Origin of the sequence: Arthrobacter crystallopoietes, from assembly GCF_017603825.1 — a bacterium.
GTDB classification, from domain to species: domain Bacteria; phylum Actinomycetota; class Actinomycetes; order Actinomycetales; family Micrococcaceae; genus Crystallibacter; species Crystallibacter crystallopoietes_B.
Genome location: NZ_CP072014.1, coordinates 2,969,288 through 3,084,630, shown reverse-complemented (window position 1 = coordinate 3,084,630; position 115,343 = coordinate 2,969,288). Strand labels below are relative to the sequence as shown.

Annotated in this window: 97 protein-coding genes, 6 tRNA genes, 1 pseudogene and 1 riboswitch (2 of these 105 running past the window's edge); of the genes and pseudogenes, 41 read left to right on the top strand and 63 right to left on the bottom strand. The window is 64.4% G+C overall.

Annotated features, from left to right (window positions below; genetic code table 11):
• From pyk to hisI, 11 genes are all read right to left on the bottom strand, one after another.
• A protein-coding gene (gene pyk, locus J5251_RS14130) for a pyruvate kinase (RefSeq protein WP_139003663.1) crosses the window boundary here: on the bottom strand, positions 1-1,190 show its 5' portion. 289 nt of this gene lie to the left of the window's left edge; the window shows 1,190 of its 1,479 coding nt (coding positions 1-1,190); the start codon lies at positions 1,188-1,190; the stop codon falls past the left edge of the window.
• A gap of 60 nt (positions 1,191-1,250) precedes the next feature.
• Entirely contained in the window at positions 1,251-2,717 is a 1,467-nt protein-coding gene (locus J5251_RS14125; RefSeq protein WP_208574282.1) for a glutamate synthase subunit beta, read from the bottom strand.
• A complete protein-coding gene (gene gltB / locus J5251_RS14120; RefSeq protein ID WP_208574280.1) occupies positions 2,710-7,338 on the bottom strand; it encodes a glutamate synthase large subunit in 4,629 nt (1,542 codons plus the stop codon). Before gltB ends, J5251_RS14125 begins: the two co-directional genes overlap by 8 nt.
• Positions 7,339-7,621: 283 nt before the next feature.
• Positions 7,622-8,722 (bottom strand): prolipoprotein diacylglyceryl transferase, encoded by a 1,101-nt coding sequence (lgt, locus tag J5251_RS14115; protein ID WP_139003666.1) that lies wholly within the window; start codon positions 8,720-8,722, stop codon positions 7,622-7,624.
• A 40-nt stretch (positions 8,723-8,762) separates the two neighbouring features.
• Positions 8,763-9,566 carry a tryptophan synthase subunit alpha gene (gene trpA, locus J5251_RS14110; RefSeq protein WP_208574279.1) on the bottom strand — a complete coding sequence of 268 codons (804 nt, stop codon included), beginning with the start codon at positions 9,564-9,566 and terminating at the stop codon, positions 8,763-8,765.
• Positions 9,563-10,888: a tryptophan synthase subunit beta gene (gene trpB / locus J5251_RS14105; protein ID WP_208574278.1), complete on the bottom strand. Its 1,326-nt coding sequence runs from the start codon at positions 10,886-10,888 to the stop codon at positions 9,563-9,565. Before trpB ends, trpA begins: the two co-directional genes overlap by 4 nt.
• A gap of 91 nt (positions 10,889-10,979) precedes the next feature.
• Positions 10,980-11,807 carry an indole-3-glycerol phosphate synthase TrpC gene (gene trpC / locus J5251_RS14100; RefSeq protein ID WP_208574277.1) on the bottom strand — a complete coding sequence of 276 codons (828 nt, stop codon included), beginning with the start codon at positions 11,805-11,807 and terminating at the stop codon, positions 10,980-10,982.
• Between the two features lie 2 nt (positions 11,808-11,809).
• Positions 11,810-12,091: an HGxxPAAW family protein gene (locus tag J5251_RS14095; RefSeq protein WP_139003670.1), complete on the bottom strand. Its 282-nt coding sequence runs from the start codon at positions 12,089-12,091 to the stop codon at positions 11,810-11,812.
• Positions 12,092-12,181: 90 nt separating this feature from the next.
• Positions 12,182-12,796, bottom strand: a complete 615-nt coding sequence (locus J5251_RS14090) for a Trp biosynthesis-associated membrane protein (RefSeq protein ID WP_208574276.1) — start codon at positions 12,794-12,796, stop codon at positions 12,182-12,184.
• Positions 12,796-14,367 carry an anthranilate synthase component I gene (locus J5251_RS14085; RefSeq protein ID WP_208574275.1) on the bottom strand — a complete coding sequence of 524 codons (1,572 nt, stop codon included), beginning with the start codon at positions 14,365-14,367 and terminating at the stop codon, positions 12,796-12,798. Before J5251_RS14085 ends, J5251_RS14090 begins: the two co-directional genes overlap by 1 nt.
• Positions 14,367-14,771, bottom strand: coding sequence for a phosphoribosyl-AMP cyclohydrolase (gene hisI / locus J5251_RS14080; protein WP_240792912.1), 405 nt, complete (start codon positions 14,769-14,771; stop codon positions 14,367-14,369). The genes J5251_RS14085 and hisI overlap by 1 nt, the downstream gene beginning before the upstream one ends.
• 141 nt (positions 14,772-14,912) lie before the next feature.
• Between hisI and J5251_RS14075 the strand changes: the two genes are divergently transcribed.
• Positions 14,913-15,557 (top strand): TIGR03085 family metal-binding protein, encoded by a 645-nt coding sequence (locus J5251_RS14075; protein WP_139003674.1) that lies wholly within the window; start codon positions 14,913-14,915, stop codon positions 15,555-15,557.
• Between the two features lie 18 nt (positions 15,558-15,575).
• Here J5251_RS14075 and hisF read toward each other — a convergent pair whose 3' ends face one another.
• The 15 genes from hisF to J5251_RS14000 form a co-directional block, all read right to left on the bottom strand.
• The gene (hisF, locus tag J5251_RS14070; RefSeq protein WP_139003675.1) at positions 15,576-16,346 is read right to left on the bottom strand and encodes an imidazole glycerol phosphate synthase subunit HisF; all 771 of its coding nucleotides are present in this window, start codon (positions 16,344-16,346) and stop codon (positions 15,576-15,578) included.
• 14 nt (positions 16,347-16,360) lie between these two features.
• Positions 16,361-17,203 (bottom strand): ATP phosphoribosyltransferase, encoded by an 843-nt coding sequence (gene hisG / locus J5251_RS14065; protein ID WP_139003676.1) that lies wholly within the window; start codon positions 17,201-17,203, stop codon positions 16,361-16,363.
• Between the two features lie 99 nt (positions 17,204-17,302).
• On the bottom strand, positions 17,303-17,566 hold the full coding sequence (locus J5251_RS14060; protein WP_074702518.1) for a phosphoribosyl-ATP diphosphatase: 264 nt from the start codon (positions 17,564-17,566) through the stop codon (positions 17,303-17,305).
• 79 nt (positions 17,567-17,645) lie between these two features.
• Positions 17,646-18,131, bottom strand: coding sequence for a 6,7-dimethyl-8-ribityllumazine synthase (gene ribH, locus J5251_RS14055; protein WP_139003677.1), 486 nt, complete (start codon positions 18,129-18,131; stop codon positions 17,646-17,648).
• An 87-nt stretch (positions 18,132-18,218) separates the two neighbouring features.
• On the bottom strand, positions 18,219-18,890 hold the full coding sequence (gene ribA / locus J5251_RS14050) for a GTP cyclohydrolase II (protein WP_432264402.1): 672 nt from the start codon (positions 18,888-18,890) through the stop codon (positions 18,219-18,221).
• Positions 18,887-19,585 (bottom strand): 3,4-dihydroxy-2-butanone-4-phosphate synthase, encoded by a 699-nt coding sequence (ribB, locus tag J5251_RS14045; RefSeq protein WP_208574274.1) that lies wholly within the window; start codon positions 19,583-19,585, stop codon positions 18,887-18,889. The genes ribA and ribB overlap by 4 nt, the downstream gene beginning before the upstream one ends.
• Positions 19,582-20,238, bottom strand: coding sequence for a riboflavin synthase (locus J5251_RS14040; RefSeq protein WP_208574273.1), 657 nt, complete (start codon positions 20,236-20,238; stop codon positions 19,582-19,584). Before J5251_RS14040 ends, ribB begins: the two co-directional genes overlap by 4 nt.
• Positions 20,238-21,323 (bottom strand): bifunctional diaminohydroxyphosphoribosylaminopyrimidine deaminase/5-amino-6-(5-phosphoribosylamino)uracil reductase RibD, encoded by a 1,086-nt coding sequence (ribD, locus tag J5251_RS14035; RefSeq protein ID WP_208574272.1) that lies wholly within the window; start codon positions 21,321-21,323, stop codon positions 20,238-20,240. The genes J5251_RS14040 and ribD overlap by 1 nt, the downstream gene beginning before the upstream one ends.
• Positions 21,320-22,021, bottom strand: a complete 702-nt coding sequence (gene pnuC, locus J5251_RS14030) for a nicotinamide riboside transporter PnuC (protein ID WP_139003681.1) — start codon at positions 22,019-22,021, stop codon at positions 21,320-21,322. The genes ribD and pnuC overlap by 4 nt, the downstream gene beginning before the upstream one ends.
• A gap of 113 nt (positions 22,022-22,134) precedes the next feature.
• Positions 22,135-22,279: riboswitch (FMN riboswitch) on the bottom strand.
• A 75-nt stretch (positions 22,280-22,354) separates the two neighbouring features.
• Positions 22,355-23,014 (bottom strand): ribulose-phosphate 3-epimerase, encoded by a 660-nt coding sequence (gene rpe / locus J5251_RS14025; RefSeq protein ID WP_139003682.1) that lies wholly within the window; start codon positions 23,012-23,014, stop codon positions 22,355-22,357.
• A gap of 8 nt (positions 23,015-23,022) precedes the next feature.
• Complete coding sequence (locus J5251_RS14020) at positions 23,023-24,573, bottom strand: RsmB/NOP family class I SAM-dependent RNA methyltransferase (protein ID WP_139003683.1); 1,551 nt, start codon at positions 24,571-24,573, stop codon at positions 23,023-23,025.
• Positions 24,570-25,520: a methionyl-tRNA formyltransferase gene (gene fmt / locus J5251_RS14015; RefSeq protein ID WP_139003684.1), complete on the bottom strand. Its 951-nt coding sequence runs from the start codon at positions 25,518-25,520 to the stop codon at positions 24,570-24,572. Before fmt ends, J5251_RS14020 begins: the two co-directional genes overlap by 4 nt.
• The gene (def, locus tag J5251_RS14010; protein WP_139003685.1) at positions 25,517-26,092 is read right to left on the bottom strand and encodes a peptide deformylase; all 576 of its coding nucleotides are present in this window, start codon (positions 26,090-26,092) and stop codon (positions 25,517-25,519) included. The genes fmt and def overlap by 4 nt, the downstream gene beginning before the upstream one ends.
• 54 nt (positions 26,093-26,146) lie before the next feature.
• Positions 26,147-27,010 (bottom strand): PD-(D/E)XK nuclease family protein, encoded by an 864-nt coding sequence (locus J5251_RS14005; protein ID WP_139003686.1) that lies wholly within the window; start codon positions 27,008-27,010, stop codon positions 26,147-26,149.
• A 92-nt stretch (positions 27,011-27,102) separates the two neighbouring features.
• Positions 27,103-27,174 (bottom strand) — tRNA-Val (locus J5251_RS14000).
• A 302-nt stretch (positions 27,175-27,476) separates the two neighbouring features.
• Between J5251_RS14000 and J5251_RS13995 the strand changes: the two genes are divergently transcribed.
• From J5251_RS13995 to J5251_RS13970, 6 genes are all read left to right on the top strand, one after another.
• Positions 27,477-27,550: transfer RNA gene (locus J5251_RS13995), tRNA-Gly, on the top strand.
• Between the two features lie 54 nt (positions 27,551-27,604).
• A tRNA-Cys gene (locus J5251_RS13990) sits at positions 27,605-27,675 on the top strand.
• 61 nt (positions 27,676-27,736) lie between these two features.
• Positions 27,737-27,808: transfer RNA gene (locus J5251_RS13985), tRNA-Val, on the top strand.
• A gap of 33 nt (positions 27,809-27,841) precedes the next feature.
• Positions 27,842-27,918: transfer RNA gene (locus tag J5251_RS13980), tRNA-Gly, on the top strand.
• 41 nt (positions 27,919-27,959) lie between these two features.
• Positions 27,960-28,031 (top strand) — tRNA-Val (locus tag J5251_RS13975).
• 299 nt (positions 28,032-28,330) lie between these two features.
• Complete coding sequence (locus J5251_RS13970; RefSeq protein WP_240792894.1) at positions 28,331-28,588, top strand: antitoxin; 258 nt, start codon at positions 28,331-28,333, stop codon at positions 28,586-28,588.
• 90 nt (positions 28,589-28,678) lie between these two features.
• Here the strand turns inward: J5251_RS13970 and zapE are convergent, their stop codons facing one another.
• A complete protein-coding gene (gene zapE, locus J5251_RS13965) occupies positions 28,679-29,716 on the bottom strand; it encodes a cell division protein ZapE (RefSeq protein ID WP_208574271.1) in 1,038 nt (345 codons plus the stop codon).
• 245 nt (positions 29,717-29,961) lie between these two features.
• On the opposite strand from zapE, the gene J5251_RS13960 reads away from it, so the two are divergent.
• The 3 genes from J5251_RS13960 to ybaK are packed head-to-tail and all read left to right on the top strand — an operon-like array spanning position 29,962 to position 31,857.
• On the top strand, positions 29,962-30,867 hold the full coding sequence (locus tag J5251_RS13960) for a sulfurtransferase (protein ID WP_208574270.1): 906 nt from the start codon (positions 29,962-29,964) through the stop codon (positions 30,865-30,867).
• A gap of 30 nt (positions 30,868-30,897) precedes the next feature.
• Positions 30,898-31,347, top strand: a complete 450-nt coding sequence (locus tag J5251_RS13955) for a SufE family protein (protein WP_171059244.1) — start codon at positions 30,898-30,900, stop codon at positions 31,345-31,347.
• Positions 31,348-31,365: 18 nt separating this feature from the next.
• Positions 31,366-31,857 (top strand): Cys-tRNA(Pro) deacylase, encoded by a 492-nt coding sequence (gene ybaK, locus J5251_RS13950; protein ID WP_208574269.1) that lies wholly within the window; start codon positions 31,366-31,368, stop codon positions 31,855-31,857.
• Here ybaK and J5251_RS13945 read toward each other — a convergent pair whose 3' ends face one another.
• Positions 31,858-33,153: an alpha/beta hydrolase family protein gene (locus J5251_RS13945; RefSeq protein WP_208574268.1), complete on the bottom strand. Its 1,296-nt coding sequence runs from the start codon at positions 33,151-33,153 to the stop codon at positions 31,858-31,860.
• A gap of 147 nt (positions 33,154-33,300) precedes the next feature.
• On the opposite strand from J5251_RS13945, the gene J5251_RS13940 reads away from it, so the two are divergent.
• The 9 genes from J5251_RS13940 (at position 33,301) to J5251_RS13900 (ending at position 43,296) form a co-directional block, all read left to right on the top strand.
• Entirely contained in the window at positions 33,301-33,789 is a 489-nt protein-coding gene (locus tag J5251_RS13940; RefSeq protein ID WP_139003690.1) for a hypothetical protein, read from the top strand.
• Positions 33,790-33,803: 14 nt separating this feature from the next.
• Positions 33,804-34,244 (top strand): peptide-methionine (R)-S-oxide reductase MsrB, encoded by a 441-nt coding sequence (gene msrB, locus J5251_RS13935; protein WP_208574267.1) that lies wholly within the window; start codon positions 33,804-33,806, stop codon positions 34,242-34,244.
• Positions 34,245-34,480: 236 nt separating this feature from the next.
• The gene (locus tag J5251_RS13930; RefSeq protein ID WP_208576177.1) at positions 34,481-35,830 is read left to right on the top strand and encodes a DUF6421 family protein; all 1,350 of its coding nucleotides are present in this window, start codon (positions 34,481-34,483) and stop codon (positions 35,828-35,830) included.
• A complete protein-coding gene (locus J5251_RS13925) occupies positions 35,827-36,588 on the top strand; it encodes an SDR family NAD(P)-dependent oxidoreductase (protein ID WP_139003692.1) in 762 nt (253 codons plus the stop codon). Before J5251_RS13930 ends, J5251_RS13925 begins: the two co-directional genes overlap by 4 nt.
• A gap of 48 nt (positions 36,589-36,636) precedes the next feature.
• Positions 36,637-37,707 (top strand): threonine aldolase family protein, encoded by a 1,071-nt coding sequence (locus J5251_RS13920; protein ID WP_139003693.1) that lies wholly within the window; start codon positions 36,637-36,639, stop codon positions 37,705-37,707.
• A gap of 62 nt (positions 37,708-37,769) precedes the next feature.
• Positions 37,770-38,408: a DUF3000 domain-containing protein gene (locus J5251_RS13915; protein WP_431188529.1), complete on the top strand. Its 639-nt coding sequence runs from the start codon at positions 37,770-37,772 to the stop codon at positions 38,406-38,408.
• Between the two features lie 23 nt (positions 38,409-38,431).
• A complete protein-coding gene (locus J5251_RS13910) occupies positions 38,432-39,778 on the top strand; it encodes an HRDC domain-containing protein (RefSeq protein WP_139003694.1) in 1,347 nt (448 codons plus the stop codon).
• 120 nt (positions 39,779-39,898) lie between these two features.
• A complete protein-coding gene (locus tag J5251_RS13905) occupies positions 39,899-41,170 on the top strand; it encodes a thiolase family protein (protein ID WP_240792895.1) in 1,272 nt (423 codons plus the stop codon).
• A complete protein-coding gene (locus J5251_RS13900; protein ID WP_139003696.1) occupies positions 41,167-43,296 on the top strand; it encodes a 3-hydroxyacyl-CoA dehydrogenase NAD-binding domain-containing protein in 2,130 nt (709 codons plus the stop codon). Before J5251_RS13905 ends, J5251_RS13900 begins: the two co-directional genes overlap by 4 nt.
• Here the strand turns inward: J5251_RS13900 and J5251_RS13895 are convergent.
• From J5251_RS13895 to J5251_RS13875, 5 genes are all read right to left on the bottom strand, one after another.
• Positions 43,265-44,851: an ABC transporter ATP-binding protein gene (locus J5251_RS13895; RefSeq protein WP_139003697.1), complete on the bottom strand. Its 1,587-nt coding sequence runs from the start codon at positions 44,849-44,851 to the stop codon at positions 43,265-43,267. The two genes, J5251_RS13900 and J5251_RS13895, sit on opposite strands and share 32 nt — an antisense overlap.
• Entirely contained in the window at positions 44,851-45,591 is a 741-nt protein-coding gene (locus J5251_RS13890; protein WP_139003698.1) for an energy-coupling factor transporter transmembrane component T family protein, read from the bottom strand. Before J5251_RS13890 ends, J5251_RS13895 begins: the two co-directional genes overlap by 1 nt.
• Positions 45,592-45,599: 8 nt before the next feature.
• Positions 45,600-46,397: an ECF transporter S component gene (locus tag J5251_RS13885; RefSeq protein ID WP_139003699.1), complete on the bottom strand. Its 798-nt coding sequence runs from the start codon at positions 46,395-46,397 to the stop codon at positions 45,600-45,602.
• An 88-nt stretch (positions 46,398-46,485) separates the two neighbouring features.
• Positions 46,486-47,541, bottom strand: a complete 1,056-nt coding sequence (locus J5251_RS13880) for a nucleoside hydrolase (protein ID WP_139003700.1) — start codon at positions 47,539-47,541, stop codon at positions 46,486-46,488.
• A 6-nt stretch (positions 47,542-47,547) separates the two neighbouring features.
• Entirely contained in the window at positions 47,548-48,525 is a 978-nt protein-coding gene (locus J5251_RS13875; protein ID WP_139003701.1) for an aldo/keto reductase, read from the bottom strand.
• Between the two features lie 154 nt (positions 48,526-48,679).
• Here J5251_RS13875 and argG point away from each other — a divergent pair, with 154 nt between their 5' ends.
• Together argG and J5251_RS13865 are read left to right on the top strand one after the other, a co-directional pair.
• Complete coding sequence (gene argG, locus J5251_RS13870) at positions 48,680-50,107, top strand: argininosuccinate synthase (protein WP_139003702.1); 1,428 nt, start codon at positions 48,680-48,682, stop codon at positions 50,105-50,107.
• Positions 50,108-50,217: 110 nt separating this feature from the next.
• Positions 50,218-50,802 carry a mismatch-specific DNA-glycosylase gene (locus J5251_RS13865; RefSeq protein WP_139003703.1) on the top strand — a complete coding sequence of 195 codons (585 nt, stop codon included), beginning with the start codon at positions 50,218-50,220 and terminating at the stop codon, positions 50,800-50,802.
• Positions 50,803-50,817: 15 nt separating this feature from the next.
• Here J5251_RS13865 and J5251_RS13860 read toward each other — a convergent pair whose 3' ends face one another.
• The 6 genes from J5251_RS13860 to J5251_RS13835 form a co-directional block, all read right to left on the bottom strand.
• Positions 50,818-51,378: a hypothetical protein gene (locus J5251_RS13860; protein ID WP_139003704.1), complete on the bottom strand. Its 561-nt coding sequence runs from the start codon at positions 51,376-51,378 to the stop codon at positions 50,818-50,820.
• Positions 51,375-51,968, bottom strand: coding sequence for a DUF402 domain-containing protein (locus tag J5251_RS13855; RefSeq protein ID WP_240792896.1), 594 nt, complete (start codon positions 51,966-51,968; stop codon positions 51,375-51,377). The genes J5251_RS13860 and J5251_RS13855 overlap by 4 nt, the downstream gene beginning before the upstream one ends.
• A complete protein-coding gene (dxs, locus tag J5251_RS13850) occupies positions 51,965-53,938 on the bottom strand; it encodes a 1-deoxy-D-xylulose-5-phosphate synthase (protein ID WP_139003705.1) in 1,974 nt (657 codons plus the stop codon). The genes J5251_RS13855 and dxs overlap by 4 nt, the downstream gene beginning before the upstream one ends.
• 152 nt (positions 53,939-54,090) lie before the next feature.
• Complete coding sequence (gene acnA, locus J5251_RS13845) at positions 54,091-56,880, bottom strand: aconitate hydratase AcnA (protein WP_139003706.1); 2,790 nt, start codon at positions 56,878-56,880, stop codon at positions 54,091-54,093.
• 251 nt (positions 56,881-57,131) lie between these two features.
• Positions 57,132-58,457, bottom strand: a complete 1,326-nt coding sequence (locus J5251_RS13840; RefSeq protein ID WP_208574266.1) for a class I SAM-dependent RNA methyltransferase — start codon at positions 58,455-58,457, stop codon at positions 57,132-57,134.
• A complete protein-coding gene (locus J5251_RS13835; RefSeq protein ID WP_139003708.1) occupies positions 58,457-60,430 on the bottom strand; it encodes an APC family permease in 1,974 nt (657 codons plus the stop codon). The genes J5251_RS13840 and J5251_RS13835 overlap by 1 nt, the downstream gene beginning before the upstream one ends.
• A gap of 141 nt (positions 60,431-60,571) precedes the next feature.
• Here J5251_RS13835 and J5251_RS13830 point away from each other — a divergent pair, with 141 nt between their 5' ends.
• Together J5251_RS13830 and J5251_RS13825 are read left to right on the top strand one after the other, a co-directional pair.
• Complete coding sequence (locus J5251_RS13830; protein WP_139003709.1) at positions 60,572-61,246, top strand: potassium channel family protein; 675 nt, start codon at positions 60,572-60,574, stop codon at positions 61,244-61,246.
• Positions 61,243-61,941, top strand: a complete 699-nt coding sequence (locus J5251_RS13825) for a potassium channel family protein (RefSeq protein ID WP_139003710.1) — start codon at positions 61,243-61,245, stop codon at positions 61,939-61,941. The genes J5251_RS13830 and J5251_RS13825 overlap by 4 nt, the downstream gene beginning before the upstream one ends.
• On the opposite strand, the gene J5251_RS13820 is transcribed toward J5251_RS13825, so the two are convergent.
• Genes J5251_RS13820 through dut form a run of 4 tightly spaced genes read right to left on the bottom strand, consistent with a single transcriptional unit; the run spans position 61,882 to position 64,232 of the window.
• Entirely contained in the window at positions 61,882-62,610 is a 729-nt protein-coding gene (locus J5251_RS13820; RefSeq protein WP_139003711.1) for a DUF3159 domain-containing protein, read from the bottom strand. The genes J5251_RS13825 and J5251_RS13820 overlap by 60 nt on opposite strands.
• Positions 62,611-62,613: 3 nt before the next feature.
• Positions 62,614-62,970 carry a hypothetical protein gene (locus tag J5251_RS13815; protein ID WP_139003712.1) on the bottom strand — a complete coding sequence of 119 codons (357 nt, stop codon included), beginning with the start codon at positions 62,968-62,970 and terminating at the stop codon, positions 62,614-62,616.
• Complete coding sequence (locus tag J5251_RS13810; protein ID WP_139003713.1) at positions 62,963-63,745, bottom strand: DUF3710 domain-containing protein; 783 nt, start codon at positions 63,743-63,745, stop codon at positions 62,963-62,965. The genes J5251_RS13815 and J5251_RS13810 overlap by 8 nt, the downstream gene beginning before the upstream one ends.
• Before the next feature lie 58 nt (positions 63,746-63,803).
• On the bottom strand, positions 63,804-64,232 hold the full coding sequence (gene dut, locus J5251_RS13805; RefSeq protein ID WP_240792913.1) for a dUTP diphosphatase: 429 nt from the start codon (positions 64,230-64,232) through the stop codon (positions 63,804-63,806).
• Positions 64,233-64,431: 199 nt separating this feature from the next.
• Here dut and J5251_RS13800 point away from each other — a divergent pair, with 199 nt between their 5' ends.
• A complete protein-coding gene (locus J5251_RS13800) occupies positions 64,432-64,932 on the top strand; it encodes a DUF3093 domain-containing protein (RefSeq protein ID WP_139003715.1) in 501 nt (166 codons plus the stop codon).
• 115 nt (positions 64,933-65,047) lie between these two features.
• Here J5251_RS13800 and J5251_RS13795 read toward each other — a convergent pair whose 3' ends face one another.
• Positions 65,048-65,347 (bottom strand): DUF4193 domain-containing protein, encoded by a 300-nt coding sequence (locus J5251_RS13795; RefSeq protein WP_139003716.1) that lies wholly within the window; start codon positions 65,345-65,347, stop codon positions 65,048-65,050.
• A 302-nt stretch (positions 65,348-65,649) separates the two neighbouring features.
• Between J5251_RS13795 and sepH the strand changes: the two genes are divergently transcribed.
• Positions 65,650-66,903 carry a septation protein SepH gene (gene sepH / locus J5251_RS13790; RefSeq protein ID WP_139003818.1) on the top strand — a complete coding sequence of 418 codons (1,254 nt, stop codon included), beginning with the start codon at positions 65,650-65,652 and terminating at the stop codon, positions 66,901-66,903.
• 65 nt (positions 66,904-66,968) lie between these two features.
• On the opposite strand, the gene J5251_RS13785 is transcribed toward sepH, so the two are convergent.
• Genes J5251_RS13785 through J5251_RS13775 form a run of 3 tightly spaced genes read right to left on the bottom strand, consistent with a single transcriptional unit; the run spans position 66,969 to position 71,586 of the window.
• Entirely contained in the window at positions 66,969-68,162 is a 1,194-nt protein-coding gene (locus J5251_RS13785; RefSeq protein WP_208574265.1) for an alkaline phosphatase family protein, read from the bottom strand.
• Position 68,163: 1 nt separating this feature from the next.
• On the bottom strand, positions 68,164-68,829 hold the full coding sequence (locus J5251_RS13780; RefSeq protein ID WP_208574264.1) for a DUF5998 family protein: 666 nt from the start codon (positions 68,827-68,829) through the stop codon (positions 68,164-68,166).
• A gap of 48 nt (positions 68,830-68,877) precedes the next feature.
• Positions 68,878-71,586 (bottom strand): GNAT family N-acetyltransferase, encoded by a 2,709-nt coding sequence (locus J5251_RS13775; protein ID WP_208574263.1) that lies wholly within the window; start codon positions 71,584-71,586, stop codon positions 68,878-68,880.
• Between the two features lie 47 nt (positions 71,587-71,633).
• Here J5251_RS13775 and J5251_RS13770 point away from each other — a divergent pair, with 47 nt between their 5' ends.
• Positions 71,634-74,114: a DNA gyrase/topoisomerase IV subunit A gene (locus J5251_RS13770; protein ID WP_139003720.1), complete on the top strand. Its 2,481-nt coding sequence runs from the start codon at positions 71,634-71,636 to the stop codon at positions 74,112-74,114.
• Positions 74,115-74,137: 23 nt separating this feature from the next.
• Here the strand turns inward: J5251_RS13770 and J5251_RS20375 are convergent, their stop codons facing one another.
• A complete protein-coding gene (locus J5251_RS20375; protein ID WP_244250675.1) occupies positions 74,138-75,868 on the bottom strand; it encodes an HNH endonuclease in 1,731 nt (576 codons plus the stop codon).
• Positions 75,869-76,090: 222 nt separating this feature from the next.
• Here J5251_RS20375 and J5251_RS13760 point away from each other — a divergent pair, with 222 nt between their 5' ends.
• Positions 76,091-76,609 (top strand): DinB family protein, encoded by a 519-nt coding sequence (locus J5251_RS13760; protein WP_139003721.1) that lies wholly within the window; start codon positions 76,091-76,093, stop codon positions 76,607-76,609.
• A 72-nt stretch (positions 76,610-76,681) separates the two neighbouring features.
• On the opposite strand, the gene J5251_RS13755 is transcribed toward J5251_RS13760, so the two are convergent.
• From J5251_RS13755 to J5251_RS13740, 4 genes are read right to left on the bottom strand one after another with little or no spacing between them, the layout of a single operon-like run.
• The gene (locus J5251_RS13755; protein ID WP_139003722.1) at positions 76,682-77,668 is read right to left on the bottom strand and encodes a GNAT family N-acetyltransferase; all 987 of its coding nucleotides are present in this window, start codon (positions 77,666-77,668) and stop codon (positions 76,682-76,684) included.
• 4 nt (positions 77,669-77,672) lie between these two features.
• Positions 77,673-81,023, bottom strand: a complete 3,351-nt coding sequence (gene cydD / locus J5251_RS13750) for a thiol reductant ABC exporter subunit CydD (protein ID WP_240792899.1) — start codon at positions 81,021-81,023, stop codon at positions 77,673-77,675.
• Positions 81,020-82,039 carry a cytochrome d ubiquinol oxidase subunit II gene (cydB, locus tag J5251_RS13745; protein WP_139003723.1) on the bottom strand — a complete coding sequence of 340 codons (1,020 nt, stop codon included), beginning with the start codon at positions 82,037-82,039 and terminating at the stop codon, positions 81,020-81,022. Before cydB ends, cydD begins: the two co-directional genes overlap by 4 nt.
• Positions 82,040-82,086: 47 nt before the next feature.
• Entirely contained in the window at positions 82,087-83,667 is a 1,581-nt protein-coding gene (locus tag J5251_RS13740; protein WP_208574262.1) for a cytochrome ubiquinol oxidase subunit I, read from the bottom strand.
• Between the two features lie 194 nt (positions 83,668-83,861).
• On the opposite strand from J5251_RS13740, the gene J5251_RS13735 reads away from it, so the two are divergent.
• Both J5251_RS13735 and J5251_RS13730 read left to right on the top strand, forming a co-directional pair.
• On the top strand, positions 83,862-84,248 hold the full coding sequence (locus J5251_RS13735) for a BlaI/MecI/CopY family transcriptional regulator (RefSeq protein ID WP_139003725.1): 387 nt from the start codon (positions 83,862-83,864) through the stop codon (positions 84,246-84,248).
• Between the two features lie 6 nt (positions 84,249-84,254).
• Positions 84,255-85,208: a M56 family metallopeptidase gene (locus J5251_RS13730; protein ID WP_208574261.1), complete on the top strand. Its 954-nt coding sequence runs from the start codon at positions 84,255-84,257 to the stop codon at positions 85,206-85,208.
• A gap of 66 nt (positions 85,209-85,274) precedes the next feature.
• Here the strand turns inward: J5251_RS13730 and J5251_RS13725 are convergent, their stop codons facing one another.
• Entirely contained in the window at positions 85,275-87,386 is a 2,112-nt protein-coding gene (locus tag J5251_RS13725; protein ID WP_139003727.1) for a DNA gyrase/topoisomerase IV subunit B, read from the bottom strand.
• Positions 87,387-87,656: 270 nt separating this feature from the next.
• On the opposite strand from J5251_RS13725, the gene J5251_RS13720 reads away from it, so the two are divergent.
• On the top strand, positions 87,657-87,878 hold the full coding sequence (locus J5251_RS13720) for a DUF7455 domain-containing protein (protein WP_074702574.1): 222 nt from the start codon (positions 87,657-87,659) through the stop codon (positions 87,876-87,878).
• Between the two features lie 98 nt (positions 87,879-87,976).
• Here the strand turns inward: J5251_RS13720 and J5251_RS13715 are convergent, their stop codons facing one another.
• The 4 genes from J5251_RS13715 to J5251_RS13700 all read right to left on the bottom strand — a co-directional run bounded on the left by J5251_RS13715 (position 87,977) and on the right by J5251_RS13700 (position 93,248).
• Complete coding sequence (locus J5251_RS13715; RefSeq protein WP_101632632.1) at positions 87,977-89,215, bottom strand: RNA polymerase sigma factor; 1,239 nt, start codon at positions 89,213-89,215, stop codon at positions 87,977-87,979.
• Between the two features lie 317 nt (positions 89,216-89,532).
• Entirely contained in the window at positions 89,533-90,738 is a 1,206-nt protein-coding gene (locus J5251_RS13710; protein WP_208574260.1) for a DUF4192 domain-containing protein, read from the bottom strand.
• A gap of 158 nt (positions 90,739-90,896) precedes the next feature.
• The gene (locus tag J5251_RS13705; RefSeq protein WP_208574259.1) at positions 90,897-92,249 is read right to left on the bottom strand and encodes an MFS transporter; all 1,353 of its coding nucleotides are present in this window, start codon (positions 92,247-92,249) and stop codon (positions 90,897-90,899) included.
• Between the two features lie 51 nt (positions 92,250-92,300).
• Positions 92,301-93,248, bottom strand: a complete 948-nt coding sequence (locus tag J5251_RS13700) for a proteasome assembly chaperone family protein (protein WP_139003730.1) — start codon at positions 93,246-93,248, stop codon at positions 92,301-92,303.
• Positions 93,249-93,512: 264 nt separating this feature from the next.
• On the opposite strand from J5251_RS13700, the gene J5251_RS13695 reads away from it, so the two are divergent.
• From J5251_RS13695 to J5251_RS13675, 5 genes are all read left to right on the top strand, one after another.
• On the top strand, positions 93,513-95,042 hold the full coding sequence (locus tag J5251_RS13695; protein ID WP_208574258.1) for a leucyl aminopeptidase: 1,530 nt from the start codon (positions 93,513-93,515) through the stop codon (positions 95,040-95,042).
• 209 nt (positions 95,043-95,251) lie between these two features.
• Positions 95,252-96,634: a dihydrolipoyl dehydrogenase gene (gene lpdA, locus J5251_RS13690; protein ID WP_208574257.1), complete on the top strand. Its 1,383-nt coding sequence runs from the start codon at positions 95,252-95,254 to the stop codon at positions 96,632-96,634.
• A 120-nt stretch (positions 96,635-96,754) separates the two neighbouring features.
• Positions 96,755-98,512 (top strand): 2-oxoglutarate dehydrogenase, E2 component, dihydrolipoamide succinyltransferase, encoded by a 1,758-nt coding sequence (gene sucB / locus J5251_RS13685; RefSeq protein ID WP_208574256.1) that lies wholly within the window; start codon positions 96,755-96,757, stop codon positions 98,510-98,512.
• 172 nt (positions 98,513-98,684) lie between these two features.
• Complete coding sequence (locus J5251_RS13680) at positions 98,685-99,035, top strand: hypothetical protein (protein WP_139003734.1); 351 nt, start codon at positions 98,685-98,687, stop codon at positions 99,033-99,035.
• A gap of 217 nt (positions 99,036-99,252) precedes the next feature.
• Positions 99,253-99,684 carry an OsmC family peroxiredoxin gene (locus tag J5251_RS13675; RefSeq protein ID WP_139003735.1) on the top strand — a complete coding sequence of 144 codons (432 nt, stop codon included), beginning with the start codon at positions 99,253-99,255 and terminating at the stop codon, positions 99,682-99,684.
• A 78-nt stretch (positions 99,685-99,762) separates the two neighbouring features.
• Here J5251_RS13675 and J5251_RS13670 read toward each other — a convergent pair whose 3' ends face one another.
• Positions 99,763-103,215 carry a S41 family peptidase gene (locus J5251_RS13670; protein ID WP_208574255.1) on the bottom strand — a complete coding sequence of 1,151 codons (3,453 nt, stop codon included), beginning with the start codon at positions 103,213-103,215 and terminating at the stop codon, positions 99,763-99,765.
• 91 nt (positions 103,216-103,306) lie between these two features.
• On the opposite strand from J5251_RS13670, the gene J5251_RS13665 reads away from it, so the two are divergent.
• Entirely contained in the window at positions 103,307-104,209 is a 903-nt protein-coding gene (locus J5251_RS13665; RefSeq protein WP_208574254.1) for a TIGR01777 family oxidoreductase, read from the top strand.
• Between the two features lie 20 nt (positions 104,210-104,229).
• Here J5251_RS13665 and J5251_RS13660 read toward each other — a convergent pair whose 3' ends face one another.
• Positions 104,230-105,789 (bottom strand): serine/threonine-protein kinase, encoded by a 1,560-nt coding sequence (locus J5251_RS13660; protein WP_208574253.1) that lies wholly within the window; start codon positions 105,787-105,789, stop codon positions 104,230-104,232.
• 104 nt (positions 105,790-105,893) lie between these two features.
• On the opposite strand from J5251_RS13660, the gene lipB reads away from it, so the two are divergent.
• From lipB to J5251_RS13645, 3 genes are all read left to right on the top strand, one after another.
• Positions 105,894-106,607, top strand: coding sequence for a lipoyl(octanoyl) transferase LipB (gene lipB / locus J5251_RS13655; RefSeq protein WP_208574252.1), 714 nt, complete (start codon positions 105,894-105,896; stop codon positions 106,605-106,607).
• Positions 106,604-107,617: a lipoyl synthase gene (gene lipA, locus J5251_RS13650; protein WP_139003740.1), complete on the top strand. Its 1,014-nt coding sequence runs from the start codon at positions 106,604-106,606 to the stop codon at positions 107,615-107,617. Before lipB ends, lipA begins: the two co-directional genes overlap by 4 nt.
• Before the next feature lie 118 nt (positions 107,618-107,735).
• Complete coding sequence (locus tag J5251_RS13645; protein ID WP_139003741.1) at positions 107,736-108,494, top strand: DUF4191 domain-containing protein; 759 nt, start codon at positions 107,736-107,738, stop codon at positions 108,492-108,494.
• A gap of 78 nt (positions 108,495-108,572) precedes the next feature.
• On the opposite strand, the gene J5251_RS13640 is transcribed toward J5251_RS13645, so the two are convergent.
• The gene (locus J5251_RS13640) at positions 108,573-109,010 is read right to left on the bottom strand and encodes an RDD family protein (protein ID WP_208574251.1); all 438 of its coding nucleotides are present in this window, start codon (positions 109,008-109,010) and stop codon (positions 108,573-108,575) included.
• Between the two features lie 243 nt (positions 109,011-109,253).
• Between J5251_RS13640 and glnA (J5251_RS13635) the strand changes: the two genes are divergently transcribed.
• On the top strand, positions 109,254-110,678 hold the full coding sequence (glnA, locus tag J5251_RS13635) for a type I glutamate--ammonia ligase (protein WP_139003743.1): 1,425 nt from the start codon (positions 109,254-109,256) through the stop codon (positions 110,676-110,678).
• A gap of 179 nt (positions 110,679-110,857) precedes the next feature.
• Positions 110,858-110,986, top strand: a pseudogene (locus J5251_RS20690) (DUF7455 domain-containing protein); the annotation flags it as partial.
• A gap of 12 nt (positions 110,987-110,998) precedes the next feature.
• Here the strand turns inward: J5251_RS20690 and J5251_RS13630 are convergent.
• The 3 genes from J5251_RS13630 to glnA (J5251_RS13620) all read right to left on the bottom strand — a co-directional run.
• Positions 110,999-111,346: a cupin gene (locus tag J5251_RS13630; protein ID WP_139003744.1), complete on the bottom strand. Its 348-nt coding sequence runs from the start codon at positions 111,344-111,346 to the stop codon at positions 110,999-111,001.
• 194 nt (positions 111,347-111,540) lie between these two features.
• Positions 111,541-114,558 (bottom strand): bifunctional [glutamine synthetase] adenylyltransferase/[glutamine synthetase]-adenylyl-L-tyrosine phosphorylase, encoded by a 3,018-nt coding sequence (locus J5251_RS13625; protein WP_208574250.1) that lies wholly within the window; start codon positions 114,556-114,558, stop codon positions 111,541-111,543.
• Positions 114,559-114,567: 9 nt separating this feature from the next.
• Positions 114,568-115,343, bottom strand: partial view of a type I glutamate--ammonia ligase gene (gene glnA / locus J5251_RS13620; RefSeq protein ID WP_139003746.1) — the 3' portion only. It continues 565 nt past the right edge of the window; 776 of the gene's 1,341 nt are visible here — the last part of the coding sequence; its start codon lies off the right edge, out of view; it ends in the stop codon at positions 114,568-114,570.

Here is a 115,343-nt window from a genome sequence, read left to right as displayed (position 1 = left end):
GGGGTGAAGGCGAAGATCGGCCGCCCCGGACGCAAGCGCGAAAGCCGGCGTGCCGAGTCCCCGGACTGCGTGAAGGTACAGAGATATTTGGCGTCCAACTGGTTCGCAATTTCGACTGCGGCACGCGTGATGGCGCCACCGCGGGTCTTGGGCTTGCTACCCAGCGGCGGAACGCGGTCCAGGCCGTGCTGCTCGGTGGACTCGATGATCCGGGCCATTGTGTTGACAGTCTCCAGCGGGTACGCGCCCACGCTGGTCTCGCCGGAAAGCATGACCGCATCCGCGCCGTCCAGAACGGCATTTGCGCAGTCGGATGCCTCGGCACGGGTAGGCCTCGGGTTCTCAATCATGGACTCCAGCACCTGGGTGGCCACGATCACCGGCTTCGCCCAACGCCGGGCCAGTTCGATGGCACGCTTCTGCACCACTGGCACGTCCTCAAGCGGCAGCTCCACGCCGAGATCGCCCCGGGCCACCATGATGGCGTCGAAGGCATCAATGATCTCTTCCAGCGCGTCCACGGCCTGGGGCTTTTCGATCTTGGCGATGACTGGAGTACGCCGGCCTTCTTCGTCCATGATCTCGTGCACGCGGCGGACGTCCGCTGCATTGCGCACGAAGGAAAGGGCCACCATGTCTACGCCCGTGCGGATGGCCCAGCGCAGATCCGCTTCGTCCTTCTCGCTCAGCGCCGGCACGTTGACCGCGACACCGGGCAGGTTGATCCCCTTGTTGTTAGAGACGGCGCCTGCCACGGTCACTTCGGTGACGACCTCGGTGTCCGTGACCTTCACGGCTCGCAGAGCAACTTTGCCGTCGTCGATCAGCAGCGGATCTCCCGCGTTGACGTCCTGAGGCAGGCCCTTGAAGGTGGTCGAGCACCGCTCGGCCGTGCCTTCGATGTCTTCGGTGGTAATGGTGAAGGTGTCCCCCACCTTCAGGTCATGCGGGCCGTCCGCGAAGCGGCCGAGCCGAATTTTGGGTCCCTGGAGATCAGCGAAGATGCCAACAGGTTTGCCCAGCTCGGCCGCGGCGCGGCGCACATTTTCGTAAGTTCCCTGATGCACGCTGTAGTCGCCATGGCTCATGTTCATGCGGGCAACGTCAACGCCCGCTTTGAGGACTTCCAAGGTGCTTTCGTAGCTGGAAATAGCAGGACCAAAAGTTGCAACTATTTTCGCTCGTCTCATAAACCTAGCCTAGTTCTCTCATGCAGTTATGGGCGTATCCACAGCGTACAGCCGGGTTCATTACATGGGCAGTGCGGCTATCGGCCTGTCGGTCGGAGCCACCGGCGCGGGCAGCCGAGTCTGCCCGGTCAGCCACTTGTCGACGGCGGCGGCGCACGCGCGGCCTTCGGCGATCGCCCAGACAATCAGTGACTGGCCGCGGCCTGCGTCACCGGCCACGAAGATGCCGTCCGTGTTGGTCATGTAGTAACCGTCCCGGACCACGTTGCCGCGGCTGTCGAACTCTGCCTTCACCTGTTCGGCGATACCTGCCGGTTCCGGACCGGTGAAGCCGAGGGACAGGAAGACCAGGTCCGCCGGAATTTCACGTTCGGTCCCCGCCTTGGGCACGCGCTTGCCGTCCACGAATTCGGTCTCCGCAACCTTCAAAGCGCGCAGCTTGCCTTCGTCGTCGCCTAGGTATTCAACCGTGGAAGCAAGGTAGGTACGCTCGCCGCCTTCCTCGTGGGCACTGGCTACTTCGAACAGCGTGGGGAACGTCGGCCATGGCTGGTGCGCGGCTCGCTCGGCCGGCGGCTGCTTTCCGATGGCCAGCGTGGTGACCGATGCAGCGTGCTGGCGGTGGGCGGTACCGAGGCAGTCCGCCCCGGTGTCGCCGCCGCCGAGGATCACCACATGCTTGCCGCGGGCATCGATCTGGTTCTCCACCTTCTCCCCTGCCACCACCCGGTTGGCTTGGACCAGATACTCCATGGCGAAGTGGACCCCGTCCAGCTCCCGGCCGGGGATGGCCAGGTCCCGTGGCACGGTGGCGCCGGTAGCGATCACCACGGCGTCGTACCGGCGGCGCAGCTGCTCCCAGCTGACATCCTTGCCGATCTCGATGCCGGTGCGGAACCGGGTACCCTCGGCGAGCATCTGCTCCAGCCGACGCTCCAGATGGTCTTTCTCCATCTTGAAGTCCGGGATGCCGTAACGCAGCAGACCGCCGACCTTGTCGTCGCGCTCGTACACCGCGACAGTATGTCCGGCCCGGGTCAGCTGCTGGGCAGTTGCCAGGCCGGCGGGGCCGGAGCCGACGACGGCGATGGTCTGTCCGGTCAACCGCTCCGGCGCCAGCGGGGTGACCCAGCCGTTGTCGAAGGCCTCGTCGATGATGGAAACCTCAACCTGCTTAATGGTCACCGCGGGCTGGTTGATCCCCAGGACACAGGACGACTCGCACGGGGCCGGGCACAACCGCCCGGTGAATTCCGGAAAGTTGTTGGTGGCGTGCAGCCGTTCGATCGCTTCCTGTCCCTTGCCGCGCCAGATGAGGTCATTCCACTCCGGAATCAGGTTCCCCAGCGGGCAGCCCTGATGGCAGAACGGGATGCCGCAATCCATACAGCGGCCGGCCTGGGCCTTCAGTACGCCTTTTTCCTGTGCCTCGTACACTTCCTTCCAGTCCATGATGCGGACCGGGACCGGTCGCCTCGGCTGGGTCTGGCGTTCGCGTACCTTCATGAATCCGCGTGGATCAGCCACCGGTAACCTCCAAAATTCGTGACCAGACAACATCGCCGTCGGGATCGAGTCCCTCGGATTCAGCGGTAGCCCGGGTTTCCAGCACAGCCGAGTAGTTCCGCGGCAGCACCTTGGTCATGCGTGAAATGGTCGCGTCAAGATCCTGCAGCAGCTGCTCGGCCAACCGGGAACCGGTCTCCTCCGCATGCTGCTTGATCAGCGCGCCAACGGTCTCGCGGTCTTCGGCGTCCAGCGGAAGCAGCAGCAATTCCTTGTTGTCCATGCTCTGCTTGTTCAGCCGTGCCCGGTCCAGTTCCAGCACGAAGGCGACACCGCCGGACATGCCCGCACCAAAGTTTCGGCCGGTTCGCCCCAGGATCAGTGCAGTTCCACCGGTCATGTACTCGCAGCCATGGTCGCCAATGCCTTCGACGACGGCGGTAGCACCTGAGTTCCGAACGAGGAACCGTTCGCCCACCTGGCCGCGGAGGAACATCTCGCCGCTGGTGGCGCCGTAGCCGATCACGTTTCCGGCGATCACGTTGCGTTCAGCCGGGAACACGTTGCCCCGATCCGGACGGACGATAATCCGTCCGCCGGAGAGGCCTTTGCCCACATAGTCGTTGGAATCGCCCAGCAAGCGCAGCGTGATGCCGGCGGGCAGGAAGGCGCCCAGCGACTGGCCGGCCTGACCATTCAGGGTTACGTCGATCGTGTCCTGCGCCAGAGTGTCGATGCCGAAGCGCTTGGTGACTTCGTGGCCGAGCATGGTCCCCACCGAACGGTCGGTGTTGACGATGTCCAGGCTGATCCGCACCGGCGCCCGGTTGGTCAGTGCCTCGGCGCTCATCGCGATCAACTGGTTGTCGAAATGCTTGTCCAGCTCGTGGTTCTGCTGCGTCGTGTTGCGCAGCGGCGAGTGGGTATCAAAACGGTAGCCGCGCAGGATCGGATCCAAGTCCAGCCCATCGGCCTTCCAGTGATCAATGGCCTTGCCGGCATCAAGTAGCTCGGAATGGCCGATAACCTCGTCCAGGCTGCGGTAGCCCAGTTCGGCCAGGATCTCGCGGACCTCCTCGGCAATGAATTCGAAGAAGTTCACAACGAATTCCGGCTTTCCGGTAAACCGGGAGCGCAATTCCGGGTTCTGGGTGGCCACGCCTACAGGACAGGTATCGAGGTGGCAGACCCGCATCATGATGCAGCCCGAAACCACCAGCGGTGCGGTGGCAAAGCCGAATTCCTCGCCGCCGAGCAGCGCCGCGATCACGACGTCCCGGCCGGTTTTGAGCTGGCCGTCAACCTGGACAACCACACGGTCCCGCAGACCGTTGAGCATCAGTGTCTGCTGTGCCTCGGCCAGCCCTAGCTCCCAGGGAGCACCGGCGTGTTTGAGCGAGTTCAGCGGACTGGCGCCGGTTCCGCCGTCGTGCCCGGAAATCAGCACGACGTCGGCCTTCGCCTTGGTTACGCCAGCGGCCACGGTGCCGATTCCGACCTCCGACACCAGCTTCACGTGCACACGGGCAGATGGGTTGGACCGCTTAAGGTCGTAAATCAGCTGCGCCAGGTCCTCGATGGAGTAGATGTCGTGGTGCGGCGGCGGGGAAATAAGCCCGACACCGGGGGTCGAGTGCCGTGTCCGGGCTACCCAGGGGTAGACCTTCTGGCTCATCAGCTGCCCGCCCTCGCCGGGCTTGGCGCCCTGGGCCATCTTGATCTGGATGTCGTCGGCGTTGGTCAGGTACAGGCTCGTGACACCGAAACGGCCGGAAGCGACCTGCTTGATGGCGGAGCGGCGCTCCGGGTCCAGCAGCCGGTCCTCGTCCTCGCCGCCCTCGCCGGTATTGGACTTGGCCCCCAGCCGGTTCATGGCAATGGCCAGCGTCTCGTGGGCTTCCTTGGAAATGGAACCGTAGCTCATCGCGCCGGTGGAGAACCGCTTGACGATACTGGACACCGGTTCGACTTCTTCCAGCGGGACGGCCGGACGGTTCCCCGTCTTGAACTTGAGCAGCCCGCGCAGGGTCATCAGGTCCTTGGACTGGTCATCCACGCCCTTAGTGTAGGCCTTGAAGATGTCATAGCGGCGCTCACGCGTGGAGTGCTGCAGCCGGAAAACCGTCTCCGGGTTGAACAGGTGCGGCGGTCCTTCGCGGCGCCATTGGTACTCGCCGCCAACCTCCAGTGAGCGGTGGGGATCCTCGATTCCGTCGCTCGGGTAGGCCTGTGCATGCCGTGCCGCGGTTTCGGCCGCGATGACATCAAGGCCCACGCCGCCAAGCTGGGACTGGGTACCGGCAAAATACTGGTCGACCAGGCTCTGCGCCAGGCCAAGGGCTTCGAAGGTCTGTGCGCCGCAGTAAGACGCGACGGTGGAAATGCCCATCTTGGACATGATTTTCAGGACGCCCTTGCCCAGGCCCTTGATCAGGTTGTAGACGGCCTCGGCTTCGGTCACGCCCTGGATGTCGCCGTTGCGGACCAACTCTTCGCAGCTTTCCATCGCCAGGTAGGGGTTGACCGCGGAGGCGCCGAAGCCGATCAGGACGGCAACGTGATGCACCTCCCGGACGTCACCTGCCTCAACCAGCAGGGAGATCTTAGTGCGGTTGGCGCTCTTGAGGAGGTGGTGGTGAACCGCGCTGGTCAGCAGCAGCGACGGGATCGGTGCCCACTGGGCATTCGAATCGCGGTCGGAAAGGATAATGAATTTGACCCCGCGGTTGACGGCAGCCGAGACCTTTTCGCAGATCTCCTGCAGCCGGGCGCGCAGTTCCGACTCGCCGCCGTCGGGACGGTACAGGCCGCGGACTTTCAGCGCGGCCTTGGCGCCCTCATCGGTTTCGAGCGCAGTAATCTTGGCCAGCTCATCATTGTTGATGACCGGGAATTTCAGCGCCACTTGCTTCGCACGGACCTGGCCGGTGGCCAACAGGTTGCCATCCGGGCCGATTGACCCTCGCATGCTCGTGACGAGCTCTTCGCGGATGGCATCGAGAGGCGGGTTGGTGACCTGGGCAAAGGACTGCACGAAGTAGTCGAACAGCAGCCGCGGCCGCTTGGAGAGCACGGCTATCGGGGTGTCGGTTCCCATGGCGCCCAGCGGTTCCGCGCCCGTACGCGCCATCGGACCCAGCAGGATCCGCAGCTCTTCGTGGGTGTAGCCGAAGGTGCGCTGGCGGCGGTTGATTGACGCCGGGGTGTGGACCACGTGTTCGCGCTCGGGCAGGTCCTCAAGGCGGATCATGTTGTCCTTGACCCATTCGCCCCACGGGTTCGCCGCGGCAATCTCGGACTTGATCTCCTGATCCTCGATCAGGCGGCCGGCTTCGGTGTCGACGAGGAACATTTTGCCCGGCGACACCCGGCCTTTCCTGACTACTCGCTCCGGTTCGATGTTGACGACGCCGACTTCGGAGGCGAGCACCACGAGGCCGTCCTCAGTGACCCAGTAACGGGCCGGCCGAAGACCGTTGCGATCGAGCACCGCGCCGACGAGCTTGCCGTCGGTGAACGACACCGCTGCCGGACCGTCCCACGGCTCCATCAGCATCGAGTGGTACTGGTAGAACGCCCTGCGCTCCGGATCCATGGTGGTGTGGTTTTCCCAGGCCTCCGGGATCATCATCATGATGGCCTGGGTGATCGGCTTGCCGGATAGCATCAGCAGCTCGGCGACCTCGTCGAAGGAAGCCGAATCCGAGGCCCCGGGAGTGCAGATCGGGAACAGTTCTTCGGGAATGTCCCCGAGCACAGGGTTGCTCAACTGCGACTGGCGGGCACGCATCCAGTTCCGGTTGCCCTTGACGGTGTTGATCTCACCGTTGTGCGCGATGGTGCGGAACGGCTGGGCCAGCGGCCACGATGGGAACGTATTGGTGGAAAAGCGGGAGTGGACAATCCCCAGCTTGGTCTTAAAGCGGCTATCCGAGAGGTCCGGATAGAACGGCTCCAGCTGCGCGGTGGTCAGCATGCCCTTGTACACAATGGTCTTGGACGACAAGGACGGGAAGTAGACGCCGAACTTGTTCTGCGCACGCTTGCGGACGCGGAAGACCTTGGCGTCGAGTTCCGATGCGTCCGTGCCGCCGCGGGGATCCATCCCCAGGAACAGTTGCACGAAGTGTGGCATGCAGGCCCGTGCCATGGCGCCAACCAGGTCCGAGACTATCGGGACTTCGCGCCAGCCCAGGACCACGAGGCCTTCTTCTTCGGCCAATGATTCCAGTCCGGCTTGGGCTACCTCGGCTTCCGACTCTTCGTTCGGGAGGAAGGCAGTTCCAACGGCGTACTCGCCGGCCCTCGGGAGCTCAAATCCGGTCACGGCACGGAAGAACTCGTCCGGGATCTGCGTGAGCAATCCCGCTCCGTCCCCGGTACCTTCGTCCGCGCCCACCGCACCGCGGTGTTCGAGGTTGCGCAGGGCGGTCAGGGCTGCATCGACAATGTCGTGGCCGGGTTCGCCGCGCAGGGTGGCAATAACTGCCAGTCCGCAGGCATCTTTCTCATTGGCGGGGTCGTAGAGGCCCGCGCGTTCAGGATAGGCGGCGAAACGGGTAAACGGCGAAGCGACCTGCGCGCTGCCATTCCCGCCGCCGAAGTTGCGTGGTGTACTGGATCCGTTGAACGGAGGAGTCATAACGGTTTTCCTTCTCCCGTAAGTGGAACTCGAGAAGGGGACGCCGTTGGCCCCGAAGCACGGCAGCTTGCACGAAGCCGTACTTTAGTACTGGAAATTGTATGACCTAGCCCACGTTATGCAGCACGGTTGGTGCATAACAATTTTGCTGATTCCGAAAAACCGGACAGAAGCGCAGTCATACCCGCTGAACCCGTACTGGTTGACGGATTATTTACGGAGATTCCACATCAGTGTGGTCGGCACAGATGCTGCAACTCACCGGGCGGTGGCCCGGGGGGCGCTATTTGCCTTCGGAGTCCGCGGGCCCAGTCGTGCCGCTGGTGCCGGACGCGGAGGACTTTCCTGTCTCCGAAGGATTCTCAGAGACACTAACACGCCCGGTGGCCCCGGACACGTTTTTGTCCATTTTTTTCTTGCCGGTTTCTGTTGTGTTAACACCGCCGGTGCCCGATTTGCGGGAGGCGGCGGAAGCATCGCCGTCGTTCTTGGGATCTGTTTCCGCCTGTGGCGCCGGGCTGGACAGGTAGACGGAGTCCGTCTCGGGAGTCCGGGGCTTCCGGGAGAGCAGGACAAATATGACGAGCGCGGCCACCAGCAGCAGCAGCGAAGTCCAGACATTCAAGCGCTGCGTCACGCCGAAGAGTGTGATCATTTCCGCATCGTCGATGCGCATCATTTCGATCCAGACGCGGCCCAAGGTGTAGTAGGCGACGTAGAGCCAGAAGAGCATTCCGCGGCGGAGCTTGAAGCGCTTATCGATCAGCAACAGCAGGGCAACCCCGGCCAGGTTCCAAAGCGATTCGTAAAGGAACGTCGGATGGAACAGCGTGCCCGGTTCGGCGCCGGGTGGGAAATTGGCATGGTCGGCGTCGATTTCCAGGCCCCAGGGCAGGTCCGTGGGGCTGCCGAACAGTTCCTGGTTGAACCAGTTTCCCCAGCGGCCGATGGCTTGGGCCAGCAGCACACCGGGGGCAGCAGCATCCATAAAGGCGGTCAGTTTGACCCCTGCACGGCGGCAGCCGATCCACGCGCCCAGCAGGCCCAGCGCCACGGCTCCCCAGATTCCGAGACCGCCCAGCCAGATCTGCGGGATCAGGCTCAGGTCACCGTTCGGGCCGAAGTATGCGTCCGGCGAGGAGAAGACGTGGTACAGCCGCCCGCCGATGATGCCGAAGGGAATTGCCCAAATGGCGATGTCCCAGACCACCCCTTCGGGTCCTTTCCTGGCCTTCCAGCGGCGGTCCGTCAGCCACAAAGCCGCGATGATGCCGGCGAGGATGCACAAGGCATACGCATGGATGGTCAGCGGGCCGATGCTGAACCCGGACCAGTCCGGACTCGGAATCGACGCCGGGATCACAAGGGAAGTAGTCGTCTGCACCGGTAGCGGTCCTTTGTTTGGCTTTGGTGGCGGCGGAGGATCAGTTTTTGGCGGTACCGCTGTGCAGTTCCGCCGCGAGTTTGCCCACGGCTTCCACGCCCTCGGCGCCCAGGGTGGCGACCAGTGCGGTGCCGACGATGGCGCCCTCGGCGTAGGCACCGATTTCGCGGACGTGTTCGGCCTTCGAAACGCCCAGGCCCACGCAGACGCGCTCTGCGCCCGCGGCATGTGCCGCGTCGACGACCTGCTGGGCGGCGCTGCTGACACTGTCACGTGCGCCCGTGACGCCCATGATGGACACGGCGTAGACGAAACCACGGCTGGCCTTGACCGTCATGGCCATGCGTTCCGGCGTCGACGAGGGCGCCACCAGGAAGACCCGGTCCAGTCCGTACTTATCCGACGCTTCGAACCATTCGGCAGCTTCGTCCGGGACCAGATCCGGGGTGATCAGGCCTGCTCCCCCGGCCTCGGCCAGGCGCCGGGAGAACTCATCGACTCCCATGCGCATGACTGGATTCCAATAGGTCATGACGAGAACGGCAGCCTCACACCGAGCGGTAATACCGGCTACGATGTCGAACACCTGATGGACCCGGAATCCGTTTTCGAGGGCCTGCACGGTGGCGGCCTGGATAACCTGGCCGTCCATGACGGGGTCCGAGTACGGGATTCCGATCTCGATCACATCGGCACCGTTTTCGGCCAGTGCGACGGCGGCATCGATCGTGCCCTGCACGTCGGGGTAGCCGGCGGGCAGGTAGCCGACCAGCGCGGTACGGCCCTCCGACCGTGCTTTCTCGATGGCGGCAGCTGATTTGCTGGCGATGGCGGCAGAATTCACAGTTGTTCTCCTTCAGCGCCGATTTCGGCTTCCGGTGAGTTTCCGTCCAGCAGGTCGAACCATTCCGCAGCGGTGGCAACGTCCTTGTCTCCGCGGCCGGACAGGTTGACGACAATCACCACGTCCTGCGGATTGTCCTTGCCGGAAGTGAGCTTCTTGCCGACCCGCAGGGCACCGGCGAGTGCATGCGAGGATTCGATGGCCGGAATGATGCCTTCGGTGCGGCAAAGCAGCCGGAATGCGTCCATGGCTTCGCTGTCGGTCACGGGTTCGTACTTGGCGCGTCCGATGTCCGAAAGGTAGGAGTGTTCCGGACCGACGCCCGGGTAGTCCAGGCCCGCCGAGATGGAGTGGGACTCGATGGTCTGGCCGTCCTCATCCTGCATCAGGTAGGACCGGGCGCCGTGGAGTACTCCCGGACGGCCGAGTGTAATGGTGGCTGCATGGCGGTCAGTGTCGACGCCCTCGCCGCCGGCTTCAAAGCCGTAGAGTTCCACCGAAGGATCGTCCAGGAAACCGTGGAAAATGCCGATGGCGTTCGATCCGCCGCCGATGCATGCACAGACTGCATCCGGAAGCCGGCCGGTCTGGGCAAGAATCTGCTCGCGTGCCTCGTCCCCGATTACCTCATGGAAGTAGCGCACCAACGCGGGGAACGGATGTGCTCCGGCGGCGGTGCCCAGCAGATAGTGCGTGGTGTGCACGTTGGCAACCCAATCGCGCAACGCCTCGTTGATGGCGTCCTTCAGGGTTTGCGAGCCGGCTGTCACCGGGACAACCGTAGCGCCGAGCAGTTCCATCCGCGCGACGTTCAGTGCCTGGCGTCGCGTGTCTTCGGCGCCCATATAGACCACGCATTCGAGGCCGAGGAGGGCCGCCGCCGTCGCACTCGCCACGCCGTGCTGTCCGGCGCCGGTTTCGGCGATGATGCGGGTCTTGCCCATCCGCTTGGCCAGAAGAGCCTGGCCCAAGACGTTGTTGATCTTATGGGAGCCAGTGTGGTTCAGATCTTCGCGCTTCAGGAAGATCCGGGCCCCGCCGGCATGGGCCGAAAACCGTTTGGCCTCCGTCAACAGCGACGGCCTGCCCGAGTAGTTCCGGTTCAGTTCGGCCACCTGGGCGATGAACTCCGGGTCTGCCTTGGCTTTGTCGAACGTGTCCTGCAGTTCGTCCAACGCCGCGATCAGCGACTCGGGCATCCAGCGGCCGCCGTAGTTGCCGAAGTAGGGGCCGGGGGCATGGCGGAGGCTTCCGCCTGAAAGGAATGCATCCGCGGCGTCCGGCTTGTCACCGGCGTCGGGCGTCTCGGGGCTCTGCGTCATGGCCTTGGCCGTCCTGTCTGTTTTGAACCTCTCGGCGGACAGGCCCGGAACCTTGAGAACCGGGCCTGCCGCCGAGACGGTATTGCTTGTGTTAGCTGCCCTGGCTGCGGTCCGCGATTGCCCGGGCACCGGCTGCAGCGAAATCGGTGACGGCTTGCTCCGGTGCGTTGCCAATCACCAGTGCCTCGCCGACCAGCACCGCATTGGCACCTCTCGCTGCATAGTCGGCAACGTCGTCGGCGTCGCGTACGCCGGATTCGGCCACGATGACCGCCTCCGACGGGATCTTTTCCGCCAGCGAGGCGAAGATGGAACGGTCCACATCCAGCGTCTTGAGATTCCGCACGTTGACTCCGATGATCCGGGCACCGACGGAAACAGCGCGTTCAATCTCCTCGGCCGTATGCGTTTCCACCAGAGCATTCATGCCCAAACGGTGCGTCAGGTCCAGGAACGCGCGCAGCTGGGAATCTTCCAGCGCAGCGACGATGAGCAGGACGAGGTCCGCACCATGTGCCCGCGCTTCCCAGATCTGGTATTCGTCGACCGTGAAGTCCTTGCGCAGGACCGGAATGTCGACGGCGTCGCGCACGGCATCCAGATCCGCGAGCGACCCGCCGAAGCGGCGTTGCTCCGTCAACACGCTGATAACTGCCGCTCCGCCCTTTTCATAACGGCGTGCCAGTTCAGCCGGGTCTGCGATCTGCGCAAGGTCGCCCTTGGACGGACTCTTGCGCTTGACCTCGGAAATCACCTTGAGTTCGGTTCGCGGGCTGTCCGGGCCGCCGAGGGCGGCATAGGCGTCACGCGGCGCAGCCGCGGCGGAAACGCGTTCCGTCAGCTGCTCCAGCGGAAGTTCCGCCCGACGGGCTTCAAGATCTTCCCTGACCCCAACGATGATGTCGTCGAGAACAGTCACTCTCAGTGACCGCTGTTCATGAGCTTGTCGCCGTCCACGCCGTAGCCGGCCTTCTTCATGATCCAGCCAACGATCAGGCCAATGAACATGACAACAACGCCGCCCCAGAAAACCAGGTGCGAAGCCATGACGAAACCGATACCGGCGACAATGCTGCCTACGATCATGATCAGGACACAGGTCCAGGCAGCCGGGCTGTTTCCGTGGCCAATGACTTCGTCGTGGATGCTGGCAACGGCCTGCTCATTGGATGATTTCTCGGTGACGGTGGCGTGATTGCCCATTATCTAACTCCCTGAAGAAACGGTACTGACTATATTCTGCCATTGATTTTCGGCGAACCGACCAGTATGACTTTAGGCCCGCCCGGTCCCCTAGTCTGTGGGATCCGTGCCACGGCTGAGCTGGTCCCAGCTGTCGATCTCGTCGACAGGACCGCCCCGGTCGGACGGCGAACCGTCCGCCTGCCGTGCGGTAGCGCTGGTGTACTTCCTGTTGGCCTGCCAGCGGCGGCCGGCGAGTACCAGCCATACCGCGCAGGCGGCCATCAGGAGACCGGCCACCAGCGCCAGCACGGGAAACATCGTGGAAGAGATTTCCGCGGCCTGCCCAACCTGCCCGGTGGCCTCCCCAATGGCGGTTGATGCCGCAGCGGCCGGATCCGCGATGACCTGGTAGCTGGAGAGTGCGATGCCGGCTCCGGCCAACGCCAGCAGCACGGCAATGACAATCCTGGCAATCCGGCCGGCGATAGAAGCCGCCAGTGCCGCGGCCAGTCCCACCAACGCCAGCGCCGTGACCGCGATAGCGGCCTCGCTGCCGGCCACGCTAAGGTCCGGTGTCTGCACCGTGCTCTGCGGCAGCCTCACGTTGAGCCAGGTCTGGGTGGTGGCACCGAAGGCAGCCAGCGAGGCCAGAATGGAGGCCATCACTACGGTGCTCTTGCGCTGCCACCGCGACGGTGGCTTCACTTCGGTCCGCTCAGCCATCAGTTGCCTTCACCGGTTACGATGGCTGCCGGATCGGCGGCATGCAGCCGGGTGGCCAAGGTCACCGCGCGCAGCGGAGCCGCGGCCTTGTTCACAGATTCGATGGCTTCGGTGGCGGGATCCGAGTCCGCCACGATTCCGCCGCCCGACTGGACATAGGCCCGGCCATCGCGCAGCAGGGCGGAACGGATGGCAATAGCCATGTCCATGTCGCCGGCAAAGTCCAGATAGCCCACTACTCCGCCGTAGATGCCGCGGCGGTGCGGTTCGAGTTCGTCAAGCAGACGCAGTGCCCGCGGTTTCGGCGCGCCGGAGAGCGTGCCTGCCGGAAAAGTCGCGGCCAGCACGTCGTAAGCAGACTTATCGTCGGAGAGCCTGCCGACCACGGTGGAGACGAGGTGCATGATGTGGCTGAATTTCTCCACCTCCATGAACTGGCTGACATCCACGGTGCCCGGATCGCAGACCTTCGAGATATCGTTCCGCGCCAGGTCCACGAGCATCAGGTGCTCGGCGCGCTCTTTCAGGTCGGCGAGCAGCTCTTCGGCGAGCTCGCGGTCCTGTTCCACGGTTTTGCCGCGCGGACGGGATCCGGCGATCGGGTGGGTAATAACTTCGTCCCCGGTCACCGTAACCAGTGCCTCGGGCGAAGACCCGACGATGGAGTAGGCGTTGCCGTCGGCGTCTTCCAGGCTGAACAGGTACATGTAAGGGCTCGGATTGAGGTTGCGCAGCACCCGGTAGACGTCCAGTGCCGAGGCCGAACACTCCGTTTCAAACCGGCGCGAAATCACCACCTGGAAGACTTCGCCGTCGACAATCGCTTCCTTGCCCCGGTCCACAGCCGCCAGGTATTGCTCTTCCGCCCAGCTGTGCGTGACGGAGTCCATCAGCTCATCGGTCGACAGTGCGCTGTTCTCCAGTACGGAAATCTGCTGGACCAGCGGCTCATTGAGCTGGGCCAGCATCCGGCGGATGCGCTCAACCGCGTCGCGCCAGGCATCGTCCGCCCGCTCGTCGCTGCCATCGAAATTAATGGCGTTGGCGATCAGGGTGACAGTTCCTTCGGCGTTGTCGTGGACGGCCATGTCCGTGACCAGGCACATGGCCAGCTCCGGCAGCGGCAGGTCCTCTTCGGGCGGGCTGGTCAGCTTTTCCCAACGACGCACCGCTTCCCAACCCACGAAGCCCACTAGTCCGGACGTCAACGGCGGCAGCCCGTCAAAACGTTCGGTGCGCAGCGCCTCCACCGTCTGGCGCAGCGCCTCGACCGGGTTGCCGTCCAGCGGCACGCCGGCCGGCGGCTCCCCCAGCCAGTGCGCCTGGCCGTTCTTGCTGGTCAGCGTGGCCCTGGAATGGGTTCCGATGAACGAGTAGCGGGACCAGACCCCGCCCACTGCGGCGGACTCGAGCAGGAACGTTCCTGCCTGCCCGCCGCCGAGCTTGCGGTAAAGGGAGATGGGTGTCTGGTCATCAGCGAGCACCTTGAGGGAGATCGGGATAACCCGCCGGTCGCGGGCAAGGGAGCGGAACTCCTCCAGCGTGGGGCTGATGACACCAAGGTCCTGCATTACTGGTTTTCTTTCGCTAGCGGTTCTTCTTCTGTACGGTTTCCAACAACGACGTCGACACTGCGGCCATCGAAGCAGGTTCTGGTGCCTGTGTGGCAGGCTGCGCCGACCTGGTCGACCTGGATCAGCAGGGCGTCGCCGTCGCAGTCGAGCGCAACGGATTTTACCCATTGCACGTGCCCGGATGTATCGCCCTTGCGCCAATACTCCTGGCGTGACCGCGAATAGAACGTCACCCTCCCGGAAGAGATCGTACGGCGCAGCGCCTCGTCATCCATCCAGCCCAGCATCAGCACTTCGGAGGTGTCATGCTGCTGGATGATCGCGGCGACGAGGCCTGCGGCATCGCGCTTGAGCAGGTCTGCAACGGCGGAGGGCAGGGCTTCGCTGCCGGCGCCGGCCATGGATACGTTCTGGGATTCAGACTGGGAGGACATCCTTTCAAGTCTAGTGCTTCGGCAGTGGGCCGTTTGCCGCCCGCCAACGAGGCCACACAACGTTATGGGCGGCCCAAAAATGGCCGCTTCATGCTAGGTTCAGGATTGATGCATTTCGTTGACCCGTCCCGTGAAGTTCTGGCCGAGACTCTGCTGGCAGCCGGCCCGGACTCCGCCACGCTCTGTGAAGGCTGGCGGACTGCCGAACTGGCGGCGCATCTGTATCTGCGCGAACACCGGTTGACGGCCCAGCTGGGCATGGCCTTCAAGCCCCTGTCGAAGGTTTCGGACGAAGCCACCCGAAAGCTGGCGGACAAATCCCGCGGAACAGCGGGCTACAGCAAGTTGGTGAAGGCCTTCCGCGCCGGCCCGCCCCGGCTCTCGCCGCTGAAGCTCAAATCGGTGGATGCCGCCGCGAATCTTATCGAGTACTTTGTGCACACCGAAGACGTCCGGCGTGCCACCACGCGGTGGGCACCGCGCGCTTTGGATGAGGAATACTCCAACGCCTTGTGGGACGACCTGATCAAGCGGGCCGCCCTCCTGTACCGCGGGGTGGATCTGGGCATTGTCCTGGTGCGCCCCGATGGCCCCCGGCACGTTGCGAAGCGTGCCTCGGTGTCGGTAGCGATCGTCGGAGAGCCCGGAGAACTGCTCATGCATGCGCATGGCCGTACCCAGCACGCTCTCGTTACTTTCGAAGGCCAACCGGACGCCGTCGCACTGCTGCAGAGCGCCGAAATCGGTCTCTGACTCCGCACGCGTCCGGTCTCAGCGCACCGGGTAGCCTGCGGCGCGAATAGCGTTCTTCACCTGGGCGATGGCATCGTCGGGTCCGAAATGGAACACGGACGCGGCCAATACGGCATCGGCACCGGCCGCCACCGCCGGCGGAAAATGCTCGGGCTTGCCAGCGCCACCGGAGGCGATCAGCGGAACCTGCACCGCAGCACGCACGGTCCGGATCATCTCCAGGTCGAAGCCTTCTTTGGTGCCGTCGGCGTCGATGGAGTTCAGCAGGATCTCCCCTACCCCACGGTCGGCGGCTTCCTTAGCCCACTGCACTGCATCAATGCCCGTGCCTTGCCTGCCGCCGTGCGTCGTGACCTCGAAGCCGGAAGGTACCGAGGAATCAGCCGTCCGCCGGGCATCCAGCGACAACACCAGGACCTGCGAGCCGAAGTGGTTAGTAATCTCGTCGATGACCTCCGGGCGGACCACGGCTGCGGTGTTGATCGACGCCTTGTCGGCACCGAAGCGCAGCAATCTATCGACGTCGGCGACGCTGCGGACACCTCCGCCGACCGTCAGCGGGATGAAGACTTCCTCCGCGGTGCGCGCAACGACGTCGAACGTCGTCTCGCGGTTTCCGGAGGAGGCGGTCACGTCCAGAAAGGTCAGTTCGTCGGCTCCGGCACGGTCATAACGGTGTGCCAGTTCAACCGGATCCCCGGCGTCGCGCAGGCCTTCGAAATTGACGCCCTTGACCACCCTGCCGGCGTCGACATCGAGGCAGGGAATGACGCGGATTGCTACAGACACTTGCACTTCCCCGATCAGATGCGGCAGGCGTGGATGGTGCTGACCAGGATGGCGCGTGCGCCCAGGTCATACAGCTCATCCATGATCCGGTTGGTCTGTGTGCGGCTGACCATCGAGCGCACCGCGACCCACTCGGAGTCGCGCAGCGGGGAGACGGTGGGCGATTCCAGGCCCGGTGTCAGGGCAGCAGCCTGCTCCACCAGTTCCTTGCGGATGTCATAGTCCATCATCACGAACTCGCGGGCGACAATGACGCCGCGGAGCCTGCGGATCAGGACCTCCAGGCCCGTGGGCACCTCGCCCCTGCGGCCGATGAGAACGGCCTCGGAGCGGAGGATGGGTTCGCCGAAGATCTCCATCCCGGCGGCCTTGAGCGTGCTCCCGGTTTCCACAACATCCGCGATCGCGTCGGCGACCCCCAGGCGCACCGAGGACTCCACGGCGCCGTCCAGCCGGACTACCTTGGCATCCACGCCACGCTCGGTCAGGTAGCTTTGCAGCAGTCCGTCGTAGCTGGTGGCCAGGCGCCTGCCGTGCAGCTGCTGGACGTCGGAGAACTCACCAACCGGGCCGGCGAACCGGAACGTTGAGGCGGCGAAGCCAAGGCTCAGGAGCTCTTCGGCTTCCACCTGTGCATCGAGGAAAAGGTCGCGGCCGGTGATCCCGACGTCCAGCGTGCCCTTGCCCACGTAGACGGCAATATCGCGCGGGCGGAGGAAGAAGAATTCGACGTCGTTGTCCGGATCCATCATGACCAGCTCACGGCTGTCACGACGCTGCCGGTATCCGGCCTCGGTGAGCATCGCGGACGCGGCTTCGGACAGGGAACCTTTGTTGGGGACGGCTACGCGTAGCATGAAGATGACTTTCTGCAGAGGATCGGTTGGCCGTACGACGGCCGGTTTTGGGGAAACTGCCCCGGGCAGGCTTGGCGGAACACCTCTGGCGGCGTCCCGCTACAGATGCTTGTATACGTCTGCCAGGGTCAGGCCTTTGGCGATCATCAGGACCTGCAGGTGGTAGAGCAACTGGGAAATTTCTTCCGCCGCCGCTTCATCCGACTCGTACTCCGCAGCCATCCATACTTCGGCCGCCTCTTCCACAACCTTCTTCCCGATGCCATGGATACCAGAGTCCAGTTCGGCTACGGTACCCGAGCCCTCCGGGCGCGTCTGCGCTTTCTCGCTCAGCTCGGCAAAAAGGGATTCGAAGGATTTCACGCTCCCAAGATTACGCCAGCACATGGCCCGGGCCGCAAACCGGCCCGGGCTATGTGACGAATCCCCTTGTCCGAGGCCTTTAGACTCCGAGCTGGCGCAAGGTGGCAGCCGTCGCCAATGCGGCCGTAACAGCCTCGTGGCCCTTGTCCTCGTTTGAGCCCTCAAGCCCGGCGCGGTCAAGACCCTGCTGCTCCGTATCGCACGTCAGGACCCCGAATCCTACGGGTGTCCCGGTATTGACACTGACGTCGGTCAGCCCCTCGGTGGCTGCCTGGCAGACGTACTCGAAGTGCGGTGTTCCACCACGAATAACGACGCCGAGGGCCACCACCGCGTCATAGTGCGGTGCCAGCCGCGCCGCTGCCACCGGCAACTCGAAGCTGCCGGGAACTCTAACCAGCGCGGGCTCGGCGATGCCGGCTTCCTTGGCTGCCCGCAGGGCGCCGTCGATCAGGCCGTCCATGATCTGCGTATGCCAGCTGGCTGCGACGATGGCCAGCTTCAGTTCGCCCGCATTGCCGTTCAGTTCGGCGACGTCGATAACCGGTGCTCCGTGTCCGCTCATTTTTTACTCTCTGCTTTCTGTGAATGTTCGTACCCAGCCGGGGTTGGCGGCGGGTTCATCTTCAGTACTGGGAAGGTGCCGCTGTTATCAGCTTTGGTGGACCGGGTGGTCTTCAAGCAAGGCCAGCCGATGATCCATTCGGTCCCGTTTGGTCTGCAGATAGCGCAGGTTCTGCTCGCGGGATGGCACCTCGGAGGAGATCATTTCCACGACGCTGATCCCATAGCCGGAGAGCGTACTGCTCTTGGCCGGGTTATTGCTCAGGAGCCGGATGGTGTCCAGCCCCATGGTGTGCAGGATCGACGCCGCGGCTGAATAGTCGCGCGCATCCACCGGCAGACCCAGCTGTTCATTGGCCTCAACTGTGTCCGCGCCGTCCTCCTGCAAGGCGTATGCACGGATCTTGTTTGCCAGTCCGATACCGCGCCCCTCTTGGCCGCGCAGGTACAACACGGTGCCGCCCTGTTCGGCGATCAAAGCCAGAGCCTGGTCCAGCTGCTCACCGCAGTCGCAGCGGAAGGAAGCAAAGACATCCCCTGTCAGGCACTCCGAATGGAGCCGAACCAGCGGAGCCGTGTCGGGGCGCACCGGCGAAGTGATGCTCAGATGCTCCACCCCCGTGGCACTGTCCGTCCATGCTCGTGCCGTGAAATAGCCAAAAGCCGTGGGCAACTGCACGGCCGGACCGCCGGTCACGTGCGCCGGGGAGGCCGGCGGAACCGACACCGCGGCCGGCGATGGGTCGTTTCTGGTGGTCACTGGTGCGCCTCCTGTCCGGCGGATTCACGTGTCTGGAGCGACTGCGTACTCTGTGGGCCTGTTCCTTCGGCCGCGATGAACCGGACAAGGTCCTCGATGGATACCAGCGGGCAACCGTGCTCATTGGCAAAGTCGCGCAGCGCGGGCAGCCGCATCATTTCCCCGTCATCGTGCACGAGCTCTGCGATCACGCCTACGGGCGACCGGCCACCGAGCCGGCAGAGATCGACGGCAGCTTCGGTGTGCCCGCGGCGCGCCAGGACGCCACCGTCGACAGCCCGGAGCGGGAAGATATGGCCCGGCCTGTTCAACTGGCTGGCAGTACTCAGCTCGGACGCCAGCACCTGCGCCGTTCGTGCACGGTCGGTGGAGCTGATGCCGGTGGTAACTCCGGTGGCCGCATCGCAGGAAACCGTGTAGGCGGTGCCCTTTGCGTCCTGGTTGACTTCAACCATCGGCGGAAGGCCAAGCTCATCAGCGCGGCTGCCCGTCATCGGGACACAGATCACTCCCGAGGTGTATCGGACCGTCCAGCCCATCAGTGCAGGTGTGGAGGCGTCCGCCGCGAATATGATGTCGCCTTCGTTCTCCCGGTCTTCGTCGTCGACCACCACAACCGGCCGACCGGCAGCGATGGCGCTGATGGCTTGCTCAACGGCGTCGAGCCGGATCCGGGGTTCCACTGCCGCGCTCATGAATGTGCTCCTGCTACGTGGCGGGCTGCTGCCTTGTCCGCTTGGGAGAAGGCCAGCAACCGCTCGGCGTACTTGGCGAGCACATCTACCTCGAGGTTGACCTTGTCGCCAGCGGCCTTGGCACCCAGATTCGTTTCGGCCAGGGTGGTGGGAATCAGCCCCACCTCAAAATAGGCGTCCTCGGCGTCGACCGGGCTGACCGTCGTTACGGTCAGGGACACACCGTCAATCGCGATGGAACCCTTTTCGGCAATGTAGCGGGCGAGCTGGAGGGGGACGCTGAAACGCAACCGCTCCCAGTCGCCCATATTTTCGCGTTCGAGCAGTGCGCCGACACCGTCCACGTGTCCCTGGACCACATGTCCATCCATACGCCCTCCGGCAGGAACGCACCGCTCGAGATTCACGCTGGCGCCGGCTTTGAGCTCACCAGTGGTGGTCCGGGTCAGCGTCTCCCCCATAACGTCGACGCTGACAACGCCCGGCTTGGATTCCACGGCGGTCAGGCAAACGCCATTGACGGCCAGGGACCCGCCGAGTTCAAGGTCCGCGATCGCTTCCCCTGCCTTGATGGTCAGGACAGCACTGTCCTTCGCCGGGTTCAGGACCAGCGATTCCACGCTGCCCTGCTCCGTGATGATTCCGGTAAACATTAGAGGCCTTTCCTGCCGCTTGGGATGCCGAGCGGCATCGGTTCCAGATGAAGGCGCAGATCTGCGCCAAGATTTGAGGTGCGGCCGCCGCCGCTGTTGTCCCAACGCCACTGAGAGGCCTCAGCTAACGTCCGGATGCCTAAGTCGCCCGTGGACCGGGTCCCATCGCCCAGGAGCATGGGCGCCAGATAGAGAACCAGTTCGTCGACGAGGTCCGCCTGAAGGAAGGCTCCCGCCACCGCTGCACCGCCTTCGACCATGGCGTGCGCGACTCCCCGCCCCGCCAGGTCGCCCAGCACTTCGGCCGGATCATGCGTTCGCAGCTGCAGGAACAGACCGTCGTCCCCACGGATGGCGGAGTCTTCGGGAACGTCGCGCAGACCCATCACCACTCGCAGCGGCTGGGACTCCGTTACCGCGCCCGATTCGTCCCTGGCAGTCAGCCTCGGGTTGTCTGCCAGAACTGTTCCGGTGCCGGCGATGATCGCGTCCACGCGGCTGCGGATGCCGTGGCTGTCCTGCCGCGACTCCGCGGAGGTGATCCATTGGCTTGTGCCGTCCTGCGCTGCAATCAGCCCATCGAGCGTCTGGGCAATGTGCATGGTGGTGAACGGACGGTTTTCCGATTTGGCCCGGAACCACCTGTGGTTCAGCTCAAGCGCCCGCTCCTCAAGCAGACCCCTGCGCACGGCGATGCCGGCGTTGCGGAGGACATCTCCCCCTCCCGTGGCCTCCGGCGTGGGGTCCGCAGCTGCATAGATGACGTTGCCGATGCCTGCGTCGACGATAGCTGCGGCGCACGGTCCCGTGCGGCCCTGGTGATTGCAGGGTTCAAGGGTCACCACCATGGTGCAGTCGGAAAGGTCCTGCTGCTGGGATATCCGGTGGCGCAGATTGGCCAGCGCGTCGATTTCCGCATGCGGCGAGCCGGCACCGCTGTGGTAGCCGATGCTGAGCACTTCACCGGTGGCGTCCAGAACTGCCGCGCCAACCAAAGGATTGGCGCCGCGGTAGCCAAGCTTGGCGGTGTCCAGTGCAAGATCCATCGCCCGGTGTTCCGCAGGCGAGAATCCCTGGTTGCTCATGACCGGCCCCCTGCGCCGACGCGGGCAACCGGCAGAAGGGTTTCAACGTCGGGCTTGGACCGATTCTTGGCCTGCCACCAGACAAAGAACCCGATCAGCGTGAACACGCCGTAGAAGAGGTACATGAAGGCTGACGCGTAGTAGCCGGCACTGAACAGCAGCGGGACTCCCACGATGTCGACCGCCACCCAGATCAGCCAGAACTCCACCCAGCCGCGCGCCATGCCATAGGTGGCAAGCAGCGATCCCGTAAACGTCCAGGCGTCCGCCCAGACAGGTTCGTACGAACCGAGTGCGGCGAAGACCGGAGTCAGAGCGACGGTGCCTAGGATCAGGCCTGCCACCAGGCCGATCCGGGCTTTGCCGGATGCCCATTGGGGGGTTACCGCATGGCCAGCGCCGTCCTGCTTGCTCTGGCGCCAGCGCTGCCAACCGTAGACCGCCACTGCGATAAACATGATTTGGCGGCCGGCCTGGCCGAGCAGATTCGCAGTATTGGCTGAGCCGAAAAGCGACCCGAGAAACACCGTAAGCAGCAGGGCGTTGCCGATGATACCGACGGGCCACGCCCATACCTTGCGGCGCATGCCGCCAAGGGCGCTGAGGAGGCCGAAGATGTTCCCTACGACTTCGCGCAGCAGCAGTGAACTGCCGGCGACGGGAATCTGAGCTTCAAAGAGCCACCGCAGAAAATCCATGTCGTTCCTTTCCGAAAGCCGCGGCGGCTCCGGGGTAACGACAGTGCGGTAGGTTCAGGCAGTGGACGTGGTTCCGCACGGAACCTACGCACCGCTGGCTGTTCTGCCAACTGTACGTGCTTCTCCCATCCAGACTTTAACTGTCGGTACCGGAATTTCACCGGCTCAACCGTTGCCCTGAATTCCTTGCGGAATCCGTGGCGACGGGTCGCGGACTATAACCGCCGGTTCGGACTTACACCGACCCCGGAGCACGTTGTTTGTGGTTGTTATTCTGCCACAACCTGCATCGCAGGCCTCATATTCCTGTCATGTCGTGTAATACATGACACATCAAGCTGCTTCGGCGGATTTGCGCAAGGCGGAGATCGCGGCATCCGGATCGTCGGCACCGTATACGGCCGACCCTGCGACGAAGACGTTAGCTCCCGCTTCCGCTGCCCGCTGGATGGTTTCTTCGGTCACGCCGCCGTCCACCTGAATCGCCACGGGCAGATCCGAACCGGCTATTGCCGAAGCTGCCCGACGGATCTTGGGAAGTGTTACATCAAGGAAGGCTTGCCCACCGAATCCGGGTTCAACGGTCATGATCAGCAGCATGTCCATTTCGGGGAGCAGATCGAGGTAGGGCTCGACGGCGGTGCCGGGCTTCAGTGCCATGCCTGCCTTGGCCCCGCGTTTGCGCAGCTCACGGGCCAGGCGGACGGGGGCGGATGCGGCCTCGACATGGAAGGTCACTGAATCAAGGCCTGCATCCGCATAGGCCGGCGCCCAGCGGTCCGGGTCCGCAATCATCAGGTGCGCATCCAACGGAAGCCGGCTGATCTCCTGGATCCGCTCCACCACGGGCAGCCCGATGGTCAGGTTCGGCACGAAGTGATTGTCCATGACGTCAACATGCACGGCGTCGGCGGAACCAATCCTCCCCAGCTCGGCCTCCAGATTGACGAAATCGGCGGACAAGATACTTGGGTGTATGCAGCACTGAGCCATCTGGATCCTTACTTTGCGTTTCCGGCTGAATTGTCTGAGATCTTCTTGCGCAGCAAGCCCAGGAACATTGCGTCTGTTCCGTGGATATGCGGCCAGAGCTGGGCCGTTGATCCTTCCGTCTGTGCATGGCCCGCCTGGAGATTTCCCGACAGGCTGACTGCATCCAGCGCCGCCGCCGAATCCAGCAGCTCAATGTCAGGATGGCGGCGCAGCGCGTCGGTGACCACGGCGGTGGTTTCCGCTGGGTGCGGCGAACAGGTGACGTACGCTACCAACCCGCCAGGCTTCACCGCAGCCAGGGCTGAATCCAGCAGTTCGCGTTGCAAGGGCGCCAGTTGGGCAACGTCGGACGGTTTGCGCCGCCAGCGCGACTCGGGCCGGCGCCGCAGAGCACCCAGGCCGGTGCAGGGAGCGTCTACGAGGATCCGGTCGAACTCTTCGGGCTGCAACTGGCCAAGGTCACGGCCGTCCCCGGTACGGACTTCCCAGACCTCACGGTCGACGGGCCGAAGAGACTGCCGCACCAGCTCGGCCCGGTGTTCGGCCGGTTCGTTGGCCAGCAGGGTCGCTGACTTCTTGGCGGCCAGGGCAGCCAGCAGTGCGGCCTTGCCCCCCGGTCCGGCACAAAGATCCAGCCAGCGCTCGGGACCCGAGGTCAGGGTCTGCGCTTCGGCCAGGGCGCGGGCGACCAGCTGTGAGCCGGCATCCTGAACTCTCGTTGTTCCCGTCCGGACGGATTCCAGACGTCCTACGTCGCCTCCGGAGAACAGCGCCGAATCCTGTACCAGGGAGCCCGGTTCCGCGCCTGCCTGAATCGCTTCGTCCAGGGTGCCGAGCCCGGGCAGGGCCACGAGGTTCACCACCGGTGCGGCATTGTCCGCAGCCAGCAGATCCTCGATTTCCCCGACGCTGCGGCCGTGCCCGACGAGGGACTGTCGCATCGCCCTAACAATCCATTCCGGATGGCTGTGCACCAAAGCTGCAGCGGCTACGGCGTCCTGCTGGCCGGCAGTCAGTTCCTCGGTCCAGCCGGCGAGTTCCTTGGCGGAAACTTTCCGCAGTACGGCATTGACCAGTGCGCCCGGGCCAGCTCCGATGACAGCGCGCGCCAGTCCGACCGTCTGGTCCAGGGCTGCGTGCGCGGGCACCCGCATCGCCAGCAGCTGATGGACCCCGAGGCGGAGCGCATCGAGCACGGCCGGATCGAGTTCGGCCAGCGGGCGGTCAACGCAACGGGCCAGAATCGCATCGTAGGTGCCCAGGCCACGCAGTGCTCCGTACGTCAGCTCGGTGGCGAAGCCCGCGTCACGTTTGTCGAGCCGGTGCTGCCGGATCTTTACCGGCAGCACGAGGTTGGCATAGGCGTCGTCGGCGTCAACAGCACGCAGCACTTCGAACGCTACCAGCCGCGCCGGATCCGCCTTGCGTGTTCGCTGCGCCGGTGCGGACTGGGAGAAGGAACGCTCTCCCCCGCGGTTGCGTTCGCGTCCGGCGGCATTGCGGCGTCGTTCGGGGCCCTGCCCCCTTCGGTTACCCTGCGGTCTATCCTGTCCGCTCACTCGAAGTGCACATCCTCACGTTGTCCGAGACCGCGCGCCCAGTCGGCCGCCGCCATCATTTTCTTTCCCGCAGGCTGAACCTGTTGCAACTGCACGGCGCAGGATCCGGTACCTACTAGGGCAGAGGCCGAGCCTCCCCCAGCCAGTTCCACCTGGCCGGGCCGCAGGTCCCGCCGGTCTTGCCGCAGTACAACCGGACCTAACTTGAACCGTTGCCCCTGCAGCATCGTCCAGGCACCGGGTTCCGGTGTCACGCCGTTGATCCTGCGGCGCAGGGCCAGAGCCGGCTGGTCCCAGTCGATACGGCCGTCTTCAAGGCCTAGTTTGGGAGCCAGGGTCACATCCCCTGACTGAGGCACGGCTACTGCCTTGTCCGCCGAAATGGCCGAGAGCGTTTGTGCAAGCAGGACCGCCCCGCTGTTCGAAAGACGGGCCAGCAGCTCGCCGCTGGTGTCCTCCGGCCGGATGGTTTCCGTCAAGGTCCCGTACACGGGACCGGTATCCAGGCCTTTTTCGAGCAGGAAGGTCGATGCGCCGGTTACGTCGTCGCCGTGGATGACGGCATGTTGGACAGGAGCTGCACCACGCCAGGCCGGCAATAAGGAAAAGTGCAGGTTGATCCAGCCGTGCCGCAGCATCTGCAAAGCCGGCTCCGGAACCAAGCCTCCGTAGGCGACGATAGCCGCCACGTCCGCATCGGTCTTGGCGATCGCGGCCATCGCCTCATCATCAATCCGGTTAGTCCGGATGACGGGCAGGCCCATTTCATGGGCACGGGCGGCTACCGGTGAGGGCGTGAGTGTCTTCTTACGGCCAACCGGCGCATCTTCGCGCGTCAGTACCGCGGCTATCTCGAATCCTGATTCAACGAGTTTTTCCAAAGAGGGAACGGCCACCTGCGGCGTTCCCGCAAAGAGTACGCGGAAAGGTCTGGGAGTCGCCGTCATGCGGAGGGCTGTCCGAACGTTCCCCGCGCAAATCCCGAGCCAACGCTGGAGGAGCGCTTGACCTCTGTTTCCTTGGCCACGGAGTTGTAGGAGGCATCGCGGATGGAGCGGAGAGCATTTTTGCGATTATCACCGGAGAGGTGGTCTATGTACAGGACACCGTCCAGATGGTCCGCTTCATGCTGGAAGCAGCGTGCGAGCATGCCTTCGCCTTCCAAGGAAACAGGCTTGCCGTTGACATCCACGCCGGTGACACGGGACCAGCGTCGCCGCCGCACCGGGTATCCCAGGCCGGGAATCGAGAGGCAGCCTTCCACCTGGTCTTCCTGAAAATCATCGCTGTTCTCCAAGACCGGGTTGATGACGTGCCCGCGCTGCCCGTCGATCAGATAAGTGAAGACCCGCAGGCTTACTCCCACTTGCGGTGCTGCAAGGCCTGCGCCCTCCACACTTTCCATCGTCTCGTCCATGTCGGCCACCAGCTTGGCCAGCTCCGGGCCGAAGTCGCGAACCGGCTCTGCCTTGGTGCGCAGCACCGGGTCTCCGATAATCCGAATACTCAGGACGGTCATGCCTTCATCTTCCTTACTGTCGCTCAGCCGGTGTCCGTTCCAGTCTAAGTGGCCTTATCCGGCCACAGTCCGCAGCACAGCGGCGGGCGGACCGATAGGCAGCAGCGCACGGCCGGCGTCGGTCACCTGCAGCTGCAGGTCCCAGACCCGGCGCAAGGCGCAGAACTTGTACCAGTGGTACTTGAGCACTTCCGGGTTGGCCCGCATGGGCCGTACTTCGGTCTCACCAATAGCCACGCCCAGCAGCAGTGGGGAGTCACCGTGCGCCCACGGTTCCCACGTCCCCGACTGGGCGTCCACCAGGCTTTCCTGCGCTTTCATTCCCGCCACCAACTGCATAACAACTTTTTCGTCCATGGGCTTGACCTGGCCGTTGCGGTCCGTGCCTTTGGTCTTGAAATCGATCAGGCACAGCCGGCCCCCGATGCGGGCTACGAGATCGAGGGTGCCGGCGTACCCGACCTCGGCGTTCCACACGGTGATTTCGGGTGCTACCGGTTCTACCTGGTAGAGCTCCCACCACTCGTCAAAACGCGCGGCGAAGGCCTCTTCCCCGTTCGCCCTCAGTTCCTCGCGGGCCTCAGCCATACGGTGCGGACGGCCGAGGGCGCGCAGCGAGACTTGTTCGCAGTAGCTATGTACCCGGTCGCCGCGGAGCGCTGCGGCATCCCGGAAGCGTTCCGCCGCCGTCGAGGCCTCCTTCGCCAGTGCCCGGAGTTTCGCTGGATTGCCCGCCGCCTCTGTCAGCCGGTGGTCCTGCGCCATGGCGGTGGCCGCCATGTGGGAAAACCAGCCGCCCAGATCCACGGGTGCCTGTGAGATGACAGTGGTTATGGACGGCACACTGGGCAGATCAGTGGTTGAGCGTGAATACATCCGCCCGAAGTCGGTTTTGTGGGCCAGTGCCGGATCAGTCATACCAAGAATCATGTCAGAGACGGCTGACGGTTTCCTGCCGGAACGAAAACGGCCCCTTACCTGTGGAAAGGCAAGGGGCCGGCTTCTGACGGTGGGCGATACTGGGTTCGAACCAGTGACCTCTTCGGTGTGAACGAAGCGCGCTACCACTGCGCCAATCGCCCGTCTGGGACGCCCTCCGGGCTAACCGGACGTGCATCGTTTATGAATGTTAGCCGACGTTCGCCCCGACGCAAAAACGGCGCATTTTGTCGTACCGACGCGCCAGGTCCTCGGCCTCCCCGTCAGGATTCGTATGACCTCAACCGGTGTGTGCGCACGCCGACTCGACGCCGCAAATGCGCCGTAAAACCGGCTCTCGAACCCTCGATTGGACGAAGCGGAAAACGTCCTATAGAGTCTTTACTCGTTGGAAATCGAGAAAACGTTCCGGTCAAACCGGAGGTAAACTTGATGAAATCCACATGCGGACGTAGCTCAGCTGGCTAGAGCACCACCTTGCCAAGGTGGATGTCGCGGGTTCGAATCCCGTCGTCCGCTCGCAAGTCACTGTAAGTGCCAGTTCTACTGGCCGGTCCTGAATCTGCAGGCCACGGTGGGGTGGCCGAGAGGCGAGGCAGCGGCCTGCAAAGCCGTATACGCGGGTTCGAATCCCGTCCCCACCTCGGTTACGGTACTTCAGAGTTCTTGCAGTTGTTTTGCTTAGCAATGCAACAAACCCTTTATGGGCGATTGGCGCAGCGGTAGCGCGCTTCCCTGACACGGAAGAGGTCACTGGTTCGATCCCAGTATCGCCCACGGAAATGGTCCGGTTTACCGGCATCATTCCACGCGGACGTAGCTCAGCTGGCTAGAGCACCACCTTGCCAAGGTGGATGTCGCGGGTTCGAATCCCGTCGTCCGCTCCAATCCGATCATTGCGCTTGCGGCGCCGATGCTGAAGGATCCAGGGCGATTGGCGCAGCGGTAGCGCGCTTCCCTGACACGGAAGAGGTCACTGGTTCGATCCCAGTATCGCCCACAAAGAACCGCTCCCCTCGGAGCCGTTTTTACATTTAACCCGTCATGACCTCAAGCCAGGAATTCCGGGCTATTGCCCCTGCCTGGCAGCCGGGCTTCTCTCCGCCCCTTCCCTTCCGGACCACTTCTAACCTAATTTTGGCTGACGCAGCTTTGCGCCAGTCTGACAAGACTGTGCCAGAGGCATAACACGTCTCCTTGCGACGGCCTGTACCGAGGCCTACCCGCCTATTGACGCGCCCTGCCTCGAGCCTACGATAGAAGTAGGCGGGAGCATGCGGCTCCCAGGAGCGAAGGGAGGTGTCTGTGTCTGTATTCGACGAGCTCAAGGGTAAGGCCGGACAGCTTAGGGACAAGGCCGCTCATCTGGTCGGCGAGAATTCCGACAAGCTCAAGGACGGCGTCGGCAAGGCTGGAGATTTCATCGACAGCAAGACCGGCGGCAAGTACTCCGGGCAGGTAGATGGTCTGCAGGCCAAAGCCGCGAACCTCATCGACAGGGCAGATGGTGGAAATACCCCCGGTGCCGCAACCGATGAGAGCAGCCCTTCGGCATAACTTCTCTTAGAGCACGCCAAAAAGGCGCTGGTCCTACCGGGAGGTAGCACCAGCGCCTTTGTGCTGTGTGGGCCGGAGCGTCGGGAGAGCTCAGGACTCCTCGCCAGTCAACCCTTCACGTGCCAGGGCTGTCAGTCTGGAAACAGCCCGGTGGTACTTCTTCATGTAGCCGCCGGACATCATCTCAGGGGTGAAAAGCTCATCGAACGGGCGGCCGCTGGCAATAATGGGCACGTCCTTGTCATAAAGCCGGTCCGCCAGCACAACGAAGCGCAGGGCTACAGATTGCTCGGTGATCGTCGCGACGTTATGCCACGCCACCGCATCGATACCGTCGATGAACTGCCGGTAGCGGCTCGGATGCACGCCTTCGAGATGACTGACCAGATCCGAGAATTCATCGGCCGCGACCACCTGGCCATCGAAATCGCTGTAGACCCGCCGTTTGAGTTCAAGATCAGTTAAAGGATCCGGAGCAGCCGGCAGTCCTCGATGACGGTAGTCTTCGCCGTCGATACGGAGTACGTTGAACTGGTCTGCCAGGACCTGGATTTCGCGCTGGAAATCGACGGCGGCAAAGCGTCCCTCGCCGAGAGAACCGGGCAACGTGTTGGAGGTAGCTGCAAGCTTCACACCGGCGTCAGCCAGCTCGCGCATCAACCGGGACATCAGCACGGTGTCCCCCGGGTCGTCGAGTTCGAATTCATCGATACAAACCAAGCGGTAGCTGCTTAGCGCATCCAGCGTTTTGCGGAAGGACAGCGCCCCCACCAGATTTGTATATTCGACGAAAGTGCCGAAGGCCTTTGGACCCTCAACCGCGTGCCAGAGGGAAGCCAGCAGGTGGGTTTTTCCCACACCGAAGCCGCCGTCGAGGTAGATACCTGCTTTGCCGGCCTGCTTCTTGGCGGCAAAAAGTTTCTTCAGTCCCTTGGGTTCCCGGTGGTCCACCTCGGCGGCGAAATCCCGCAACGCTTTGACGGCGGCGGACTGCGAGGGCTGGGACGGGTCGGGACGGTAACTGTCGAAGGAGACTTCGCCGAAGCGCGGCGAAGGATGGAATCCCTCCAACAAATCGTCGACCGACACCTTGGGGGTCCGGCGCGAAAGCTGTTCAATCTGGGGCACGTTTACCGACCGTAGCCTTCCTGAAAATCTGCGTGGCGGTGAATTGCCGCCAGAAAAACGATACGCTACCGACGACGCCGCGGCAGATTCGTGACCGAGACCACTGCCGGAAAAACAGGTGGATGCAGCCCTGCCGCAACGGACTCCGCGCATTGTGGCGGATGATGACCGGCGCGCAGATCGTTTCCTCGCGCTTATGGTTAGGCTGGGCAGAGACCACCCCTGACGCATGGAAAGGTTTTGCTATGCCTGTTGCCGCAGAACAGAACGAGAAATTCGCCGCCTACGCCCACCCGGAACGGCTCGTTTCCACCGATTGGCTGGCGGCCAACCTGGACGCGGATTCCCTGGTTGTCGTCGAGTCGGACGAGGACATCCTCCTCTACGAGACCGGCCATATTCCGGGTGCAGTAAAAATCGACTGGCATACGGATTTGAATGACGCGCTGACCCGCGACTACATCGACGGCGAAACGTTCGCTGCGCTGCTCGGCTCCAAGGGCATTACCCGCGATACCACCGTGGTGATTTACGGAGACAAGAGCAACTGGTGGGCTGCCTACGCACTCTGGGTGTTCACGCTCTTCGGCCACGAGGATGTGCGCCTGCTGGACGGCGGGCGCGACAAGTGGATTGCCGAGGGGCGGGAGCTCACTACCGAGACGCCGAAGCCTGCAAAGGTGGAATATCCCGTCGTCGAACGCCGCGATGAGGTCATCCGCGCATTCCTGCCCGATGTCTTCGAGCACTTCGGCAAGCCCTTGATTGATGTCCGCTCGGCCGAAGAATACTCCGGCGAACGCACCACAATGCCCGCTTATCCCGAAGAGGGAACGCTGCGCGGTGGCCATATTCCCAGCGCGGCCTCCGTGCCCTGGGCCCGTGCCGCCGCGGCTGACGGAACGTTCCGGGACCGCGAAGAGCTGGAAGCTATCTACAAGGGCGAGGCCGGATTGAATGACGGCGATGAAGTAATTGCCTACTGCCGCATCGGTGAACGTTCAAGCCACACCTGGTTTGTCCTGAAACACCTGCTCGGCTTCGAGAATGTCCGCAACTATGACGGTTCCTGGACCGAGTGGGGCAACGCGGTCCGCGTGCCGATTGTCAAGGGAGCCGAACCCGGCGAAGTACCCGCCACCCGGCGTTGAGAGCAGCGCGCACGAGTAGAATAGGTGACTGTGAGCGCACAAAACATCCCCGCACCGCTGGCAGAAATCATCGATGACTTTCAATCGATGGAGGAGCCTGAGCGGTTGCAGTTGCTGCTGGAATTCTCCCGATCACTTCCGGACCTACCGGAGCACCTTGCCGGCCAGCCGGACCTGCTGGAACAGGTTGTCGAGTGCCAGTCCCCGCTGTTCCTGACCTTGGAGATCGGCGACGGCCCGGGCGAACCGGTGGAGATCTACTTCTCGGCACCTCCGGAAGCCCCGACCACACGTGGTTTTGCCGGCGTTCTGCATGAAGGGCTCAACGGCCTGCCGGCTGCGGAGATTCTTGCCGTACCGGACGACGTGCCGGAACAGCTCGGTTTGACCCGTGCCATTACGCCGCTGCGGTTGCGTGGCATGTCTGCCATGCTCGCCCGGATCAAGCGCCAGATTACGGACGCCCGCGCAGCCGTCTGACCGCGCCGAAATCCGCCGTTGGCAAAGCGCACCGCGTCGACCGGAACCCCCGCCACACTGCTGCTGCAGCAGGCGGGGGTTCCGCACACCCTGCACAAGTACGTCCATGATCCGGCTGCGACCGACTTCGGGCTTGAGGCAGCACGCGAGCTCGGTCTTCCCCCGGAAAGGATTTTCAAGACCCTCATGGTGATGGCAGACGCCAACCTTGCTGTGGCCGTGGTGCCAGTCTCCGGAAACCTCAATCTTAAATTCTTCGCAGCCGCCTTGGGAGCGAAGAAGTCCGTGCTGGCAGATCCGCTGGCTGCCCAGCGCCGCACCGGCTACGTGCTCGGCGGCATCTCCCCGCTGGGCCAGCGGCAGTCCAGCCCGACAGTCCTTGATTCCAGCGCGGTGGACTATCCCACGATCCTGGTTTCCGGCGGCCGCCGCGGACTGGACATCGAATTAGCCGCACAGGACCTGATCCGCCTGACCGGCGCGCGGCTGGCAGCCATTGGTACGGGCTGATCAGTCCGGCTGTACGCCGTTCATACCCGGCCCTTTGACCCCGGGAACAGGGGCGCTGAGCACGTGGGTCAGCCAACTGGTGACCACCCGCTCCCAGCGCTCGGGGTCGACGTTCCATTCCTTCGTGTGGCTGGCACCGGAGAACGGCTCGAAAGTCACCAACCGCGGATTCTTGTCCGCGAGTTCGGCGGACGGCCCGTAGGGCACGAATTCGTCGTCCTGGCTATGCAGGATCAGCGTCGGCACGCAGAGCTGATCGTACCGGGCTACCCAGTTCATCTTCTTTAGATCGAGCGGAGCCGCGAGCCCGGTCAGCAACCTGCCCGCTCGGTTCGAAATGAGCCATTGCGAAAAACGGCCCACGGCCTCGGGGATCCGGTTCAGCCTGGCCTGGTATGCCAGCACGTCGATCCAGTTGATCACCGGACCGTCCAGTACCAGTGCCTTGATCCGGTTGCGGTGCACGGACTGGTCCGCCGCCTGCAAGCTTATGGCGCCGCCCATGGACCAGCCGAACAGCACAATCTCCTCGGCCCCGTGTTCCAGGGCATAGGTCATCGCGGCTTCGACGTCCTGCCACTCCGTCAACCCGAGGCCATAGCGCCCGTCCGGCGCGGCGGGGGCTTCGCCGTCGTTCCGATAGGAAATGAGCAGCGAGGTCATCCCCAGTCCGCGGGCGGTGCGGGCGGCACGAAGCCCTTCCTGCCGGGTGGCGCCCCGGCCGTGCACCATGATGGCCCAGGTCCCGGCGTTCCCTTCTCCCCTGATCAGCCACGCTGGCGCCTGGCCGCCCTCGACCGCGATGCGGACTTCCTCGTTGGCCAGTCCCGCGGCCGCGGGGTCAGGGTAGACCGCGCCTCCCCACCAACCGCGGCGGGCCGCGGCCAGATCGCCGCTGTAAACGCGCTCCACGGTACGCTGGACTGTTCCGTCTTTCGGCGAGTAGGAAGTGATGGCGCCGATCCGCGCCTGGCCGCGTCCGCCGTCGAAATAAATGCTGTAGAGGCCGGGCGCCGTGGTGTCCGGTGTGGCCGGCAGAATGACCTCTTGGTGCTGGCTGCTGCCGACCACGGCGTAGATCGCAAGGTTCTGGTCATGCTCGCGCACCGGAGTGAGTACCTGGCGGGCGAAATACGAGGCGAGCCCGGAGGTGGCTCCGGCCAGCAGCGAGCCAAGCCCTGCGCCGACGATCGCGCCGACGCCCATCCAGCGCATCCACGGCAACTGCCGCCGAATTTCCTCGGCCGGTGGCGCGGCGGCGGAGATTATAGTTTTCCGACGGTCGAACAAAGCCATGGCACCATTCTTACTCACCCTGCCGCGGACGGCGTAACGCCCTGCCGTGCAGGCGCCGAAGGCAGTCGGAAGGCGGCTGTGGGTGCGGAGAAGCCCCTCAGAAGGCCTGTTATTGTTTGCCGCGCGCCCGCTGGTTACGCTGGGGCCATGAGCGAAACGATTGTAGTACTCACCGAAGAGCCGCTCAATGATGCGGATCTTCGGAATCTGGAATTGCTGGCAACCGAGGGTACTGAATTCAGCGTGCTGATTCCCGAGGACACCAAACGGAATCTGGTGCTGGATTTTCTGGACAATCTGAGTCTGCTCGACGTCGCCCAGGCCTTCCGCGAACTGCTGCATGGCCAGCCCTCGCCCGACGAGGCCAAAACCGAAGCCGAGGAAGCCAAACGCCTCTCCGTCCAGGCGCTGCAGGGCAGGGGGTTGCGGGGAACGGTGGAAATCGTCGACGACGACGGCGTTTCGGCGCTCGTGGAATACGTCGAGCGCCATCCGGCTGACCGCGCTGTGGTGATCACCACCCCGCATGCCGTTGCCGATACGTTCCATACCGACTGGGCCAACCGCGCCCAGGACAAACTCGGGATACCCGTGCTCCATCTGTATTCCGGTTCGGGATACATTGGGGACTCGTGAGCGTTGAAAAGGATATGAGTGAAGTGAACAGCAGGCCAGAAACGTTTCCCGTCGCTAAGTCCGAGGACGAATGGCGCCGCGAACTGACGCCCGAGGAATATCAGGTGCTGCGGCAGGCCGGCACGGAACGCCCCTATACCGGCGAGTACTGGGACACGCACACCGCCGGCGTCTACCGCTGCCGCGCCTGCGGGGACGAGCTATTTACCAGCCAGGAGAAATTCGATTCCCACTGCGGCTGGCCCTCCTTCTGGGCTCCGCTGGCTGAGGGCAAGGTCCGCTATCTGCGGGACTCGGCGCTGGGGATGGAAAGAATCGAAGTGCGCTGCGCGAACTGCAACTCCCATCTGGGCCATGTTTTTGAGGGTGAGGGTTACAGCACGCCGACCGACCAGCGCTACTGCATCAACTCCGTCTCCCTGAAGCTGGAGCCCAAGCAGGACGAGGCTCCCTAGTTCCTCAAGCTCCTCCCATTCGAAGCCCGGCCAGCATGAGCCGGGCTTCGTCATTCCTGCCGCCGCCCATCGACGAGCACAACAGTTTCTAATCTGTCGGGGGATTCGGCATTAGTGACACTGTTTGGTTGTTACGCTCTTGGAAACAGCAAGAAGTCCACCTCCAACGGTTCCGTTACGGAACCGCTGCCGGAAGGAAGGCATCCATGAGCATCACCACCAGCGCCACCGACACCATGCAGTCACCCGACATGCGGCCCGAACTGCACCCGGCCTGGCTGCGGCTAAAGGCAGCTGCCAGCGGGCTCCGTCCGCTGCAGGTCCATGACGGTTCCATCCCGGATACCGCGCACCATGCCGAGGCAGCCGAGCACACCGGGACCATCGTGTCGGCCATCACTGACTTGGCGCCGATGTTCAACCACGACGGCGAATATCTGCGCCTGCTGCAGCAGGACTTCCGCCGCTGGTGCGCAGCCGGCTTCGGCGTCCCGGACTTCCTGGATTCGCTGCTGGCGTTCCAGCCGCAGCAGCAGCGCAGCAACGGGCTGGTCCATCTGGTGGTCTTCCCCATGTACACCCAGAACGGCAGCTCCGACCGGCTGGTGGAGGCGGTACTCCTCGAGGTCCTCTGGCCGGACTTCATCGCGGACCTCGAGGCGGGCGACTACTCCAACAAGCTCTTCGTGCCCATCCGCTTCCTGGATTTCACGGCCGGCTACGACACCAATTCGGCCGTCCTGTTTCCGGAAACGGTGGCAGTGCGGGAGACCCCGGCATTCACGTGGGGCGCCATCTTCGCGGACCGTGAGGCAGCCCGCTTCCGCAAGGTCGTCGGCGCCGCTGCGGATATCACGTCGCTCCAGCTCCCCGAGGAAGCTGCCGATCTGCTTGCGGACCAGCGGCTGGCCGAAGAAACTTTTGTGATGTGGGATCTGATCCACGACCGGACGCACATGCGCGGGGATCTGCCGTTCGATCCATTCATGATCAAACAGCGCATGCCGTACTTCCTGTATTCGCTGGAGGAACTGCGCTGCGATCTGACCGCCTTCCGGGAGTCGGTGCGGTTGCAGAATGACCGGCACGCGTCGGAGGACATCCGCCGCCACGCCCGCCTGGTCCAGTACGCCGTCATCTTCGACCGTATCTTCCGCTTCGCGATCACCGGCAACCGGGTCCGCAACTACGATGGCCTCGGCGGCCAGCTGCTCTTCGCCTGGCTGCACCAGCACCACGTGCTGCACTGGACCGACGGCAAGCTGAGCATCGACTGGGACAACGTGGCGGACGTCGTCGTCGCGCTGGGACAGCAGATCGAGGAGCTTTATTGGCGTTCGATCGACCGCCCCAAGACGGCGCACTGGCTGGCCGCTTACGACATGCTCACCAAGACGCTGACGCCGCACCCGGCTTCAGTCTGGGCCAAGGGTCCGGACGCCCTGCCGCTGTCCGGGCTGCCCCGCGAACTGACGGACCAGGTCCTGGACGATGAATTCCCGCTGTCCATGTTCTACGAGGCGCTGAACCGTAAGATGAAATCCGTGATCGAATCGACCTCCGGCATTACGGGCGCCGCGGCATGAGCGAACTCCCCAGCACAGGTTCCGGCATGCCGTCCGGGCTGCGCATCCTGGTGGCTGGCGCGTCCGGCGCCTCGGGGCAGGCCGTTTCCGCAGCCCTGCGGGCATCCGGCGCGCAGGTGATCGCCGTCGGCAGCAATCCCGAACATCTGCAAAGCGCCTATGCGAACGACGACGGCGTACTCACCTTTGCCTGTGACCTCGCCGACGCGGGGGCCGTCCGGGACTTGGCAGCCCGGGTTGCCGCCGAGGTCGGCAGCCTCGACGGCTTGGTCCATTTGGTGGGCGGCTGGCGCGGCGGCAAGGGTATTGCCGGCCAGACCGATGAGGACTGGGATTTCCTGCACCGGAACCTGGTCACCACCCTGCGCAACACCACGCGCGCGTTCTATGACGACCTGATTGCGTCGTCCCACGGCAGGGCGGTCATCGTCTCCGCCACCGCAGTGGGCTCCCCCACCGCCGGCGGCGCCAACTACGCCGCAGCCAAGGCCGCCGCCGAAAGCTGGATGTTTTCCGTGGCCGACGGGTTCCGCCGCGACCGGGCAGCCGGCCCCGGTGCGAAGGAGACAGCCGAAGCTGAGCATTCGGCCGCCGTCGTGCTTGTCATTAAAGCGCTGGTGGATGACCGGATGCGCGCTGCGAACCCGGAAAAGCCGTTCACCGGTTTCACCGACGTTGCGGACCTGGCCACGGCAGTGAAGAATTTGTTCGGCAGGCCGGCGGCCGAAATCAACGGCCGGCGGATCCCGCTAGTCTAAACACCGCCGACTGCAACTTCCTCCCACTGGAAAAGGAATATATCTACTGTGAATGACTCCTCGCTGCTGTCCGCTTCCCTGCACGACCAGTCCGTGCGCGGCTTCGCGTCGGATAACTACTCGGGAGTCCACCCGGAAGTGCTCACCGCGCTCTCGCACGCCAACGGCGGACATCAGGTTGCGTATGGCGATGACGGCTACACGGCCAGGCTGCAGGAAGTGATGGCCTCCCACTTCGGCGAGCAGGCCCAGGTCTTTCCGGTTTTCAACGGCACCGGCGCCAATGTCCTCAGCTTGCAGTCACTGCTGCCGCGCTGGGGCGCCGTGGTCTGCGCCTCGACCGCGCACATCAACGTGGACGAAAACGGCGCGCCGGAACGCGTGGGCGGCATTAAGCTGCTCCCCGTGCCTACTGACGACGGAAAGCTCACACCGGAACTGATCGACAGGGAGGCCTGGGGCTGGGGCGACGAGCACCGGGCGCAGCCGCTGGCCGTATCGATCACCCAAAGCACTGAACTGGGCACGCTGTATTCCGTTGACGAAATCCGGGCCATCGCCGAGCATGCCCACGGCCACGGCATGAAGGTGCACATGGACGGGGCGCGGTTGGCGAATGCCGCCGCCGCACTGGGAACGGATCTGCGCACCTTTACCACCGACGCCGGCGTCGACATCCTCTCCTTCGGCGGCACCAAGAACGGGCTGCTCTTCGGTGAATGCGTGGTGGTCCTGAACCCCGAGGCATCCCACGGCATGACGTATCTGCGGAAGATGAACATGCAGCTCGCCTCCAAGATGCGCTTCATCTCCGCCCAGTTCCTGGCCCTGCTCGACGGCGACCTGTGGCTGCGCTCTGCAGCGCATGCCAACGCCATGGCTGCGCGGCTCCGTTCCGCAGTGGAGGGCATTGACGGTGTGACGCCTACCCAGCCGACCCAGGCCAACGCCGTTTTCGCTGCCCTGCCCCCTGGAGCGGCAGACCGGCTGCGGCAGCAATTCCGGTTCTACGACTGGGACGAGTCCCGCGGCGAGGTCCGTTGGATGTGTTCTTTCGATACCACGGAGGAAGATATCGATGCTTTCGCCGCGGCTATCCGGAACGAGCTGGGCGGATAACGATCCGGCACCAACGGCGCGCCTAGCGTTCCGGGCAGCACGCACAGTTTTAATCTGGGAGGGTGAGTGCGATTGGCGATCTCTCCGCGGCACCCGCGGACTTCCTGACTGCCCTGGCCGCGTTGCGCCGGGCCAACTGCCGCAATGAACTCAAGCTGGCGGAGCTGCCTGCTCCTTCGCGACTGGCTCCGTACGCCGTTGCATTGGGCGCCGAGGTCATCCAGCCGTCGGCAGCAGGCCCACGTCCCGCGCATGGTCCGGTCATCGCCGCCCTCCGGGAGACCGAAGACGTGGAACTTGCAACCGGGCGTTTCATCCTGCTGCATGATCCGGACGGCTCCGCTGTTTGGGACGGGACCTTCCGCATCGTGACGTACATCCGCGCGGAGCTCGACGCCGATATGGGCAACGATGCCTTGCTCGGTTCCGTGGCGTGGACCTGGCTGGTGGACGCCTTGCACGATCACGGCGCCCGGTACCGGAATGCCGGCGGCACGGCCACCAGGATCCTTTCCGAAAGCTTCGGTTCGCTTTCGGATAACCAGGACGCGATCGACATTGAACTCAGGGCCTCGTGGACTCCGGACTCCGCGGACCTCCAGTCCCATCTGGAAGCATGGTCCGACATGGTGTGCACGTTCGCCGGTTTGCCGCCCCTACCCGAGGGTGTCACGTCCCTTCCTAACCGGCGCCGGAACTGACCTGCCCTTAGACTGGTATAACCATGACGTTTTTGACTTCGGATTCGTCTGCCGCGGCTTCCCGCCGTGCAGACAGCACAGCAACCGCCTCAGACGAACCGGAGCAGGACGCTCCCGAGCTGATCGAGCTGACGGCTCCCCGCGAAGGGGTGCCGCTAGTTATTTCCACTCCCTCGGGGCTGCAGCGTGCCGCCGCGGCTCTCGCGGCAGGTTCCGGTCCGGTGGCGGTCGACGCCGAACGCGCATCGGGCTTCCGATACGGCCAGCGTGCCTTCCTGGTGCAGCTGCGCCGCGAAGGTGCCGGCACCTGGCTGATCGATCCGGAACCCTTCGATGATCTCGACGTCATCAACGACGCGCTGCGCGGGGTGGAATGGATCCTGCACGCTGCCACTCAGGATCTGCCGTGCCTGGCGGCCCTGGGCATGTGGCCGGACAAGCTCTTCGACACCGAGCTCGCTGCCCGGCTGGCCGGCCTGCCACGCGTCGGGCTTGCCGCCGTGATGGAGAACCTGCTGGGATTCACGCTGGCCAAAGAACATTCAGCAGCGGACTGGTCCACCAGGCCGTTGCCGGAGCCGTGGCTGCGTTACGCCGCCCTGGATGTTGAAGTGCTCGTTGAGCTCCGCGAAGCGCTCGTCACGGTCCTGGAAGCGTCGGGGAAACTGCCCTATGCCGAAGAGGAATTCGCGGCATTGCTGGCAGCTCCTCCCGCTGCGCCGAGGACGGACCCCTGGCGGCGCACGTCCGGGCTGCACCAGATCCGCGACCGCCGCCAGCTGGCCGCAGTGCGTGAACTTTGGACGGAACGCGAGCAGCTGGCCGAAAAACGCGACGTTGCGCCCGGCCGGCTGATTCCGGATTCGGCGATGGTCGCCGCAGCCAAGGCAATGCCGACAACGGTACCGCAACTGCTGGCGGTCAACGGCTTCCACGGCCGCGCCGCCCAGCGCGAGGCTCCCCGCTGGCTGCGCTGCATCGATGCCGCACGACGCCTCGAGAAACTACCGGAACTGCACATGCCGACCAACGCTCCCCCGCCTCCCCGTGTGTGGGCGGACAAGGATCCGGCCGCCGCAGCGCGGCTTCAGACGGCAAAGCCCCGGCTGGCCGCCTTGGCGGAGGAATTGCAGATGCCGGTGGAAAACCTGCTGACGCCGGACTATCTACGCCGGATCGCCTGGCGCCCGCCGACACCGGTTAACGCCGGTTCCATTGCCGAAGCCCTTCGGGAACTGGGCGCACGAAACTGGCAACGCGAGCTGGCCGTGCCGGTGATAACCGAGGCTTTCCTGCACCCCGAACCTTTGGCCGAACGCAAGCCGAAGGCCGACGAAGCGGACCCGAAGACGAGCTCCCGGAAAGGCTGAGAGCACGGCACCGCACCTCTCGAGAACCGAGGACATTTCGCGGCTTGCCGCTTATGTTACCCACGAGTAACATGATGCTGGCAGCTGTTTGTGTTCCACATCTCAAAGAGGAGTTCCTTGGTGAGCGCTACGAATCCCGCCCGGCAGTTGAGGGAGGTCGTCTTCGTCGACGGCGTCCGAACGCCCTTCGGCAAGGCAGGCGGGAAGGGCATCTATGCAGAAACCCGCGCCGATGATCTGGTGGTCAAATGCATCAGGGAACTGCTGCGCCGCAATCCCTCCCTGCCTCCCGCCCGGATTGACGACGTGGCGATCGCCGCCACAACCCAGACCGGGGACCAGGGCCTGACCATTGGACGGACAGCGGCGCTGCTCGCGGGCCTTCCCAAGAGCGTCCCGGGCTTCGCCATCGACCGGATGTGCGCCGGGGCCATGACCGCCGTGACCACTACGGCCAGCGGCATCGCCTTCGGAGCTTACGACGTCGTTATTGCCGGCGGTGTCGAACACATGGGCAACCACCCGATGGGCCAGGGCGCCGATCCCAACCCACGGTTCCTGTCCGAACGGCTAGTGGATCCAGCCGCGTTGAACATGGGGAACACTGCGGAAAACCTGCACGACCGCTTCCCCGCGATCACCAAGGAGCGGGCCGACAGGTATGCGGCGGCCAGCCAGCGGAAGCTGGCGGACGCCTATGCGAGCAACCGGATCCAGCCGGACCTGGTGCCAGTGGCTGCCAAAAAGCCGGGACAGGGCTGGGACCTGCACACCGCGGACCAGCCGCCGCGGCCCGAAACAACCGTCGAGGAGCTGGCCGGACTGCGCACGCCGTTCCGTGCCCATGGCCGGGTGACCGCCGGCAACGCGGCGGGGTTGAACGACGGCGCCACGGCGGCGCTGCTGGCATCGGCCGATACGGCCGCCGAACTTGGGCTGCCGGCCAGGATGCGGCTGGCCTCCTTCGCCTTCGCCGGCGTCGAGCCCGAAGTGATGGGCATTGGTCCGGTTCCCGCCACCGAAAAGGCGCTCAAGCAAGCGGGGCTGGATATTGGCGACATCGGCCTGTTCGAAATCAACGAAGCCTTCGCCGTCCAAGTGCTCTCCTTCCTGGACCACTTCGGCATTGCCGAGGACGATGACCGCGTCAACCGATACGGCGGCGCCATCGCCGTCGGCCACCCGCTGGCATCCTCCGGCGTGCGGCTCATGACGCAGTTGGCCCGGCAGTTCGAAGAAGATCCTGGCGTGCGCTACGGACTGACCACCATGTGTATCGGCCTGGGCGAGGGCGCCGCGGTCATCTGGGAGAACCCGCACCACCAGGACTACAGCTTGCGCAGCAGCACAACAGCCGCCGTTTCCGGCGATGCAGGAAAGGACCTCGCATGAGCGCCGCCGATTTCCACGCCCTGGCCCGCCGCTTTTCGGACGAAACGCTCACCCACTCCTACGTCCGCGATGTGCACCTGCCCGTCGGAGCCACCCTGGCCCTGCTCACACTGGACAATGACCTTGACCATTCAAAACCCACCACCCTCGGCCCCAACAGCCTGGTCGAACTCGGCCTCGCGCTGGAAGAACTGCGCGAACGCGCCGGCCGAGGTGAGATCGACGCCGTAGCGGTCACCGGTAAACCGTATTATCTGGTGGCCGGCGCGGATCTGTCCGCCGTCGGCTCGCTGCAGGACGCCGGATCCGGCCGCCGGATGGCGCAGCTGGGACATGAGGTCTACGACGTCCTGAACGGAATGGACATCCCCACTTTTGCGTTCATCAACGGTGCGGCCATGGGCGGCGGTCTTGAAATTGCCCTCGCGGCACACTACCGGACAGTGTCCACCGGCGCCAACGGGATCAGCCTGCCGGAAGCGTTCCTGGGCCTGGTGCCGGGCTGGGGCGGCGTGTACAGGTTGCCGCGGCTGATCGGCCCGCAGAATGCAGTGAAGGTCATGATCGAAAATGCGCTGAGCAACAACAAGATGCTCAACGGCACGGCCGCATACGAACTGGGCATCGCGGACGTCCTGTTCGAACCCGCAGATTTCCTCGAGCAGTCGCTGGCCTGGGCCGGGAAGATCATTTCCGGCGATGCCCGGGCCCTCCAAGCGGTGAAGGAACGTCGAGCCGACAAAGCCAATTTCGACGACGCCGACTGGGACGCCGCGGTTGCCGAGGCCCGCCTCTTTGTGGAGGCCAAGACGTCCAACGCATCCCCCGCGCCCGGGAAGCTGCTGGATCTGCTGGAACAAGGCAGGGACTGGACCCAGCAGGAATCGGCCGCCGCCGAAGTGGAAACCCTGACCGACCTGATGCAGACTACGCATTTCCGCAACACCGTCTACGCTTTCCTCGAGCTTATCCAGCGGCGGTCAAAACGACCGGCTGGCGCCCCGGACAAAAAGCTCGCCCGGCCGGTAACCAAGGTCGGCGTCGTGGGTGCCGGGCTCATGGCAAGCCAGCTGGCACTGCTCTTCGCCCGCCAGCTCAAGGTGCCGGTGGTGCTGACGGACATTGACCAGGCCAGGGTGGACAAAGGTGTGGCGTATGTCCACGCCGAGGTAGACAAGCTGCACGCCAGGAAGCGCCTGTCCGCCGACGCGGCCAACCGTACCAAAGCCTTGGTCACGGGTTCGGCCACCAAGGACGCCTTCGCCGACGCGGATTTTGTTATTGAAGCAGTGTTCGAAGAACTCACGGTGAAAAAGCAGGTGTTCGCGGAAGTAGAAGCAGTCGTCTCCGCGGACTGCATTCTGGCGACCAATACCTCGTCCCTGTCCGTGACGGAGATGGCCGCAAACCTGAAGCATCCGGAGCGGCTGGTCGGGTTCCATTTCTTCAATCCCGTGGCGCTCATGCCGCTGCTGGAAATTGTCCGCGCGCCAAAGACTGAGGAAGCGGTCCTGGCAACCGCTTTCGCGCTGGCCAAAGAGCTGAAGAAGACTGCGGTCCTGGTCCAGGATGCCGCCGCGTTCGTGGTCAACCGTGTGCTGCTGCGGCTCATGGGCGAAGTCAGCCGGGCTTTCGACGCAGGAACGGACGCCAGGACCGCCGACGAGGCGCTGCGGCCGATGGGTCTGCCTATGACCCCGTTCACGCTCCTGGCCATGGTCGGCCTTCCGGTGGCCCAGCACGTGCAGGAATCCCTGCACGTAGCTTTTGGAGAGCGTTTCCATGTCTCGGCCAACCAACAGCGTCTGATCGATGCCGGCAAAGCGTCCATTTGGGAGACAACCGAGGATGGCAGCAGGCACATTCCGGTGGAGACCCTGGAGCTGATGCAGTTCGGCAATAATCCGGTCACCAGCGAGGAACTGCTACGCGCCACCCAGGACGCCCTGGCCGAAGAGATCGGCCTCATGCTCGAAGAAGGCGTGGTGGCCGGCCCCGAGGACGTCGACTTGTGCATGATCACCGGTGCCGGCTGGCCGATGCATTTGGGCGGCATCACACCCTACCTCGATCAGGTGGGAGCAGCTGAGCGGGTCAACAGAAGGAAGTTCCATCCGGAGCGCTGATGCCCTCCATGGTGGCAGCTTCTTGCTCAAGCGCGTGCTGCCGCCCCAGCTGCACTACCCGGTGGCAATGCGCGCGTGCGAACTCCTTGTCGTGCGTGGACAGCAGGACGGCTCCCCCGCCGGCCGTCGCCGCCGCCAGGATCCCGCCCAGCAGTTTCCGGCCGTGCCCGTCCAGGGAAACCGTCGGCTCGTCCAGCACCAGCAGGGCGGGCCGGCGGGCCAGCACCGTCGCTAAGGCGACCAGCCGCCGCCGGGACACCGACAGCTCGTACGGGTGCTCGTCCTCAAGTCCGGCCAGGCCGCAGGCTTCCAGCGCCTGCCGGACGGCTTCCGGATTCGGCCGCGAACCCGGTGGGCCAAAAGCGGCTTCATGATAGACGGACCGCTCGAACAGCTGGTCCGCCGGGTTCTGGAACAGCAACCCAGCTGTCTTCGCGAGCTGCCCCACCGATGCTTCCGCCGTGTCCCGGCCAGCCACCAAAACAGTTCCCTTATCAGGGACCATCAGCCCCAAGGCCATCTTCAGCAGCGTCGTCTTGCCGGTACCGTTCGGCCCGGTCAGGGCAACGCACTCCCCCGGATGCACCGCAAAGCTGACGCCGTCCAGCAACCCTCCCTTGTGCCCCCGCTCTGCTCCGCCGGGAACATCCCGACGGCGGCGGAACAGCTTTGCCCGCCGCTGGCTGCACTCCGGATCGGGGTAGCTGAATTCGACGTTCCGGTAGCGCAGGACGGCGCTGCCTGTGCTTCCCTGCTCCGCCGGCCTGCCTCCCGTCGGAACTACCACGGACGTGACCGTCGTCGAAACACCGGGAACCACCGCGCCGGCCGCTTCCGCACGCTCCCGGACCGCAGACATGCCTTCGGCCACGCTCTGGCCGTCCTCCAGCAGCAGTGCCTGTCCGCCATCAGAAAACTGCGTGTCCAGGACAGAGGTCAGGATAACGACGGCGGTGCCAGCGTCCCGCAGCGACCTCACCGCGGCTGTCACCCGGTCCGCGGCAGGCTCATCCAACCCGGCAAGCGGTTCATCCAACACCAGTAGGCCGGCATCGGTAACGGCCGCTGCGGCAATGGCCACCAGCCGCTCCTGCCCGCCGGACAGCCGGGCGGGATCACGCTGCAACAACGGGCTTAGGTCGAACTGCCCCGCAATGGACTGGATCCGTGCCGCCATCTCAGCTCTGGGCACACCCGCATTCTCCAGGCCGAAGGCCAACTCCTCCTCCACAGTGGAACGCACCATGGACAGGTAGGAGCGGGCGTTCTGGGGTACGTGCGCTACATGCCGTACCCACTGCCGCAGGTCCACGACGTCAGGCTGCGCGCCGCCGTCGTACTTGAGGGTTTGGCCTGCGAGGCGGATGGACCCGGTCAGCTGCCCGCCGGTGCGGCCGGGCAGATACCCTGCCATGATCCCGGCCAGTGTGCTCTTGCCGCTGCCGGAACCACCGGCGACCAGGGTCAGGGAGGCGGGTGCCACCGACAGCCGCACTCCGGAGAGCGCAGGTATCTCGTGGCCCGGATACCGGTAGTCCAGGATCTCCAGCTCCATCAGCGGCCTCCCTGGCTAGCCAGGAACACCGCCGCTGCCGCGGCCAGGCACAGCACCAGGAGCCCGAAGGGTTTCTCCCACGTCCTGGCCGGGACCGGGTGAAGCTGCGTCCGGCCGGAGCCGCCGGCAAAACCCCTCAACTGCAGTTGCACGGAGCGCTCGGTGGCATCCTGAATGCTGGACAGCACCAGGGGAACCGCGAGCAGCCGTTTCCTGCGCAGCCAGCCGGCCGGGCCGCTGCCCTCGCCGGCCCCTCGCACGGCTTGCGCCTGGGCGATGGCCCGGGCTCTTTCGGCCGTGGCCGGGACCAGCGCCAGCGTCGCTGCAACAATGTAGCCCAGCTGCGCAGGGACGCGGGCCGCGTCGATCGCGCGGACCAGTTCGACGCGGTCAACGCTCAGCGAATACAACAGGAACACCGAGACGAAGGCCGCCGTCCGCAGACCCAGGCTGCCCGCCGTCGTCAGTCCTTCGAGCGTCAGCCGGAGGGGGCCGCCGGCGAAGAGCACCTCGCTGCCGGCGGGATCGAACAACGCGTGGACCATCAGCTGCGAAAGCCAAAGTGGAGCCAGCACCGCCCCTGCCGTGAGCATCAGCCGGGCGGCCGTCCCCGCGAGGGCAGCCAGGCAGACGGCCATGCTGGTGACGGTCAGGCTCAGCCACCAACGGTCCGCACCCAACGTAAGCAGCGCGGCTGCGGCGGCCAGGGCGAGCCCGGTGAAAGGATGAAGCCGGATCATGCGTTGCGCTATTCGCCGGGCCGGGACGCCTGACGCTGCACCTGCGGGAACTGCAGGCGGATCCGTCGTGGGAGGGCCGCCACCAGCAGCGCCGCCACGAGGAAGGCCAGTGCCTTGTCGGCCGGATCGGAAATCAATGCCTGTTTGGTGATGGAAGCCAGGAGTCCGTCCCCCATGGCGCGGAACATGGCCACCAGGGCGCCGGTCGCGGCGCCGGAGGTGCCGCCGTAGACGAAGGCGGCCACGGGTGCGGACAGCACCGCGGCGACGACCCCGGTCAGGAAACCTGCCACCGGCGCCCAGTAGACGCGCCGCAGGACACCGAGCCGGCCAGCGGTCCCCGCGAGGAAGCCGATGGCCGCGGCGCCAGCGGCAAAGGGCAGCACCGTGGGGTTGAAGAGGGACCAGACGAGCGACCCCAGCACACCGGTGGCGGCGCCGGCTGAACGGCCGGCCAGCAGACCCACCAGGACGGTGCCGATGGAATCCAGGTAGAGCGGCACCAGCGTGCTGCCCACAAACTGGCCCAGGACAATGTTTAGGGCAAGACCTACCGGGATGATGGCCACCGCCGAGGGCGGCAGCTGCGGCAGGACGCCGACCAGCAGCAGGATGGCACCGGCAAGATAGCCGGCGAAGGCGGTGACGGCGGGCCAGCTGGACAGGCCGGCGGCCGCTTCCACCGGCTGGAGCAGGACCAGCATCAGGTAGGTGGCGGCAATAACAGCCGCGCCGAGCAGCGGCAGGATTCGGGAGCGCAGGGAGGTGCTGCCGGCGTTCGAGGGCAGCGTCAGGGACGTGGACATAGAGATTCCTCAGTGCTGGAAAAAACTGATGGGATTGGGCCTATGTCACCTCGACCCGGTCACCCAGTCTAGCGAATCCAGCGGGCAACTACCCGACGGCAGGATCCAGCCGCCGGGCCAGCGCTCCGATGGAGCCGAGCACCTCCCGGAAAGTAGCCTCCGGATCGTTCCACGAAACAATCCGGGCGTTGGGCTTCCTGCCCCACAGTCCGCGGTAGTCCGCGACAGTGGTCCCGGCGAGCAGACCGGATCCCGTTTCTACGTGTACCGTGGCCGGTCGTGTGCGGTAGTCGACCGTACCGGCCGCAATGGCGGCGGCAAAGACATCGTGCACGTGCGCCAGGTAGCCCTGGTCATAGTGGCGGTGGAACTCGAAGTAGAACCGCAGGGCATCGGAGAGGCAGCGCAGCAAGGGATTGGCGGCCGTGCTGCGCTGGCCTTCCGGATCCGATGGCAGCACCAGTTCGACCTCGGCGCTGCCGGCTAGCCGTCCCAGTTCCGCCACGTGTTCAGGGCGCAGCTCGATGCGTTCGGTCATCTCCAGCGCGCATACAATCGGCAGGCGGTCTTCAGGTTCGCCCTCGAACGCCGCAAAGACCTCGGCGGCGGCGTGCGGGTCCACGTGGGTGTTCCACTCCGCCGTCGGCGTGGTGTTGCCCTGGTAGTAGTAGCTTCCGCCCATGATGACCACACGTTTGAGCAGCTTTGGCAGCCGGGGCTCTTTCCGCAGTGCCAGCGCGAAGTTTGTCAGCGGGGCGGTCAGCAGGGCGGTCAGCTCGCCCGGGTGTTGCCGCGCTGCCTCCACCCAGAGGTCAACGGCTTGGTGCGGCGAAACGCGGCCCTCCGGTGCCGGCAGTTCGGCGTATCCGATGCCTTGCGGCCCATGCGTTTCCGGCGTCGTCGTCAAGGGAATCTCCAACGGCGCTGTCGCTCCGACGGCGACCTCCACACCGGTCCGTCCGCACAGTTCCAGCAGAGCCAGATTGTTCCGGGCCACCTGCTCAACCGCGACGTTGCCCGGCGTGCAGGTGAGCACCTCGATGTCAACATGGGACAGGCTGAGCAGATAGACCAGGGCCAGGGCGTCGTCGATGCCGGTGTCGTTGTCCACCAGCAGCCGGATGGCTGCTCCCGATTCCGTCATGGCGGGCTAGAAGAGAGCGACTTTGGGCGCGGCCGGGAAGATCCCGTCCAGTTCAGCCAGGTCATCATCCGTGGGCTGCCAGGAAGCGGCTTCGGCGTTTTGCCGGACTTGTTCAGGCTTAGTGGCACCGGCTATGACCGATGCGACGGCCGGCTGTGCCGCCAGCCAGGAGAAGGCCACCTGGATTTCCGACAGGCCGCGATCGGCGGCGAAGCGCGAAAACGCGCCGAGCTGTTCCCAATCCGCGTCCTTGAGTAGGTTGGTGCGCGAGTGGGTCAGGCGGCTGCCTTCCGGTGCCTTGCCGTCCTTGTATTTGCCGGTCAGCAGCCCGTTGGCCAGCGGGAAGTACGGCAGGACGCCGAGCCCGTAAGCCTGCGCCGCGGGGATGACTTCCAGTTCGGCGCGGCGGTCCAGCAGGTTGTAATGGTTCTGCGCGGAGATAAACCGGGTGTAACCGCGCATCCGGGCAGTGAACTCGGCCTCCGCAATCTGCCAGCCGGCGCGATTGGAATGCCCGATGTAGCGGACCTTGCCGCTGCTGACCAGGTCATCCAGCGCGGCGAGGGTCTCCTCGATCGGCGTCAACGGGTCAGGCGTGTGGAACTGGTAGAGATCGATCCACTCGGTGCCCAGCCTGCGCAGCGACGCCTCGGCGGCTTTGACGATGTACCGCCGCGAGCCGCGGGCGTTGAAATCGTTCCTGTTGGCTCCGTGCGTGTCCATGCCGAACTTCGTGGCGACAATGACGTCCTCGCGGTTCCGTCCCAGCGCTTTGCCTAGGAATTCCTCGCTTAGACCGGCGGTCTTCCCATAGGTGTCTGCGACGTCGAAAAGCGTGATACCGGCGTCGATCGCTGCATTGACGACGGCGGTGGATCCGTCCTGCGTCTCGGTGGGGGTTCCGCTGCGGCCCAGATTGTTGCAGCCGAGTCCTACTGCCGAGACGGTCAGTCCTGAAGCGCCCAGTCGACGGTATTCCATCACTACATCCTTTTCGCTTGGCTTGTGTGGCCCGTCTCGAATCCTACCCGGGAAGGCCTTGCGGCCGCGGTGGACCGGTGATTTCCGGCACGTCACGTAGGCGTCAGCGGCGCGGTCGCTTCTGTCTTTGGGGGTTACTGCACATACCATCGAAGTCATGGCTAAAGTTTTGACTTCCCTTCCCGTCGGCGAACGTGTCGGCATCGCTTTTTCAGGCGGACTCGATACCTCCGTTGCCGTTGCCTGGATGCGCGATGGCGGCGCGGTTCCCTGCACCTACACTGCCGATCTCGGCCAGTACGACGAACCGGACATTGACGCAGTCCCCGGACGCGCCACCGAATACGGTGCCGAACTCTCCCGGCTGATCGATTGCAAGCCCGCCCTGGTGGAGGAAGGCCTGGCCGCGCTGGCGTGCGGCGCTTTCCACATCCGCAGCGCCGGCCGCGCCTACTTCAACACCACGCCGCTCGGCCGTGCCGTCACCGGCACCTTGCTGGTACGTGCCATGCGCGAGGACGGCGTGGACATCTGGGGCGACGGCTCCACCTACAAGGGCAACGATATCGAGCGCTTCTACCGCTACGGCCTGCTGGCCCACCCGCGGTTGCGCATCTACAAGCCGTGGCTGGACCCGCGGTTCGTCTCGGAACTGGGCGGGCGCCAGGAAATGTCCGAGTGGCTGACCGCGCACAACTTCCCTTACCGCGACTCGGCCGAAAAGGCCTACAGCACGGACGCGAACATTTGGGGCGCTACCCATGAGGCCAAGACCCTGGAGCACCTGGACACCAGCCTTGAAGCGGTACAGCCGATCATGGGCGTGGCATTCTGGCGCGACGACGTGGAGATTGCCACCGAGGACGTCACCATCCGGTTCGAGGCAGGCCGTCCGGTCGCCATCAACGGCACCGAATACACCGACGCCGTGGCCCTGGTCAACGAAGCCAACGCAATCGGCGGCCGCCACGGCCTGGGCATGTCCGACCAGATCGAGAACCGCATCATCGAGGCCAAGTCCCGCGGCATCTACGAAGCACCGGCCATGGCGCTGCTGCACATCGCCTACGAGCGGCTGCTCAACGCCATCCACAACGAGGACACGGTGGCAAGCTACCACGCGCAGGGCCGCCGGCTGGGCCGCCTGATGTATGAAGGCCGCTGGCTGGACCCGCAGGCGCTGATGCTGCGCGAGTCGCTGCAGAAGTGGGTCGGCTCGGCGGTCACCGGCGAGGTTACCCTCCGCCTGCGCCGCGGCGAGGATTACACCATCCTCGACACCAGCGGCCCGTCGCTGAGCTACCACCCGGACAAGCTCTCGATGGAGCGCGTAGGCGACGCCGCCTTCGGTCCGCTGGACCGGATCGGCCAGCTGACCATGCGTAATCTGGACATTGCCGATTCCCGCTCCCGGCTCGAGCAGTACGCCGCCCAGGGCCTGGTGGGCGGCCCGACCGCCGAACTGGTTGGCGCCCTGGAGGCCGGCGGCGCCGACGAGATCGCCGATACCGCCGCGCTCGACGAAGCCGGCCGTGCCGCCGACGAGGCGCTGGACCGCGCAGCGTTCGACGCCGGTACCGACTGACACGTCCGCCCCGCCCCTGCGGGTGGCCCGGAGGCCCGGCGCACCGTCTCTACGACGGAGCGCCGGGCTTTTGGCTTTGCCGCACTGGCCTACCGTGGAAGAGTTGAGCCGTGGCTTTCACACGTACTGAACTGCTCCGCTACCAAAATACCGAGGTTCCGGACCTTCTGGGTCCGGGGCTGCGACTGCTTTTCGTCGGCATCAATCCGGGCCTGTGGTCGGCCGCGACGGGAACACACTTCGCCCGACCCGGAAACCGTTTCTATCCGGCCCTGGCGGCCGCCGGCATCACGGACCGCATCATCCGCGCCGGAGAAGGAATGACGGAGGACGACCGCAGCCACCTCATATCCCGTGCTGTCGGCATCACCAACGTTGTGTCCCGGGCTTCCGCCCGGGCGGACGAGCTGGATCGGGAGGAACTGCAAGAGGGAGCGCTTCGGCTCGCTGACAAAGTCGCCATGCTCGGTCCACGTGTAGTGGCGATGGCAGGGATTACTGCCTACCGTGTCGGCTTCGGACGTCCCAAGGCACAACTCGGACGCCAACCGGAGACAATCGGCGGGGCCGAACTGTGGGCGGTGCCGAACCCCAGCGGGCTGAACGCCCACCAGACCGTGGCCACGCTCGCCGCCGCCTACCGCGAGCCGGCGCTGGCTGCCGGCCTGGTACCGGCCGGGAACGTGGACCGGTGAGGCGCCAGGGCGGGCTCATTCCAGGCTGAAGGGTGCTTTGGCCGGCAGTGGATGCTTTTGCCTGACGGCACGGGGATCGCCATAAGGCGCCACTCCGATGCTGAGCTTCGTGAAGTCCAGCTTCGCTTCGCGCAGGCACGTTTTCAGACCGGCGACCGCTTTGGCCGGGTCCGGTCCCAGCGTGAAAATGTTCAGTTTTCCCGGTGCGAACTCGGACCGGTCCACCACCCCCAGCCCACGCCAGGCGAAGAATTCAGTGATGGTCCGCCTGGCTTTGTCTTCAAGGTACTGGTCCCGTTCGGTGCCGGTGCTGGTCTTGAGCGCATACTGCGCGATCACCCAGAACTGGTCCTCCCTGGCAATCTCCGCAAAGCCGTCCTCCGCGCACTGGACTGCGAACGCCTCCAGCAGGGCCGCGGCGGCATCCTCGGCGACGTCGTTCGTTTCCCGGGTGGTGCTCTGGTGCCCAACGGTGCCGTGATTGACCACGAACTGACCGTAGTCTTCGTCGTACCAGGCCTCGCGGAACTGCAGGACTCCCTTGTCGTCGTGCTTGTACAGCCGGAGAAAACTCATGGGCGGGCCTTTCTAAACCAGTCGTCGGCAGTGCCGTCAAAGGGCGGTATGCGGTCTCTAACCGCCGAATAGATTCTGTTGCATTCCGCCTGGGTCGCGGAGATGGCCCAGTCGGGGTAATTCATGACGACCCGGTGTTCCGCGAACTCGTCTTCGTCGTCGATCCAGGTCCCGCGCTCGTCGAAGGTACGGATGACGTCCAGATCCATGTCGATCAGCGTGACCTCATACCCACTGCCGGCAGCGAGTTGCTGCCACCGGATGTCCGCGACGATATCGACGTAGACCTCCACGTTTTTCGGGTGCAGCTCGTCGAAGAATGTCACCACATGGTGCCCGTCGTGCGGAACCATCACCAACGCGTCGGAGGCAGCGTAAAAGGCAACGGCAGGTTTTGCCACGAAGGAGCCGGTAGGCTGGGAGATCCAGTGCCCGAAGCGGTCCGCGCCGAGATAGTCGCCCGGCACCACCCAGTGGGGTTCGCCGTTCCACTTCCTATTCCGCATCACGACCAACTCGCCTGGTTCGATACGGTCCGGGCCTCGGGACGCGGCGGCAGCGCCCGGCGCAGCGGGGTCCGGCGCGCTCACTGGATCTTGGGAATCTGGCCCGTTGGCATTTCCTGGCCGGGCAACGGCCGCGCGAAAGGCACTTTGGTTCCGAGTACCTGGGCGACGACATCGTGGGTAACCTGGCGCGCGGTCAGACCGACGCGTTCCATCACCTGGGACCGGGTTCCGTGGGACAGGAACTCCACCGGCAGGCCTACCTCGTTCAGCGCGGTGTCCACGCCCTCGGCCCGCATTTCCTGCCGGATCCGGGACCCAACCCCGCCGGCACGGACGCCGTCTTCGATCACAATCACGATGCGGTGCTGCGCTGCCATCGCAATGATGGACCGGGCCACGGGCAGCACCCAGCGCGGATCCACCACGGTAGAGCTGATGCCTTGGGCGCCGAGCCGGTTTGAGACTTCCAGTGCGAGTTCGCTCATGGCGCCGATGCTGACGATGAGCACATCGTTTTCGGTGGAGCCGGACGGGCGGCGGGCGAGGACGTCGACGCCGTCCTTGAGCCGCTCGATGGCTTCGACCTCCGAGCCGACCGAGCCTTTGGAAAAGCGGATGACGGTGGGCGCGTCATCGACGGCGACCGCCTCCCGCAGCTCTTCCTTCAACCGCGAGGCATCGCGCGGCGCCGCCAGATGCAGCCCGGGCACGATCTGCAGCATGGCCATGTCCCACATACCGTGATGGCTCGGGCCGTCCGGGCCGGTCACGCCGGCCCGGTCGAGGACTACAGTGACGCCGGCCTTGTGCAGGGCAACGTCCATCAGCAGCTGGTCGAACGCCCGGTTCAGGAAGGTTGCATAGAGCGCAACCACCGGATGCAGCCCGCCGTAGGCCATGCCCGCGGCACTCGTGAGTGCGTGCTGTTCGGCGATGCCGACGTCGATCACCCGGTCCGGATGGTTCGCGGCAAACTTGTGCAGGCCCACCGGGATCAGCATGGCGCCGGTTATGCCGACGATGTCCTCGCGCTCATCGGCGATATCGGCGATTTCGTTGGCGAAGACGGAGGTCCAGGACTGCACTCCCCCGGCGTCAACCGGCTCGCCGGTCTCCGGATCGATAACGCCGACGGCGTGGAACTGGTCGGCTTCATGGGCCCGTGCCGGGGCGTAGCCGCGGCCCTTCTCGGTCATCGCGTGGACAATGACCGGGCCGCCGTACTTGCGGGCCTGCGTCAGCGCCTCTTCGACCGCAGCCATGTCATGGCCGTCGATCGGTCCGATGTACTTCATGCCGAGGTCCTCGAAAAGTCCTTGCGGCGCCCACCAGTCCTTGATGCCCTTCTTCGCGGCGTGCAGGCTCTTGTAAGCCAGCTGGGAGAACACGCCGCCGTTCTCCAACCGGTCCTTCCACCAGTCCATGGTGCCTTCGTAGGCCTTGTGCGTGCGGACCTTGTCGATGGTGGAACGCAGTGCGGCCAGCTGGTCTGCCAGCCCGCCGATCGTGGGCGCGTAGGAGCGGCCATTATCATTGACGACGATCACTACGCGGCGGTCCTTGTCAGCCGCGATATTGTTCACGGCCTCCCAAGCCATGCCGCCGGTCAGGGCGCCGTCGCCGACCATGGCGACGACGTATCGCTCACCTTCGCCGTTCAGCTTCCGGGCGCGGGAGATCCCGTCTGCCCAGGACAACGACGACGACGCGTGGGACGACTCAACGATGTCATGCACGGATTCGGAACGCTCCGGGTAGCCGGACAGGCCGCCCTCCTGGCGCAGCGTAGAGAAGTCCTGCCGGCCGGTGACCAGCTTGTGCACGTAGGACTGGTGGCCGGTATCGAAGACGATGCTGTCCCGCGGCGAATCGAACACCCGGTGGATTCCCAGGGTCAGTTCGACAACCCCCAGGTTGGGCCCGAGATGCCCGCCGGTCTGAGCCACGTTCGTGATAAGGAACTGGCGGATTTCCCCAGCGAGGCTTTCCAGCTGCCTCGTGCTGAGTTTGCTGAGGTCCTGCGGATTACGGATTGTCTCCAGTAGACCCATGGAAGCCTCCCTTACTGATGAATAGCATTGCCCGCCAGGCGCCTCTGCTTCGGGCCGCGGTCGACACTTAACCATAACGCGCAGAAGGCCCCCGGCCCGCCCTGGGGGCGGAGTCCGGGAGCCCTCCGTTCAAGCTGTTCGTACCTGAACCGTTACGCTGCGGTCAGCTGGCGCAGTACATACTGCAGGATTCCGCCGTTACGGTAGTAGTCCGCCTCGCCCGGTGTGTCGATGCGCACAACGGCATCAAAGCTGATGCTCTTGCCGTCCTCGTCCGTGGCGGTAACCTTCACCGTCTTCGGCGTGGAACCGTTGTTGAGTTCGGTCACACCTTCGAAGGCAAAGGTCTCCGTACCGGAGAGTCCCAGCGACGCAGCATTCTCGCCCGCGGCGTACTGCAGCGGCAGCACGCCCATGCCAATGAGGTTGGAGCGGTGGATGCGCTCGAAGCTCTCGGCGATGACGGCCTTCACGCCCAGCAGCGCAGTGCCCTTGGCGGCCCAGTCGCGGGACGAACCCGAACCGTATTCCTTGCCGGCCAGCACCACCAGCGGGGTGCCGGCGACCTGGTAGTTCATCGCGGCGTCGTAGATGTAGGCCTGCGGGCCACCGGTCTGCGTGAAGTCGCGGGTGAAGCCGCCTTCGACGCCGTCCAGCAGCAGGTTACGCAGCCGGATGTTGGCGAACGTACCGCGGATCATGACTTCGTGGTTGCCGCGACGCGAGCCGTAGGAGTTGAAGTCCTTGCGCTCCACGCCGTGCTCGAGCAGGTAGCGTCCCGCCGGGCTGTCCGACTTGAAGGAACCGGCCGGAGAGATGTGGTCCGTGGTGACCGAATCGCCGAGCTTGGCCAGGACACGCGCGCCGGTGATGTCCTGCACCGGTGCGGGAGTGGCCTGCATGCCCTCGAAGTACGGTGGTTTCCGCACGTAGGTGGAGTCCTGGTCCCAGGCAAAGGTGTCGCCTGCGGGGGTGTCCAGCGCCTTCCAGCGTTCGTCGCCCTCGAAGACACCCGCGTAGCCCTTGGTGAACATCTCCTCGTCGATGGAGGTGTCCATGATGGACTGCACTTCGGTCGGGCTCGGCCAGATGTCCTTCAGGAAGACATCGTTGCCGGCCTCGTCCTGGCCCAGCGGGTCATTCTCGAAGTCGAAGTCCATGGATCCGGCCAGGGCGTAGGCGATGACCAGCGGCGGTGAGGCCAGGTAGTTCATCTTCACGTCCGGGTTGATCCGGCCTTCGAAGTTGCGGTTACCGGACAGGACCGCCGTGACGGACAGGTCGTGGCTCTGGATGGCGTCGGAGATCTCGGTTTCCAGCGGGCCGGAGTTGCCGATGCAGGTTGCACAGCCGTAGCCCACCGTGAAGAAGCCCAGCTTCTCCAGGTACGGCACCAGCCCGGACTTCTCGTAGTAGTCGGTGACAACCTTCGAACCCGGAGCCACGGAGGTCTTCACCCACGGCTTGGAGGTCAGACCCTTTTCGACGGCGTTGCGGGCCAGCACGGCCGCGGCCAGCATGACCGAGGGGTTGGACGTGTTGGTGCAGGAGGTAATGGACGCGATGGTCACCGCTCCGTGGTCCAGCACGAACTCACGGCCGTCTTCCATCTTGACGCTGACCGGCTTGGTCGGTCGCCCGTTCGAATTGGCGGCCGCGGAGTGGCGCACGGTGGAGGTCATGGCGGGCGAATCCGAGGCGGGGAAGGACTCCTCAAGTGCCTCGTCCAGCGCGTCCTCATTGGCTGCCGCCACGTAGTTGTGCAGGTCCTTGCGGAACTGTTCCTTCGACGCGGAGAGCTCAATGCGATCCTGCGGGCGCTTCGGTCCGGCGATGGACGGCACCACGGTGGACAGATCGAGTTCCAGGTATTCCGAGAACTTCAGTTCGCGGGACGGGTCGTGCCACAGTCCCTGTTCCCTGGCGTAGGCCTCAACCAAGGCAACGTTCTCGTCGGAACGTCCGGTCAGGCGCAGGTAATCCAGCGTGACGTCGTCGATCGGGAACATGGCGGCAGTCGAGCCGAATTCCGGGCTCATGTTGCCGATGGTGGCGCGGTTGGCCAGCGGAACTGCGGCGACGCCTTCGCCGTAAAATTCGACGAACTTGCCCACAACACCATGCTTGCGCAGCATTTCGGTGATGGTCAGGACGACGTCGGTAGCCGTTGCGCCCGCGGGGATGGAGCCGCTGAGCTTGAAGCCGACCACCCTCGGGATCAGCATCGAGACGGGCTGGCCGAGCATGGCTGCCTCTGCTTCAATGCCGCCAACGCCCCAGCCCAGTACGCCCAGGCCGTTGACCATGGTGGTGTGGGAGTCGGTGCCGACGCAGGTGTCGGGGTAAGCGCGCAGCTTGCCGTCGACGTCGCGGGTCATGACCGTGCGCGCCAGGTATTCGATATTGACCTGGTGGACAATGCCGGTTCCCGGGGGGACAACCTTGAAGTCGTCGAACGCCGTCTGGCCCCAGCGCAGGAACTGGTAACGCTCGCCGTTGCGCTGGTACTCGATCTCCATATTGCGCTCAAGGGCGCCGGCGTTGCCGAAGGCGTCGATCTGCACGGAGTGGTCAATGACCATCTCGGCCGGGGCCAGCGGGTTGACACGGGAGGCATCGCCGCCGAGTTCCTTAACTGCTTCGCGCATGGTCGCCAGGTCAACAACACAGGGAACACCGGTGAAGTCCTGCATGATGACGCGGGCAGGGGTGAACTGGATTTCCGTATCCGGCTGCGCGTTCGGGTCCCAGTTGGCCAGTGCACGGACGTGGTCCGCGGTGATGTTTGCGCCGTCCTCGGTCCGGAGCAGATTCTCCAACAGGACCTTGAGGCTGAACGGAAGGCTCTCGGCGCCTTCGACGGAATTCAGCCGGAAAATTTCATACTCGGACCCGGCAACGTCTAGTACGCCTTTGGATCCGAAGCTGTCCACATTACTCATAACAGGACTCCTCTCGCCACACTTTATCTTTGTCCGGGCAGCAGTCCCCCGCTAGTTAGGCTTCCCTAATTCACGCTCACAGCTGATCGTGGCAGACGCTGATGAAATCAGCAGTCTGTTTTCGCCGGAATTGGCTTTCACGGTTCCGGCCGCATCGGCAGCAGTGCCGTGCGCGGCCCCGGACATCCTTTCCCCATCCTAGCCCTCCGCCCGGAATGCGACGCAGTGATGACAGGCACTTCCTATGCGGCTCAGGCCCGCGGCGGCACCAGCTCCGCGAAGGACTCCATATGGTGCGTGTTCGGATACAGATCAAACACCCTCAGGGTTTGGAGCTCCCAGCCAAGGGCCTGGAAGTAGCCCAGATCGCGGGCAAAGGAGGCCGGATCGCAGGAAACGTAGCCCACCACGCGGGGCCGCTGGTCGTGCAGCAGGTGCACCACGGTCCTGCCCGCGCCGGCACGCGGCGGATCGAGGACGACGGCGTCCAGTCCGTTCTGTGACCGCAGCGCCTTCTCCACCTTGCCCTGGACGATGGTCACCTGAGGTGCGTCGTGCAGGTTCTTGCGGGCGTCCCGGCTGGTGCCCGGTGACCCTTCGACCGAGAGCACCGTGCCGGTGACGCCTACCGCTTCCGCCAGCGGGGCCGTAAACAGCCCGGCGCCGGCATAGAGGTCCGCCACCCGCTCCCCCGGCTGCGGCCGCACGCCTGCCATCACTGCTTCGGTCAGCACCTGGGGCGCCGAGCGGTGGATCTGCCAGAAGCCGTCCCCGGTCACCCGGTACTGGTGGTTCCCGCAGGTTTCGGCCACCCAGGTCCTGCCCTTCAGCCGGGTGAGTTTGCGTTCCTCTGGCTTCCAGACTGCAACCGATGCGGCCGGATCGACGGCGGCGGCCACGGCGGCCATTCGCCGCGGCGACGCATTGGGCTCCGGCACCAGCAGCACCAGCGGCGCGGAGCCGTTCGCCGGCGCCGCCACCTCGACGCGGGACACCTGGTTCAGGTCCGCTTCCCACAACCGCAAATCGTTGATGGCAGCCACTGCCAGCGGCATCTCCGTTACCGGAACGAGCTCATCTGAGCGGTGCGCGTGCATGGCCAGATGCCCGCTCTTGTCCACGGCAAAAGCCGCCCGGGTCCGCCAACCCAGCCCGCCGTCGTCGTTCTCATCCGCAGCTTCCACAATGACCTGCCGTTCGATGCGGGCCAGCCGCTGCAGCTGCTCTTCGAACACCGCCGCTTTGAGCCGCCGCTGCTCGGCGAGCTCGATGTGGCCGAACTCGGCGCCGCCCACTGCCGGACGGTGGCGCTTGGCTGCCAGCAAGGCGTCCGCGCGGTCCCAGGGATGCGCCACGCGGTGGCCCGAAGCCTCGAGCACCTCGACCGTGTCGGCGCGCCAGAAACCGGAGTCCGCGCCGCCGTCGGTAATCCGCACGCGCACGAGTTCACCGGGCAGCGCGTGCCGGACGAAGACCACGCGGCCCTCGTGCCGGGCAACAAAGTGCCCGCCATGCGCCGGGGCGCCGATCCTCAGTTCGAGTTCAACGGGGTCAGTGGGGTCAGCGGCCTGCGCCATTAGGGAAACTCCTGGTATTTGCGGACGGCATCCGAGGAAGCCAGCTGCCAGGGGACGCTGGCAACCATGACTCCGGGTTCGAAATGCAGTCGGGTTTTGATCCGAAGGGCGGTCTGGTTGTGCACGAGCTGCTCCCACCACCGGCCCACGACGTACTCCGGAATGTACACGACCACCAGATCGCGGGGTGAATCACGCCGGATGTTCTTGATGTACTCGATGATCGGGACAGTGGTGTCGCGATACGGGGACGCCAGCACGGTGATCGGCACAGGAATCTTGTAACGTTCCCAGTCTGCCAGCGTCGCTTTCGTCTCTTCTTCGTCGATATCCACGATGACCGCGTCGAGTTTCGACGGGCGGGAGGCGCGGGCAAAGGCCAGCGCACGCAGCACCGGCTTGCGCACGTGCGAGACCAGGATCACCGCGTGGACCCGGGATGGCAGCGCGGTGGCGGGTTGGTTCTCGTCCACGGCCAGTTCCTGCGCCACCTGCTCGTAGTGCCGGTGGATGCTGTACATGATCAGCGCCAGCATGAGGATGCCGGCCACTGCGATCCACGCACCGAACACAAACTTGCTCACGAGCACCACCACCAGCACCGTGGCGGTCATGATGAACCCGATGAGGTTGATGACGCGCGAGCGGGCCATCCGCCGTCGTATTGGTTTGTGCGGCGTGGACCGGATCAGCCGGGAAAAGTGCTTGATCATGCCGAGCTGGCTGAAGGTGAAGGAGACGAACACGCCCACCACGTACAGCTGGATGAGTTTGGTGACGTCGGCGTCGAAAATCAGGATCAGCACCAGGGCGGCGCCGGCCAGCGCCATGACCCCGTTGCTGTAGCTCAGCCGGTCGCCGCGGGTGCGCAACTGCCGGGGCAGGAAACCGTCCGTGGCCAGGATGGAGGCCAGCGACGGGAAGGCGTTGAAGGCGGAGTGGCTGGCCAGGACCAGGATCAGCCCGGTGGCCGCCAGAACCAGGTAGAAGAGCACGTTGCCGCGGTCGAAGACGGTCGCCGCGAGCTGGCTGATAACGGGCGTCTGCAGGTAGTCCGCCGGCAGCGGACCGCCGTTGAGCCGCAGCTGCTCGGCGGGGACCTGGACCACATGGACCCGGGTGGCGCGGGCCAGATACAGCACCGCCATCGTCATCACGGTAGCCGCAACACCGAGGACCAGCAGCGCCGTCGCGGCGTTCCGGGCCCGCGGCGGCTGGAACGCCTGGACGTTGCCCGCCGGAGTTTCCACACCGGTCAGCGCAGCCGCCCCCGTGGAGAACGCGCGCAGCACCAGCAGCGCCCCGGCCAGGCCGGTCAGCCCGGCCTGGAACTCCGCGTCCGGCACAATGTCCAGCCCCGCGCTCGGCGCCAGCTGGAGTTGACCGGTCATGTCTTGGATGAAGCCCACCAGGCACATCAGCAGGATCAGCCCCACGAAGGCGTACGTCGGAATGGCCACCGCCCTACCCCCGCGCCGCAGCCCGCGCAGATGCAGCAAAGCAAGAATTACGACGCCGGCAACGGCCGCCGTCGTTTGCCATCCCCTGAGCGCGGGGAACGCCGCGATGACATAGTGCGCGGCGGAGGACATGGACACCGCCACGGTGAGCACGTAGTCGAACATGAGCGCTGAACCGACGGTGATGCCGGCGTTCTTGCCAAGGTTCTCGCTGGCGATCTGGTAGTCGCCGCCGGAGGGGTACGCGTGCACGCTTTGGCGGTAGGAAGCGACGATGACCAGCAGCACCACCATGACCGCCAGGCCGACCAGCGGCGACAGCGCGACGGCGGCCACTCCCGCCAGCGCCAGGGTCAGCAGGATCTCATCCGGAGAATACGCCACGGAGGAGAGCGCGTTGGCCGAAAACACCGGCAGCGCCAGCCGTTGCGGCAGCGGCTGGGCTTTGGCGCGTTCGGTCCGGAAAGGCCTGCCCACCAGGATGCGCTTGAGCGCGTTAAGGGAGGTCAGCATGTTCCGCCGTTCCACGCACGCACAGATACGGACACAGTCATCACGCATGAAAGCTTACTGCCGCGGGCGGCACCGCGCTGTTGCGGCTCTCTTGCCGATAAGCTTGCTGCTGGACAACATGCTTCAAGGGAAGGGAATCCGGTGGCGCATTTCGTGATCATGGGGTGCGGACGCGTTGGCGTGACACTGGCGCATACGCTGGACGAATCGGGGCACAGCGTGGCGGTGATCGACCAGGATGACAGCGCCTTCCGCCGGCTGCGCAGCGACTTTTCCGGGCGCAAGATCACCGGCGTCGGTTTCGACCGCGACACGCTGCGGCACGCGGACATCGAGAATGCCTATGCCTTCGCCGCGGTCTCCAGTGGCGACAACTCGAACATCCTGGCCACCCGGGTAGCGCGCGAGACCTTCCATGTTCCCCACGTTGTCGCCCGTATCTACGATCCTGGGCGGGCCGAAATTTACCAGCGGCTGGGCATTCCCACCGTGGCCGCGGTCCGCTGGAGTGCGGACCAGGTGCTGCGGCGGATCCTGCCCGAGCAGAGCATCAAGGGCGACTTCCGGGAAGCTTCCGGGCGACTGATTCTCGGTGAAGTATCCCTGCACGACGGCTGGGTCGGGCACGGCTTCGCGGAGATCGAGGCCGCTTCGGGTGCCCGGGTGGCGTATCTGACGCGGTTCGGCGAGGGGATGCTGCCCGGTCCGGAAACCCGCTACCAACAGGGCGATATTGTTCACGCCATGATGAACGTGGCCGCCACTCATGAGATCTCCGGCGTCCTGTCCAAGCCGCCGGTTAAGGAGTCCGAATGAAGGTTGTTATCGCCGGGGCAGGCAGCGTCGGCTCCTCCATCGCGCGGGAGCTCCTCTCCAACAACCACGACATCCTGCTTATCGACCAGAAGCCGGAAGCGATCGGCCGCAGCGGCCTCAAGGGTGCCCGCTGGCTGATCGGGGACGCGTGCGAAATCACCACACTGCGCGACGCCAACCTGGACGAAGCCGATGTGGTGGTTTCCGCCACGGGGGACGACAAGGTGAACCTGGTGGTCTCGCTGCTGGCCAAGAGCGAATTCGGTGTCGCCAGGACCGTGGGTCGGGTGAACAACCCTAAAAACGACTGGATGTTTGACGACTCGTGGGGCGTGGACGTAGCCGTCAACACGCCGCGCCTGATGACTGCACTGGTGGAAGAGGCGGTGGAAATCGGCGATCTGGTCCGCCTGCTGACGCTGCAGACGGGGGTGGCCTCCATGGTCGAATTCACCGTGCCCCACGATTCGCCCCTGGTCGGCAGGACGCTGGGCTCCATCGATTGGCCGCAGGACGCCACGGTCGTGGCCATTCTGCGCGACGATGCGCCCATTACACCCAGCATGGACGACGTTATCGAGGACAGCGACGAGCTGTTCTTCGTGACGACCATCGCCGCCGAAGACCAGCTGCGGTCAGTGCTGACTGCCCGGAGCAGCAGTGCCGCCGACGACGGCGCCGCCGACCGGGCGTGAGACCATCCACGCCAGCCACAGGCCGAGCGCGTACAGCGGCACGCCCATGACCAGCCGCGCGGTACCCAGCGCCACCAAGGCATCCGGGCCCACGAAGTACAGCGGCACCTGGACGGCCAGGCGCAGAGCCAGCACGGCGATGACAATCCAGGTCGCCAGCACGTAGGCCCGCAAGCGGCCCGGTTCTTTGCGCCAGTCCGTCCCTTCGCCCCGGATGAAGCCGAACAGCAGTCCGGCCAGCGGCCATTTGACCGCAATCGAAATGACCATGCCCACGATATAGGCGGCGTTGGTGAAGAAGCCCGGGATGTAGAACGTCTCGGCCCGGCCGGTCGTGTTGGCGACAAAGGCACAGATAGCAACGCCGATCAGTCCGGAAAACGCCTGGACCACGGTGCCGCGCTGGATCAGCCGCAGGATGGTGAACACCGCCGCGATGCCCAGCGCCCCGATCAGGGCCGGTGCCAGATCTCGGACAACGGTGAAGACTACGAGGAAAACCAGGCCGGGCAGAATGCTTTCGGTCAGACCACGGACGCCGCCCACGGATTTGAGCACGTCGATCTGGCCGTCTTCACGGCGCTCCACTCCCGCCCGTGCCGCGTAGGCACCGGCGAGCTCGCTGACGGATTTCTCCTGCTCATCGCGAGGTTCGGGTTTTTCAGTCATGGCTCAATTCTCCAACAGGCTTTGGATTTCATAGCGCGGGTTGTACATCGTCGGCAGTCCGTCGACTTCGAACACGGTTCCCTCGAAACCCAGCCGGATGCCGGCGTCGATCCCCGGTACCCGCCGCTGGCCCAGCCAGATCAAACGGATCCTCGCCGGCCGCTGCTGCGCGCCGGGCTCGCTGGCCCGGACTCCGGGCCCCGCCGAGGTCAGCACCGCCGAGAAACTTGGCGCCTGGCCCACGGGCAGAATCGTGATGGACTCCACGTATCCCACGGAGCGCACACGCCCACGCTTCGGCAGTCCTTCCAACGGAATAACGACGGCGGACCCGGCATCGGGACGCCGGTCCTTAGCCAATGTGGGTGATCTCGGGTCCGCGCTCCGGTGCAGTCAAGCCAGGAGCAGGCTGACCGTCCTGCGTGCGCAGGCTCGCGTCCTTGGGCAACCGCAGCGTCAGCAGATCCCGTGGCGGCAACGGCTGGTCGCCCCGGACTACAACGGTCTGGCGGAAGAGTTCTTCCAGCTCCGCTGCCTTGTCCCGGTCCAATGCAGCCGCACCGCCAATAACTCCGCGCAGGAACCAACGCGGACCGTCGACGCCGATGAAGCGCGCTACCCGGAAGCCACGCTTCCCGTCCGGTGTCTGGGCCGGCAGCTTGGCCACAACTTCTGTCCCCAGCGGCCCGCTTACCTCCTCGACGGTCCCACCCTGGGAACCAATGGACGAGGCCAGCTGTTCGCGGATTTCCTCCCACAGGCCTTCGGACTTAGGCGCGGCGAAGGCCTGCAGCTGCAAACTGGAACCGGACAAATCCAGCGTTACGGCAATGACCCGCTGGGTTTTTTCCTCTACTTCCAGCCGTAGCTGGAGTCCATCACGGGGCTGGATTTTCAGCGCGCCGAGATCGAGGTATCCCTCATCGGTCTCTTTTTCGGCGCTATCGAAGGGACCGCTGTTGCGCAGTTCCGCATCGGTCTTGGCAGCCTTCGGCAAAGTCTGCGCGGCTTCTGCCTGTTCCGGGTCCACTGCGGGATCGGAAGCTTCCCCCGGAGTCTGCTCTTCGTTGCTCTCCGCTGCGGTCTCCGGCAGATCGCTCGTCTCGTTCTTGTTCTTGCGGCGCCCAAAGATCATCGTCGGGTCCTTTCTGAAGCCGCTGGCTGGCCAGCGGCAGTTGTACTCGGTCGGCGCTTCATTGGGCTGCCGTAAAGCCGCCGGTCGACCCGAACCCTCCGGCTCCCCGAATGGAGTCCGGCAGTTCGTCGACATGCTCAAAGGCGGCGTGCTCTACGCGCTGGATAACCATTTGCGCAATGCGGTCCCCGCGCTTGAAGGTCAGGGTCTCGGTGGCATCGGTATTCAGCAGCGTGACGGCGATCTCGCCGCGGTAACCTGCATCAACGGTGCCCGGTGCGTTAACAATGGTCAAGCCGTGTTTGGTCGCCAGTCCCGACCGCGGATGAATCAACGCCACATACCCTTGCGGCAGCGCGATGGCCACACCGGTGGGGACAAGGATCCGCTCCCCCGGCCCGATCCTGAAGTCAATGCGGCTGCGCAGATCAGCCCCGGCGTCGCCAGGATGGGCGTAGCCCGGTGCCTCCAGACCGTCGTCGAGCATTTTCAGCTGAACGTTCAGCGTGGGTTGAATATCCTGCACTCGCTACCATTTCCTTGCCGATGGCGGCCTGCTGCCGCGAGAGTTTCCGCACATCACTCTAACGCTTTTGGCGCAGAACAACTACGTCATGCACTGCAGGCACCGCGGCTCCGCCAGCCTCCGAGGTGAAAAGCCACGGGAAAGGTGAAAAGCTGGAATTATGAGCACAAACGCCACTCCCGCCGGTAACACCGGCTCTGCTTCCGGGACACCCGGAGCCGTCATTTACCAGGAACGTCTGTGGCCGAACTTCTGGATCTGGCTGATCGCGGCAGGCACGGCCGGAGCGGTGATATTCGTGTTGGCACCGATAAGCCTGACCACCGGCTACATTGCAGCAGCGGTCGCTGCGGTCATTCTGGCGGTCCTGCTGATCGTTTCGGCACCGCGGATCACCGTGACCCAAACGACGCTTCAGGTGGGCCGGGCGCAGATCGAGCGGGAATTCGTCGGCCGCGTCGAGGCCTTCACCGGCGACGACGCCACGGCCCAGCGCGGAACGGAACTGAACGGCACCGCCTACATGTGTTTCCGCGGCTGGATCCAGCCAGTTGTGAAGATCGAAATCACCGACGAGGCGGACCGGACCCCTTACTGGATCACCTCCACGCGACGCCCGAACCAGCTCGTCGCGGCACTCTCGAACCCGCAGGACCAGTAACCAGCGGACCGCCGGCGGCCATCATCTGGCCGCCAGCGTGTCCACATCGTCCTGCGGCGCCTGTACGCCGGCAAACGCTACTGCGGCAACCGCTGCCGCCGGTAAATTCGGCCGCTCAGCCTTCACAGTCCTTGCAGTACAGGAGCCCATCCTTTTCCCTGGCGACCTGGGACCGGTGGCGGACCAGGAAACACGATGCACAAGTGAATTCATCTGCCTGTGCAGGCATGATGCGCACCGTCAGCTCTTCGCTGGAGAGGTCTGCCCCCGGCAGTTCGAATCCTTCGGCCGCTTCGGCTTCGTCTTCGTCTACGACGGCGGACTGCTTGGTCGTGCGGTGGGTCTTCAGCTCCGCAATGGATTCCTCGCTGGTCTCGTCATCGGTCTTGCGAGGCGCATCATAATCAGTCGCCATAATTGTGTCTTCACGCTCCGGTGTTGCAGTTGTAAGCCGGTCTTCCGGGCCGGCAAGCCCATCACGCCCGATGATGTGTCAGATCACAACGTCCACGACGGGGATTTTGTGCCCATAACGCGAAGATTGTGGCCTATTCGAAGCCCAAATATCAAACCCCTCCTTCGCCGGGGGGCAGCGGAAGCGCCCCCACTGCGAAACTTCAGCAACGAACTGCACGCCACACCCGCCCAAACAGTAGGTATTAGGCGCTATCGATGGCAGAGTTTCAGGGAGGAATTGTCGTCTGGTGGAGGGTTTTCATGCAGGATCTACGGCTGGTGGGTGTCCATGAGGATGGCGAACATCTGCTGTTGAGCGGCGACGGCGGGGAAAGTTACCGCTTGGCGATTGATGAAGCACTCCGTTCCGCAGCAGCGCGCCCGTCAGTGCGGGTTCCCGCTGCTGATTCGGACAGCGGAGGCGCCGCGATGTCCCCCCGCGAGATTCAGGCACGAATCCGGGCCGGAGCCTCTGCGGAACAAGTCGCCGCCGAATCGGGCCTTGATATGGCACGCATCCTGCGCTATGAAGGACCGGTCCGTGCCGAACGGGACTATATGGTCCAGCAGGCACAGCGCGTCGAGGTCGCGTCCGCATTGCCGTCACATGACAGCTACCGCTCGGCATTCGGAGACGCTCCCGCCACCCTTGGGGAAATGGTCGCCCACCGGGTGAACGCATTCGGTATTGACGCGGCCTCACTGGAATGGGATTCCTGGCGGCGTCAGGACGGCGTTTGGGAGATCGTTGCCCGTTTCGAGCCGCCCGCCGCTGCCAGCGGTTCAATCGGTGAGGAACCTCCCGCCAGGTGGCTTTACAGCCCCACCAGCAAAACTGTGCAGAACAGCAACCGCTGGGCGCAGCAACTCAGCGAACTTGAGCCTTTGGACGGCCCTGTCCCGGCGCGCCGCCTCACGGCCGTGGCTGACCGGGTCTTCGACTTCGAGGCAGACACCGAAGCTGATCCCGAAACTGACTCGGCCACAGGGGACGAAGACACCACGGATTCGGATAACCTGCTGGAAGTGCTTCGGTCCCGCCGTGGCCAGCGGCTCGGTGTTGACGAAGAGGCCGACGACGCCCTGGCACTCCTGCTCACCCAAGGCGGCATCCCCGCCGCCCATCCGCGTGAGGGGATCCTGGCCGGGGATGATACGGATGCAGACGGCAACGGCGGGCGGCCGAGCAGTCCGTTCACGCTGAGCCTCGCCTCATCTGGCCACGGAGCCGATTCTTCGCTCGATCTTCATCAGGGTGTGAGCATGGAGACTAGGGAAATAACGGTCTCTGGTGCTCCCTTGCCGGAAGACAGCGAGGCTGGGGCATCGGACGCTGCCTCCGAACATGCATCTGCCGATCAGGACCAAAGCGCGGAGCCGGCAGAACCTGCGGAAGCGGGGGCGTCGGCGGATGCGGCCGCGGCCGAAGAGCAGCAGCGCAAGCGGTCGATGAAACCGAAGCGCTCCAGCGTTCCCAGCTGGGACGAGATCGTTTTCGGCACCAAGCACGAATAATCCGGGCGGCCGCTCCGGCATTCCCGGAACAGCAGGCGGCCTGAGCCCATCAGGACCGTCTGCTGTTACTTTCCCTTGGCGGTGTTCTTTTTGCCGAGTGAACGGACCGTTGAGCCCAGCGTCAGCAACGGCACTTCGCGTTCGGCGCGGGTCAATGACCCATGCTGGCCCACCACGTCCATGGCACGCTCCGCCACCCGGCGCGTATCGTACAGGGCGATCGGTTCCCGGGCCGCGATCATCAGATCCCCGATCCGAGGCAGAACAGAAGCATCCACGCGGCCGAAAAGTCCGTGTGCGACAGCTTCGTCCCGATCAAGAATCCAGGCATGCTTGCCGAACGACTCACGCCATGCTTTGGTGAGCTTGTCACGTTGCCGCGCACCGGCGTCGGGCTCTAGATACAAATGCACCAGCCGCGGTTCACCGCCCGTGTGGCGGACCCCCTCGACCAGTTCCGGCTGCAGGGAATAGTCGTACCGGTGTTCACGGGAGACGTCCAGCATGCCGTGGTCCGCAGTCAGCAGGAGCAGCGTATCGGGAGGCAACTGGCCGGCCAGCCGGCGCATGTCCGAATCCATCTCCTCCAGGGCATTGCCCCACTCCGCCGACGAACTGCCGTAGCGGTGCCCCGCCTTGTCCAGCTCGTTGAAATACAGATAGACCAGCGCCCGGTCCTGGCCGGACAGAGCCTCGACGGTGGCCTGGGTCCGTGCATGACCCGAGGTCGCCGGGATGAAGGTTCCGCCGCGCAGTGCCGCCTGCGTCATGCCGGAGTTAGCAAACTTTGGCAGGCTGACGGTGGTAACGGACACGTGCTCCGCAGCGCGTTCGAAGACGGTGGCATGCGGCTGCCACTTGCGCGGATCCACTTCCGCGTCCCAGCCACCCAGCTGGTTGACCACTTTGTCCTGCGCCGGATCCAGCACGTCGTAGCCGACCATGCCGTGCAGGCCGGGCTCGAGTCCGGTCCCTAAACTGGCGAGCGACGACGCCGTCGTTGACGGGAAGGCGCTGCGCAGCGTGCGCGAGTTTTCAAGGCATTTACGCAGGAACGGGGCATGCCCGCCGCGCTGGTTGAGCAGGGCCTTTCCCAGCCCGTCCACCATGACTACACAGATGCGACTGGCGCCGGGCAGACCCAGGACATTTTCAAAACCCGGTACGTCAAGGGCTGCTGCCGCGCTGCTGAAGACATCGGCGATGGTGTCCCGGCCGAAGCCGGGTGCCGGGGGCAGCGGTTCGTGATGCAACGGCATGCTAGCGCTGGTGGTGTCCGCGGGCCAGCCTGGTCCCCAGGCGTTGACGCGGCTGCACCGTTTCCGCGGTCCGGACCGGGACCGGGGTGGAGGTATTGACCTTCCGCAGCGCGCGGGCAAAGCTCTTGGCATTCTGGACGGCCTGCGCCCCGTCCGCTTCGGCGCTGACCCGCAGGACAATGTCTTCCTGCACAATGTTGCCGGTGTAGCCGTGATCCGCGTCGCACTGCGGATCGGCGCATCCTGCCGGTCCCATATCCAGGCGCTGCCCGCCGGACCACGCGATAGCCAGCGTGAGCTCCCGGGCCTGATCCGATGGCTTGTAGTCCTGGGGCTGGGCGTAGATGTAGCTGAGCACGACGGAACGGATCTGGCTGACCGGAACCGATTCCGTGGAGATCTGGGCAACCATCTGCTGCCCGGCATCGTCGAGCTGCTGGTCGTCGACATGGGTGATCACCAGCATGTCCTCGGTCAGTACAAGGACGGTGATGTGGCGGTGCACTTCGTTGCGGTCAAAATGGGTTTCCAAGTGCACCACGTGGGACAGCGGCTCGCGCTCATCGAGAGCGTCATGAACCACATCGGCCACCATAACGGGGTAAAAACCTGCCCTGTTCAGGTCCTCGTCGAGGCTGCGTCGTTCGGTGGTTGAAGAATGGCTCATGAGTCCATTTTTGCGCAGCCGGTCAGCTAAAGCGAACTGCGCGCCCTCTCAGTCCCGCATCGCGCGGCGCGCACTGTCCGTCCGCTGGGCGTGGTTGGCCAACCGCAGGTCCGCGCTGAGCACCGTCAGACCCTGCGGCGACACCAGGACGGGGTTGAATTCGAGCAAAGCGATTTCCGGATGGTCGTCCTTCATCAGGGCCACACGGTTGATGAGGTCTTCGAGCGAGGCGACGTCCACCGCCGGCAGGCCCTGGTATCCGTACAGCTTTGTGGCCGCGCGTGGACCGCGCACCAGGTCAGCCACGTCCACCGAAGTCAGGGGCGGGATGCGGTGGGACCAGTCCCCCAGCAGGTTCACTGCGTCACCTGCCAGCCCGAAGGACACGACCGGCCCCAGCAGCGGATCTTCGATCGCTCGCACCGTGCAGGACTGGCCGGATGGCGCCATTGCCTGGATCTCCAGTCCGATATCCCCAAACGGCTTGAGAGTTTGGCGCATGTGTTCAATGTTTTGGCGGAGTGACTCGGCATTCACGATATTGAGCCGCACGCCACCCAGGTCCAGCCGCTGGCGCAGCCGCTCATCAGTGGCTTTCAGCGCCACCGGCCAGCCTAAAGAGTCGGCAGCAGCTACCGCTTCCTCCGTCGTCGTGAAACCAGCCGCCGGCAGCACTGAAATCCCGTAGCACGCGAGCAGTTCGCCAGCTTGCTCCGTCGTCGTGCTGACAAGCCGCGCCCCGGAGACACCTTCGATGAGGCCGTCAATCAGCGCGGCAGCCTCGTCACGGCGCAGCCCGGTGGGCTCGACAACTTCGCCTTGGTCCTTGGCCAGCCACTCGGTGTAACGGACTACCGCCGACAGCGCAGCGATTGCGGCACCGGGACTTGAGTAGCTGGGGACGGCAGGCTGACGCGCACCGGCTTGACCGGCGGTATCGGCGGCGAGCAGGCCTTCAACCCGCACCGCCGGATCAAGAATCCCGGTAAAGGCCGCGATCACCGGTTTGCCCGCTTCCGCCGAGCATTCCTGCAGAGCTCTTGCCACATCATCGGTACCCAGTCCGACGGCGGGCAGAAGAGTAACGACGGCGGAATGCACGTCGGGTGAGCGCAGTGCCTCCATCAGCTTCGTGCGCAGCAGATCCAAGGCGACAGACTGGCCGGTGTTCAGGTCCAAGTCCGTTTCCAGGCGGGCGACCTTCAGTTCGTGAGTGGCAGCCGCGTCCGCCACTACCTTGCCCAGTGCCAGCGAATTACTGAAAACTGCCAGTCCGGGCCCTTGTGGCTGCGCCTGGCTCACGAGTATCTGGGCGATGTCCATCAGTTCTTCATTGGTGCCGACCCGGATGACTCCGGACTGGCGCAGCATCGCGTCCAGAGCGCCCTGGGGAGCCTGCGTGGTCCGCACATGGTGCCCCGGCGGCAGTTGCAGGCCCATGAGGTCTGATTTCGCCACAATGACCGGTTTGCTCCGGGAGAGCCGCCGGGCGATGCGCGAGAACTTTCTGGGGTTGCCGAAGGACTCGAGGTACAAGCCGACGGCGCTGGTCGCCGGATCATCCTCCCAGTACTGCATAACGTCGTTCCCGGAAACGTCTGCCCGGTTCCCGGCCGAAAGTGTGGAAGATAGTCCTAGCCCGCGCCTTGCAGCTGCTGCATAAAGCATCACGCCGATCGCTGCGGACTGGCTGAAAAGTCCCAACGGCCCGAGCTTCGGCAGTTTCGGCGCCATCGAAGCGTTGAGCGACACTTTTGGATCGGTGTTGATGATGCCCAACGAGGCCGGTCCGATCACCCGCATGCCGTTGGCGCGGGCGTTGCGGACCAGCTCCCGCTGGCGGGACAGTCCCTCAACACGGTCATCGGCAAATCCGCCGGTGGCAACGATGAGGCCCTTGACGCCGGCATCAGCGCATTCCTGCACTACTTTGAGAACCTGCTCATAGGGAACGGCGATGATGGCCAACTGCACCTCTTCGGGCACCTCGGCGATTGTGGCGTACGAAACCAGGCCGCCGAGCTCGAAGGCCTGGGGGTTGATGGCATAAACGGTCCCTTGGAAACCGCCCTCCACGATGTGTTCCAGCAGTGAATAACCCACACTGCCCCACTCGCGGCTGGCCCCGATGACAGCGATTGACGACGGCGCCAGCAGCGCGGCGACGCTTCGCGCCTCTGCACGGTGTTCGCGCGATTCCATGACAGCTCTGGACCGCTCCGTGGGGTCGATGTCGAACTCAAGCATCACCACCCCGTCGTCAAAACGACGCCGGACCTCATACCCGGCGTCGTTGAAAACGGTAATCATCTTCCGATTCTCGGGCAGCACTTCGGCCGAGAACTTACGGATTCCGTTCTCCCGGGCGGCGGCGGCCAGATGCTCCAGCAGGATAGATCCGAGACCACGGCTCTGATGGGTATCAGCTATGTTGAAAGCAACCTCGGCTTCCGCCGGATCATCGAGCCGGTCGTACCGGCCGATGCCGATTATTTCGCTGGCAATGGTGATGACAAAGGCCACGCGGTTGCTATAGTCCACGTTGGTGAAACGCGCCAGCTCACGTGAGCTGAGCTTGGACTTGTAAGTGAAGAAACGCAGGTAGATCGAGCTCTCCGACTGACCCACGTGGAAGGCCTGAAGAGCCTCTGCATCCTCCGGGACGATGGGGCGTAAATGCGCTGTACCGCCGTCTCGAAGGACGACATCAGCTTCCCAGTATTCTGGATAGTCCGGGGTTTGCGCCTCTTCCACCATAGACTCACTGTAACCGTTAATAAGCAGTAAGGACCCGAGCTTTTCACATGGCCCGTCGACAGAAGACCGTTCAGGACGAACCGGACTACACCGAGAACATCGTTGACATAGATGTCACGGCCGAGATGGAAGGCTCGTTCCTGGAGTACGCCTATTCGGTGATTTATTCACGCGCTTTGCCTGACGCCCGTGACGGCCTGAAACCCGTGCAACGGCGCATTCTGTACATGATGAGCGAGATGGGCCTTCGCCCGGACCGCGGGCATGTTAAGTCGGCACGTGTTGTCGGTGAAGTCATGGGTAAGCTGCACCCGCACGGCGACACCGCCATCTACGACGCAATGGTGCGCATGGCACAGGCGTTTGCACTGCGTATGCCGCTGATCGACGGACACGGCAACTTCGGTTCGCTCGACGATGGACCTGCGGCACCCCGATACACCGAGGCCCGGCTCGCCGCCTCGGCGCTCTCACTGACGGATCATCTTGACGAAGATGTCGTCGACTTCGTGCCCAACTACGACAACCAGATCATGCAGCCGGAAGTCCTCCCGGCTGCATTTCCCAATCTGCTGGTCAACGGCTCCTCCGGCATCGCCGTCGGTATGGCCACCAATATGGCCCCGCACAACCTCGGTGAGGTTATTGGCGCAGCGCAGCACCTGATCCAGAATCCGGACGCGCAGCTAGACGACATCATGCGCTTCGTACCGGGTCCCGATCTCCCCACGGGCGGCAAGATTGTCGGCCTTGACGGTATCCGGGACGCCTATGCCACGGGCCGGGGCTCCTTCAAGACCCGGGCCACCGTCCAGGTCGAACAACTCACCGCCCGGCGGACCGGGCTCGTCGTGACCGAACTGCCCTACATGGTTGGTCCCGAGAAGGTCATCGAAAAGATCAAAGACGCGGTGACGTCCAAGAAACTTCAGGGCATCAGCGACATCGTTGACCTCACCGACCGCAACCATGGCCTGCGCTTGGTCATTGAACTCAAGAACGGTTTCAACCCGAACGCCGTCCTGCAGCAGCTGTACCGCTATTCGCCGATGGAGGATTCCTTCGGCATTAACAACGTCACGCTGGTAGAGGGCCAGCCCCGGACACTGGGGCTCTTGGAGTTGCTGCAGGTCTACGTGGACCACCGCATCGATGTGGTCCGCAGACGCACGGTTTTCCGGCTAGGCAAAAAGAAGGACCGCCTGCATCTGGTTGAGGGTCTTCTCATCGCAATCGTCGATATCGACGAAGTCATCCAGATCATCCGTGCTTCCGAAGAAACTGCCGAAGCACGGCAGCGCCTTATCGCGGTCTTTGACCTCACGGAAATCCAGGCCAACCACATCCTTGAACTGAGGCTGCGGCAGCTGACCAAGTTCTCCCGCATCGAGCTGGAGAAGGAGCAGGAGCAGCTGCGCCAGGAGATTGAGGCGCTGGAAGAAATACTGAACTCCGAGTCCAAACTGCGCCAGCTGGTTTCGGATGAACTCGGCGAAGTCGCGGCGAAATACGCCACTCCCCGCCGAACGATCCTGCTCGAATCGGAAGCCACAGGCGCTCTTACCGGTGCAACCGCGGCACCTGCAGGCAAAAAAGGAACCAAACTACCCGTCCAGCTGGAAATCGCCGACGATCCCTGCTGGGTGATTCTCTCGGCTTCGGGACAATTAGCACGAACTGCTAATCAGGATGAATTGCTCGACGGCGGCCAACGCATCAAGCACGACGTGTTCACGTCAGTGGTCAAAACCTCGGCGCGGGCCGAGATTGCCGCCGTCACGTCCTTGGGACGTATGCTCCGGTTGCAGGTCGTGGACATGCCGGCCCTCGCCCCGTCCGCAGGAATTCCGAATTTGACCGGCGGTGTCTCTGCTCGCGAATTCATCACGCTGGCCAAGGGTGAAACTTTGGTGGCCTTAGCGCCGCTGAATGCTGTTCTCGCCATTGGCACGGCACGAGGCATAGTCAAGCGGGTTAGCCCGGACTATCCACTCAACCGTGAGGATTGGGACATCATTTCACTCAAGCCCAAGGACTATATCGTGGGCGTAACAGCAGCTGCCGAGGGCGATGACCTAGTCTTCATGACCAGGCAAGCCCGGTTCTTGCGCTTCCCCGCGGCCACAGTCCGGCCTCAAGGCCGCACAGCTGGTGGCATGGCAGGCATCAAGCTGACTGAAGACGACGAGGTGGTGTTCTTCGGCGCCGTAGATCCTGACGATGCCGCCGCCGTAGTCGTCACTATTGCTACAACAGCGCAAGCCTTGCCTGGCACGTCTCCGGGATCTGTGAAGGTCACCGCACTTGAGGAATTCCCGGCGAAGGGCAGGGCCACCGCCGGAGTGAGGGCGCATCGCTTCCTCAAGGGCGAAGACCAGCTCAGCTTGGGCTGGGCAGGCCATGGTCCGGCGAAGGCCTCCGCAGCCAGCGGTGTAACCCGTTCCCTGCCCACCGAACATGGGCGCCGGGACGGCTCCGGCATTCCCTTGTCGCAGACGGTGGAAGCTGTCGGTCCTAGCCTGTCCTGACGGACGATACGGCCCTTCGCCGGTCACGCCGCCCGGTAGTAGATGAAATCAACGCATCCGGTGATAGCGCGATTTACCGCAGATGTGAGTGGTTCCTCGGCAGCTAGTTCTTCCACCATCTTGAGGAGCGGCGCTTCCTGTGGCACAGGCACTGATTCCTCATCGGGCGACAGCGCCTTCAAGTGCTGATTGAGTGCCGGCTCCGGCAGCTCGTCCGGCTGCTCTGTTGCCGGTGCCGGTGGTGTGCCGGGTAGTGCTGGTGCGGTGGATTGGTAGGTGTGCCCGGTGGGGGTGGTGGTTTCCACGGTGTGCCGTGGGCCGGGGACGGTTTGGGCGTGCCAGTCGTCGGCTTCCTTCGCGAGGTTGCATGCTTCGCATAGGCCTTGCCCATTGACCTCGCTGGTGTCCCCGGCGTTGCGCCAGGGCACGACGTGGTCGTGGTGGCGGATCGGCGCGTCGCACCAGGGCGTGCGGCAGAGCTGGTCCCGGGCCTGGATCACCCGCTGCATTCCGGCCGGCATCAGCCGTGCCCGCGAATCCATCCCGAGCAGCTGCCCGGTACCCGGGGCCGTGTATAGCCGGCGCACCCACACTTCCACCTCGGCCGCATCGCCTGCACCGCCGGGGTCACGTCTGGAGCCCGGAGGTCCGGTCGGCGGTATTCGTTCGTCCGTTTTTGGCGGGCCGGAACCCGTAGCGCCGTTCCCGGTGCCGGCATCCGCGGGGCCGGCAACGGCTTCGCCAGACCCCTCTGCGGCACCTTTGATCGGGTGGCCGGCGGCGGCGGGGCCGGCCTCGCGGCCGTTCGCGTTCTCGTGGTCGGTGTTCTCGGTGCGGAGGAGGTCGCGGGCCCATTGCGCGGGGACGATGCCGTACCCGGCCAGGTGGGCCGGCTCGGAGTCACCTTGGAACAGGGTGCGGTCGGTCATGACCAGCTGCACCTCGATTTTCGCCGGGCTCTCGGCGGGCTGGCCGGTAACGCGTTCGACGAGGATGTCGGCCATCAGCTGGCCCCGGCCGCGTTCATCGCCCTGCGCCTTCAACCGGTCGGCCGCCTTGACCAGCGCGGCGGTAACGGCCACGCCCTGCACCACCGGAAGCAGGGCACTCACGTAGGCCATGGTGTCCGGCGCCGGACGGCAGGAAACATGGCGTCCGGTTTCGGCTTTCGCGGCCCGGCGGACCACCGCGTGCGGATCCAGCCGCAGCGCGGCCTGCTTCGCCAGCGCCCCGATCCGTTGATCCCCGCACCCTTGCAGCGTCGCCGGATCAGCACACAGTTCCCGGTCCACCGCGGCACGGTCTTCCACCGCCAGGCAGGCAGTCTCGCGGACCAGGATGGTCGCCCGCCACTCATTCAGCCGGCCCTGGGCCAGCGCCTGATAGGTGTACGGCATTTCCCTGACCAACGTGGTCGCCATGCCCAGATGCCTACCGCCCCGGTTCGGGGAGTCCTTCCGGGCCAGGCCGACCTCCTTCGCCAGCCCCCGCCCCCGCTTCTCCGCGGAAATCCCGGCCGCGGCCCGGGCCTCCCGGCGGGAGGCCACAAACGCCTCCGTCTCCCGGGCCTGCGCGGCAGCCAGGGCGGCCTTGAGTTCCTCCATCGCGGTGATCCGGTCAATCCGCACCCCCTCGGAAACCTCCTGATCCAAGTCCGAAAGCCCGGCGGCCCAGCCGCGGACCAGCACCGCACCCGCGTCGCCGGGAACCGGCGTCACCGGCCCCATCTCTGCTGGAACGATTGACTCGAACATACATTCGATTCTACCGGGGCGTGAGGGAGACCACAAGCGGTTAGTCCGGCGGTGGATAACCAGAACGGCGGCGCTAGGTAGGAACGATATGTCGGTGGTATGTGGCGGAACAACGCCAGCTCGACTCCAGCGCGAAGCAGGAGGTGTGCCTGGTGCCCGGTCGTCGCCACATTGTCCTCACGAGCCCGCGCCAGGCTAGTACCTGCTGGATAGACTGGCCGCATGGCGATCATTCCTGACACAAAAGATTGGACTTGGGTTACCAAGCAGGCATGCCCGGACTGTCATTTTGACCCCACGGGCGTTACGCCGGACCGGATAGGTCCTGCTGTCCGGGAGAGCATCCCCCGATGGCAATCCGTGCTCGCCCGTCCGCAAGTCGCAAAGCGCGGAGACGAGTCGGTATGGTCCGGCTTGGAGTACGGCGCCCATGTCCGCGATGTCTGCAGGGTCTTCGAAGATCGCTTGGCCTTGATGCTGTCGCGCATGAATCCTAGCTTCGCTGACTGGGACCAGGATGCCGCGGCCGTCGAGGACGGCTATGGTCTGCAGGATCCGAGCGAGGTGTCACAAGAGCTTGAAGACGCCGCTCTGTCCGTTTCGGGTGCCTTCGACGCCGTCGTAGTCGATCAGTGGGAACGCCAGGGCGTGCGCAGTAACGGCTCGGTCTTCACCGTAACCAGTCTGGGCGCATATTTTCTGCACGACGTGCTCCATCACCTGCACGACGTCAACGGCTGACTCCCGGCCAACGCTTCCATCCGGCAATTCATACCAAGGCAACTCACACCAAGCCAGCGGACGTTGTTCAGGTCAGGTGAGCTGCTTGTCGTAGGCCAGGTCCCTCTTGGTCGGCACGTAACCCATCCGGCTGTAAAGGCCCAGGGCGCCGCTCGGATTTTCGGTGTCTACGCCCAGCCCGGCGTTCGCCATTCCGCCGGCTTTGAAGCGGCGCATGGCCTCAGCCAGCAGGGCCGGCGCGAACTTCCGGCCGCGCCAGGCCCGCCGGACGCCGAGCAGGTCGGTGAATCCTTCGTCATGCCCGGCCTGCAGGCGGTAGTCCGGATCAAAACTGGCCAACTGGTACGCGACTGTTTCCCCGGTAGCAGTCTCGACAATGGACATGCTCCATTCAGGCTTGAGCTGCGGGTGGCTCACTAGAAAGCTCCATTTCTGCTCGTCCTTTGGCTCGCTGCCCCAGTGGTCGGCAAAAGCCTCATTGTGCGCGGATCGTACCGCTTCGCTCTTATCCGGATCGAGAGTAGCGAAGACATAGCCATCGGGCAGCGGCAGATCCGGTATCGGATCAGCAAGTGGCCGGGTCATCTCCGTGAAATAGCGGACGACCTTCGCGCCAACGGTCCCCATCAGCGCGTTGTGCCCTTGGTCCCGTTCCTCTGTATACGTGCGTAGGACACCACCACTTATTCCGGCGTCCAGGAACCGACGGCGCTGGCATTCTTCCTGCCAGCGGTAGACCGCCCGCCCGATCCCGCGTCGACGCCACTGCGGATCTACGCCGCCCCATGTGTATGCCGTGGCCGAGCCGGCGTTGGCCCTGACCTTTCCGACGGCGCGGGCGGTCCCGTCGGCGTCAGTCCCTATCAGGGTGGTCACGGCCGGATCGTTGGCGGCGGACTCAAAGGCCTCTTCAAGGTCCGCGCGCGTTTCAACCCACACCGGTTTATCCACTTCGGCCATGCGCCGGATCAAGGCATGCCAGTTGTCGATGTCGGCTGGTGTCATAGGCCGCCAGTCCAGGCGGACGTCGAGGTAGTCAGGAAGCGCGGGGCTGCTCATGCCTTTAGGCTAAGGCAGGCAGCGGCGCCGGGGAACCCAGTTCCAGCCGCAGCTCGCAGGACTCCGCCTCGGACGGCCGGTGCGTAACCATGACTACCGCCTTTCCTGTAAGCGCCCGGCGAAGGTCGGCCAGCAGCGCCTCCGCAGATTCGCGGTCCAAATGCGCCGTCGGCTCATCCAGCAGAAGCACCTCCGCGTGGGTCAGCAATGCACGGGCCACGGCGACACGCTGGCGCTGACCACCGGAAAGGAAATGTCCGTTCGGCCCAATACGGGTATCAAGTCCCTCCGGCAGACCTGCCACGAAACTACCGAGGCCGACGTCGTCAATCGCCTTGAGCAGCTCAGTCTCCGACGGAGGATCGGCTTTACTGCGCGCCAGCATCAGGTTGGCGCGCAAAGTCGAGTTGAACAAATGGGCCTCCTGCGGAGTCCAAGCAATGCCTCTGCCGGCACCGGGTTTAGCGGACTCGACCGGCTTGCCGTTCACCAGATACCGGCCCTGCTTCGGATTAAGGAACCCGAGCAGCACGCCTAGCAGGGTGGACTTCCCGCTGCCGGAAGGGCCCGTCACCGCCAGCCACTGCCCCGGCCGCAGCTGAAGGTCCAGCCCGCTGAACACGGGGTGGGACTGCCCCGGATAGGTGTAAGCAACCTGCTCGAGGCGGAGCGAGTCGAACTCTCCATGCACCAGGGAATCCTCGGTGCTGCTGGAGGGGATCTCCTCGGTGCCCAGTTCCGGCAGCACGCGCTCCCCCAGCCCACGCCAGGCGCCCCATTGCTGGACGGCGGTATTAACTGCGGCGTACGGCTCGACCAGCGCCAACTGCATCAAAATCACGACGGCGGCAGCTCCGGGCACTGTTCCAGCGGACTGGGTGATCATCACGACGGCGCTGATCGAACAGGCCAGGACGGTTACGCACTGGCCGAGTCCCTGCGCCCACGCACTGTGCTGCAGCGCCGACGTCGTGCTGGAATCAAGGTCCTGAGTCCGTTTCAACAACGAGGCATCCGCAGCATTGGCCCGCAGATCCGCTGCGGCGCCCAGCAGCCGTGCGAAAGCGTTCAGCGACTGCCCTTTCAAGCCCACGGTCGCGGCCTGCGCCGAACGGTCGGCCAGGCGGGTCAGGGTGGGCGCCACCAGAATTCCGACGACGGCGAGCAGAATCTGCCACACCAGGCCTGACGGCATCAGCAGTGCGGTAGCCACGCACGAGGCCAGGGCGGTCAAGACCCCCACCAACGGCGCGAAGACCGCACGCGGGGCGATGTCGCGCAGTTCATCGACGTCGCCGATCAGCCGTTCCAGCGCTCCGCCGCCCCGTGCAAGTTTCCGCCAGCCTGCCGGACGCTGCAGCAGCCCGTTCCACAAGCGGGTCCGCAGCCGGTCCGTACTTTCGAACACGGCATCATGCAGACGCAGGCGCTCGTGGTAACGCAGCACGGAACGGCCCAGGCCGAAGAAACGCACACCGACGATGGAGGTTATCAGGTACAGGATCGGCGGCTGTTCACTGGCATAAACGATGAGCCAGCCGGACAAGCCGCTCAACGAGACCGCGAACAGCGTCGCGCCCAGTCCGAAGAAAAGGGCGGCCACAAACTGCCTGCTCCAGGGCCGGAGCAGGGCGAGGTTCCGCCACAGGGACGGCCGCTGGGCAGGCTGGCCCTCATTTACAGCGCTATGAACAGCGACAGCCGCTTCGGTTTCCGGTCCGGACGGCGCCGGGGCCGGATGCGTTAGTCCGCCCCCCGGACTGGTGCCGGCACCGATCTGGATCAACTGGTCCGCAAGTCTTGCGGTAGCCGGATCGTGTGCCACCAGAACTATGGTGATGCGTCCGCGCAGCCGCTTCAGGGCGTCTTCGATGGCACGGGCACTGACGGCGTCGACGTGGGCGGTCGGTTCGTCTGCCAGCAGCAACCGCACCCCGGGCACGTTGTCTACCCGGGCCAGAGCGCGGGCCACGGCGACGCGCCGCAGTTCGCCCGGGCTCAGGTCGCCGGTGGCAGCGTCGATCAACCCCGCCCCGTTGACCTGTGCCAGCGCCCGCTCGGCAGCCCGTCTCCCCGCCGAAGACGCCGACAGGCCGGCATACAGTGCGATCTCGTCCGCTACCGTCAGCTGCGCCGGCACCGGATGCTGCGGAATCCAGGCAATCTGGTCTCGGCCCACTCCTGCCACGGAGCCGGCAACCACGACGCCCGCCCCGTCCCGCCGAACGCCAGCGAGCACTTCCAAGACAGAAGTTTTACCGCAGCCGCTGGAGCCGATCAGGGCCACGATTCCGCCTGCAGGCACGGTGAAGTCCAGCCCATCGACAACCGCTTCCGCACGCTTCGGGTAGCGGATGCTCAAGTTCGACACGGTGATGCCCTCCGAGCCCGTTTGCGCAGTCGCGGACAGCAGCGGCCGGCCCGCGGGCGAGTCGAGAACGGCGCTGCTGCGTTTGAGCGCTTCGAGTCCGTCCTCGCTGGAATGGTGCGCGCTGCCCAGATCGCGAAGCGGCTGGTAGCACTCGGGAGCCAGAATCAGGGCTAGCAAACCGGCTTCGAGCGGCATCTCGCCGTGCACCAGCCGCACGCCGATGAACACCGCGACCACGGCCACCGAGATCGTGGCAATCAGTTCCAGGGCCAGCGAAGACAGGAACGCGACACGCAGGGTGGCCAGGGTGCGGCTGCGGTACTCGGCGGCAACGTCGCTCAGCGCCCTCGTCTGGGCCGCGGCACGGCCGAGCCCCACGAGCACCGGCAGCCCGCGGGCCAGTTCCAGCAGGTGGTCCGAGAGCCGGTCCAGCGCCGCGGCGGCTTCCTGGGCCTTGTCCTCGGTGTGCTGGCCGATCAGAATCATGAAGACCGGCACCAGCGGGATAGTCAGCACCACTACCAGCGCGCTGACCCAGTCCGCACCAAGAATGCGCAGGCCAACAAGCAGAGGCACGACGGCGCAGGTCACCAAGGCGGGAAGGTACTTGCTGTAGTAGTTATCCAGCGAATCCAGACCGCGCGTCACCAGGACGGTCAGGGCGCCGCTCCCGGCGACGGCGCTGGCTCCGCCGTCGTCAATAATTCGCCGGGCCAGGTCCGCGCGCAGTTCCTGCTTGACACCGGCAGCAGCGCGTTGGGCCACTGTTTCCTGGGCCCAGACGGCCAGCGAACGCAAAACTGCTCCGCCTGCTCCCAGCAGCATGAGGTGCTGCCAGTCGAGTTCTCCGGCCGCCAGCCCGGCGATTCCGGCGGCAACGGCCTCGGCCAGCAGGATGAGACCGACCGCCTTGCATGCTGCGAGCAGGCCCAGCAGGTAGAGCGCCCTCCTGCTCGTGGCACTGACCGGAAGCAGGGGCTTCACTGCGGAACGACGGCGTGGGCAGCCGGGATCGACGAAGCACTGACACGTTTACGGAAGACCCAGTAGGTGTAGCCCTGGTAGACCAATACTGCGGGAATCCCGAAGGCGGCGATAACGCTCATCACGCCCAAGGTGTAATCCGAAGAGGAAGCGGAGCTGACGGTCAGATTGTAGGCAGAGTCGATGGTGGACGGCAGCACGTTCGGGTATACCGCAGTGAAAATGGTCGCGGTGCCCGCCAGCAGGAAGACCCCCAGGCCACCGAAACTCCAACCGTCCCGTTCCCGGCGGGCCATGATCCATGCGAACGCAGCCCCGAGGACGGCCAGCAGCAAGGTCACATAGGTGACGGATTTGCCTCCGGCCAACACGACGGCGATGGCCCATAGCGCCAGCGGGAGCAGGGCGATAGGCAGCCACCGAAGCAACAGCTTGCGGGCGCGGATCCGGATGTCGCCGGCAGTCTTGAGCGCCAGAAACGCCGCAGCGTGCACGACGCAGAACAAGACGACTGCCAGACCGCCGAGGACCGCGTAGCCGTTGAACCAGGCAAAGGGCCCACCCACCCGGTCCCCGTTGGCATTCAGCGGCAGCCCGGTCGTGGTCAGGGCCAGCATGGCTCCGACGCCAAAGGCGGCCACGAGGGAGCCGAGGACAATTGCCCAGTCCCAGACGCTGCGCCAGCGGGCGGAGTCCATCTTGCCGCGGTACTCGAAAGCAACCGCGCGGAAGATGAGCGCGAGCAGCACGAAGACCAACGGCAGATACAGGCCTGCGAAAAGCGAGGCGTACCAGTGCGGGAAGGCAGCGAAGGTTGCTGCACCTGCGGTGACCAGCCAGACTTCATTGCCGTCCCAAACCGGCCCCACAGTATTCAGCAGCACCCGGCGCTCGGTGTTGTTACGGGCAAAACCGCGCATGAGCATCCCGACGCCTAAGTCAAAGCCCTCCAGGAACAGATAGCCGGTCCAGAAGAAGGCGATGATGATGAACCAGAGAGTGGGCAGGGTTTCCATTTCAGTTCTCCAGACTGTCCATATCGGATACGACCGGGCGGTTGTCCTCAGTAAGCAAAGGCGAGCACATCGTCGTCGTCCTTCCGCTCGCCGCTGCCTTCGTCGCCGTCTTTGTCTTCGTGCAGCAGCTCGGGCATGGCTGACGGCACCCCGCCACGGCAATAGGCGAAGAGCAGCTTCACTTCCACCACCAGCAGCACGCCGTAGACCAGGGCGAAAGCCGACAGCGAGAAGACGAGCTCGGCCAGCGAGACGCCCGGCGAGACCGCAGCCGCCGTGAACATGAAGACATTGTCGACGCCGTCCGGATCAGGGTTGGGTGCGACAACGAAAGGCTGGCGGCCCATTTCCGTAAAAATCCAGCCGGCCGAGTTGGCGCCGAACGGGGCCAGGATTCCGAACACAGCCAGGCGCATCAGCCACTTGGATTCCGGCACGGTGCCGCGGCGGACGATCCACAGCGCAACCAGTGCGGCGCCCGCCGCCAGCATGCCGAAGGTAATCATCATCCGGAAACCCCAGTAGGTGACCTCCATGACCGGGACATAGTCAATCTCAGCTCCGGCGCGCTCACCGTAGATCGGGTTGTCCGGCAAATGTGTCCCGAATTTTTCCTGGTACTCGGGCAGCAGCGAATTGATCCCGCGGATGTCGGTAGTGAAATCACCGTTGGCCAGGAAAGACAGCAGCCCCGGCAGTTCGACAACTGCAACCAGGTCATCGCAACTGTTGGAGCCTAGATCGCCCACAGAGAGGATCGAGAAACCCGTCCCGTCGTGGCACGCTGCCTCGGCCGCAGCCATCTTCATTGGCTGCTGCTCGAACATGAGCTTGGACTGCAGGTCGCCGGTCAGGGCAACTCCGCCGAACGAAACCATAGCGACGACGGCGCCGATCCGCAGGGAGCGCAGCCAGACTTTATGATCCGCGGCGTCGCGGCCGATGGCAGGCCTGGAGCCCACGATGACCTTGCCGTCGGCACCCACGGTATCGATCCCGTCGCGGCGGCGCTTCCACAGGTGGTACCAGCTAATGCCGAGCAGGAAGCTACCGGCCACGGAGAACGCTCCGAAAAGGGTGTGCGGGTAGGCCACCAGCAGCGTGTTGTTGGTGAGGACGGCCCAGATATCGACCATCACCGGACGGCCGTCGATCATTTCGACGCCGACTGGGTGCTGCATCCAGGAGTTGGCCGCGAGGATGAAGTAGGCCGAGCCCATGGTGGCCAGCGATGCAGCCCAGATGCTCAGCAGGTGGATGGCTTTAGGCAGCCGGCCCCAGCCGAAGATCCACAGGCCCAGGAAGATCGACTCGACGAAGAAGGCCAGCAGCGATTCCAGCGCCAGCGGAGCACCGAAGACATCTCCGACGAAGCGGCTGTACTCACTCCACGCCATGCCGAACTGGAATTCCTGCACCAGGCCGGTGGCCACACCCATAATAAAGTTGATCAGGAAAAGTTTGCCCCAGAACTTCGTCATCCGCAGGTACTGGTCCTTGCCGGTCCGGCACCAGGCCGTCTGCATGACGGCAACCACTAGACCGAGACCGATAGTCAACGGCACCATCAGGAAGTGGTAGACGGTGGTGATGCCGAATTGCCAGCGGGCGATTTCCAGGGCTTCCACGATAAATACCCCTTCGGGACGAGCCGGCACAGGCTAAGGCGTCGGCGGGAAACATTTCTACAAGCCGTAGAAATACAACTTTCTACGTAGTGTAGAACAATTTCTACAAACGCGGTAAATTAGAGAGTGAGACCACATCCCGGCGGCCCGAGCCGCCGGGGCGAGCAGCTAGTTTGGTAGGACGAAGGAAATACATGGCAACTCTTGGGGAGCTGGAACGCGCGGTTATGGACCTGCTGTGGCAGGCCGACTCAGAAAATCCAGCGGAGATCGCTTTTACCGCAAACGCCCTGCGTGACCGTCTGGCACGGAAAACGGATACAAGCCCGGACGGCAAGGAACTGGCAGTAACAACTGTCCTCACTGTGTTGTCCCGCCTGGAGAAGAAGGGCCTGGTACAGCGTGAACGGGACATCCGTCCGCACCGCTACCGGGCAGTGACCAGCCGTGAGGAACACACTGTTGAGTTGATGAACGAGGTGCTTGGATCGGCGCCGGACCGTGAGGCCGTGCTCGCCAAATTCATTGGCAGCGTTTCCGAGCAGGAAGCCGAAACCCTGCGTAAGTTGCTGACTGCGTAGCCCTTAGTGTTCTGGGCCTCGTACCTCTTGGCCGCCATGGCGGTCATTTTGGCGTGGCCGGTGCCGGTTTTGCTCGCCCGGGCAAAGTGGACGGCACGGGCACCGGTCACGGCCCTGGTACTGTGGCAAGCCATCGCGCTGGCCGGCGGGCTCTCCATGATCGGCGCCATGCTGACCTGGGGGCTGGAACCGCTGGGCGAGAACCTCCTCGCGGGGCTCCAAGGTCTGGCAGAGCTGCTGGTCAGTTACGCGCCGGCACCAGGCCTGGATCTGGTCCATGTCTTCGCGCTCAGCGCTGCTCTGCTGCTGGGCGTCCATCTGGTCTTTACCCTGCTGCTGACCTATTACCGGATCCGCAAGCAACGAAACAAGCACCGTGACCTGCTGAACCTGCTCAGTTCTCCAGTCGAAAACTCTCCCAAGACCCTGGTGATCAGCCATCCCGCACCCGTGGCGTATTGCCTCCCCGGCGGAGCTGGCTCCGTTACAGTTCTCTCGGAAGGCCTGCTGGAGCTGCTCCGGCCCGAAGAGCTCGAAGCGGTTCTGAACCATGAGCGCGCCCATCTGAACCAGCGCCACGACCTGCTGCTGTGGGCCTTTGCTGCCTGGCGCTCCGCGCTCCCCTGGCTGCCAACATCGCAGCTCGCGCAGCGAGCCGTCAACGAACTGATCGAGATGCTCGCGGATGACGGGGCACTCAGAACCTCGAACAGGGAAACCTTGATCCGTGCCGTTGCCGTGGTGGCTAGCGGCGAACGGCCAACCGGCGTCGGCGCTCCGGCCAAAGAGTTGCTGACCCCGGAGGAGTCCGAGGCCCTGAGCACTGCCCACCGGCTGCACCGGCTATTGTCGCCATCGCCGCCCCTGGGCAAGCCGGCGCAAGCACTGGTGCTGGGTTGCTCGGCCTTGCTGCTGGCCGTGCCGACCGTCCTGCTCCTGGCCCCGGGGCTGGCCGGGTAGCAGCAGAACGGTGGCTCCGCTCCAGCTTGCCTGCAAGCGGCTTCCCCGCTGCAGGCCTGGCTTTCGTTAGGCGTCGATCCGCTCTCGGTCCAGCATGGCTGCACCGGCAACAATGAACTCCTTGCGAGGCGCCACGTCCGAGCCCATCAGCAGGTCAAAAGCACGCTCGGCAGCTTCGGCATGCTCAATGCCGACACGCCGCAGGGTCCGGTGCCGCGGGTCCATAGTCGTTTCGGCCAGCTGGTCGGCGTCCATTTCGCCCAAGCCCTTGTACCGCTGGATCGGCTCCTTGTAGTTCCGCCCGCTCTTCTCCAGTTCCGCCAACAGACGCTGCAGTTCATTCTCCGAGTACGTATAGATAAGCTCGTTGGCCTTTGAGCCGTGATTGATGACTTCCACCCGGTGCAACGGCGGTACCGCGGCGTACACGCGGCCGGCTTCCACCAGCGGGCGCATGTAGCGGAAGAAAAGCGTCAGCAACAGCGTACGGATATGCGCACCGTCGACGTCCGCGTCGGTCATCAGAATGACCTTGCCGTAACGTGCGGCGTCAAGCTGGAAGCTGCGGCCCGAACCGGCGCCCACCACCTGGATCAACGCGGCGCACTCGGCGTTGGCAAGCATGTCGCCCACCGAGGCCTTCTGGACGTTAAGAATCTTGCCGCGGATCGGCAGCAGCGCCTGATGGTCCGAGGAACGGGCCAGCCGGGCCGTCCCCAAGGCGCTGTCACCTTCGACGATGAACAGCTCGGAGCGCGCCACATCGTCTGTACGGCAATCCAGCAGTTTCGCCGGCATCGAGGACGTTTCCAGGGCGTTCTTACGCCGCTGCGTTTCCTTGTGCACGCGCGCGGAGATCCGCGACTTCATCTCGCTGACAACCTTTTCCAGCAGCAGCGCAGACTGGGCCTTGTCTCCCCTTGCCGTGGAGGTAAGCTTCGATTGGATTTCCTTTTCCACCACCCGCGAGACGATATTACGGACGGCAGAAGTACCCAGGATTTCCTTGGTCTGCCCCTCGAACTGCGGTTCGGCGAGCCGCACGGTCAGCACGGCGGTCAGACCTGCGAAGACGTCATCCTTTTCGATCTTGTCATTGCCGGCCTTGAGCTTGCGCGAATTGGCTTCAATGACCTTGCGGAAGGTTTTCAGAAGGGCCTGTTCGAAACCGGCCTGGTGTGTCCCGCCCTTCGGCGTGGCGATAATGTTGACGAAGCTGCGGACGCTTGTGTCATAGCCAATCCCCCAGCGAAGGGCGATGTCTACCTCGCAGTCCCGTTCAACCTCCGCCATCCGGCTGTGGCCCTTATCGTCCAGCACCGGCACGTTTTCCTTGAATTTGCCGGAACCGTGGACACGCCAAATATCGGTGACCGCGCTGTCGTTGGAAAGATACTCGACAAACTCGGCGATCCCGCCGTCGTGCTGGAAGACCTCTTCAATCGGCCCGTTTTCTCCGGGTGTACCGGGCAATCGGCGTTCGTCGCGGAGGGTGACCCGAAGCCCGGGTACCAGGAAGGACGTCTGCCGCACGCGGGCCTGCAGTTCCTCATAGGAGAATTTGGCATCGGCGGTGAATATCTGGCGATCTGCCCAGTAGCGGATCCGTGTACCAGTGACGCCCCTCTTGGCTTTGCCCACGACTTCGAGCGTTGAGCTCTGCAGGAAAGGCTCGAACTTCGAATCGGGGCTGGGGCGTTTGCCCGCGTCCGCGAAATGTCCGGGCTCCCCCCGACGGAAGGACATCTGGTAGGTCTTACCGCCGCGGTCCACCTGGACATCCAATCGGGAGGAAAGCGCATTGACCACGCTGGCGCCGACCCCATGCAGACCGCCGGATGCTGTGTAGGAACCTCCGCCGAACTTTCCGCCGGCGTGCAACTTGGTGAAAACGACTTCGACGCCGGTCAGGCCGGTCCGCGGTTCAACGTCAACGGGGATGCCGCGGCCGTCATCGTGGATTTCCACGGACCCGTCCGGATGCAGGATGACTGTGATGCTCTGGCCGAATCCGGCCAAAGCCTCATCCACTGAGTTGTCGATAATTTCCCAGAGGCAGTGCATGAGTCCACGCGAGTCCGTGGACCCGATGTACATGCCTGGGCGCTTGCGGACCGCTTCCAGTCCCTCGAGAACGGAAAGATGGCGGGCTGTGTAATCGGAACTCGGTGGCGCCACTGAACTAGGAACTCCTTGGCCATACGAAAAGTGAACTTTCAAACGTCCCGGGGTTCCCCGGGCGGCCGCTTTGCAAAATAAAGGACCGATACTAGGCTAGTCCCCTTTAGCAGCACGGATGTGCACCTCTTCGGCCAGCGCGTCGGGGATCACAGCAGATCGTGCCCGTTACGTACATGTGATACGCGGTCAGCGAAAGTGATCTAAAGGTGTGAAGAAAACAGCCAAAGCAGTGGTTGTATGGACATACACATTTGTAAGGAGGTCGTCATGACAACAGCAGTAGCTACCCGAGAACTGACCGCAATGGACCGTTGTGATCGCTGCGGGGCCCAGGCCTACGTCCGAGTTGTGTTGGAGTCCTCCGGGGGAGAATTGCTTTTCTGCGGACACCACGCCCGCCAGCACGAACCGCAGTTGCGTTCCAAGGCTGCCGAATGGCAGGACGAGACCGGCAGGCTTCGCGAGACGCCCGCCATGGCTGCGGAATAGACTTCGGCAATTCCGCTGTCGCACAGCCGGTAACTGCATAGACAACAATGGCGCCGTCCCCTTTCGGGGGACGGCGCCATTGTTATTGGCCGTGGAGATTAGTCCAGGTAGTCGCGCAGCACCTGGGAACGAGACGGGTGGCGCAGCTTGGACATCGTCTTGGATTCAATCTGGCGGATGCGTTCCCGCGTCACGCCGTAGACCTTGCCGATTTCGTCTAAAGTCTTAGGCTGGCCATCGGTCAGGCCGAAGCGCATGGCAACGACGCCGGCCTCGCGCTCGGACAAGGTGTCCAGAACGGAGTGCAACTGCTCCTGCAGCAGGGTGAAGCTGACTGCGTCCGCCGGGACAACGGCCTCGGAGTCCTCGATCAGGTCACCGAACTCGGAGTCGCCGTCCTCGCCCAGCGGCGTGTGAAGGGAAATTGGCTCGCGGCCGTACTTCTGGACCTCGACAACCTTTTCGGGCGTCATGTCCAGCTCCAGCGCCAGTTCCTCCGGCGTAGGCTCGCGGCCCAAGTCCTGCAACATCTGCCGTTGTACACGGGCAAGCTTGTTGATGACCTCGACCATGTGCACGGGAATACGGATGGTACGGGCCTGGTCGGCCATGGCTCGGGTAATAGCTTGGCGGATCCACCAGGTGGCGTAGGTCGAGAACTTGAAGCCCTTGGTGTAGTCGAACTTCTCCACAGCACGGATCAGGCCGAGGTTGCCTTCCTGGATCAGGTCCAGGAAGAGCATGCCGCGGCCAGTGTAACGCTTGGCCAGCGAAACGACCAGACGAAGGTTGGCTTCAAGCAAGTGGTTCTTCGCACGCTTGCCGTCGTGGACAATCTGCTCCAGATCACGGCGAAGGCGCGTTTCCATGCTGCCGTCGTCCTTGGCCAGCTTCTCTTCGGCGAAAAGCCCGGCCTCGATGCGCAGCGCGAGATCGACTTCCTGCTCTGCGTTCAGCAGGGCGACTTTACCGATCTGCTTCAGATAGTCCTTGACCGGATCCGCAGTAGCTCCGGCCGAAACTACCTGCTGGGCGGGAGCATCATCGTCGTCGGCGTCGGAGTAGACGAAGCCGCCTTCTTTGCCAGCAGGCTTTGCGGTTTCGTCAGCTTCGTCGGCTTCGTCGATAACGTCCGGCTCGGCGTCCTCATCCTCGACGTCAACGTCAGTCTGGTCCTCAGCGGCTTTTGTGGTCTTCTTAGCTGCGGGGCCCTTCTTGGCTGCGGCTGCACCTGGCTTGCGACCGCGGCGCTTGGGCGCGGCGGGAGAGGCAGAAGTCGTCGTGGCGGTAGCAGTCTCCTCCACGGGAACTGCAGCAGTCTTCTTCTCAGGTGACACAGAGAACCTTTCATACGGGCGGTCTGTGATGATACCTGCGGGTAACACCACTATGACCCTGTCAAGTCCGTGTTTGATTTCAAGCAAAAGCCACAGATGCAGGGTCTGCGATACATAACCTGCTCTGCGCCGCGTGTATTCCCATACTGGTCATACCCACTTGCAACACGAACCCGACCGGGTCTCGATTCCCATTGTCTCACGTTTTCACCCCGCTGGTGAACGGACATTTGCCTCCTCGCCTGTGTTGCCGCGCCTGTGTGGAGATGGCGGGGCGCCAGGGCTCAGCTGTCTTTCACTGGGGCTCGCGATGCCCGTCAGGCAGCTCGGTCCGCTGACCCGGACCAGGATGAGTCGCGGTCCGTAGCCCAAACAGGCAGGGTGCCGGTCGCGACGAAGTCACGGAGCAGCCGGGCAAGGCTGTAGTCCGGGAACTCCTGCAGAACCATTTCCAGTGTCTCGTGCGCCATGGATCCGCGGCCGCGAGCCCATTCAATCCACGCCAGCAGAGTTCCGGCTGCTGCCTTGGATTGTCCCGCCGATCCGCAATAAAGGCCGACCAGCAGATTCGCTGCCCGGTCCACCCTGGCCCATTGCGGGGCCTGGGAGGAATTGCCGAGCAGCACGGCATCGAAGATGCGCCGGTATGCATCCAAAGTCTTACCCGGTTTCCACGTCGCGTAGGGAATCGGGCCCGTCGGACGGACATCGATTCCGGGCGGTTCGGTACCGGTCAGCACTCCGCTGCTCACAGCACCTCCGTAAGCAGCGTCCAGTCCGCGGCAAATCAGCACGATCACGGCGTCGCGGACATGAAACGAAGTCAGGCTCGCGAGCAGGAAAGGGATCCGCTCCGGACCGGGCTCGGAACGGATGGCTGTGTCCCAACAGAGCAGGGCCCGTCGGAACACCTCAGGTGCATGCCAGCTTCCCTCAAGAATCCGGAGGATTTCGCTGCTCTCACTGAACATTGCATCTGCAGTCTTCGCGGCGGCGGATTCGGACCGGCGGCGAGCGACGGCTTGACCCACGGACAGGGCGACGCTGCTCCCCCGGAAAATCATCTCCGCGTTGATGGTGCTTGAGGCGATACGCTCCACCGGCTGGCCGCCGGCCGGGCAGCAATCCGGCCCCTTGCAGTGGAGGCACCGGAAATACTCCGGCCCCACAACCCACCCGTCCCGGACGGGCAGTCCAGCGCCATCGAGAGCGGTCAGGAGCAAATCCAAAAGGGTCTCATGTGGGGGAAACTGCGCGCACCCTTCTAAGGCATCGGTGTACAACACCAGCAGCGAGCTGTCCGCCCGACTGTCCTTGCGAAGGTAAGCGGTGGCTGCGTCGGCAAAACGCGCCAGTTCATCTTCGCCGCTGTCCTTCGGCAGGTCCACGCGAAGGGTAGCCCCCAGCCGTTTGCCGTTCAGGGACAGCAGCACCAGGCTTTGCCGGGGTTGGAACTCCAGAGCGTGGGGTATGTAGCCAAGGATGTCTTCTGGCCGGGACACATGAATTGTTTGTTTGTTCATTCCACTAATCTGGCCGGGCCTGATGCCGACGGACAGAGCCCCACGGCGCGATGTGGAGCAGTCGGCGCCAAGGCACGCTTGTGGAGGAAGAGCCGTGCGAATCGTACGCAGGTCGCACACAAGAGCTGTTGGATCACATCCGGCGGTGTTGTCCTGCTTTAACGCCGGCCCGCGCCGGCATCACGGCGGCGGTCCCGGCGTTGTTTGCGCAGCCGGCGCTGTCGGGCCAATGCCACCCTGAGCGGCGGCACATCCTGGCCCTCCGCAGCCATTTTGGCCCTGACCCTCCTGCGGATGAACAGGATGGCTGCCGTGCCGCCGCCCAGGAACAGGAACTGGACGCTCAGGGCGATACGGAACGAGTCCAGGGCGTAGAGCTCCCCCTGTGAGAAACCGCTGGCATAAAGAGCATCCAGCGCCACTCCGACGCAGAACATCACGAGTAGCGCCGAGACAAAACCGCCGACGTTGACGATTCCGGTTGCTGTGCCCGCCCGGCTGACCGGGTTGAAGGTCCGGGCGAAGTCGAACGCGATCATTGAACCCGGACCCCCGATCGCCAGGATGAGAACCAGCACCACCAGCAGCCAGAAAGGTGCCCTTCCGGGATACAGCAACACGGCCAGCCAGACGGCTGCCGTCGCGGCAATGATCAGCAATACGAGCGAGGAACGGCGGAGCGGATGGCGGGCAACCCACCGTCCGAAAAACGGGCCGCTGCACAGTGCCACAGCCACGAAAACAGTCATCAGCGCCGAAGCTGCAGCCGGTTCCAGTCCCTGACCGGAAACGAGGAAGGGAAATCCCCAGGTCAGAATAAAGACGTTCCCGGCAAACTGAACCGTGAAATGCGACCAAAGCCCCAGCTGCGTTCCCGGTTGTTTCCACGCCTGTGCCAGTGAGACACCGGTCTGCCGAAGTGTGGGCGGCAGGTCCTGCTCCACCCCGGAGGGGACATTGCGGATGACAGTCGCGGCAAGAATGACGGACAGAACCGAGAGAGCGGCCACTGAGAGGAAGGCTGTCTGCCAGCCCTGCAGATTCAGCAAGGCTACGAATGGAATAACGCTGAGCAGCTGGCCCAACTGCCCGAACTGCCCGGTGAGCTGGGTGAGCAATGGGATACGTCTTCCGCTGAACCAGATCGGCAGCAGCCGCAGCACCGAGACAAAGGTCATCGCGTCACCTGCTCCCACCAGCAGACGGCCGGCCAGCCCTTCCGGAATGGAGGAAGCAAATGCGAGCTGGATCTGGCCGGCACACATTAGAACTGCACCTCCGGTGATCATGAACCGGGGTCCAAACCTGTCCACCATGAGACCCACGGGGATCTGCAGGCCCGCGTAGACCAGGAGCTGGACCACGGTGAACGTGGAAAGCGCCGCCGCGGTGGCATCAAAGCGTTCGGTGGCGTGCAAGCCGGCGACGCCGAAGGAGGTGCGTTGGGTGATGGCGACGAGGTAGGCAAAGACGCCCGTTCCCCATATCCACCAGGCGCGCCGCGTATCCATGCCTCTCATTATTGGCGCCTCCCGGACGGAAGACTAATTAGCGAACGAGCCTCAGCCTGTGGAGTCCGCACCCGGTTCAGGGCCGCGGTGGGTATCCGCAAGGCCGGCGAGGAAGGCTTCCACTTCGGCGCCCAGCTCTTCGGCGTCCGGAAGCTCGTCGTTGTCCTTGGTCAGCAGGGAGCGACGCGTCTCGTTTTCGGCATACTTGTCATAGCGCTTTTCAAGTTTGCTAACCACGTGCTGGACTTCGACAGATTCATCAACCTGACGCGCTATTTGAGCCTCCACATCACGGCCGGTCTCGCGCAACCGGTCGGTCGGGAGGACCAACGAGGCAGCCGCGCCCAGATACTCCATCGCCGTCACAGCAGCCTGCGGATACTCCGCCTCGGCCAGATAATGCGGGACGTGGACGGAATAACCCGCGACATCATGTCCGGCTTCGATCAACCGAACCTCCAGCAGGGGGCCAATGGCTGCCTGCAACTGGGCGGTTGGTTTCCAGGCCGTAATACCGTCAATGAGCTCCGGCCGGTTTCCATGGACCGTCACGCCGAGCGGACGGGTGTGGGGCACGGGCATCGGAAGTGCCTGCACCCACGTCACCAGCCGGACCTCAAGCCTTTCCACCAGGGAAATCACTGCCCGGGTGAAGCGTTCCCACTGCAAATCCGGCTCGGCGCCGGTCAGGAAGAGAAACGGCTGGCCCATGCCGTCATGCAACCGGTACAGCTCGATCTTCGGGCGCTCGTAGTCCGTGAAGTGGTCGCCCACGAAGGAAATCTGCGGCCGCTGGCTGCGGTAGTCGATGAGCTGGTCCGCATCGAAGGACGCAATGAGTTCTGAGTCCAACTGCTCCAGCAGTTCGTCCGCGAGTTGGGAAACGACATGGCCGGCTTCGGCAATTCCGGTAAACCCCATGACCAGGTTGAGACCACGCAATTCCGGCGAACCGATCAGTTCGGCATTTGTGCTGAACAATGAATTAGCATCGAGCATCCTGTCCTCCGTTCTGATGGTCGGCTTGGGCGCACACTGGCGCAACTATCTTTAGTATCAGCGCTCCCGCTGGCGAAATAATTCCGGTGGCTCAGCCCACGCGGCCGGACCCGGAACCTGCCCGCATCGGATCAGCGCCGTTCCGTCAGGTTCCGGTGCATCAAAGCCCCTACGGACTACTGTAGACACAACGCTACAAATGGACGCATCGGCCGGGGTCGGCCCCGGTGGACTCCTACTCAAGACAAGTGAGGTCAGCACTTCGTGATCAGAACCACCGAGCCCAGGATCAATGCCACGGCCAAGGACGTCCGGAAGATCCAGTGCGATGCACTGGTGGTGGGGGTGGCCCAAGACACGTCCGGGCCGGTCCTGGTGGGCAGCCCGTTCCACGGCAAAGCGGCCCAGGCGCTGAACGACTCCCTGACGGTCCTCGGCATAACGGGTGCCACCGATGAAGTCCGCAGACTGCCTGGCCTCCCGGAGCTCAATGCCGAGGTCCTGGTCCTGACCGGTCTGGGGAAAATGGAGCAGGGTGTCCCCCTGTCCGCCGAAACCCTGCGCCGGGCCGCCGGATCAGCGGTGCGCCAGTTAGGCGGGATCTCAAGTGTCGCCCTTGCCCTGCCCGCCGAGACACCGGCCGCCGCGGCTGCCGTGGCAGAAGGCGCGGCATTAGGCGCTTACTCATACAACGAACACCGCAGTGCCTCCGCGTCCGGGAAGCGGCCCGAACATGTCGATACGGTCACCCTGCTGAGTCCGGTGGCCGGCGAAAAGAGCGTGACAGCAGCCGTCAAACGTGCGCAGATCATCGGCCGTGCGGTCAACGCCACGCGCACCCTGGTCAATCAGCCGCCGAGCCACCTGTACCCGGAAACGTTCGCCGATGCAGCCGCGGTGCTGGCGAAGGATCTCCCGGTGAAGGTAACGGTGCTGGATGAGAAAAAACTGGAAAGCGAGGGCTTCGGCGGGCTCGTGGGCGTCGGCAAGGGCTCTGCCCGTCCGCCGCGCATGGTCAAGGTGGAGTACTCCCCTGCGCGGGCCAAGATTAAGCTGGCCTTCGTCGGCAAAGGCATCACCTTCGACTCCGGCGGTCTGTCGCTCAAGCCGGCCAACGGCATGGTGACGATGAAGTGCGATATGGCGGGTGCCGCCGTCGTACTTAACGCTTTACTGGCCATTGCCGAACTGGGCCTGCCGGTCAAGGTCACTGCCTGGCTGTGCCTGGCCGAGAATATGCCCTCGGGGCACGCCCAGCGGCCCTCGGACGTCATGACGGTGTACGGCGGCAAGACGGTCGAGATCCTCAACACCGACGCCGAAGGCCGGCTCGTGATGGCCGATGGCCTCGCTGCGGCGAGCGAGGAGGCACCGGATGCGCTGATCGACGTTGCCACGCTGACCGGTGCACAGATGGTTGCGCTCGGCAGCCGGGTTTCCGCCGTCATGGGCGACGACGGTGTACGGGACGCGGTCAAGGCTGCCGCGGACCGTGCGGGCGAGCTGTTCTGGCCGATGCCCCTGCCCGAGGAACTGCGTTCCAGCCTGGATTCGCCGGTGGCCGATCTGGCCAACATGGGCGAAAAATTCGGCGGCATGCTCACGGCGGCAATCTTCCTGCGCGAATTCGTCGGCGAGGTCAACGGCGAAAAGATTCCATGGGCGCACCTGGACATCGCAGGCCCCGCATTCAACGAGGGCGCGGCCTACGGCTACACGCCAAAGGAAGGTACCGGCGTCGCGGTCCGGACGCTGGTAGCTTATGCGGAAGACGTGGTGGCAAGAGCCCATTAAACGGGTCACCTTGATAGGCGTCACCCTGCTGCTATCCGTCAATCACATGGTGGAGTGAATCCGCGCACATTGTGGTCCGGATTCACCTTCACCGAGTAGATGATGGTAGCTGGGTGACGCTAAGGTGATCAGAAAACACCTAGAAATCACTTCACCCAATCAAAGTCGACGTGCAGACGCACGTCCTGACACCCCGAGGGAGCGTTCACGTGGCCGATTCGGCAACTGCGCAAGAATTCGACATCCTGGTACTCGGCGGCGGCAGCGGTGGGTATGCCGCCGCTTTGCGTGCCGTACAGCTGGGTTTCACGGTAGGCCTGGTTGAAAAGGGCAAGCTGGGTGGTACCTGCCTGCACTGGGGCTGCATCCCGACGAAGGCGATGCTGCACGCGGCCGAACTGGCCGACCATGCCCGCGATTCCGCCAAGTACGGCGTGAACGTGACCCTGGATTCGATTGATATGGGTGCGGTCAAGGCTTACAAGGACGGCGTCGTTGCCGGCAAATTCAAGGGCCTTAGCGGACTCATCAAGATGAAGGGCATCACCGTCATTGAGGGTGAGGGCAAGCTCACCGGCAAAGACACCATTGAGGTCAATGGCACCACCTACACCGGCAAGAACATCATCCTCGCCACTGGCTCCTATTCGAAGACCCTGCCCGGCCTGGAAATCGGCGGCAAGGTTATCACCTCGGAGCAGGCCCTGGACATGACGGAACTGCCGAAGAAGGCAGTCATCCTCGGCGGCGGCGTCATCGGCGTCGAATTCGCATCCGTCTGGAAGTCGTTCGGCGTGGATGTCACCATCGTCGAAGGTCTGCCCTCCCTCGTTCCGAACGAGGACCCGTCCATCATCAAGGTCTTGGAGCGTTCCTTCAAGAAGCGCGGCATCAAGTTCAACACCGGCGTCTTCTTCGAAAAGGTAGAGCAGAACGACGACGGCGTTGTCGTCACCCTGGCCGACGGCAAGACTTTCGACGGCGACCTGCTGCTCGTGGCGGTTGGCCGCGGTGCCAGCACCTCGGGTCTGGGCTTCGAGGAAACCGGCCTGACCGTGGACCGCGGATTCGTCATCACCGACGAGCGCTGCCACACCGGCGTCGGCAACATCTACGCCGTCGGCGACATCGTTCCCGGTGTCCAGCTGGCCCACCGCGGATTCCAGCAGGGCATTTTCGTGGCCGAGGAAATCGCCGGCAACAACCCGGCGATCGTTGAAGACATCAACATTCCGAAGGTCACCTTCTGCGAGCCCGAGATCGCCTCCGTCGGGCTCAACCAGCCGCAGGCTGAAGAGAAGTTCGGCAAGGAGAACGTCGAAACCGCCGAGTACAACCTGGCCGGCAACGGCAAGAGCTCCATCCTCGGCACCAGCGGCATCATCAAGATGGTCCGTCAGAAGGATGGCCCCATCGTCGGCATGCACATGATCGGCGGCCGCATCGGCGAGCAGATCGGTGAAGCGCAGCTGATCGTGAGCTGGGAAGCCTACCCCGAGGACGTCGCTGCCTTGATCCATGCACACCCGACCCAGAACGAGGCCCTCGGAGAGGCCGCCATGGCCCTCGCCGGCCGCCCGCTTCACGGTTAGACAGACCCCCTGCTTGGTGCACTCCGCCCTGAGGCGGGGTGCACTAAGCTTCAAAACAAGATTCCCCAGCCCGACCAGAGCTGGACCGGAGAAAACAGATTTAAGGAGAACGGGGACGAAATGTCTGAAACCGTGAACTTGCCCGCCCTCGGTGAGAGTGTCACCGAAGGTACCGTTACCCGCTGGCTGAAGCAGGTCGGTGACCGGGTAGAAGTAGACGAGCCCCTGCTCGAAGTTTCCACCGACAAGGTTGATACCGAGATCCCGTCCCCGGTTGCGGGTGTCATCGAGGAAATCCTCGTCGCCGAAGACGAAACTGCCGACGTCGGCGCCGCGCTGGTCCGCATCGGCGACGGTTCGGGTTCCGGCGAGGCTGCCCCGGCCGAGGCCGCTCCGGCACAGGAAGCCCCGGCTCAGGAGGCACCCGCACAGGAAGCTCCCGCCGAAGAGGCTCCGGCGCAGGAAGCTGCTCCGGCTGCCGAATCCGGCGCCAAGGGCACGTCCGGCTCGGGCGAGGGCACCGAAGTTACGCTCCCCGCGCTGGGTGAGAGTGTCACCGAAGGCACCGTCACCCGCTGGCTTAAGCAGGTCGGCGAAGAGGTAGCCGTCGACGAACCGCTGCTTGAGGTCTCCACGGACAAGGTCGATACCGAAATCCCCTCCCCGGTAGCCGGTACGCTGCAGGAGATCCGGGTGAACGAGGACGAGACCGCGGAGGTCGGCTCCGTCCTCGCCGTCATCGGATCCCGCGCGGGCGCCCCCGCCAAGGCAGCTCCGGCAGAGGCAGAGCCTGTTGCCGCCGCACCCGCGCAGCAGCGCGAGGAGCCGGTAGAACAGCCCGCTCCGGCCAAGGAAGAAGCTCCGGCCGAGCAGGCTGCGCCCCCCGCTCCTGAAAAGGCACCGGCAGCCCCGGCCCAGGCCGAGGCTGCAGAAGGTGCCGGCGCCTCCGACGCCGGGTACGTGACTCCGCTGGTGCGCAAGCTGGCCAACCAGCACAGCATCGACCTGTCCTCCGTGAAGGGCACCGGTGTCGGCGGACGCATCCGCAAGCAGGACGTGCTCTCCGCCGCCGAGGCGGCCAATGCTCCTGCCGCAGCGGCCGCTCCATCGGCAGGCAAGGCAGCGGCCCCCGCTCCGGCTGCTGCCGGTGCCGGCAAGCGCGGCACAGTGGAGAAGGCACCGCGCATCCGCCAGGTCATTGCCCGCCGCATGCGCGAGTCGCTGGATGTTTCCACGCAGCTCACCCAGGTCCATGAAGTGGACATGACCAAGGTTGCCAAGCTTCGCGCCAAGGCCAAGAACTCCTTCCAGGAGCAGAACGGCGCGAAGCTGACCTTCCTGCCGTTCATCGCCAAGGCGGTCGCGGAAGCGCTCAAGCAGCACCCCAAGCTGAACGCCTCGTACGACGAAGAGAAGCAGGAAATCACCTACCACAACGCCGAGCACCTGGCGATCGCAGTGGACACCGACAAGGGTCTGCTCGTGCCGGTCATCAGCGACGCCGGAAACCTGAACTTGGCTGGCCTTGCCGGCAAGATCGCCGATGTTGCGGACCGCACGCGGACCAACAAGATCGGCCCGGACGAACTGTCCGGCGGCACGTTCAGCATCACCAACATCGGTAGCGTGGGTGCCCTGTTCGACACCCCGATCATCAACCAGCCGCAGGTAGGAATCCTCGGCACCGGTGCGATCGTCAAGCGCCCGGTCGTGGTCTCCGACGCCAATGGTGACGACTCGATCGCCATCCGCTCCATGATGTACCTGTCATTGACCTACGATCACCGCCTGGTCGACGGCGCCGATGCAGGCCGCTTCCTGCAGACACTGCGTACCCGTCTGGAAGAGGGCGCGTTCGAGGCTGACCTGGGTCTCTAACCAGATCCGGACAACGACGGCGGCGGGTGGCGTTCCAGCGAACGTCACCCGCCGCCGTCGTCGGCTTAACGGCACAATTGGGACCCAGTCGTACTACAGTTCGTAGAAAAATTGGCTCCTGCGGCTCCGTGGCACGGCGTATCCCCTGCTCAGAACCGATAAGCTAAATGCCATGGAGATCCTTTACAGCATTTTTGTCTTTCTGCACATCGTAGGTGCGGCCATGATCGTGGGCATCTGGATCGGCAACATGAAGAAGCCGACCGTCCACCCGCGCCAGTTCGACGGCGCCATGCTCCAACTGATCACCGGCGTCATCATGATGGGGCTCATCCCGGCTCTGGACATGGACGCCAACTACGTCAAGCTCGGCATCAAGCTCGTCATCGCCCTCGTTGTCGGTGTGCTGGCCTTCATCGGCCGCCGCAAGTACAAGGCCAACGAACCCATCTCGACCGGTCTGGCACATGCCGTGGGCGGTCTGGCCCTGCTCAATATCGCCCTCGCAACCCTCTGGAACTGATCCGCGGGGTTTATCCGACGGCCGGCCTCCCTTTGGGGTGCCGGCCGTTTGCATGCCGGTAGCAACTTTTTCCATTGCCCGTCGCTGCGTTCCAATCCGGACGCAACGTGGTGGCAAACGATTCTGCCGCCCCCTAGGATGAAGACGAAGGCACCGGCCCGTGGCCGCTGCCTGCACAGTAGGATCATCCGAATCAGTTCCGAACCAAGGAGTGCACATGGCTACAACCCGCTCGGCCCACACCGTATGGAAGGGCGACCTTTTCACCGGATCCGGCCAGACTTCCCTGGACACCTCCGGTCTCGGCACCTACGACGTGACGTGGGACGCCCGCGCGGAAAAGGCGGAAGGCAAGACCAGCCCGGAGGAACTCCTGGCCGCTGCCCACGCCACCTGCTATTCGATGCAGTTCAGCAACATGCTCAAGGAAAACGGCACCACCGCCGAGAGCATCAAGACGTCGGCCGCCGTTGACTTCGTACCGGGCACCGGGATCACCGAAATCCGCCTGACCGTGGACGCAACCGTCCCGGGCATCAGCAACGAAGACTTCCAGCGCCTGGCCACCGGTGCCAAGGACACCTGCCCGGTTTCGGGTGCACTGGCTTCGGTCCCCAGCATCACCATCGAAGCAACGTTGGCCAGCTAGCTGCCTGCTGCAACGCATTAACCGAAGGACCCCGGCGCTTACTTCGCACCGGGGTCCTTCAGTGTTTCAGCGCCGCCTTCAGCCGGCGTCCTGCGGGCGCCGCGGCAGCTTGCCTGGCCGCAGCGAACGATACCCGGACAACGCCGGCGGCCGGTCGGTCGGCAGTTCCTTCAGCATCTCTTTAAGGATCCCGACGCCGTGCTCCAATTGCGGGTCCTCCCCCGCGGCGTAGGCGTGCGGCGGATACGGCACCTCGATGTCCGGTTCGACTCCGTAGTTCTCCACGCTCCAGCCCACATCCTGCGTGAACCAGAAGGCATACCGCGGCTGGGTGACGCCGGTGCCGTCTGCCAGCGAGAACCGGCCGTCGATCCCTACTACGCCGCCCCATGTCCGCGTGCCGACCACCGGACCGATGCCTCGCAGTTTGGCGACCTGGGTAATGATGTCCCCGTCCGAACCGGCATATTCATCCGTAAGTACGACGACGGGGCCCCGCGGAGCGTGAGCCGGATACGTTCCCGGCTGCTCACCCCGGGCAAGGTTCCAGGCAGTTACCTTGCGTCCGATCAGCTCCGCCACGAGCTGGGAGGTATGTCCGCCCCGGTTGCTGCGTACGTCGACGATCAGCGCGTCCCTGGTGGTCTCCACATCCAGATCCCGGTGCAGCTGCGACCAGCCGCGGGCCACCATGTCGGGGATGTGCAGGTAGCCGAAGCCGCCACCGGAAGCCTCCCGCACGATCCGCCGGTTTCCGGCCACCCAGTTCTGGTACCGCAGCCGCTCTTCATCCGCTACCGGCACCACGGCGATCCGGCGCTGTTTGCCAGGTTCCTCCGTCCCGGCTCCGTTGATGATGGTCAGCTCCACCGTCTTGCCCGCGGCTCCCACCAGCAGCGGCCCCGGACCGCTGCGCCGGTCCACCGGAATGCCGTCCACGGCGGCGATGATGTCACCGTTCCTGACCCCGGCACCGGGTGCATTCAGAGGGGAACGTGCCAGCGGATCCGAGGACTCCCCGGCCAGGATGTTCTGCACGCTCCACCCGGCGTCGGTGCTGACGATGTCCGCGCCGAGGAGCCCTTGCCTGCCGGCCCCGGGCTCAGTAACGGGCGCGGGAGTTACGTAGGCGTGCGACGTGCCCAGCTCGCCGTGGAGCTCCCACAGCAAGTCCACCAAGTCATCGTGGGAGCCGAGGCGTTCCACCAACGGGCGGTACTGCTGGTAGACCCCGTCCCAGTCGAGACCGGCCATGTCCTCGGCCCAGAAGAAGTCCCGCTGCAGCCGCCAGGCTTCGTCGAAGGCCTGGCCCCACACCTTCAGCGGATCCAGCAGCAGGCGGATCCGGCTCAGGTCCACCTGGACGCTGTCCGGCGCGTCGTCTTCGACTTTGGCGGCCACCGGAACGGACCGGACCTGCTGTTTGTTCAGGTACACCAAATGTTTGCGGTCCCCCGACACGGCGTAGGATTCCAGCGCCGGTACCAACACGCTGACCTCGCGGCGTGAGATGTCGAACCGCTCCAGCCTGTTCGGCTGGTCCGGATCCTCCGCGGACGCCCGGCCCTCACCGGTGACCCCCGCAGCCTCCGTGGCCAGCCAAAGGAGTGCTCCGTCCACCGCGGCGAGGCTGCTGTAGCGGCCCTGCGGCACCGGAATGGGAATGATCCGCTCCGGCAACTGCAGCGGGTCGACCACGACCTGTGGAACTCCGGCCGGGGCATCAGGCTCCATGCCGACCTCCGCCGCCGGCTCGGGGACGGTGCCGTGGACCGCCGGGCCGAAAGGCGATGGCGTCGCGGAGTCCAGCGCCACCAGGAAAGGTTTAGTGGACTGCGGAAAGCTCAGGTCGAAGCTGTGCGTGTCGTAAACCGGGTCGAAGCTGCGCTCCGAGAGGAACGCCGCATATTTGCCGTCCGGGCTGAAGGCCGGCCCGTGGTCCCGGAAGCGCCCGTCGGTAATGTCCAGAACGCCGTCCCCACCGGAGGCGGAGACCTCCGCCAGCCTGAGTTTGGTCCGGCTGCCCTCGGACGATACGGGTTCGGTCCACATGAGCCACCGCGAATCAGGAGAAAAAACCACCTCATTGATCGCGCCATGGCCGGTCGAGGCTACTTCGCGCAGCTCGCCGGATTCGGCCTCGAGCACCAGGAGCTGGCCGAATTCCGTCGCCACGGCCGCCAGCTTGCCATCGGGGCTGGCAGAAATGGTGCTCACGCGCGTGGGGGCGGCAAAGTCGATGCGTCGAGTGCCGCTGACGCGGCTGCCTGCCTGCCCAGTAGGTGTTCCGCCGTCGTTCACTGGTTCATCCGTAGAAACGAACGACGCAGGCTGTGGGCCCGCCACCACGGTTGCAGCGGAGACAGGCCTGGGCAGGGCGGCGTCCGGTTCAGGCTCTGGCTTCTTGGGCTGCGCCGGCTCCCCCGCCGTGGCGGCCGGAAGGTCCTCGAACACCCGGCGAAGGTAGAGCGCCTCGACGCCGTCGTGGTCTGCGGCGTAAATCACCGTGTCGGCACCGAGCGGTCGGGCCAGCCTGGCACGGACGCCGGGGGTCGCTTCGACTACGCGCGAGGGTCCGTCGCGGTGGGTGAGCCAGTGGATGGTTCCATGGCTTTCCACAACCGAGGCCGTCCCATCCTGGTTGGGAACGGCGGCGGCCAGGTGCCGGGCAACGTCCAGCGGCCGTGGACGGCGCGAGGTCGACGCCGAACCAAGGCTGATGTCCAGCTTCTTGGGTTCATCACCGAGCGACTCCACCAGCCACAGTTCGCCAGCGGATTCATACACTATCCGCTGTCCGTCGGTGGAAGCGTGGCGGACGTAGAACTCCTCGTGATCGGTATGCCGGCGCAGGCCGGACCCGTCCGGCGCGATGGAATAGAGGTTGCCGTAGCCTTCATGGTCGCTGAGGAAGGCAACGCGGCCGCCGATCCACATGGGGTCGGTCAGGCTGCCGTCCAGGTCCGCCGCCAGACGCTGGAATTCCCCCGAACCATCCCGGTCAATCCAGAGTTTGCCAGCGGTTCCACCGCAGTAGCGCTTCCACCAGGCCGGCTCGCGGGAGAGCACGCTGCCGATCGCCACGGGACGCTCGTCACCGACAACCGGACCGAAGGCAATCGAATCGACCGGGCCGAACTTCAGCACCTTGGCGACGGAGCCGTCCAACGGCACCGCGTGCGCCCAGGTATGGCGGGATTCTTCACGCTGGTGGGCGCTGGTGACGATGACGTCGCCGGTGGCGGTAAAGCCCTTGACCCGGGTGGAGGCGTGGCCCCAGTAAGTCAGCTGCCTGAACCCGCCGCCATCCACGGCAGCTACGACGGCCTCGGGTGCACTGCCCTGCACCACGCTCCACGCAATATGCCCGCCGTCGGGCGAAAAACGCGGGTTCCGGGCGGGAAGCCCCAGCGACGAAATCCGCCAGGCCCGGCCGCCCTGCAGCGGTGCCACCCACACATCGTCCTCGGCCACAAAGGTGACCAGCTCGGCGTGGACGTGCGGATAGCGGAAGTAACTCGATGAGGTCATGCTTCGATCTTAACCATCTCCCTTCGGCAGACAGGTCGTTGACTTGCCGCAGGCCGTTCCCCAACTGGTTATTCGATGATGTGATGGGCAGATGAAGATCCTCATTTCCGGCGCGTCCGGCCTGATCGGCAAGGCGCTGGCCGGACACTTGGTTTCCTCCGGACACCGAGTCGGCCGGCTGGTCCGCCGCCCACCGCGCGGCGAGGGTGAATTCGAATGGGATCCGGCGGCCGGCCGCCTGGATCCGAGAGTGGTCGCGGGCCACGATGCCGTAGTCAATCTGTCCGGTTCACCGCTGCGGGCCCGGCCCTGGACCAGGTCCTCGCGTGAGCAGTTGTATTCCTCCCGTGTTGCCAGCACCCGCACCCTCGCCGGAGCCATTAACCAACTGGAGACCCCTCCGAAGGTCTTTATCAGCCAGTCCGGTTCCGGAATCTACGGGGACCGCGGCGATGAGGTCCTTACGGAAGCATCCGCAGTCGGCAGTTCGCCCGTGATGGCGGATGTCTGCCAGCGTTGGGAAGAGGCGGCGTTGCAGGCCTCGTGTCCGACCATCGTCACCCGTACCGGCGTAGTGCTGACACCCCGTGGCGGAGCCCTGCCGCGGATGCTGCTGCCACTCAGATTGGGCTTAGGCGGCCCGCTCGGTAGCGGCCGGCAGTGGTGGCCGTGGATCACGATGGCGGATGAAGTACGAGCCTTGGCCTTCCTGCTCGAATCAGGGCTGTCCGGCCCCGTGAATGTGTGCGCGCCCGTCCCTGCCCAGGTCGACCGATTGGTCTCCGTCCTGGCAGCCGAACTGCACCGACCTGCGAAGTTCCGCGTCCCGCAGGAAGTGTTGACCACCGTTCTGCCCGGCTTGGCCGAGAACATCATCCTGGCAAGCCAACGCATGCTTCCGGAGCGTCTTGAGGCCGCGGGTTTCGAGTTCGACCAGGCCAACCCGCAAGTCGCTGTCCGTTGGATTCACGACGAGTTAGGCCGCCGCAGCTGAGCCCGCCCGCACACGCCGCATCAGGCGCCTTCGCGGACTTCGCCAATCAGCCACCTGCCGTCCCGGCGTTCCAGCACCAGCACCAACGGCTGCCTCTTGGCCTCCGTCACAGACAGGACGAGGTCGCCGACGGCATCGCGCTGTTCAAAGGGTGAGGTGCTCATCGTGGCTTCGACCACGGCTGAAGTACCGGTACGCGACACTGTCCGGACGTCCTCCGCTTTGGCAGCGAGTCCGCTGAACCAGTGATCCTGGTGGGCCAGAGTGGAAATAACCTCTGTGTCCGCCGCCATCGGAGGGGACCCGGCGACGTTGACATCCTCCAGCAGGGACACTTCCCTGCTCCGCAGCGCTTCGGTACGCAGCCACGTCAAGGCGGCAACAGCAGCGGCCGGATCTTCGGCTGTAGCTGCCCGCACCAGTTCAGCGGGCAGCGGGCGAGCGGTCGGCGGGCCGGGTGGAGCGGAGGCCGTCCGGCCCGGGACCGCCGCGGCTGCGGCCTGTGCAGCAGGGTCTCGGGGCATATCAGTTGCCTCCGATCCGACGAGCAGATTAACCGCGAAGACGGCCAGCGCAATGGCTACCGCCAATGAGGCCGCAACAATGAGGACGCGGCCAAGGGGAGCTTTACCCTGGCGGGTTGCGGCGGCTGCAACACGCCGCTCGGCTCCAAAGACAGCCCGTTTCTTGCCGTCCCGGACAATCCGCCGGGTCAGCAACTGCGGGGCCACCGACGGGTGTACGGCGGCTGACAGGTCCACCGGTGCCGGGTCCGCGGTCCGGTAAACGCGGCGGGCAAACTCTTCCGCTTCCGGCCGTTGTGCGGCATCATCCATCAGAGCCGCTTCCAGCAACTCCACCAGCGGCAACGGCACTTCCGGCACCATGACATTCAGCGGCGGGCGCTGGGCGGTGGCGGCCGGGACCCGTCCGGTAAGCATGAACCAGCCCAGCGCGCCCAGCGCGTAGATGTCCGCCTCCGGCTCCAGCCGTTGCCCACCGCTGCTGCGCCTTGGCGACGGTAGACGGAATCCCGGCGTCCCGCCGTCGTCGGCCCGGTGGCTGCCCAGGGCGCGGCCGATGCCGAAGTCCGCCAGCAGCGGTTTGCCCATGAACGTGAAGAGGACGTTGCCGGGCGAAACGTCGCCATGCGTCCTGCCGCCCGCATGGAGAAAAGCCAGCGCCTGCGCGATCGGCGTCAGCACCGTAACTGTTTCGGCCACGGACAAAGGGCCCCGGGCGGCAATGACCGAAGCGACCGATCCGCCCGCGGCGTATTCGAGCAGCAATCCAGGCCCGGCGTCCGTCTCCACGTTGCGGAAGACCTGCACCAGGTGGTCATGCCGCAGTCCGTGGGTCAGCAGCCGTTCCCGATCCGCCTCCCAACGGGCCTCACCGACGCTGGCATTAAAGACCTTCAGCGCGTATTCGCGGCCGCCGGCCTCCTCCGCCACCAGCCACACGGCGGCCGACGAACCGCTGCCGAGCCAGCGTTGCACCCGGAATCCGGGGACCTGCGGCCGGGCCGGCTCATCTGCAGGGCTGCTGCCGCCGGCATGTGTCGGGTGCTGAAGCATCATGCTCCAGATTTACTACAGCCGCCGATCCGCTGCAGTAGTTATCCACAGCCACGGGCCCTTCACACAAATGGAGCCACTACCGTCTCAAGGCGTAGGCTGTCGCCATGAGCCTTGAGTTTTCCCGGATAGGGTTTGCCCCCGACTTCGTCGACTACCAGGAAGGGTGGGACCTGCAGCGTCGAATCCACAGTGATGTGGTTGCCGGCACCGCTGAGGGCAAAGTCCTCCTGCTGGAGCACAGCCCGGTGTACACGGCCGGCAAACGGACCGAAGAACATGAGAAGCCGTTCGACGGCACGCCCATCATCAACGTGGACCGCGGCGGGAAACTGACTTGGCATGGCCCGGGACAGCTGGTCGGTTATCCGATCCTCGCCCTGCCGGACCCCACCAAGGTTGCCGACTACGTGGACATTCTCGAGCAGGTGCTGATCAACGTACTCGCCGATTTCGGCATCAACGGCTCCCGGATCGAAGGTCGCTCCGGTGTCTGGATCAAGGACGACGGCGACCGGCAGGACCGCAAGATTGCCGCCATCGGCATCCGCGTCAACCACCGCGTGACCATGCACGGCTTCGCGCTGAACTGCAATAATGACTTGGCCCCGTATGCCCAGATCATTGCCTGCGGCATCACTGACGCCGGCACTACCAGCATGAGTGTAGAAGCGGGACGCAACATCTCCCCCGCCGATGTTGCCGGCCGGGTCGAAGAGGAACTGAACAAGTACGAGGCAGCGCTGGTCAAACCGGCCGGCCTGCCCGAGAACAATGCCAACACAGCTGGCACCAGCCAGCCCGAAGGAGCCCTGAAGTGACTCTCGCCCCCGAAGGACGGCGTCTGCTGCGCGTCGAAGCCCGGAACGCGGCCACGCCGGTCGAGCGCAAGCCCGACTGGATCAAGGCCAAGGTCAACATCGGCCCCGAATACGTGAGCATGAAGAACCTGGTCAAGAAGGAAGGGCTGCACACGGTCTGCGAGGAAGCCGGCTGCCCGAACATCTTCGAGTGCTGGGAAGACCGCGAGGCAACTTTCCTCATCGGCGGTTCCGAATGCACCCGGCGCTGCGACTTCTGCCAGATCGATACCGGCAAGCCCTCCCCCATCGACATCATGGAGCCCACCAAGGTGGCCCAGTCGGTCCAGCAGATGAACCTGCGCTACGCCACCGTCACCGGCGTGGCCCGCGACGACCTGGCCGACGAAGGCGTCTGGCTTTACGCGGAAACCATCCGCAAGATCCACGAGCTGAACCCGGGCACCGGCGTCGAAATCCTGATCCCGGACTTTTCCGGCAAGCCCGAGCACATCAGCGCCATCTGCGAGACCAAACCCGAGGTGTTCGCCCACAACGTCGAGACCGTGCCGCGCATCTTCAAGCGCATCCGCCCGGCGTTCCGCTACGAACGCTCCCTGGACGTCATCACCCAGGGCCAGCAGCACGGCATGGTCACCAAGTCCAACCTGATTCTGGGCATGGGCGAGACCCGCGAGGAAATTTCGGAGGCGCTGCGCGATCTGCACCAGGCTGGGTGCGACCTGATCACCATCACCCAGTACCTGCGGCCCACCGAACGCCACCACCCGGTGGAGCGCTGGGTTAAGCCCCAGGAATTCGTGGAACTGCAGGAAGAGGCACTTGAGCTCGGCTTCCTGGGCGTCATGAGCGGGCCACTGGTGCGTTCGTCATACCGGGCCGGCAGGCTCTGGGCCACCGCGATGCGCAAGAAGGGACGGGAACTGCCCGCAGAACTCGCCCACATCGCCGAAGGCATTGAGGATTCCGGCGCCACCCGCCAGGAAGCCTCCAGCCTTATCTCCCGGTAGCGCCGCCCGGCTGCAACTTTTCAACCGAGGGGGTCCGGACGCCGCAGCGCCGGGCCCTCTCGCTGTGCCCGCGCCACGGCCAAAATTCCGGCCAGCTTCACGATAGAATTGAGTCATTATGGCCAATAGCACCGATTCCGACGCAAATACCAAGCGTGGTCTCTTCTCACGCAAGCCCAAAGCCGAGAAGCCTGCCAAGGCGAAAAAAGGCCCCGGGCGCCTGAAGCAGATCGGCCAGGTCTTCCAGATGACCCGGCGCAACGATCCCAACGTAGTCTGGCTCATGCTGCTGGCCTTCCTGGGCATCGTGGCAGTTGGCCTGCTCATCGGGTTCCTGATCAACAACTGGGTCACCCTGTTGATCATCTCCATTCCGCTGGGCCTGCTGGCGGCAACCTTCATCCTCTCCCGTCGTGCCGAACGCGCCGCCTTCGCCCAGATCGAGGGCCAGCCGGGCGCTTCCGGAGCGGCCCTGAGCGTGCTGCGCCGCGGCTGGATACTGCAGGAACAGCCGGTGGCAGTCAACCCGCGGACCCAGGATGCAGTCTTCCGTGCGATCGGCCGCCCCGGCGTCATCCTCGTGACCGAAGGGCCTTCGAACCGGGTCAAGACCCTGGTGGACGCCGAACGCCGGAAGCTGAACCGTATCCTGCCCAACGTGAAGGTCCACGTCATCGAAACCGGCCGCGGCGAGGGCCAGGTTGAACTGAGCAAGGTGGCCAAAAAGGTCCAGAAGCTCAAGAAGGAACTGACCAAGCAGGAGGTGCATGCGGTGGATAAGCGCCTGCAGGCCCTCGGCAGCAGCAAGCTGCCCATCCCGAAGGGCGTTGATCCGTTCAAGGCCCGACCGGACCGCAAGGCAATGCGCGGCCGCTGACCATTCCAAGCCACTAACGACGGCGGCGCCCCACCTTTCCAAGGTGGGGCGCCGCCGTCGTTAGAAAAGTTTTGTGTACTACATGCGGACCAGGACAGTGCCCATGGCGCGGTCGTGCAGGCCGCGCTGATCGGTGTCGAAGACTACCGCGGGAACAACCAGGCAGAGCAGCACAGTACGGACAACGGCCGCCAGCGGTCCCGCCGCGGAACCGTCCAGCTTGCGCACCTGGATGCCGACTGCGCGGTGCCCGATGCTGTAGCCGAGCGTGCTGACCAGGAGCAACTGCTCAACGGCGAAGATCAGCAGAATGCTCAGCTCGTTGCCGCCGAACAGCCATGCGGCTATGAGATAGCACAGGATCCAGTCGATCATCAGGGCAATGAGGCGGCGGCCAAGGCGGGCGATCGAGCCCGGGCCGCGCTGGGGCAGCCCCAAACGCTGGCCGGGCCACTGCTGCTCTTTGGAGGGAGGTGGTCCTTCGAGCCAGGAACCAAGGTCTTTTCTGCTTACCACTCCTCTAGCCTACCGACCTCCGGGTAAGAGGCGGTCGTGACGGGCGCCGGAAGTGACCTGCGTAACGCCGTCTGGGTGCTGACGGTAACACCGCGCTAGGCTTAGGTGCACATCGATTAAGTAACCTGCCGGAAACAATCGCGACACCAACGGGAAATTCACTGCTTTTACATTAGTAACTGTTGCTGGCGCCTGTGTTGCAGCCGGCAGGTACCCCCATGAATGCGTAAGGAGCATGACCCGATGTTCAAGAATGCGGACGAGGTCCTCAAGTACATCGCCGACGAAGAAGTAAAGTTCGTCGACATCCGATTCACAGACCTGCCAGGCGTCCAGCAGCACTTCAACGTGCCAGCCAAGACCGTTGACGCGGATTTCTTCATCAACGGCCAACTGTTCGACGGTTCCTCCATCCGGGGTTTCCAGGGCATCGCCGAGTCCGACATGCAGCTCATCCCTGACGTCACCACCGCGTTCATCGATCCCTTCCGCGTGGAGAAGACCCTTGCGCTGAACTTCTCGATCGTGAACCCGCGCACCGGCGACCCCTACCACCGCGATCCCCGCGGCGTTGCCGAGCGCGCCGAGGCCTACCTGGCGTCGACCGGCATTGCCGACACCGCTTACTTTGCCTCCGAAGCCGAATTCTTCATTTTCGACGACGTACGCTACCAGTCCAGCCCGGAGCACTCCTTCTACAAGGTTGATTCTGTCGAGGCCCACTGGAACAGCGGCCGCAAGGAAGAGGGCGGTAACCAGGGCTACAAGACCTCGGTCAAGGGCGGCTACTTCCCCGTTGCCCCGACCGACAAGCAGGCCGACCTGCGCGACGCCATCTGCGTTGAGCTGGACGAGGTAGGCATCGAAGTCGAGCGTTCCCACCACGAGGTCGGCGCTGCCGGCCAGGCGGAAATCAACTACAAGTTCACCACGCTGACCCACGCTGCCGATGACCTGCTGAAGTTCAAGTACGTCGTCAAGAACGTCGCTGACGCCTGGGGCAAGTCCGCCACCTTCATGCCGAAGCCCGTGTTCGGCGACAACGGCTCGGGCATGCACTGCCACCAGTCACTCTGGAACGGCTCCGAGCCGCTCTTCTACGACGAGAAGGGCTACGCCGGTCTGTCCGACACCGCCCGCTGGTACATCGGCGGCCTGCTCAAGCACGCCTCGGCTGTGCTGGCCTTCACCAACCCGACGGTGAACTCCTACCGCCGCCTGGTCAAGGGCTTCGAAGCTCCGGTCAACATGGTCTACTCGCAGGGCAACCGCTCCGCTGGTATCCGCATCCCGATCACCGGGTCCAACCCGAAGGCCAAGCGCCTCGAATTCCGCGCGCCGGACCCCAGCTCCAACCCGTACCTGGCCTTCGCAGCCCAGCTGATGGCGGGCTTGGACGGCATCCGGAACCGCATCGAGCCGGCGGACCCGATCGACAAGGACCTCTATGAGCTTCCCGCTGAGGAAGCCAAGGACATCCAGAAGGCTCCGGGGTCCCTGGAGGAAGCGCTGGACGCACTGGAGGCCGACAACGAGTTCCTGCAGGCCGGTGGTGTCTTCACCCAGGACCTCATCGACACATGGATTGCTTACAAGCGCGAATACGAAATTGCGCCGCTGGCCTTGCGCCCGAACCCCTATGAGTTCGAGCTCTACTACGGCTGCTAACCGGATCCCGCGGCAGAACCGCGGTTAGTCTGCAGAGAGTCCGCACGAGCGGCCAACACTTCGGTGACGGCGGCCCGTGCGGACTTTTATGTTCGCCGGACATCCATCCCAAGCCCACCCCAAGCACAGAGCGGCACACTGGAGCCACACACCAGTTGCTTCACAGCTAGGAGGGCGAAATGTTGTGTGATCGATGCGGGGTCCCCGCCTACGTCCAGGTCATGCTCGACACCGGCGGCATGCTCTCCTGGTGCGCCCACCACTACAGGGAATACCAAGAAGCGCTCTTTGCCTACGCCATCAGTGTCCAAGACGAACGGTTATGCTTTTCCGGAGCCGGAGTCCAAGTGGGTTTCGGTGACTGCGGTGAGCAGGAAGACGGAGTCCTCGTTGGCTTCGACGGAGTGGCGTTCCTGCGGGATGATTTCAAGCTGGTTCTCATTAACTACGAGCCGTCCGCTGGCCGAGACCACGGTGACCGAGCCCTCCAGGACGTAGATGCTGGCGGCCAGCGGCGCATTGTGCTCGCCCAGGACCGCTCCGGCCCGTAGAGCAAGCACCGTTTGGCGCAGCGGACCGTCCTGCGCCACCATCGCGGCACTGCGGCCGTGCGTTGCGCCGCCCGCCGCGCTCAGATGTTCGCGTGCAATCACATCGATATCAGTCATGTCGTTGCGCTCCTTCATCAGTGGTCCTGGCCTCAGCCTAGCCGCAGCGGCGGGCGGGCGGCCACCGCCGGGTCGAATGACGCGTACGACGGCGGGTCCCGCCTTACGCGGGCACCGCCGCCACGTTTCGGAGCACCTTACGCGCGAGGCCGGATTCCCGACTATGTGCCCGACTCGCGGAACGCCGGCGCTTCTTAGGTTCCGTAGCCGTAGAAGTAGCGCTCAAAGATGCCGCGGGCGCGCCGGGTAATCCGCAGATAGTCTTCCTCGATCGCTCCGGCGTTTCCCGGGCTGTAGCCGCACCAGCGGGCAACGGCCTCCAGGTCCCGCCGCGAGAAGGGCAGCAGGTCCGCGTTCTTTCCACTCCAGATCATGTTGGCCGAACGGATCCGGCTCGCCAGGGACCAGCTCTGTCGCAGCGTGAGCACATCTGCATTCGGGAGCAGGTCTGCCTCGCCGATCGCGTCCAGGGCCTCCAAGGTGCCGGTTGTCCGTAGCGCAGGCACCCGGTGCGCGTGCTCGAGCTGAAGCAATTGCACCAGCCATTCCACATCGCTCAGCGCGCCCCGCCCCAGCTTGAGGTGCCGGGACGGATCGGCGCCTCGGGGCAGGCGCTCGGATTCCACTCTGGCTTTGATCCTGCGGATTTCACGGACTTCCTCCGGTCCGACGTCGGCCGGATAACGGATGGGATCGATCAGCGCGGTGAATTCGGCCGCGAGGTCGTCGTCGCCGGCGATGGGCCGGGCCCGGAGCAGCGCCTGTGCCTCCCAAATCAGTGACCACCGCTGGTAGTACTCCCGGTATGAGTCGAGCGAACGCACGATGGGTCCGTTCTTCCCCTCCGGACGCAGCGACACGTCAATTTCAAGGGTGCGCTCGGCAAGCACGGGCGGGCTGCTCGGCTGCTGGAGCAGCGCGGAAATCTGCGAAACGATCCGCATGGCCTGCTGCTGGGCCGCGTCGTTGTCGGCGCCGGGGAGCGGCTTGTGCACGTACATAACGTCAGCGTCCGAACCGTAGCCAATCTCCCTGCCGCCTTGGCGTCCCATGGCGACCACGAGGAGGTTGGTTAGCTGGTCTTCCTCGGCAAAGACAGTTGCTTCGGCAACATGCAGGGCACCAAGAATGGCCGCCCGGTCCGTGTCGGAGAGCGCAAGGCCGACCTGCCGCTGGTCCAGCAGGCCCGAACTGTCCGCGATGGCTATACGCAAAGTTTCGCGACGACGGATCAAACGGATCAGGCGCATGGCGGCCTTGGGGTCCTGGTGGCGGGCCAGTTTGTGCCTTATCTCGTACCACTGCGCGTCGAACGACCACGGAACCAGATCCTTGTCCGAGCCCAGCCAGGCCGCAGATTCCGGCGAGACTTCCAGCAGGTCCGTAATGAACCGGCTGCTGGACAGAATGTGGCAAAGCCGCTCAGCCGCCGAGCTGGAGTCACGAAGCATGCCCAGATACCAGTGCGACTCCCCCAGCGCCTCGCTCAGCCGCCGGAATCCAAGCAAACCGGAATCCGGGTCCACGCCGTCGGCAATCCATTCCAGCAGGATGGGGAGCAATTGGCGCTGCAGCTGCGCCCGCCGGCTGATTCCGCTGGTCAGTGCCTCGATATGGCGCATCGCTCCGCGCGGATCTACATATCCCAGTGCCGCGAGCCGGGCCTGGGCAGCTTCTGGCGTCAGCCGTACTTCATCCGCGCTCAGGTTGGCGGCGGAAACCAGCAGCGGACGGTAGAAGATCCGTTCATGAAGTTCACGTACCCGGCGCTTGGTCCGCTGCCACTTCTGGAGCAGGGCTTCAGGGCCGGGACGCTGTGTTTCGAGTGAACCGAGCGAGGATTTGGCCAACGCGCGCAAGGCATTGTCGTCCTGGGGCATCAAATGGGTCCGGCGCAGCTGGACCAGCTGGATGCGGTGTTCCAGCACCCGCAAATAGCGGTAGGCTTCGTCGAACTCCCGAGCATCCGAGCGGCCAACATAGCCAGCCTTGCTCAGAGCCGCTATGGCCGTGGTGGTGTCCCGCACCCGGAGCGTTTCATCCACCCGGGCATGAACGAGCTGGAGCAACTGGACCGTGAATTCCACATCACGCAGCCCGCCACGGCCGAGTTTCAGCTGCCGGCCCCGCTCATGCACCGGAATGTTTTCGGTCACCCTTCCGCGCATGGCCTGCACGGACTCGACGAAGCCCTCCCGTTCAGACGAGTTCCAGATCAGCGGCGCAACGGCTTCCTCGTACCGGCGGCCCAAATCAAGGTCGCCGGCAATGGCGCGTGCCTTCAGCAGGGCCTGGAACTCCCAGCTCTGGGCCCACCTCTTGTAGTACGTCAGATGGGATTCGAGCGTGCGAACCAGCCGGCCTTCCTTGCCCTCTGGCCGGAGATTGGCGTCCACCTCCCAGAGGCCCGGCTCCGGACCAGCAGAAAAGACGGCCCTGCTCATCCCGGTTGCCAATGCCGTGCCAATGGTGGAGGCATGCGCCTCGTCCATACCGTCGGCTTCGATCACATAAACGACGTCGACGTCGGAAATGTAGTTAAGTTCGCGGGCGCCGCATTTGCCCATGCCGATCACGGCCAGGCGCACGGCCGCAATCTCCTCCGGATCGAACCGTGCGGCCAGTTCAGCGCGGGAGACAGCCAGCCCGGCTTCAATCGCCGCAGCCGCCAGATCCGCCAATTCGCGTCCCACGGAGGGCATATAGTCCACCGGCGAGGCTGCGCCCAGGTCCCGGATAGCCAGTTCGGCCAAGTGCCGCCGGTAGGTGGACCGCAGCAGGTTGTAGGCTTCTTTGCCGGTCAGGGTGGCCAGCGGCTGTTCGGCGCCAGGATCAGCTCCGACGGACTTCAGCAGTGAGGCACGCAGCTTTTCTGCCGGCACAGCTCCAGGCTCCGCGCTGACCTTGGACGAAAGAACGTCCAGGTGCTCCGGCCTGCGCAGCAGAAACTCGGCCAAGGCCTCCGAGGAACCGAGCAGCCTGAACAACGCCTCGCTCTCGTCTTCCCCGGCGTTGACCAGCTCGGCCAGCTGCGGATGCCGCTCCAGCAGCCGGACCAGGGAAACGAGGGCCAGGTCCGGATCCGCGGCATAAGCGAACCCGGCAAAAAGCCGCTGCTGGTCCACCCCGTCGAGTTCGGAAGATTCGAGAAAGCGTGTGCTCTTCTCCAGATCGTTGAAGCCCTTGGAGATCAGCCGCCGGTTCAGACTCATGGCCTCAGCTTAGAGGATGTCGATGTTCCGCTTGAGCTCGTGCGGCGTCACCTGGATGCGGTAGTCGTGCCATTCGGCACGCTTGTTGCGCAGGAAGATCTCGTAGACCTGTTCACCGAGGATTTCGGCTACCAGCTCAGACTCTTCCATCGCGCGGATGGCGTCGTGCAGGCTTGAGGGAAGCGGGTCGTGGCCCAGTGCCCGGCGCTCGGCGGAGCTGAGGCTCCAGATGTCTTCTTCCGCGGCAGGCGGCAGCTCATAGCCTTCCTCGATGCCCTTCAATCCCGCGCCCAGCAACACCGCGTAAGCCAAGTAGGGGTTCGCCGCCGAATCGATCCCGCGGTATTCCATCCGGGCGGACTGGCCCTTGTTGGGCTTGTACAACGGGATGCGGACCAGGGCCGAGCGGTTGTTGTGGCCCCAGGAGATGTAGCTGGGAGCTTCGCCGCCGCCCCAAAGCCGCTTGTAGGAATTTACGAACTGGTTCGTGACCGCGGTAAATTCGGGCGCATGCTTCAGGATGCCCGCCATGAACTGGCGTCCGGTCTTGGAGAGCTGGTATTCGGCACCGGCTTCGAAAAAGGCGTTGGAATCACCTTCGAAGAGGGAGAAGTGCGTGTGCATTCCGGAACCGGGGTGGTCGGAGAAAGGTTTGGGCATGAAGGTTGCGTAGATGCCCTCCATCAGCGCGACTTCCTTGACCACCGTCCGGAACGTCATGATGTTGTCGGCAGTCTGCAGGGCATCCGCGTACCGAAGATCGATCTCGTTCTGCCCGGGACCGT

What these genes read in the sequence shown, in the direction of transcription:
- dxs (WP_139003705.1), bottom strand. Translation starts at nt 53,938, where the DNA reads ATGGGTCTACTGGAGACAATCCGTAATCCGCAGGACCTCAGCAAACTC.
- ribB (WP_208574274.1), bottom strand. Translation starts at nt 19,585, where the DNA reads ATGAGCGCGGCAGTGGAACCCCGGATCCGGCTCGACGCCGTTGAGCAA.
- J5251_RS13760 (WP_139003721.1), top strand. Translation starts at nt 76,091, where the DNA reads ATGGCGATCATTCCTGACACAAAAGATTGGACTTGGGTTACCAAGCAG.
- msrB (WP_208574267.1), top strand. Translation starts at nt 33,804, where the DNA reads ATGAGTGAAGTGAACAGCAGGCCAGAAACGTTTCCCGTCGCTAAGTCC.
- hisG (WP_139003676.1), bottom strand. Translation starts at nt 17,203, where the DNA reads ATGCTACGCGTAGCCGTCCCCAACAAAGGTTCCCTGTCCGAAGCCGCG.
- lipB (WP_208574252.1), top strand. Translation starts at nt 105,894, where the DNA reads ATGAGCCTTGAGTTTTCCCGGATAGGGTTTGCCCCCGACTTCGTCGAC.
- J5251_RS13810 (WP_139003713.1), bottom strand. Translation starts at nt 63,745, where the DNA reads ATGATCTTTGGGCGCCGCAAGAACAAGAACGAGACGAGCGATCTGCCG.
- J5251_RS14040 (WP_208574273.1), bottom strand. Translation starts at nt 20,238, where the DNA reads ATGTTTACCGGAATCATCACGGAGCAGGGCAGCGTGGAATCGCTGGTC.
- J5251_RS13945 (WP_208574268.1), bottom strand. Translation starts at nt 33,153, where the DNA reads ATGGCTTTGTTCGACCGTCGGAAAACTATAATCTCCGCCGCCGCGCCA.
- def (WP_139003685.1), bottom strand. Translation starts at nt 26,092, where the DNA reads ATGACCGTCCTGAGTATTCGGATTATCGGAGACCCGGTGCTGCGCACC.
- fmt (WP_139003684.1), bottom strand. Translation starts at nt 25,520, where the DNA reads ATGACGGCGACTCCCAGACCTTTCCGCGTACTCTTTGCGGGAACGCCG.
- J5251_RS20375 (WP_244250675.1), bottom strand. Translation starts at nt 75,868, where the DNA reads ATGTTCGAGTCAATCGTTCCAGCAGAGATGGGGCCGGTGACGCCGGTT.
- J5251_RS13925 (WP_139003692.1), top strand. Translation starts at nt 35,827, where the DNA reads ATGAGCGAACTCCCCAGCACAGGTTCCGGCATGCCGTCCGGGCTGCGC.
- J5251_RS13625 (WP_208574250.1), bottom strand. Translation starts at nt 114,558, where the DNA reads ATGAGTCTGAACCGGCGGCTGATCTCCAAGGGCTTCAACGATCTGGAG.
- J5251_RS13825 (WP_139003710.1), top strand. Translation starts at nt 61,243, where the DNA reads ATGAAGGTTGTTATCGCCGGGGCAGGCAGCGTCGGCTCCTCCATCGCG.
- J5251_RS13770 (WP_139003720.1), top strand. Translation starts at nt 71,634, where the DNA reads ATGGCCCGTCGACAGAAGACCGTTCAGGACGAACCGGACTACACCGAG.
- J5251_RS13700 (WP_139003730.1), bottom strand. Translation starts at nt 93,248, where the DNA reads ATGCTCGATGCTAATTCATTGTTCAGCACAAATGCCGAACTGATCGGT.
- J5251_RS13710 (WP_208574260.1), bottom strand. Translation starts at nt 90,738, where the DNA reads ATGAACAAACAAACAATTCATGTGTCCCGGCCAGAAGACATCCTTGGC.
- gltB (WP_208574280.1), bottom strand. Translation starts at nt 7,338, where the DNA reads ATGACTCCTCCGTTCAACGGATCCAGTACACCACGCAACTTCGGCGGC.
- J5251_RS13930 (WP_208576177.1), top strand. Translation starts at nt 34,481, where the DNA reads ATGCAGTCACCCGACATGCGGCCCGAACTGCACCCGGCCTGGCTGCGG.
- ribH (WP_139003677.1), bottom strand. Translation starts at nt 18,131, where the DNA reads ATGAGCGGACACGGAGCACCGGTTATCGACGTCGCCGAACTGAACGGC.
- J5251_RS13820 (WP_139003711.1), bottom strand. Translation starts at nt 62,610, where the DNA reads ATGACTGAAAAACCCGAACCTCGCGATGAGCAGGAGAAATCCGTCAGC.
- J5251_RS13885 (WP_139003699.1), bottom strand. Translation starts at nt 46,397, where the DNA reads ATGTCCACGTCCCTGACGCTGCCCTCGAACGCCGGCAGCACCTCCCTG.
- cydB (WP_139003723.1), bottom strand. Translation starts at nt 82,039, where the DNA reads ATGGAAACCCTGCCCACTCTCTGGTTCATCATCATCGCCTTCTTCTGG.
- J5251_RS14095 (WP_139003670.1), bottom strand. Translation starts at nt 12,091, where the DNA reads ATGGGCAATCACGCCACCGTCACCGAGAAATCATCCAATGAGCAGGCC.
- J5251_RS13910 (WP_139003694.1), top strand. Translation starts at nt 38,432, where the DNA reads ATGACGTTTTTGACTTCGGATTCGTCTGCCGCGGCTTCCCGCCGTGCA.
- sepH (WP_139003818.1), top strand. Translation starts at nt 65,650, where the DNA reads ATGCAGGATCTACGGCTGGTGGGTGTCCATGAGGATGGCGAACATCTG.
- J5251_RS13880 (WP_139003700.1), bottom strand. Translation starts at nt 47,541, where the DNA reads ATGACGGAATCGGGAGCAGCCATCCGGCTGCTGGTGGACAACGACACC.
- J5251_RS13940 (WP_139003690.1), top strand. Translation starts at nt 33,301, where the DNA reads ATGAGCGAAACGATTGTAGTACTCACCGAAGAGCCGCTCAATGATGCG.
- J5251_RS13720 (WP_074702574.1), top strand. Translation starts at nt 87,657, where the DNA reads ATGACAACAGCAGTAGCTACCCGAGAACTGACCGCAATGGACCGTTGT.
- J5251_RS14085 (WP_208574275.1), bottom strand. Translation starts at nt 14,367, where the DNA reads ATGCAGGACCTTGGTGTCATCAGCCCCACGCTGGAGGAGTTCCGCTCC.
- J5251_RS13630 (WP_139003744.1), bottom strand. Translation starts at nt 111,346, where the DNA reads ATGACTGATATCGATGTGATTGCACGCGAACATCTGAGCGCGGCGGGC.
- J5251_RS13900 (WP_139003696.1), top strand. Translation starts at nt 41,167, where the DNA reads ATGAGCGCCGCCGATTTCCACGCCCTGGCCCGCCGCTTTTCGGACGAA.
- J5251_RS13780 (WP_208574264.1), bottom strand. Translation starts at nt 68,829, where the DNA reads ATGAGCCATTCTTCAACCACCGAACGACGCAGCCTCGACGAGGACCTG.
- J5251_RS13675 (WP_139003735.1), top strand. Translation starts at nt 99,253, where the DNA reads ATGGCTACAACCCGCTCGGCCCACACCGTATGGAAGGGCGACCTTTTC.
- J5251_RS13680 (WP_139003734.1), top strand. Translation starts at nt 98,685, where the DNA reads ATGGAGATCCTTTACAGCATTTTTGTCTTTCTGCACATCGTAGGTGCG.
- J5251_RS14090 (WP_208574276.1), bottom strand. Translation starts at nt 12,796, where the DNA reads ATGGCTGAGCGGACCGAAGTGAAGCCACCGTCGCGGTGGCAGCGCAAG.
- J5251_RS13775 (WP_208574263.1), bottom strand. Translation starts at nt 71,586, where the DNA reads ATGGTGGAAGAGGCGCAAACCCCGGACTATCCAGAATACTGGGAAGCT.
- J5251_RS14005 (WP_139003686.1), bottom strand. Translation starts at nt 27,010, where the DNA reads ATGACTGATCCGGCACTGGCCCACAAAACCGACTTCGGGCGGATGTAT.
- J5251_RS13665 (WP_208574254.1), top strand. Translation starts at nt 103,307, where the DNA reads ATGAAGATCCTCATTTCCGGCGCGTCCGGCCTGATCGGCAAGGCGCTG.
- ribD (WP_208574272.1), bottom strand. Translation starts at nt 21,323, where the DNA reads ATGAGCAACCAGGGATTCTCGCCTGCGGAACACCGGGCGATGGATCTT.
- J5251_RS13755 (WP_139003722.1), bottom strand. Translation starts at nt 77,668, where the DNA reads ATGAGCAGCCCCGCGCTTCCTGACTACCTCGACGTCCGCCTGGACTGG.
- J5251_RS13840 (WP_208574266.1), bottom strand. Translation starts at nt 58,457, where the DNA reads ATGGCGCAGGCCGCTGACCCCACTGACCCCGTTGAACTCGAACTGAGG.
- J5251_RS13705 (WP_208574259.1), bottom strand. Translation starts at nt 92,249, where the DNA reads ATGGATACGCGGCGCGCCTGGTGGATATGGGGAACGGGCGTCTTTGCC.
- J5251_RS13660 (WP_208574253.1), bottom strand. Translation starts at nt 105,789, where the DNA reads ATGATGCTTCAGCACCCGACACATGCCGGCGGCAGCAGCCCTGCAGAT.
- J5251_RS13795 (WP_139003716.1), bottom strand. Translation starts at nt 65,347, where the DNA reads ATGGCGACTGATTATGATGCGCCTCGCAAGACCGATGACGAGACCAGC.
- J5251_RS13800 (WP_139003715.1), top strand. Translation starts at nt 64,432, where the DNA reads ATGAGCACAAACGCCACTCCCGCCGGTAACACCGGCTCTGCTTCCGGG.
- rpe (WP_139003682.1), bottom strand. Translation starts at nt 23,014, where the DNA reads ATGGCTCAGTGCTGCATACACCCAAGTATCTTGTCCGCCGATTTCGTC.
- glnA (WP_139003743.1), top strand. Translation starts at nt 109,254, where the DNA reads ATGTTCAAGAATGCGGACGAGGTCCTCAAGTACATCGCCGACGAAGAA.
- J5251_RS13890 (WP_139003698.1), bottom strand. Translation starts at nt 45,591, where the DNA reads ATGATCCGGCTTCATCCTTTCACCGGGCTCGCCCTGGCCGCCGCAGCC.
- dut (WP_240792913.1), bottom strand. Translation starts at nt 64,232, where the DNA reads ATGCTCGACGACGGTCTGGAGGCACCGGGCTACGCCCATCCTGGCGAC.
- J5251_RS13895 (WP_139003697.1), bottom strand. Translation starts at nt 44,851, where the DNA reads ATGGAGCTGGAGATCCTGGACTACCGGTATCCGGGCCACGAGATACCT.
- J5251_RS13645 (WP_139003741.1), top strand. Translation starts at nt 107,736, where the DNA reads ATGGCCAATAGCACCGATTCCGACGCAAATACCAAGCGTGGTCTCTTC.
- argG (WP_139003702.1), top strand. Translation starts at nt 48,680, where the DNA reads ATGGCTAAAGTTTTGACTTCCCTTCCCGTCGGCGAACGTGTCGGCATC.
- J5251_RS13960 (WP_208574270.1), top strand. Translation starts at nt 29,962, where the DNA reads ATGCCTGTTGCCGCAGAACAGAACGAGAAATTCGCCGCCTACGCCCAC.
- J5251_RS13785 (WP_208574265.1), bottom strand. Translation starts at nt 68,162, where the DNA reads ATGCCGTTGCATCACGAACCGCTGCCCCCGGCACCCGGCTTCGGCCGG.
- J5251_RS13835 (WP_139003708.1), bottom strand. Translation starts at nt 60,430, where the DNA reads ATGCTGACCTCCCTTAACGCGCTCAAGCGCATCCTGGTGGGCAGGCCT.
- J5251_RS13735 (WP_139003725.1), top strand. Translation starts at nt 83,862, where the DNA reads ATGGCAACTCTTGGGGAGCTGGAACGCGCGGTTATGGACCTGCTGTGG.
- sucB (WP_208574256.1), top strand. Translation starts at nt 96,755, where the DNA reads ATGTCTGAAACCGTGAACTTGCCCGCCCTCGGTGAGAGTGTCACCGAA.
- acnA (WP_139003706.1), bottom strand. Translation starts at nt 56,880, where the DNA reads ATGAGTAATGTGGACAGCTTCGGATCCAAAGGCGTACTAGACGTTGCC.
- J5251_RS13860 (WP_139003704.1), bottom strand. Translation starts at nt 51,378, where the DNA reads ATGAGTTTTCTCCGGCTGTACAAGCACGACGACAAGGGAGTCCTGCAG.
- J5251_RS14075 (WP_139003674.1), top strand. Translation starts at nt 14,913, where the DNA reads ATGCATTTCGTTGACCCGTCCCGTGAAGTTCTGGCCGAGACTCTGCTG.
- J5251_RS13670 (WP_208574255.1), bottom strand. Translation starts at nt 103,215, where the DNA reads ATGACCTCATCGAGTTACTTCCGCTATCCGCACGTCCACGCCGAGCTG.
- hisI (WP_240792912.1), bottom strand. Translation starts at nt 14,771, where the DNA reads ATGGCCGGCGCCGGCAGCGAAGCCCTGCCCTCCGCCGTTGCAGACCTG.
- pnuC (WP_139003681.1), bottom strand. Translation starts at nt 22,021, where the DNA reads ATGGATTTTCTGCGGTGGCTCTTTGAAGCTCAGATTCCCGTCGCCGGC.
- trpB (WP_208574278.1), bottom strand. Translation starts at nt 10,888, where the DNA reads ATGACGCAGAGCCCCGAGACGCCCGACGCCGGTGACAAGCCGGACGCC.